Annotated in this window: 98 protein-coding genes, 1 tRNA gene and 4 pseudogenes (1 of these 103 only partly in view); 42 read left to right on the top strand and 61 right to left on the bottom strand. The window is 67.8% G+C overall.

Translation table 11 applies throughout. The features are described from left to right. Nucleotides 1-155, bottom strand: the start of a protein-coding gene (locus tag AC2YHJ_RS15760) for an Ldh family oxidoreductase (RefSeq protein ID WP_487397026.1). The gene continues 1,045 nt to the left of window position 1, outside the view; only the first 155 of its 1,200 coding nucleotides appear in the window; its start codon is at nt 153-155; its stop codon lies beyond the left edge, outside the window. An 88-nt stretch (nt 156-243) separates the two neighbouring features. Here AC2YHJ_RS15760 and AC2YHJ_RS15755 point away from each other — a divergent pair, with 88 nt between their 5' ends. From AC2YHJ_RS15755 to AC2YHJ_RS15725, 7 genes are read left to right on the top strand one after another with little or no spacing between them, the layout of a single operon-like run. Beyond that, nucleotides 244-1,119: a transporter substrate-binding domain-containing protein gene (locus AC2YHJ_RS15755; RefSeq protein ID WP_487397025.1), complete on the top strand. Its 876-nt coding sequence runs from the start codon at nt 244-246 to the stop codon at nt 1,117-1,119. 6 nt (nt 1,120-1,125) lie between these two features. Next, a complete protein-coding gene (locus AC2YHJ_RS15750) occupies nt 1,126-1,791 on the top strand; it encodes an amino acid ABC transporter permease (RefSeq protein WP_487397024.1) in 666 nt (221 codons plus the stop codon). Nucleotides 1,792-1,795: 4 nt separating this feature from the next. Continuing rightward, nucleotides 1,796-2,461 carry an amino acid ABC transporter permease gene (locus AC2YHJ_RS15745; RefSeq protein ID WP_487397023.1) on the top strand — a complete coding sequence of 222 codons (666 nt, stop codon included), beginning with the start codon at nt 1,796-1,798 and terminating at the stop codon, nt 2,459-2,461. Next, the gene (locus tag AC2YHJ_RS15740) at nt 2,454-3,254 is read left to right on the top strand and encodes an amino acid ABC transporter ATP-binding protein (protein ID WP_487397022.1); all 801 of its coding nucleotides are present in this window, start codon (nt 2,454-2,456) and stop codon (nt 3,252-3,254) included. The genes AC2YHJ_RS15745 and AC2YHJ_RS15740 overlap by 8 nt, the downstream gene beginning before the upstream one ends. A 15-nt stretch (nt 3,255-3,269) precedes the next feature. Next, the gene (locus AC2YHJ_RS15735; protein WP_487397021.1) at nt 3,270-4,433 is read left to right on the top strand and encodes an NAD(P)/FAD-dependent oxidoreductase; all 1,164 of its coding nucleotides are present in this window, start codon (nt 3,270-3,272) and stop codon (nt 4,431-4,433) included. Next, nucleotides 4,430-5,689, top strand: a complete 1,260-nt coding sequence (locus AC2YHJ_RS15730; protein ID WP_487397020.1) for an NAD(P)/FAD-dependent oxidoreductase — start codon at nt 4,430-4,432, stop codon at nt 5,687-5,689. Before AC2YHJ_RS15735 ends, AC2YHJ_RS15730 begins: the two co-directional genes overlap by 4 nt. Before the next feature lie 8 nt (nt 5,690-5,697). Next, complete coding sequence (locus tag AC2YHJ_RS15725) at nt 5,698-6,612, top strand: aminotransferase class IV (protein WP_487397019.1); 915 nt, start codon at nt 5,698-5,700, stop codon at nt 6,610-6,612. Between the two features lie 465 nt (nt 6,613-7,077). On the opposite strand, the pseudogene AC2YHJ_RS15720 reads toward AC2YHJ_RS15725, so the two are convergent. Next, nucleotides 7,078-7,326: pseudogene (locus tag AC2YHJ_RS15720) on the bottom strand (IS481 family transposase); the annotation flags it as partial. Between the two features lie 94 nt (nt 7,327-7,420). Further along, nucleotides 7,421-8,365, bottom strand: coding sequence for a LysR substrate-binding domain-containing protein (locus tag AC2YHJ_RS15715; protein ID WP_487397018.1), 945 nt, complete (start codon nt 8,363-8,365; stop codon nt 7,421-7,423). 80 nt (nt 8,366-8,445) lie between these two features. Between AC2YHJ_RS15715 and AC2YHJ_RS15710 the strand changes: the two genes are divergently transcribed. From AC2YHJ_RS15710 to AC2YHJ_RS15675, 8 genes are all read left to right on the top strand, one after another. After that, entirely contained in the window at nt 8,446-10,095 is a 1,650-nt protein-coding gene (locus AC2YHJ_RS15710) for a hydantoinase B/oxoprolinase family protein (RefSeq protein ID WP_487397017.1), read from the top strand. 1 nt (nt 10,096) lies between these two features. Beyond that, nucleotides 10,097-11,062 (top strand): Bug family tripartite tricarboxylate transporter substrate binding protein, encoded by a 966-nt coding sequence (locus tag AC2YHJ_RS15705; RefSeq protein WP_487397016.1) that lies wholly within the window; start codon nt 10,097-10,099, stop codon nt 11,060-11,062. Next, the gene (locus AC2YHJ_RS15700; protein ID WP_487397015.1) at nt 11,059-13,140 is read left to right on the top strand and encodes a hydantoinase/oxoprolinase family protein; all 2,082 of its coding nucleotides are present in this window, start codon (nt 11,059-11,061) and stop codon (nt 13,138-13,140) included. Before AC2YHJ_RS15705 ends, AC2YHJ_RS15700 begins: the two co-directional genes overlap by 4 nt. 11 nt (nt 13,141-13,151) lie before the next feature. Then, nucleotides 13,152-14,108, top strand: coding sequence for a branched-chain amino acid transaminase (locus tag AC2YHJ_RS15695; RefSeq protein WP_487397014.1), 957 nt, complete (start codon nt 13,152-13,154; stop codon nt 14,106-14,108). 35 nt (nt 14,109-14,143) lie between these two features. Next, nucleotides 14,144-15,118, top strand: coding sequence for a Bug family tripartite tricarboxylate transporter substrate binding protein (locus tag AC2YHJ_RS15690; RefSeq protein WP_487397013.1), 975 nt, complete (start codon nt 14,144-14,146; stop codon nt 15,116-15,118). Nucleotides 15,119-15,125: 7 nt separating this feature from the next. Continuing rightward, complete coding sequence (locus AC2YHJ_RS15685; protein WP_487397012.1) at nt 15,126-16,790, top strand: thiamine pyrophosphate-dependent enzyme; 1,665 nt, start codon at nt 15,126-15,128, stop codon at nt 16,788-16,790. A gap of 150 nt (nt 16,791-16,940) precedes the next feature. Beyond that, nucleotides 16,941-17,240, top strand: a complete 300-nt coding sequence (locus AC2YHJ_RS15680) for a hypothetical protein (RefSeq protein WP_487397011.1) — start codon at nt 16,941-16,943, stop codon at nt 17,238-17,240. Nucleotides 17,241-17,752: 512 nt separating this feature from the next. Then, complete coding sequence (locus AC2YHJ_RS15675) at nt 17,753-18,115, top strand: hypothetical protein (RefSeq protein WP_487397010.1); 363 nt, start codon at nt 17,753-17,755, stop codon at nt 18,113-18,115. 233 nt (nt 18,116-18,348) lie between these two features. On the opposite strand, the gene AC2YHJ_RS15670 is transcribed toward AC2YHJ_RS15675, so the two are convergent. The 12 genes from AC2YHJ_RS15670 to AC2YHJ_RS15615 form a co-directional block, all read right to left on the bottom strand. Further along, a complete protein-coding gene (locus AC2YHJ_RS15670) occupies nt 18,349-19,026 on the bottom strand; it encodes a hypothetical protein (RefSeq protein WP_487397009.1) in 678 nt (225 codons plus the stop codon). 4 nt (nt 19,027-19,030) lie between these two features. Further along, complete coding sequence (locus AC2YHJ_RS15665) at nt 19,031-20,002, bottom strand: Bug family tripartite tricarboxylate transporter substrate binding protein (RefSeq protein WP_487397008.1); 972 nt, start codon at nt 20,000-20,002, stop codon at nt 19,031-19,033. 26 nt (nt 20,003-20,028) lie between these two features. Then, nucleotides 20,029-21,603: an ABC transporter substrate-binding protein gene (locus AC2YHJ_RS15660; protein ID WP_487397007.1), complete on the bottom strand. Its 1,575-nt coding sequence runs from the start codon at nt 21,601-21,603 to the stop codon at nt 20,029-20,031. 22 nt (nt 21,604-21,625) lie between these two features. Continuing rightward, nucleotides 21,626-22,624 (bottom strand): succinylglutamate desuccinylase/aspartoacylase family protein, encoded by a 999-nt coding sequence (locus tag AC2YHJ_RS15655; RefSeq protein ID WP_487397006.1) that lies wholly within the window; start codon nt 22,622-22,624, stop codon nt 21,626-21,628. Beyond that, on the bottom strand, nt 22,614-23,711 hold the full coding sequence (locus AC2YHJ_RS15650; protein ID WP_487397005.1) for an NADH:flavin oxidoreductase/NADH oxidase: 1,098 nt from the start codon (nt 23,709-23,711) through the stop codon (nt 22,614-22,616). Before AC2YHJ_RS15650 ends, AC2YHJ_RS15655 begins: the two co-directional genes overlap by 11 nt. Continuing rightward, complete coding sequence (locus AC2YHJ_RS15645) at nt 23,708-24,406, bottom strand: hypothetical protein (RefSeq protein ID WP_487397004.1); 699 nt, start codon at nt 24,404-24,406, stop codon at nt 23,708-23,710. The genes AC2YHJ_RS15650 and AC2YHJ_RS15645 overlap by 4 nt, the downstream gene beginning before the upstream one ends. Nucleotides 24,407-24,481: 75 nt before the next feature. Continuing rightward, a complete protein-coding gene (locus tag AC2YHJ_RS15640; RefSeq protein WP_487397003.1) occupies nt 24,482-25,813 on the bottom strand; it encodes an NAD(P)/FAD-dependent oxidoreductase in 1,332 nt (443 codons plus the stop codon). A gap of 7 nt (nt 25,814-25,820) precedes the next feature. Then, the gene (locus tag AC2YHJ_RS15635; RefSeq protein WP_487397002.1) at nt 25,821-26,630 is read right to left on the bottom strand and encodes an ABC transporter permease; all 810 of its coding nucleotides are present in this window, start codon (nt 26,628-26,630) and stop codon (nt 25,821-25,823) included. Continuing rightward, nucleotides 26,617-27,474 (bottom strand): ABC transporter permease, encoded by an 858-nt coding sequence (locus tag AC2YHJ_RS15630; RefSeq protein WP_487397001.1) that lies wholly within the window; start codon nt 27,472-27,474, stop codon nt 26,617-26,619. Before AC2YHJ_RS15630 ends, AC2YHJ_RS15635 begins: the two co-directional genes overlap by 14 nt. Next, nucleotides 27,455-28,489, bottom strand: coding sequence for an ABC transporter ATP-binding protein (locus AC2YHJ_RS15625; RefSeq protein WP_487397000.1), 1,035 nt, complete (start codon nt 28,487-28,489; stop codon nt 27,455-27,457). The genes AC2YHJ_RS15630 and AC2YHJ_RS15625 overlap by 20 nt, the downstream gene beginning before the upstream one ends. Before the next feature lie 26 nt (nt 28,490-28,515). Next, entirely contained in the window at nt 28,516-29,586 is a 1,071-nt protein-coding gene (locus AC2YHJ_RS15620) for an ABC transporter substrate-binding protein (protein ID WP_487396999.1), read from the bottom strand. Nucleotides 29,587-29,612: 26 nt separating this feature from the next. Further along, nucleotides 29,613-30,944 carry an aspartate aminotransferase family protein gene (locus tag AC2YHJ_RS15615; protein ID WP_487396998.1) on the bottom strand — a complete coding sequence of 444 codons (1,332 nt, stop codon included), beginning with the start codon at nt 30,942-30,944 and terminating at the stop codon, nt 29,613-29,615. Nucleotides 30,945-31,067: 123 nt separating this feature from the next. Here AC2YHJ_RS15615 and AC2YHJ_RS15610 point away from each other — a divergent pair, with 123 nt between their 5' ends. Both AC2YHJ_RS15610 and terL read left to right on the top strand, forming a co-directional pair. Next, nucleotides 31,068-31,808 carry a GntR family transcriptional regulator gene (locus AC2YHJ_RS15610; protein ID WP_487396997.1) on the top strand — a complete coding sequence of 247 codons (741 nt, stop codon included), beginning with the start codon at nt 31,068-31,070 and terminating at the stop codon, nt 31,806-31,808. Nucleotides 31,809-31,984: 176 nt separating this feature from the next. Further along, entirely contained in the window at nt 31,985-32,524 is a 540-nt protein-coding gene (gene terL / locus AC2YHJ_RS15605; protein ID WP_487397065.1) for a phage terminase large subunit, read from the top strand. An 18-nt stretch (nt 32,525-32,542) separates the two neighbouring features. On the opposite strand, the pseudogene AC2YHJ_RS15600 reads toward terL, so the two are convergent. From AC2YHJ_RS15600 to AC2YHJ_RS15575, 6 genes and pseudogenes are all read right to left on the bottom strand, one after another. Continuing rightward, nucleotides 32,543-33,300 (bottom strand): annotated as a pseudogene (locus tag AC2YHJ_RS15600) (IS5 family transposase); the annotation flags it as partial. Nucleotides 33,301-33,386: 86 nt separating this feature from the next. Then, nucleotides 33,387-34,333, bottom strand: a protein-coding gene (locus AC2YHJ_RS15595; protein WP_487397064.1) for an IS630 family transposase whose coding sequence is annotated in 2 segments (ribosomal slippage) — nt 33,387-33,998 and nt 34,001-34,333 — 945 coding nt in all. Because the reading frame shifts where the segments join, the coding sequence is not laid out codon by codon here. 99 nt (nt 34,334-34,432) lie between these two features. Then, complete coding sequence (locus tag AC2YHJ_RS15590) at nt 34,433-34,651, bottom strand: hypothetical protein (protein WP_487396996.1); 219 nt, start codon at nt 34,649-34,651, stop codon at nt 34,433-34,435. Between the two features lie 2 nt (nt 34,652-34,653). Further along, nucleotides 34,654-34,803, bottom strand: coding sequence for a hypothetical protein (locus AC2YHJ_RS15585; RefSeq protein ID WP_487396995.1), 150 nt, complete (start codon nt 34,801-34,803; stop codon nt 34,654-34,656). A 399-nt stretch (nt 34,804-35,202) separates the two neighbouring features. Continuing rightward, nucleotides 35,203-36,177: a Bug family tripartite tricarboxylate transporter substrate binding protein gene (locus AC2YHJ_RS15580; RefSeq protein ID WP_487396994.1), complete on the bottom strand. Its 975-nt coding sequence runs from the start codon at nt 36,175-36,177 to the stop codon at nt 35,203-35,205. An 84-nt stretch (nt 36,178-36,261) separates the two neighbouring features. Beyond that, nucleotides 36,262-37,113 carry a sulfurtransferase gene (locus tag AC2YHJ_RS15575; RefSeq protein ID WP_487396993.1) on the bottom strand — a complete coding sequence of 284 codons (852 nt, stop codon included), beginning with the start codon at nt 37,111-37,113 and terminating at the stop codon, nt 36,262-36,264. Nucleotides 37,114-37,280: 167 nt separating this feature from the next. Between AC2YHJ_RS15575 and AC2YHJ_RS15570 the strand changes: the two genes are divergently transcribed. Continuing rightward, nucleotides 37,281-37,670 (top strand): VOC family protein, encoded by a 390-nt coding sequence (locus AC2YHJ_RS15570; protein ID WP_487396992.1) that lies wholly within the window; start codon nt 37,281-37,283, stop codon nt 37,668-37,670. A gap of 45 nt (nt 37,671-37,715) precedes the next feature. Here the strand turns inward: AC2YHJ_RS15570 and AC2YHJ_RS15565 are convergent. The 8 genes and pseudogenes from AC2YHJ_RS15565 to AC2YHJ_RS15530 form a co-directional block, all read right to left on the bottom strand. Next, a pseudogene (locus tag AC2YHJ_RS15565) lies at nt 37,716-38,200 on the bottom strand (transposase); the annotation flags it as partial. A gap of 265 nt (nt 38,201-38,465) precedes the next feature. Further along, nucleotides 38,466-39,341 (bottom strand): SMP-30/gluconolactonase/LRE family protein, encoded by an 876-nt coding sequence (locus AC2YHJ_RS15560; RefSeq protein ID WP_487396991.1) that lies wholly within the window; start codon nt 39,339-39,341, stop codon nt 38,466-38,468. Next, nucleotides 39,341-40,297, bottom strand: a complete 957-nt coding sequence (locus AC2YHJ_RS15555; RefSeq protein ID WP_487396990.1) for a Bug family tripartite tricarboxylate transporter substrate binding protein — start codon at nt 40,295-40,297, stop codon at nt 39,341-39,343. Before AC2YHJ_RS15555 ends, AC2YHJ_RS15560 begins: the two co-directional genes overlap by 1 nt. A 24-nt stretch (nt 40,298-40,321) precedes the next feature. Then, on the bottom strand, nt 40,322-42,388 hold the full coding sequence (locus tag AC2YHJ_RS15550; RefSeq protein ID WP_487396989.1) for an acetate--CoA ligase family protein: 2,067 nt from the start codon (nt 42,386-42,388) through the stop codon (nt 40,322-40,324). Between the two features lie 28 nt (nt 42,389-42,416). Next, nucleotides 42,417-43,478, bottom strand: a complete 1,062-nt coding sequence (locus tag AC2YHJ_RS15545; RefSeq protein ID WP_487396988.1) for an acyl-CoA dehydrogenase family protein — start codon at nt 43,476-43,478, stop codon at nt 42,417-42,419. A 4-nt stretch (nt 43,479-43,482) separates the two neighbouring features. Further along, a complete protein-coding gene (locus AC2YHJ_RS15540; RefSeq protein WP_487396987.1) occupies nt 43,483-44,655 on the bottom strand; it encodes an acyl-CoA dehydrogenase family protein in 1,173 nt (390 codons plus the stop codon). A gap of 4 nt (nt 44,656-44,659) precedes the next feature. Next, nucleotides 44,660-45,430, bottom strand: a complete 771-nt coding sequence (locus AC2YHJ_RS15535; protein ID WP_487396986.1) for an enoyl-CoA hydratase/isomerase family protein — start codon at nt 45,428-45,430, stop codon at nt 44,660-44,662. Nucleotides 45,431-45,457: 27 nt separating this feature from the next. Next, nucleotides 45,458-46,453: a Bug family tripartite tricarboxylate transporter substrate binding protein gene (locus tag AC2YHJ_RS15530; RefSeq protein ID WP_487396985.1), complete on the bottom strand. Its 996-nt coding sequence runs from the start codon at nt 46,451-46,453 to the stop codon at nt 45,458-45,460. Between the two features lie 224 nt (nt 46,454-46,677). On the opposite strand from AC2YHJ_RS15530, the gene AC2YHJ_RS15525 reads away from it, so the two are divergent. After that, a complete protein-coding gene (locus tag AC2YHJ_RS15525) occupies nt 46,678-48,243 on the top strand; it encodes an ABC transporter substrate-binding protein (protein ID WP_487396984.1) in 1,566 nt (521 codons plus the stop codon). An 82-nt stretch (nt 48,244-48,325) separates the two neighbouring features. On the opposite strand, the gene AC2YHJ_RS15520 is transcribed toward AC2YHJ_RS15525, so the two are convergent. The 6 genes from AC2YHJ_RS15520 to AC2YHJ_RS15495 all read right to left on the bottom strand — a co-directional run bounded on the left by AC2YHJ_RS15520 (nt 48,326) and on the right by AC2YHJ_RS15495 (nt 54,878). Then, nucleotides 48,326-49,093 (bottom strand): SDR family NAD(P)-dependent oxidoreductase, encoded by a 768-nt coding sequence (locus AC2YHJ_RS15520; RefSeq protein WP_487396983.1) that lies wholly within the window; start codon nt 49,091-49,093, stop codon nt 48,326-48,328. 11 nt (nt 49,094-49,104) lie between these two features. After that, a complete protein-coding gene (locus AC2YHJ_RS15515) occupies nt 49,105-51,213 on the bottom strand; it encodes an acetate--CoA ligase family protein (protein ID WP_487396982.1) in 2,109 nt (702 codons plus the stop codon). A gap of 3 nt (nt 51,214-51,216) precedes the next feature. After that, the gene (locus tag AC2YHJ_RS15510) at nt 51,217-51,987 is read right to left on the bottom strand and encodes an enoyl-CoA hydratase/isomerase family protein (RefSeq protein ID WP_487396981.1); all 771 of its coding nucleotides are present in this window, start codon (nt 51,985-51,987) and stop codon (nt 51,217-51,219) included. Nucleotides 51,988-52,225: 238 nt separating this feature from the next. Next, nucleotides 52,226-52,843 (bottom strand): TetR/AcrR family transcriptional regulator, encoded by a 618-nt coding sequence (locus tag AC2YHJ_RS15505; RefSeq protein ID WP_487396980.1) that lies wholly within the window; start codon nt 52,841-52,843, stop codon nt 52,226-52,228. 97 nt (nt 52,844-52,940) lie between these two features. Further along, a complete protein-coding gene (locus tag AC2YHJ_RS15500; RefSeq protein ID WP_487396979.1) occupies nt 52,941-53,906 on the bottom strand; it encodes a tripartite tricarboxylate transporter substrate binding protein in 966 nt (321 codons plus the stop codon). A gap of 57 nt (nt 53,907-53,963) precedes the next feature. After that, complete coding sequence (locus tag AC2YHJ_RS15495; protein ID WP_487396978.1) at nt 53,964-54,878, bottom strand: LysR family transcriptional regulator; 915 nt, start codon at nt 54,876-54,878, stop codon at nt 53,964-53,966. A 107-nt stretch (nt 54,879-54,985) separates the two neighbouring features. Here AC2YHJ_RS15495 and AC2YHJ_RS15490 point away from each other — a divergent pair, with 107 nt between their 5' ends. The 4 genes from AC2YHJ_RS15490 to AC2YHJ_RS15475 all read left to right on the top strand — a co-directional run bounded on the left by AC2YHJ_RS15490 (nt 54,986) and on the right by AC2YHJ_RS15475 (nt 58,863). Beyond that, the gene (locus AC2YHJ_RS15490; RefSeq protein WP_487396977.1) at nt 54,986-56,062 is read left to right on the top strand and encodes an LLM class flavin-dependent oxidoreductase; all 1,077 of its coding nucleotides are present in this window, start codon (nt 54,986-54,988) and stop codon (nt 56,060-56,062) included. 422 nt (nt 56,063-56,484) lie between these two features. After that, complete coding sequence (locus AC2YHJ_RS15485; RefSeq protein WP_487396976.1) at nt 56,485-57,087, top strand: ParB/Srx family N-terminal domain-containing protein; 603 nt, start codon at nt 56,485-56,487, stop codon at nt 57,085-57,087. 490 nt (nt 57,088-57,577) lie between these two features. Next, entirely contained in the window at nt 57,578-57,985 is a 408-nt protein-coding gene (locus AC2YHJ_RS15480) for a hypothetical protein (RefSeq protein WP_487396975.1), read from the top strand. Between the two features lie 128 nt (nt 57,986-58,113). Further along, a complete protein-coding gene (locus tag AC2YHJ_RS15475; RefSeq protein ID WP_487396974.1) occupies nt 58,114-58,863 on the top strand; it encodes an aspartate/glutamate racemase family protein in 750 nt (249 codons plus the stop codon). 190 nt (nt 58,864-59,053) lie between these two features. Here the strand turns inward: AC2YHJ_RS15475 and AC2YHJ_RS15470 are convergent, their stop codons facing one another. From AC2YHJ_RS15470 to AC2YHJ_RS15430, 9 genes are all read right to left on the bottom strand, one after another. Next, entirely contained in the window at nt 59,054-60,376 is a 1,323-nt protein-coding gene (locus AC2YHJ_RS15470) for an LLM class flavin-dependent oxidoreductase (protein WP_487397063.1), read from the bottom strand. Between the two features lie 32 nt (nt 60,377-60,408). Further along, nucleotides 60,409-62,310, bottom strand: a complete 1,902-nt coding sequence (locus AC2YHJ_RS15465; RefSeq protein ID WP_487396973.1) for a dipeptide ABC transporter ATP-binding protein — start codon at nt 62,308-62,310, stop codon at nt 60,409-60,411. After that, the gene (locus AC2YHJ_RS15460) at nt 62,307-63,158 is read right to left on the bottom strand and encodes an ABC transporter permease (RefSeq protein ID WP_487396972.1); all 852 of its coding nucleotides are present in this window, start codon (nt 63,156-63,158) and stop codon (nt 62,307-62,309) included. Before AC2YHJ_RS15460 ends, AC2YHJ_RS15465 begins: the two co-directional genes overlap by 4 nt. Before the next feature lie 6 nt (nt 63,159-63,164). Further along, nucleotides 63,165-64,112: an ABC transporter permease gene (locus AC2YHJ_RS15455; protein WP_487396971.1), complete on the bottom strand. Its 948-nt coding sequence runs from the start codon at nt 64,110-64,112 to the stop codon at nt 63,165-63,167. A 7-nt stretch (nt 64,113-64,119) separates the two neighbouring features. Next, on the bottom strand, nt 64,120-65,679 hold the full coding sequence (locus AC2YHJ_RS15450; protein WP_487396970.1) for an ABC transporter substrate-binding protein: 1,560 nt from the start codon (nt 65,677-65,679) through the stop codon (nt 64,120-64,122). Nucleotides 65,680-65,951: 272 nt separating this feature from the next. Then, nucleotides 65,952-66,941 carry an LLM class flavin-dependent oxidoreductase gene (locus AC2YHJ_RS15445; protein ID WP_487396969.1) on the bottom strand — a complete coding sequence of 330 codons (990 nt, stop codon included), beginning with the start codon at nt 66,939-66,941 and terminating at the stop codon, nt 65,952-65,954. Further along, nucleotides 66,941-68,131, bottom strand: coding sequence for an LLM class flavin-dependent oxidoreductase (locus AC2YHJ_RS15440; protein WP_487396968.1), 1,191 nt, complete (start codon nt 68,129-68,131; stop codon nt 66,941-66,943). Before AC2YHJ_RS15440 ends, AC2YHJ_RS15445 begins: the two co-directional genes overlap by 1 nt. An 80-nt stretch (nt 68,132-68,211) precedes the next feature. Next, on the bottom strand, nt 68,212-69,588 hold the full coding sequence (locus AC2YHJ_RS15435; RefSeq protein ID WP_487396967.1) for an LLM class flavin-dependent oxidoreductase: 1,377 nt from the start codon (nt 69,586-69,588) through the stop codon (nt 68,212-68,214). Beyond that, nucleotides 69,585-70,925 (bottom strand): LLM class flavin-dependent oxidoreductase, encoded by a 1,341-nt coding sequence (locus AC2YHJ_RS15430; protein ID WP_487396966.1) that lies wholly within the window; start codon nt 70,923-70,925, stop codon nt 69,585-69,587. Before AC2YHJ_RS15430 ends, AC2YHJ_RS15435 begins: the two co-directional genes overlap by 4 nt. 295 nt (nt 70,926-71,220) lie before the next feature. On the opposite strand from AC2YHJ_RS15430, the gene AC2YHJ_RS15425 reads away from it, so the two are divergent. Further along, nucleotides 71,221-71,952: an IclR family transcriptional regulator gene (locus AC2YHJ_RS15425; RefSeq protein ID WP_487396965.1), complete on the top strand. Its 732-nt coding sequence runs from the start codon at nt 71,221-71,223 to the stop codon at nt 71,950-71,952. 372 nt (nt 71,953-72,324) lie between these two features. Continuing rightward, complete coding sequence (locus AC2YHJ_RS15420) at nt 72,325-72,888, top strand: GntR family transcriptional regulator (RefSeq protein WP_487396964.1); 564 nt, start codon at nt 72,325-72,327, stop codon at nt 72,886-72,888. Nucleotides 72,889-72,964: 76 nt separating this feature from the next. Here the strand turns inward: AC2YHJ_RS15420 and AC2YHJ_RS15415 are convergent, their stop codons facing one another. Beyond that, entirely contained in the window at nt 72,965-73,423 is a 459-nt protein-coding gene (locus tag AC2YHJ_RS15415) for an ABC transporter permease (RefSeq protein ID WP_487397062.1), read from the bottom strand. A 177-nt stretch (nt 73,424-73,600) separates the two neighbouring features. Continuing rightward, a pseudogene (locus tag AC2YHJ_RS15410) lies at nt 73,601-73,865 on the bottom strand (Y-family DNA polymerase); the annotation flags it as partial. Nucleotides 73,866-74,067: 202 nt separating this feature from the next. Between AC2YHJ_RS15410 and AC2YHJ_RS15405 the strand changes: the two are divergent. After that, nucleotides 74,068-75,942: an alpha/beta hydrolase domain-containing protein gene (locus AC2YHJ_RS15405; RefSeq protein ID WP_487396963.1), complete on the top strand. Its 1,875-nt coding sequence runs from the start codon at nt 74,068-74,070 to the stop codon at nt 75,940-75,942. A 271-nt stretch (nt 75,943-76,213) separates the two neighbouring features. Next, a complete protein-coding gene (locus tag AC2YHJ_RS15400; RefSeq protein ID WP_487396962.1) occupies nt 76,214-77,023 on the top strand; it encodes a hypothetical protein in 810 nt (269 codons plus the stop codon). 285 nt (nt 77,024-77,308) lie between these two features. Here AC2YHJ_RS15400 and AC2YHJ_RS15395 read toward each other — a convergent pair. The 3 genes from AC2YHJ_RS15395 to AC2YHJ_RS15385 all read right to left on the bottom strand — a co-directional run bounded on the left by AC2YHJ_RS15395 (nt 77,309) and on the right by AC2YHJ_RS15385 (nt 80,043). Next, a tRNA-Gln gene (locus tag AC2YHJ_RS15395) sits at nt 77,309-77,383 on the bottom strand. A 108-nt stretch (nt 77,384-77,491) separates the two neighbouring features. Then, on the bottom strand, nt 77,492-78,346 hold the full coding sequence (locus AC2YHJ_RS15390) for a 4-(cytidine 5'-diphospho)-2-C-methyl-D-erythritol kinase (protein ID WP_487397061.1): 855 nt from the start codon (nt 78,344-78,346) through the stop codon (nt 77,492-77,494). Beyond that, on the bottom strand, nt 78,343-80,043 hold the full coding sequence (locus AC2YHJ_RS15385; RefSeq protein ID WP_487396961.1) for a tetratricopeptide repeat protein: 1,701 nt from the start codon (nt 80,041-80,043) through the stop codon (nt 78,343-78,345). The genes AC2YHJ_RS15390 and AC2YHJ_RS15385 overlap by 4 nt, the downstream gene beginning before the upstream one ends. Before the next feature lie 169 nt (nt 80,044-80,212). Between AC2YHJ_RS15385 and AC2YHJ_RS15380 the strand changes: the two genes are divergently transcribed. The 11 genes from AC2YHJ_RS15380 to AC2YHJ_RS15330 all read left to right on the top strand — a co-directional run bounded on the left by AC2YHJ_RS15380 (nt 80,213) and on the right by AC2YHJ_RS15330 (nt 92,746). Further along, the gene (locus tag AC2YHJ_RS15380; RefSeq protein WP_487396960.1) at nt 80,213-81,649 is read left to right on the top strand and encodes an NAD-dependent succinate-semialdehyde dehydrogenase; all 1,437 of its coding nucleotides are present in this window, start codon (nt 80,213-80,215) and stop codon (nt 81,647-81,649) included. Between the two features lie 220 nt (nt 81,650-81,869). Then, on the top strand, nt 81,870-83,069 hold the full coding sequence (locus AC2YHJ_RS15375) for an MFS transporter (protein ID WP_487396959.1): 1,200 nt from the start codon (nt 81,870-81,872) through the stop codon (nt 83,067-83,069). A 14-nt stretch (nt 83,070-83,083) separates the two neighbouring features. Further along, nucleotides 83,084-83,584: a CinA family protein gene (locus AC2YHJ_RS15370; RefSeq protein WP_487396958.1), complete on the top strand. Its 501-nt coding sequence runs from the start codon at nt 83,084-83,086 to the stop codon at nt 83,582-83,584. Between the two features lie 49 nt (nt 83,585-83,633). After that, nucleotides 83,634-84,482, top strand: coding sequence for an AAA family ATPase (locus AC2YHJ_RS15365; RefSeq protein ID WP_487396957.1), 849 nt, complete (start codon nt 83,634-83,636; stop codon nt 84,480-84,482). 4 nt (nt 84,483-84,486) lie between these two features. Then, entirely contained in the window at nt 84,487-85,665 is a 1,179-nt protein-coding gene (locus tag AC2YHJ_RS15360; RefSeq protein ID WP_487396956.1) for a vWA domain-containing protein, read from the top strand. Nucleotides 85,666-85,694: 29 nt separating this feature from the next. Continuing rightward, nucleotides 85,695-86,897, top strand: coding sequence for a pyridoxal-phosphate-dependent aminotransferase family protein (locus tag AC2YHJ_RS15355; RefSeq protein ID WP_487396955.1), 1,203 nt, complete (start codon nt 85,695-85,697; stop codon nt 86,895-86,897). Between the two features lie 28 nt (nt 86,898-86,925). Beyond that, complete coding sequence (locus AC2YHJ_RS15350; RefSeq protein WP_487396954.1) at nt 86,926-87,393, top strand: CYTH domain-containing protein; 468 nt, start codon at nt 86,926-86,928, stop codon at nt 87,391-87,393. Nucleotides 87,394-87,469: 76 nt separating this feature from the next. Beyond that, nucleotides 87,470-89,605 (top strand): acetate--CoA ligase family protein, encoded by a 2,136-nt coding sequence (locus AC2YHJ_RS15345; RefSeq protein WP_487396953.1) that lies wholly within the window; start codon nt 87,470-87,472, stop codon nt 89,603-89,605. Nucleotides 89,606-89,963: 358 nt separating this feature from the next. Beyond that, on the top strand, nt 89,964-90,680 hold the full coding sequence (locus AC2YHJ_RS15340) for a Crp/Fnr family transcriptional regulator (RefSeq protein WP_487396952.1): 717 nt from the start codon (nt 89,964-89,966) through the stop codon (nt 90,678-90,680). 59 nt (nt 90,681-90,739) lie between these two features. After that, nucleotides 90,740-91,696 carry a D-2-hydroxyacid dehydrogenase gene (locus AC2YHJ_RS15335; RefSeq protein ID WP_487396951.1) on the top strand — a complete coding sequence of 319 codons (957 nt, stop codon included), beginning with the start codon at nt 90,740-90,742 and terminating at the stop codon, nt 91,694-91,696. 279 nt (nt 91,697-91,975) lie between these two features. Next, entirely contained in the window at nt 91,976-92,746 is a 771-nt protein-coding gene (locus AC2YHJ_RS15330; RefSeq protein WP_487396950.1) for an SDR family NAD(P)-dependent oxidoreductase, read from the top strand. A gap of 228 nt (nt 92,747-92,974) precedes the next feature. Here the strand turns inward: AC2YHJ_RS15330 and aspT are convergent, their stop codons facing one another. From aspT to AC2YHJ_RS15315, 3 genes are read right to left on the bottom strand one after another with little or no spacing between them, the layout of a single operon-like run. Then, a complete protein-coding gene (gene aspT / locus AC2YHJ_RS15325) occupies nt 92,975-94,666 on the bottom strand; it encodes an aspartate-alanine antiporter (protein ID WP_487396949.1) in 1,692 nt (563 codons plus the stop codon). Between the two features lie 27 nt (nt 94,667-94,693). After that, the gene (locus AC2YHJ_RS15320) at nt 94,694-96,394 is read right to left on the bottom strand and encodes an aspartate:alanine exchanger family transporter (protein WP_487396948.1); all 1,701 of its coding nucleotides are present in this window, start codon (nt 96,392-96,394) and stop codon (nt 94,694-94,696) included. Nucleotides 96,395-96,410: 16 nt separating this feature from the next. Next, nucleotides 96,411-99,122 (bottom strand): Orn/Lys/Arg family decarboxylase, encoded by a 2,712-nt coding sequence (locus tag AC2YHJ_RS15315; RefSeq protein ID WP_487396947.1) that lies wholly within the window; start codon nt 99,120-99,122, stop codon nt 96,411-96,413. Between the two features lie 149 nt (nt 99,123-99,271). On the opposite strand from AC2YHJ_RS15315, the gene AC2YHJ_RS15310 reads away from it, so the two are divergent. After that, entirely contained in the window at nt 99,272-99,700 is a 429-nt protein-coding gene (locus tag AC2YHJ_RS15310) for a hypothetical protein (RefSeq protein WP_487396946.1), read from the top strand. Between the two features lie 530 nt (nt 99,701-100,230). Here the strand turns inward: AC2YHJ_RS15310 and AC2YHJ_RS15305 are convergent. The 8 genes from AC2YHJ_RS15305 to AC2YHJ_RS15270 form a co-directional block, all read right to left on the bottom strand. Further along, nucleotides 100,231-101,271 (bottom strand): amino acid ABC transporter substrate-binding protein, encoded by a 1,041-nt coding sequence (locus AC2YHJ_RS15305; protein WP_487396945.1) that lies wholly within the window; start codon nt 101,269-101,271, stop codon nt 100,231-100,233. Nucleotides 101,272-101,381: 110 nt separating this feature from the next. Further along, nucleotides 101,382-102,938 carry a coiled-coil domain-containing protein gene (locus AC2YHJ_RS15300; RefSeq protein ID WP_487396944.1) on the bottom strand — a complete coding sequence of 519 codons (1,557 nt, stop codon included), beginning with the start codon at nt 102,936-102,938 and terminating at the stop codon, nt 101,382-101,384. Continuing rightward, nucleotides 102,935-103,879, bottom strand: coding sequence for a DUF6384 family protein (locus tag AC2YHJ_RS15295; protein ID WP_487396943.1), 945 nt, complete (start codon nt 103,877-103,879; stop codon nt 102,935-102,937). Before AC2YHJ_RS15295 ends, AC2YHJ_RS15300 begins: the two co-directional genes overlap by 4 nt. Further along, nucleotides 103,872-105,062 (bottom strand): hypothetical protein, encoded by a 1,191-nt coding sequence (locus AC2YHJ_RS15290; RefSeq protein WP_487396942.1) that lies wholly within the window; start codon nt 105,060-105,062, stop codon nt 103,872-103,874. Before AC2YHJ_RS15290 ends, AC2YHJ_RS15295 begins: the two co-directional genes overlap by 8 nt. A 214-nt stretch (nt 105,063-105,276) precedes the next feature. After that, on the bottom strand, nt 105,277-106,848 hold the full coding sequence (locus AC2YHJ_RS15285) for an ABC transporter substrate-binding protein (RefSeq protein WP_487396941.1): 1,572 nt from the start codon (nt 106,846-106,848) through the stop codon (nt 105,277-105,279). 29 nt (nt 106,849-106,877) lie between these two features. Continuing rightward, nucleotides 106,878-107,960 (bottom strand): Ldh family oxidoreductase, encoded by a 1,083-nt coding sequence (locus AC2YHJ_RS15280; protein ID WP_487396940.1) that lies wholly within the window; start codon nt 107,958-107,960, stop codon nt 106,878-106,880. Nucleotides 107,961-107,964: 4 nt separating this feature from the next. Further along, on the bottom strand, nt 107,965-108,750 hold the full coding sequence (locus AC2YHJ_RS15275; protein WP_487396939.1) for a fumarylacetoacetate hydrolase family protein: 786 nt from the start codon (nt 108,748-108,750) through the stop codon (nt 107,965-107,967). Then, nucleotides 108,750-109,649: a TauD/TfdA dioxygenase family protein gene (locus AC2YHJ_RS15270; RefSeq protein WP_487396938.1), complete on the bottom strand. Its 900-nt coding sequence runs from the start codon at nt 109,647-109,649 to the stop codon at nt 108,750-108,752. Before AC2YHJ_RS15270 ends, AC2YHJ_RS15275 begins: the two co-directional genes overlap by 1 nt. A 225-nt stretch (nt 109,650-109,874) precedes the next feature. On the opposite strand from AC2YHJ_RS15270, the gene AC2YHJ_RS15265 reads away from it, so the two are divergent. Both AC2YHJ_RS15265 and AC2YHJ_RS15260 read left to right on the top strand, forming a co-directional pair. Beyond that, the gene (locus tag AC2YHJ_RS15265; protein ID WP_487396937.1) at nt 109,875-110,717 is read left to right on the top strand and encodes an NAD(P)-dependent oxidoreductase; all 843 of its coding nucleotides are present in this window, start codon (nt 109,875-109,877) and stop codon (nt 110,715-110,717) included. Beyond that, nucleotides 110,714-112,540 carry an ABC transporter ATP-binding protein/permease gene (locus AC2YHJ_RS15260; RefSeq protein ID WP_487396936.1) on the top strand — a complete coding sequence of 609 codons (1,827 nt, stop codon included), beginning with the start codon at nt 110,714-110,716 and terminating at the stop codon, nt 112,538-112,540. Before AC2YHJ_RS15265 ends, AC2YHJ_RS15260 begins: the two co-directional genes overlap by 4 nt. 1 nt (nt 112,541) lies before the next feature. Here AC2YHJ_RS15260 and AC2YHJ_RS15255 read toward each other — a convergent pair whose 3' ends face one another. After that, the gene (locus AC2YHJ_RS15255; RefSeq protein ID WP_487396935.1) at nt 112,542-113,621 is read right to left on the bottom strand and encodes a malate/lactate/ureidoglycolate dehydrogenase; all 1,080 of its coding nucleotides are present in this window, start codon (nt 113,619-113,621) and stop codon (nt 112,542-112,544) included. An 85-nt stretch (nt 113,622-113,706) separates the two neighbouring features. Here AC2YHJ_RS15255 and AC2YHJ_RS15250 point away from each other — a divergent pair, with 85 nt between their 5' ends. Continuing rightward, nucleotides 113,707-114,090, top strand: a complete 384-nt coding sequence (locus AC2YHJ_RS15250) for an SDR family oxidoreductase (protein WP_487397060.1) — start codon at nt 113,707-113,709, stop codon at nt 114,088-114,090. Nucleotides 114,091-114,411: the final 321 nt, after the last annotated feature.

Here is a 114,411-nt window from a genome sequence, read left to right as displayed (position 1 = left end):
GGGCATCGTCGCATGTGCAGCATGCCATGACGTCGCGTGGTTTCCAGCGCCACGATGATGATGCGGAAAAAAAGCGCCGGAGGGGATAGGCGACCCGCCCGCGATGCGCCTACCGTTGCCGTCGGGAGACGACGCGGCATCAGCGAGGCGGGCATTCGACGGCACGAGAAGGCCGTCCGAATCCCGCTCCATGACCGACGCAGCGGCTGGTGCCGCCGAGCGTAGTTCGAGGAGGCTTGAACCATGCAAACACCCTTCACCCGGCGTCTGTTGCCAGGGCTCACCGCGGTCGGCGGGCTGCTTGGCGCGCGGGCCGCACAGGCCCAGCCCGCGGCGACATCGACCTGGGACCAGATCACATCCACCAGGCGCCTGCGCGTCGGCGCGGCACTGACGGAACCCTGGTACTACAAGGACACGACGAACAATGCCGCGCCCGGCGGGGTGCGGATCGGCGACGTCACCTGGCGGGGCATCGGCCCCCGACTGGGGGATGCCATCGCCAAGGCGATGAACGTGCAGCTCGAGATGGTGGAGGTCACCTGGGGCACCGCGGTCGCCGCGCTCCAGGCCAATCAGATCGACACCATGTTCATCCTCGATCCAACGCCCGAACGTGCCCTGGCGATCGACTTCGTCTTCGCGCCGATCCTCTGGTACCCCGTCGCCGCCCTGGCGAAGAACAACTTCGCGCCGACCACCTGGGCGGAGATCAGCGATCCGGCCGTGAATTGCGGCGTGGTGCTCGGCAGCTCGACCGACCAGACGCTGACGCGGTTGTCGCCGCGCGCGAACATCCAGCGATACCAGCAGACCGGCGAGATGCTCGCCGCCTGGCAATCGAACCGTATCCAGGCGGCCTTCCTGACCGCGCCGGGATCGGATCTTGCCATCGCGCGGCTGCGCAGCGGCAAGACGCTGATCCCGCGCCCGGTGGTCGCGGTGCCGGCCGGCGCCGGCGTGCGCAAGGAAGCCGATAGTCGCTGGGCCAACTATCTCTCGACCGTTGTCGCCTACTACTACAATTCCGGCCTCACCCAGACCTTCTACGACGAGTTCATGACCTTCCGTGGCCTGGAGCCCGGCCGCGCCACCGCGATCCAGCGCGAGGCCTGGTAGGCCCGCATGGGCTATGAGTGGGATTTCGCGGCGGTCTTCCGCCACAGCGGTTTGCTGCTGGAAGGAGCCAAGGGTACCTTCCACCTTGCGGGAATGGCGATGCTGATCGCCATCCCTCTCGGCCTGGTGGTCGCGCTGCTGCGGCTGTCGCGGCTGCCAGTGATCTCCTGGCTTGCCGTGCTCTACACGGATGTGTTCCGCACCTCGCCATCGATCGTGCTGATCTACTGGTTCTTCTTTGCCTTCCCGCTGCTGGCTGGCGTCGATTTCGACACCTTCACCGCGGTATCGCTCACGCTTGGCCTGCAGACCGGGGCCTATATGGCCGAGGTGTTCCGCGGTGGCATCCAGTCGATCCGCCCAGGGCAATGGCAGGCGGCAAAGGCGCTGGGCATGGGGCCTGCGACGACGCTGCGCTACATCATCCTGCCGCAGGCGATCCGGCACATGATCCCAGTTTTCTTCACCCGCCTGACCGAGTTGTTCAAGGCGACGTCGCTCGCCGCCGTCGTCTCCTATGCCGAGGTGGTGCAGATGGCGTCGCGCGTCTCCTCGGAGACCTTCCGGCCGATCGAGACCTATACCGTCGTCGCGCTGTTCTTCTTCTCTGTCATCTTCGTGGTGAGTCGCCTCGTCCTGATGGCCGAACGCCGCTTCGTGGTGCCGGACTAGGCGGATGGACCACGAATGGGACTTCGCCTTCCTGTTGGAACAGCGCGACTTCATCCTGCGCGGGCTGATGGCGACGCTGCGGCTGGCGGCGACCTGCGTCGCGGCGGGTGTCGCGCTTGGGCTCGTCTTCGCCTCGGCGCGGTTGTCGCGCCTGGTGGTGCTGCGCATGATCGGCACCGCCTATGTCGAGTTCTTCCGCAATATCCCCGTCCTGGTGCAGATCTTCTGGTGCTACTTCACCCTGCCTATCCTGACCGGGATGCAGCCGAACGCCTTCACCGCCGCTTCGGTGGCGATCTCGCTCTATGCCGGAGCGTATCTGGCGGAGATCTTCCGCTCGGGCATCGCCTCGATCGAGCGCGGCCAGTGGGAGGCGGCGCGCGCCATCGGCTTCGGCCATGTCGCACTGATGCGCTGGGTCGTGCTGCCTCAGGCGGTGCGCAACGTCGTCCCGCCGCTCACCAACCAGGTGATGGAGATCGTCAAGACCACCACGGTCGCATCCACCATCGCCTATGGCGAGACCCTCTATTCCGCCAAGGTGCTGAGCGACCAGGAGTTCCGCCCCATCGAGAGCTACACCGCAGTCGGCGCCTTCTTCATCCTCCTGCTGACCCTGGTCAGCCTTTTGTCGTCGTATCTGGAGAGGAGGCTGCACCGCCATGGATGAGGTGCTGCGCGTCGAGAACCTGCACAAGCGCTTCGGCCCCCTGCATGTGCTGCGCGGCATCAACCTGTCGGTCCGCAAGGGGGAGACGGTGGTGATCCTCGGCGCCTCGGGGTCGGGCAAGAGCACGCTACTGCGCTGCCTCAACTTCCTCGAGATGCCGAATGAGGGTCGGATTACGGTCGAGGGCAAGCTGGTCGGGAAGGCTACGACCAAGCCGGGTGTCATGGCCTATTCCAACGCTGAGCTGAACGCACTGCGCGCGCGCATTGGCATGGTCTTCCAGCAGTTCAACCTGTTCCCGCACATGACGGCGGAGGGCAACATCATGATCGGGCCGATGAAGCGGCGCGGGATGTCCGAGGAGGCGGCACGCGCCTTGGCGCATGAGAACCTGCGCCGCGTCGGCATCCTGGAGAAGGCACGCGAGTATCCCGCGCGGCTGTCTGGCGGGCAGCAGCAGCGCGTGGCCATCGCCCGCGCGCTCGCGATGGAGCCTTCGATGATGCTGTTCGATGAGGCGACCTCAGCCCTCGACCCCGAACTGGTGGGCGAGGTGCTGCTGACCATGCGCCGCCTGTCCGAGGAGGGGATGACCATGCTGGTCGTCACCCATGAGCTGGGCTTCGCCTACAACGTCGCGCATCGCGTCATCTTCCTCGAAGGCGGAGAAGTGCATGAGCAGGGCACGCCGCAGGAAGTCCTGCTGAATCCGCAGCGTGAGCGCACGAAGGACTTCCTGCGCAGCCACACCTTGTTCCGGCTGCCCGAGGCGGGCGCCGCATCCCATTCCTGAAGGAGGGTGGCGTCCATGCGGCGCATCGTGATCATCGGCGGCGGCATCATGGGCTCCGCCATCGCCTATACCCTGGCCCGCACCGGCGTCATCGCCGATGTCACGGTGGTGGAGCCCGACCCGACCTATGAGTTCGCGGCCACGCCGCGCGCGGTGGGTGGGATCCGTCTGCAGCATGCGGTGCGCGAGAATGTCGAGATGTCGCTCTATGGCGACGCCGTCTATTCCGCGTTCGACCAGCATGTCACCGGCGGGAAGGTGAGTTTCGACCCGCAGTTCCACCGCATCGGCTACCTGTTCATGGTTGAGGGCGCGGAGGCGCGCGCCTCGCTCGAAGCCAATGTCCGCATGCAGCAGGGCCTCGGCGTCGAGATCGACATCCACGACGTTGCCGCGCTACGCCGCCGCTACCCCTCCTTCACCTTCAAGGGGGCGGAGGTCGGCGCGCTCTCCCCGGGCGACGGGCAGATCGATCCGAATGCCGCGCTGATGGGCTATCGCCGCGCGGCAGAGGGGCTCGGGATTACCTATCTCAAGGACCGGGTCGTCGGGCTGGAGATGGCGGGCAACAAGGTGGTGCTGGCACGACTCGAATCCGGCGCGAGCCTGCCGGTCGAGATCGTCATCAACACTGCCAATTGCTGGGCCGCGGATGTCTGCGCCATGGTCGGCGTGAAGGTCCCGATCGGGCCGATGCGGCGCCAGCAGTTCCACTTCCTCTCCCAGGATCCGGTCGAGGCCTTCCCAGCCGTGCGCCACCTCAACGGCTTCTCCTTCCGCCGGCATTCCGGCGTCTATCTTTGCGGGCACACCAATTTCGGCGAGCCCGAAGGCTTCAACTGGGAACTGCAGCACGACGTCTTCGAGGAACATCTCTGGCCGCAACTCGCCGAGCAATGCCCGGCCTTCGAAACCATCAAACCGCGCGGCGGCTGGGTGGGGCACTACGACATGAACTGGCTCGACGGGAATCCGGTGATCGACTGGATCGACAGCGTGCCGAACATGCTGCTCTGCGCGGGCTTCTCCGGCCACGGATTGCAGCACGCGCCGGCCGTGGGGCGTGCGGTGAAGGAGATGCTCCTCGATGGCGGCTTCCGTTCCATCGATCTCTCAAGGTTCTCCTGGCAGCGCATCCTGGACGGCACGCCCATCCCGGATGATGGACCGAAAGCATGAGTGCGCCCGTCGTCGTCATCGGCGGCGGCTTCATCGGCCTATGCTCTGCCCTTCAGATCCAACGGCGCGGGCTCGAGGTCACGCTGGTCGATCCGGGCGACCCGGAACGGGCGGCCTCCTTCGGCAATGCCGGGCAATTCGCGGTGGGGGAGGTGGTTCCGCTCTCCGGTCCCGACACGCCGGCCAAGGTGCCGCGCTGGCTGATGGATCCGCTCGGGCCGCTCGCCATCCGCTGGCGCTACCTGCCGCGACTCACCCCCTGGCTGGTGCGCCTGCTGCGCGCGGGGCGGATGGATCGGGTGGAGGGGATCTCCCGCGCCATGGTTGCGCTGAACGACCGCATCCACCTCGACTACCAGCCGCTGCTGGAGGCCGCAGGCGCGCAGGCGCTGGTGCAGCCGGGGCCGCACCTGCGGCTCTATCCTTCCCGCCGTGAGTTCGAGGCGGAGGGCTGGCGCTGGGAGATGCGCGCGAGGGCCGGGCTGAAGCACGAGCTGCTCGACAACGCGGCGCTGCATGCGCTGGAGCCGACGCTGTCGGATCATATCGGCTTCGCCGTCGCCTCGCCGGATCGGTCCTCGGTGATCGAACCCGGCGCGCTGATGCGCGCGCTCGGCGATTGTATCCGCGCCTCCGGTGGGACGTTCGTCACCGGCCAAGTCACCGCCTTCACGCGTGAGGGTAGTGACATAAGCGGCGTAGCGCTGGAGGATGGGCGCGTCATTTCCGCCAGCCACATCGTGCTGGCGGCCGGGGCCTGGTCGCATCGTTTGGCGAAGCTGCTGGGCGACAAGCTGCCGCTGGAAAGCGAGCGCGGCTATCACGCCGTCCTGCCCGATCCGCGCGTCATGCCGCGGCACGCCATGTCCCATGTGGCGCGCGGCTTCGCTGTGCTGCCGATGGGCGACCGGCTGCGACTGGCCGGCACGGTGGAGCTCGCGAGCGTCGACGCGCCACCCAATTGGGACCGCGCGCGCAAGCTGCTCGAAGGTGCGAAGGAGCTGTTCCCTGGCATCGGCACCGAGGGCGCGACGTTCTGGATGGGGCACCGGCCCGGCTTGCCGGATTCGCTGCCGGTGATCGACCGTGCAACACAGGCGCCCAACGTGATCTACGCCTTCGGGCATGGGCATCTCGGGCTGTCCTGGGCAGCGACGACAGGGCGCCTGGTGGCTGACCTCGCCACCGACACGCCGAGCAACCTCGACCTCACCCCCTATCGCGCCAACCGATTCCAAGGACCCGCCTGGGCATAGGAGCCGTCATGAAAGGCAGCCAGGACTTCGTCGCCGATCCGCGCAACGCGACGGTGAAGGTCTATCTCTCCGGCGCGCTGGTGCCGCGGGACGAGGCGCGGGTATCCATCTTCGATGCCGGCTTCGTGCTGGGCGACGGCGTGTGGGAAGGGCTGCGGCTGCACAAGGGTGCGCTGTGCTTCCTCGATCGGCACCTGGACCGGCTCTATGCCGGGGCAGCGGCGATCGAGCTCGATATCGGTTTGACGCGCACCGAGATGATCGAGGCATTGTGGAGGACTTTGCGCGTCAACGACATGGAGGACGGCGTCCATATCCGCCTGATGGTCACGCGCGGCCTGAAGAAGGCGCCGAACCAGGATCCGCGCCACACCATCGGGCCGGCGACGGTAGTGATCGCGGCCGAATGGAAGCAGCCGAGTCCCGCCATCGTAACTCAGGGATTGGTGCTCGCGACATCGTCGATCCGCTGCTCGCCGGCGGATATGTTCGATATGCGACTCAACTCCCACAGCCGGTTGAATCTGATCACGGCGCTGCTGCAGGCGATTCGTGTCGGCGCAGATGAAGCGCTGATGCTCGATCCGCATGGCTTCGTGTCATCGTGCAATGCGACGAACTTCTTCTTCGTGCGCGACGGGGAGGTCTGCACCTCGACCGGGGATTACTGCTTCAACGGAGTGACGCGCGGGAATGTCATTGCGCTGTGCGAGTGCAGCGGCATCCCGCTGCGCCAGGCGAATTTCTCGCTGATGGATGTCTATGCAGCGCAGGAAGCCTTCGTAACCGGGACCTTCGGCGGGCTGACGCCGGTGCGCTCCATCGACGGGTGGGCCCTGCCGCTTGCGCTACCTGGCCCGACCACGGCGAAGCTTCGTGAACTCTATGACGTATTGAAGGACGCTGAGCCGATGGCGAGGTGACGTACTGCGTAACCTTTGGGAAGCATGATGCCGGCTTGCCGAACTGCTGGATCATGGGGCTTGAGCCGACGCGGGTGAGCGTGATTCATCAGCGGGCGAAGGCGGAGCGTGATCCGCGTGTGGCGCGGCGCCTTCCCGCGATCGCGGCGGCACCGGCGACGCAACGCAGCGTTGTCTGTGCGCCCGCAGCATGACGTCTTGGCGGCCAATGCGCGGTTGGCACGCCGATCACGCTGGCGGCGATGCCGGAGGAATGCCAGCCCATCCCCATCACGCAGCCGAAGGACCGGAACCGAAAGGGGGTGCACAAGGCGCCGCAACCGCTCGTTGCGCCCGTATTCGAGAATGATGGTCGCGAAGATCACCGCGCCCAGGCGCGTCATGCGCTGGCCGAGTCTCGCAGACACGCGGTTGCCATGCAGCGGCAGGTCGGTGCTATGCCCGAGCGCGACAGCAACAGATGGATTAGATGTTTGGGCCCGGGGTTTGATGGTGCAGATCAGCGATAAAGCGTTGCGGCTCTGCGGCCCATGGTTTGCAGTGACCGCACAGGCGCTTGAGGCGACGGCCGCAGTTGTACGCGGCGACGACGTCGCTGAGCCGGAGCTGGTCGTGGCTCTCGTAGTGGAAGCGTTTGACGGTGGTGTCCTTGATGGTCCCGTTCATCCGCTCGACCAGGCCGTTATCCGGCATGGTGGCTTCGGTGTCCTGATGTCCCTGCTGACCGGGCTTTTGGTCAGACCTATGGTGAGACCATCCGGGACATGGGGGCGTCGGCCATATCGCCAGGGTTCTGAAATGGAGCTGGTTAAGCGCGATCCGCCTCGACAGAGCCGGGTGGGATCTCTGCTCGCGCCTCGGCCAAGCAGCCGCGCAGCCAGCCCGCGAAGGCCTGGACCGTTGAGCGACCGGCGGCGATCTCCGTCATGACCAGATGATAGCCCGTCCCGTCCTCCAGCACCGGGGCGAAGGGGCGCACCAGCTTGCCTTCCGCCAGGGCCTGCGTAACCAGCACGCCCCAGGTGATCGCGATGCCCTGACCGGCCTCCGCGGCCGCGAGCGCGAGCGCCGTCTCATCGAAGCGCGGGCCTGTCGTGGCGAGCGCCGGATCGAGCCCCGCCACCTTCAACCAGGCCACCCAATGCGGCCGCTCCGTGTAATGCAGCAGTGTGTGCCGCGAGAGGAAATCCAACGCAGGCAGGCGCCGCGCCTGCACTGTCCATAGCGCGGGGGCGCAGACGGGGAACATCACCTCCTGCGTCAGCGGCTGCACGACATGGCCGGGCCAGTTGCCGTCGCCGGTGCGGATGGCGACATCGACATCGGTGCCGTGCAGCTGCGCGAAGTAGCGATGACTTTCAAGGCGCAGGTCGATCCAGGGATGGCGCGCGACGAAATCCCCGATGCGCGGCGCAAGCACCCGCATCGCGAAAGTTCTCGGCGCATTGACCAGTAGCGTCGTGCGGCTCCGCGGCTGGCCGATCCGCAGCAGCCCGGTCTCCAGCTGGTCCAGGCCGCGTCGCACATAATCCGCGAGCAGGTCGCCGGCTTCCGTCAGGCGCAGTCCGCGCGGGCCGCGGCGGAACAGCGGTTCCTGCAACCGTTCCTCCAGCGCCTTGACCTGGCGGCTGATCGCCCCCTGCGTGATGCCAAGTTCCGCAGCCGCCCGGCCCATGTTCAGGTGCCGCGCCGCCGCGTCGAAGACCCGCAGGGAGGCCAGGGGCAGCCCGGCCACGCCATGACCTGTGCTCATGGCTCGGCACCCTACTGCGCCGCTGCACGGCGGGCCAGCCTTGCGCCCAAACTGGCGCCGTACCGCAGGACCAGGACCGAATGATCGACGCCGGCCGCTTCGACCCCGTCACCCTCCAGATCCTCTGGAGCCGGTTGATCTCGATTGCCGATGAGGCGGCCGCGGCACTGCACCGGACCTCCTTCTCAACCATCGTGCGGGAGTCGAACGATTTCGCCACCGTGCTGATGGATGAGAAGGGCGCGAGCCTGGCTGAGAACTCGATCGGCATCCCGAGTTTCGTTGGCCTGCTGCCGCGCACCCTCAAGCACATGCTGGCCGAGATCCCGCTGGACGATCTTCGCCCCGGTGACGTGCTGATCACCAATGACCCTTGGATGGCGACGGGGCATCTGCTGGACATCACCACGGTCTCGCCCGTGTTCCGCAAGGGCAAGCTGGTCGGCTTCGCGGGTGCTACGTCCCACATGCCGGATATCGGCGGCGTGCTGTGGTCGGCTGACTGCCAGGAGGTGCTAGAGGAAGGCATCCGCATCCTGCCGACCAAACTGTATGATGGCGGGCGCGAGAACCGCGAGTTGACGCGGATGATCCGCGCCAATGTCCGCGTCGCTGACCAGGTGATGGGCGACATTGCCGCGCAGGTCACCGCGCAGTCGGTCTGCGCGCGACGGCTGTTGGAATTCCTGGATGATACCGGCCTCGAAGACCTGACGGAATTGTCCGCCACCTTGCAGGCGCGCGCGGATGCGGCGATGCGCAAGGCGATCAGCGCGCTGCCCGACGGCACCTGGCATCATGTTATCCACGCTGATGGCTACGAGGACCTGGAGACGCGCATCGAATGCGCGGTCACTGTGAAGGGCGATACGCTGACGGTGGACTACGCCGGCACCTCGTTGCAGATCGCCCGCGGGCTGAACAGCGTGATGAACTACACCTACGCCTATTCGGTCTATCCGCTGAAATGCGCGCTCGACCCCGACACGCCGCGGAATGAAGGCAGCTACCGCGCGGTAACCGTCACCGCGCCGGAGGGTTCGATCCTCAACCCACGCTATCCGGCGGCGGTGAATGCGCGCCACCTGACCGGGCTGTTCCTGTCCGGTGCGATCTATGGCTGCCTGGCACAGGTGGTGCCGGAGAAGGTGATCGCCGACAGCGCCTCGCCCTCCCCTCGCCCGGTCACGACCGGGCGCGACCGGCGCGGGGAACGCTTCTCCCAGGTGCTGTTCGGCAGCGGTGGCATGGGGGCCGGCGCGGGGCGCGATGGGCTGAATGCCACGGCTTTCCCGACCAACTCCGGGTCGGGGTCGATCGAGGCCTTCGAATCCAGCACGCCGGTCATCGTCTGGCGCAAGGACCTGCTGGCCGATAGCGGCGGTGCCGGTGAATGGCGCGGCGGTCTCGGCCAGGAAGTTGAACTGGAAGTGATGAGCGACGATCCGGTGCGCCTGTCCCTCATCGCCGATCGCATGAAGCATCCGGCGGGCGGGCTCGGCGGCGGTGCATCGGGCGCGCCGGCGCTGGTCACGTTGCAGGATGGACGCCGGCCGCATCCCAAGGGCCGGTCCACGCTGATGCCCGGCGACCGGCTGACGATGCACTATGGCGGCGGCGGTGGCTATGGCGACCCGGCCAAGCGCGATCCGGCAGCAGTGCTGCGTGACCTCGAAGACGGATACGTGACGCCCGAAGGCGCTCGCCAGAACTACCGAGAGGAGGGATGAGATGCCAAGACTGTCGCGTCGTGCGCTCGTCGCAGCCACGCTTGCGGTCCCTGCCATGGCGCATGCGCAGCAACGACCCATCCGCCTGATCGTCCCTTTCGCGCCCGGCGGCGGTTCGGACACGCTGGCGCGACTTCTCGCGCCCGCTCTCGGCAGCGAGCTCAACGCATCGATCGTTGTCGAGAACCGTGCCGGCGCCGGCAGCCAGATCGGCGCCGAGGCGGTGATGCGCAGCGCTCCGGACGGCACCACGCTTCTGTTCGGTGATACGCCGCTCACCACCATCCCGGTGCTTCAGGTCGCCGCCGGCAATCCGGCGCCATTCGACGCCGCCAGGGATTTCATGCCGATCTCGGCCGTCGCCGCGGCGCCGGCGCTGCTGGTCGTGGGAGCGAACACGCCGTGGCAAAACACGCGTGACTTCCTCGCTGCCGCGCGCCAACGACCCGGCGCGCTGAACGTCGCCTCAGGCGGCGTCGCCACCAGCACGCATCTGATGATCGAACTGCTGCGCCTTCGCGCCGGTGTGCAACTCACCCACGTCCCCTACCGCGGCACGGGGGCTGCGATCCCGGACCTGCTCAGCGGCCAGGTACAGGCGATGATCCAGGCGCTCGCGACCAGCGGTCCGATGATCACCTCGGGTCAGATCCGCGCGATCGGCGTCGCAGCCGAACAGCGCATGGCCGCACTGCCGGACGTGCAGACTCTGCGCGAGCAAGGTGTGGATCTGGTCGCCTCCTTCTGGTGGGGGGTGCTCGGACCCGTCGGTGTTGCGCCCGAGATGGCCGAGCGGCTGCACGTCGCGTTGCAGGCGGCGATGGGCTCGGAAGCGGTGAGCGCGCAATTGCCCGCACTGGGTCTGGAGCGGCTGCGGCTTGGGCCGCAGGAATTTCGCGCGATGCTCATGAGCGAGACGTCGCGGTGGCGAGATGTGGTTCAGACGGCAGGCATAAGGCCCGAATGATGACTCGTTCCCTTCGTATCGGCGTCGATGTCGGCGGCACCTTCACCGATTTCGTCCTGGTGGATGAAGGCCAGGGCCGCGTGCTGACCGGCAAGCGCCTGACCACGCCGGACGATCCGGGCCGCGCCATCCTCGATGGCATCACGCGCCTGCTGGGCGAAGCCGGCAGCGAGATCGGCGACGTCCGCCAGGTGGTGCACGGCACGACGCTGGTGACGAACACGGTCATCGAGCGTAAGGGCGCACGCATCGGGTTGATCACCACGCGCGGCTTCCGGGACAGCCTCGAGATGGGTCGCGAGATGCGCTACGACCTGTACGATCTCGCACTTGAGAAGCCGCAGCCGCTGGTGTCGCGTCCGCGCCGGCACGTGGTGACCGAGCGGCTGAACGCGCAGGGCGAGATCTTGCGGCCATTGGATGACGCCGAGGTCCGCATCGCCGCCCAGGCGCTGAAGGCGCAGGGCGTGGAGGCGGTGGCTGTCTGCCTGCTGCATTCCTACCTCGACCCCACGCATGAACGCCGCATCGGCGCCATCCTGGCCGAGGAACTGCCGGGCATCCCGGTCACGCTGTCGAGCGACGTCGCCCCCGAGATCCGCGAATACGAACGCGCCAACACCGCCTGCGTGAATGCCTATGTCCTGCCGTTGATGGATCGCTATCTGGCGAAGCTGGAACAGGAACTGCACCGGCGCGGCCTGGCCGGGCCGCTGCATCTGATGCTCTCGGCCGGCGGGATTGCGACGGTGCGTCATGCCCGCGCCAACCCGGTGCAGCTGATCGAGAGCGGCCCGGCGGCCGGTGCGACGGCGGCGATGCATGTCGGCGCAGCCTGTGGCCTGTCGGAGATGATCTCCTTCGACATGGGCGGTACCACCGCCAAGATGTGCCTGATCGAGGGCGGTGTGGCCGAGCACTCCTCGACCTTCGAGGCGGCGCGGGTGAAGCGCTTCCGCAAGGGATCGGGCCTGCCACTGAAGGTGCCGGTGATCGACCTGATCGAGATCGGCGCCGGCGGCGGGTCCATCGCCGCGGTCAATGCCATGGGGCTGCTCACCGTGGGGCCCGAAAGCGCGGGATCGGTGCCCGGGCCGGTCTGCTACGGGCGCGGCGGGCGGCATCCGACGGTGACGGATGCGGATCTGCTGCTCGGGTACCTTTCGCCGGATTACTTCCTCGGCGGCGAGATGGGCCTCGACCGCGCGGCGGTGGAAGGCGCGGTGCAGGAGGAACTGGCCGCGCCGCTCGGGATGACCGTGGATGACGTCGCCGCCGGCATCCATGCCGTGGTGAACGAGAACATGGCATCCGCGACGCGCATGTACATCGCCGAGAAGGGACGCGATCCACGCCGCTATACGCTGCTCGCCTTCGGTGGCGCGGGACCGGTCCATGCCTATGGCTTGGCCAAGCTGCTGAAGCTGCGGCGTATCATCGTGCCGGCGGGCGCGGGTGTGGCCTCGGCACTCGGCTTCCTGGTGGCTGCACCGGCGATCGACCTGGTGCGCAGCGGCGTGCGGCGCCTGTCCGCCGTGGATTGGGCGGAGGTCGCCCGACACTACGCGGATATGGAGACCGAAGCCCGCGCGCTGCTGATCGAGACCGGCGCCGCGCCGGGCGATGTCACCCTGCGCCGTACCGCCGATGTGCGCTACGTCGGCCAGGGCTTCGATATCGCGGTGACGCTGCCGGAAACGCTGAACGCAGAGACTGTGGAAGCCGCCTTCCTCGATGCCTATCAGCGCCTGTTCGACCGACGCATCGAAGGGTTGCCGATCGAGATGCTGTCCTGGCGTCTGCACGCAAGCGCGAGCCGCCCGGCCGTGCCGGCCACACTTGGTGCGAGTATCGGCGGCGATGCGCGGAAGGGGCTGCGCGACGTCTGGTTCGCGCAGACCGGCCGCAGGCCCTGCTCCGTATACGACCGCTACCGCATGCAGCCAGGTGCCACGCTGCGCGGCCCTGCCGTGGTCGAGGAGCGTGAGTCCACAACCGTCATCGGCCCGGATGCGAGCTTCGGTCTCGACGCCCAGGGCAATCTCGTCATCGACATCGACGCGGCCGAAGCCGCCTGAGGGAAAGCACCATGGCCAAGAACGCACCCTACGCCTGGATGGATGGCAAGATTGTCCCGTGGGAGCAGGCGACGATGCACATCGCGACCGAATGCGTGCTGCGCGGCGAGAACGTCTTCGAAGGCGAGCGCGCCTATTGGTCCGAGGCCGAGCAGGAGTTGTTCCTGTTCCGTCACGCCGACCACGTCGCCCGTCTGCGCCAGGGTGCGCGCATCATGCGCATGGCCATCCCCTACAGCGATGACGAACTCGAAGCCGCTAGCATCGCGCTGATCAAGGCCTGCGGGTATCGTGGCCCGGTGCATTTCCGCCCCGTCGCTTATTTTGACCAAGGCGAGCTAACCGACTACCTGCCGAGCGAGATCCGCACCGGCATGTTTATCCTCGCCTTCAGCAAGCCTTCCACCAAATCGGTCGAGGCCGGCGTGACGTCCTGCGTGTCCACCTGGCGACGCAATTCGGATCTCGCGTCGCCGTCGCGCATCAAGTCGGGCGCGAACTACCACAATTCCCGCCTCGCCTACATCGACGCGCGGTTGAATGGCTTCCAGGTGCCGATCTTGTTGAACGCAGCGGGCAAGGTCGCCGAAGGGCCCGGCGCCTGCTTCATGATGATCCGAAAGGGCCGCGTTATCACCCCGCCGGTCACCGCCGACATCCTGGAAAGCATCACGCGCGAGACACTGATTGAGGCGGTCCAGGCCGAACTCGGCATCGAGGTAATCGAGCGCGAGGTCGACCGCACCGAACTCTATGTCTGCGACGAAGCCTTCTTCTGCGGCAGCGGGCATGAAGTCACACCGATCAATGCGGTGGACCACTACGATGTCGGAGCGGGCAAGCCCGGCGTGCTGACACGCCGCATCCAGAAGCTGTATTTCGACATCGTCTCGGGTGCCGTGCCGCGCTACCGGCACTGGCTCACCCCTGTCTATGGCAATGCCGCGCGCAAGACGGCCGCCGAGTGAGCACGCCAGCACCGCATCATCAACAGGAGGCGAGTATGACGATCACTCTCCGGCGGCGCACCCTGCTCGCCGCCATTCCGGCAGCCGTCGCTGTGCCTTCGGCGCTGCGCGCACAGCCGGTCGCGCGCGACGTGCGCTTCGTCGTCGGCTTCGCTGCCGGCGGCAGCGTGGACGCCATGGCACGCATCGTCGCGCAGGCCCTCGGACCCCAGCTCGGTCGCAACGTCGTGGTGGAAAACCGCACCGGCGCGGGCGGCTTCATCGGATTGCAGACGGTCGCGAATGCACCGCCGGACGGGCATGTCCTGGCCATCGCTTCCGGCTTCAACCTCTCCGTCTCCCCGGTGCTGCCGGGGATGACCATGCCTATCGACCCAGACGCCGAACTGACGCCGATCGGCGGCATGGGCCGCGGCGCGATGGTGCTGGCTGCGCGCCCCGATGCGCCGTTCCGCGACATGGCCGGCTTCGTCGCCTATGCGAAGGCGAACCGCACCACCTGTGGGCATGGCGGAGCCGGGTCGTCGCCGCATCTGATGGCCGCGCGCATGGCGCAACTGGCGCAGATCGATCTCGACTTCGTCGCTTATCGCGGCGGTGCCCCGGCGCTGCTGGACCTGATGGCTGGCCGCATCGACGTGTATTTCGCCCTGCTGCCAGAGGCCTTGCAGCACATCCGCAGCGGCGCGATGCGTGGGCTTGCCGTCGCCACCGCCCAGCCGCATCCGACGCTGCCCGATGTGCCGGTCATGCAGGCGACGCTGCCAGGTATGGTGGGCGGCAGTTGGTGGGGCCTGTCGGGGCCGAAGGGCCTGTCGCCCGCGTGGGTATCGTACTGGTCCGACCAGATCCGCATCGTGACCACGAAGCCCGAGGTGCGGCAGCGGCTAACCGAATCGCTGATCGACGAATCGGACACGTCCACCGCAGCGTTCCGGGCGGAGATCGCCAGCGAACGCCGTCTCTGGGCCGAGGTCATCCGCGCCGCCAACATCCGCGTCGAAGGCTGAACCATCCATGACCCGCAGCGTCGGCCGGCTGATTGCCGAAAGCCTCCTCGCCCACCAGGCGGACCTTCTGTACTGCGTCCCGGGTGAAAGCTTCCTCGGCCTGACCGACGCGATCACCGATCTACCGGCGCTGCGCCTCATCGTATGTCGGCATGAAGGCGGGGCGGCCTATATGGCCACGGCCGATGGCCGGATGCGTGGTGGTCGCGCCGGGCTTTGCCTGGTCTCGCGTGGGCCGGGTGTGGCGAATGCGATGATCGGCCTGCACACCGCCTTCCATGACGCGGTGCCGATGATCTTGCTGGTCGGCCAGATCGAACGCCGCGATCGCGGCCGCGGCGCCTTGCAGGAACAGAACTACGGTAAGCTACTGGGCGACACGACCAAGGCGGTGATCGAGGTCGATTTCGCCAGCCAGGCCTCGGAAGCGATCGCCCGCGCCTACCACCTCGCCGAGAGCGGCACGCCGGGCCCGGTCGCGGTGATCCTGCCAGAGGATTTGCTTGACGATCCGGCGGAGGATGTCCCGCTCGCGCGGCCGCGCAGCCTGGCTGTGCCGCGACCCGGCGAAGATCAACTCGCGGAACTCGCCGCGCGCCTGGCGGTGGCGGAACGTCCGCTGGTGCTGGTGGGCAGCGCGATGGACGGACCACCAGACAGGCTTGCCGCCTTGGCGCAGTTGGCCGAGCGTTGGATGCTGCCCATCGCGCCCACGCATCGCCGCCCGCATCTGTTCGACAGTCATCATCCCCACTACGCCGGCTATGTCGGCAACCGTGTGCAGCCAAAGCTGCTGGCGGCAATGAAAGACGCCGATCTGTTGGTCGCCCTCGGTGAGCGGCTGACGGATGTGGTCAGCCAGTCCTACAGCTTCCCCGCTGCACCCGACCCGCAGCTTCCCGTCATCCATGTCTGGCCCGATCCGTCTGAGCTCAACCGCGTGTTCCGGGTCGATGTGCCGATAGCCGCCGATCCGCACCACGTTGTCGCAGCGCTGTTGGCGCGCCAGGCGCCGGCGATGCCGCTGGGGCGCGCTGACTGGATCGCGCGGCTGCATGGCATCCACCGCGCGCTGACGGCACCGCGTCACGAACCCGCGCCAGACGGCGTGAATTTCGCCGCGGTCTGCATCGCGCTGGCCGAACGCATGGCGCCCGATGCGGTGCTGACGACGGATGCGGGCAACTTCACTTCCTTCGTGCACCGATACATTCCGTTTGGCCCCCGCAATATCTTCCTCGGTTCGGCCGTGGGTGGGATGGGGGCGGCCGTGCCGATGGCCGTGGCCGCCGCGCTGCGCCATCCCGGGCGGCAGTCCATCGCCGTGGTCGGCGATGGTGGCGCATTGATGACGGGGAATGAGATCGCCACAGCGATGCGCCACGGCGTCGCACCGGTGGTGTTCGTGGCCGACAACCGGACTTATGGTTCGATCGGGATGCACCATGCCAACCGCTATCCGGGCCGACCGGTGGCCGCCGCGGCGGACCTGACGAACCCTGACTTCGCTGTCTGGGCCACTGCCTTCGGCGCCGAGGGCTATACCATTCGCCAAGAGGCTGAGATCGCGCCGGCGCTCGCGGCCGCGCTCGCACCGCGGCGCGTGCCCGCTGTGGTGCATGTGCATGCCTCGGCGCAACAGATCACGGCGTGGCGACGGTCGAGCGGCTAAGCTTCCGAGCGGGTCACGAGCCGTCACCCGCGTAGCTTGTCGTGCCCGGGCACGCAATCGCTATGCGCGAGGCAGCTATCCGCGCGATGGGGCATCTCCGTGCAGCCACCAGCGCGCTAAGATAGCCCACCGATCGATCGAGGAGTCGCCATGCCACCGAAGCCCGCCATCGCCTGGTTCCCGAAGAAGGGCTTCGCCGTGCTGCGCGCCGCGCAGGCGGACGCCGGTCAGATACCGGCGCGCTGGGAAGATTGGCGCCAGAATCTCGAACATCAGTTGCAACAGCTCGGACGCGTCCTTGAAGACTGCACACGCGTGGACCTTGAACTCATCCCGCTGCGGCACTTCTGCGACGTGAAGGGTATCCCGATGGATTCGCGCGGGCGGAGCCTTTTCGCCGCGACCGTCGCCGCCGTGGTTGCGCAGCAAAGGCGATCATCCGAACACTGACGGCGGCAAGCACCAGACTGCGCGTCGGGCTCGCTCATCGACCCGATAGCCAGCGCCGACCGGCCACTGCTATTCCAGTTCCACGGCTGGGACATCCACACCCGATTCAGGTAAAGTGCGAACAGCCGCATTCGGATGCAGCGACACCACCACGCCGACCCGAAGCGCCGCAACCGCAAGCGCGATGATGTTCCAGCGGGGACGAGGCAACGACACGGCGATTCCAAAGATGCGTTGATCGACGCGGCCTACTCAGGCTGGCCCCTTCCATCACGTCGCAGGCTTCGGCGCCAGCCGGTCCATGCGGGCGTGGGGCATCTTGCCTGACCCTACCCGCCGCACCATTCAGTCTCCCGGTCGCTGGTCCTAGCCGTTCTCGGTATCCAAGATAGGCTCGCCCTGCATGATGTAGCTGAGGAATCGGGAGAGCCGCCCTGCGGCGTCACCCTCTGGCGTTGCTGAGGCCGCAACTCACCCGGCTGCGCTGTGACGACACGCGGACGCTGGCGCGCATGCCCACGGGGCGGCGTGTTCGCGTGCCGGGTCTGGTGCTGATGCGCCAGCAGCCGATGACAGCCAAGGACGTGATCTTCGTGACCATCGAGGATAAGCACGGGCATGCCAACGTGGTGGTCTATGCGCATGTCTCGGAGCGTGACCGCATCCCACTGCTGACCTCGCGCCTGCTGGTGGTGGATGGCCCGGTGGAGCGCGAGGACCAGCACTCGGAAGTGCCGATCATCCATCTCATCGCGTCGCGGCTGATCGACCGGTCGGATCTGCTGCGGTGTCTAATGAAGATGGGCGAGGACGCGACCGAAGGAGCGGAAGCAGTGTTGTATGTGCGGATGCCGGCGACGCGGGACTTCCGATGAAGTGCGGCCGTTAAAGCTTACTTGTCCAAATGGCCGCTTCGCGCCCGCTCCCGCCATCAAGCGACGTGATCACCTACGCCACAAGCCGACAAGCATGGCCTCCTTCCCTACCTTGCGAAGCCAATCCGCGAGGCCGCACCGGACCCGCAAGAAAAGTGATGGCGCCGGTACCGCTCGATGCGCTAATCGCGGCACATCTAAAACTTCGTGCCGCTCCTGCCTTAAAAGGGCATTCAATGCGTTTTTCCTTCGCGGCGGCGACGTAGCGCCACGTCATCCGGCCACGGGTAGAGGCGGTAGCCCGCGAAATGGTCATCCGGCCCCAGGGCGTCAGCAAGCGGCCGCGGCAGCGGCAACGTCCCGCAACCGGCGGCCGGCGGCTCGTGGGGCCATTCCGCGAGCAGGGCGCACCGCGCACGGCGGCTCTTCAGCGTCGGGTGGTCGCGACCGCGATGGAGTAAGCGAACGCTGCGGGCCCCAAAGGCCGCATAGGCAGTCTCCCCGGACTCGATCAGCCAAGCGGCCACCGCATCCTCGACCTCGGGCGTGGCGGCGAACCGGACCAGGGTGATCCAATCCGCATCCAGCAACGGATGGCGGTTCGCCGCGACGGCGGCGTTGTATTCGTAGATGGTGTGCGTCCAGTCCTTCCGCCCCGCGCAGGCGGGTGCGGCATAGGCGTCGCGCTCCTTCATGCGGCGATAGCCCTCGCTCGCGACGATGTCCCAGGCCGCCGCCTCATAGAGGTCGATGACATCCATCGCCCCCGACACGGCGCGATAGGAGGTGCAGGTGCGGAAGCCGAGCTGGTAGAGATCCGGCGCGTGTCGTCCCGCATACCAGTCGTAGAAGGCCGGCAGGTCGGTCGGCGCAATGTTCAGCTCTGCGACATAGACGATCTCGCCACTCATGGTGCTACTCGATCTTTCCCTTGATGGATTCGATGAGGTTGCGCCACCGCTCGGATTCCGCTGATACCATCTGCACGAACTGCGGCCGGTCGATCTCGCCCGGCTCCAGGCCGTCGGCGAGGAAGCGGGCGCGGATGGTGGGATCGGCCACCGCGCGCGCCACCGCCGCCTCCAGCCGCGCAATGACGGGTTCAGGGGTGCCGCTCGGCACGCTGACGCCGTACCAGCTATAGGCCGTGACGCCGGGCAGCCCGGCATCCGCCATGGTCGGCAGGTCTGGCGCGGCGGGCGAGCGCCGGTCGCTCATGATGGCGAGTGCGCGGAGCTGGCCGCTGCGTGCGGCCGCCAGCGCCGTTGGCGTGCCGTCGAACATGAGCTGCACGCGGTTCGCAATCATGTCCACCGTGGCCGGCGCATTGCCGGCGTAATGCACGGCGACGATGTCCACGCCCGCGGCGGCCCGCCACAACTCGCCCACCAGATGCGCCGACCCGCCGCGGCCATGGCTGGCGAAGTTCACCACGCCTGGCCGCGCCCGTGCATCGGCGATCACCGCCTGCATGGTGGCCGGCGGATAGAGGGGCGAGGACACCATGACGAAAGGCATCTTCACCACCAGCCCGACCTGAGTGAACTGATTGACCCGGTAGGGCAGGCTGGCCGGCAGATGTGGCGCAATGGCCAGCGTCGTCGAGGTCGCGAGCAGCAGCGTATGACCATCCGGCGCCGCGCGCGCTACGGCTTCCGCACCGATCGCGGTATTCGCACCGGGGCGATTGTCCACCACCACGGGCTGGCCGAGTGTCGCGCTCATCGAGGTGGCGAGCTGGCGGCCGATGATGTCGCTCGCACCGCCGGGCGGGAACGGCACGACGAGGCGCAACGGTCTGCCTGGGAAACCCTGCGCGCGCGGCAGGGACGGTGCTGCGATCGCGCCGATCGCGGCCGTGGCGAGGACGCGGCGTTTCAAGATCATGCGATGGCCTCCTCCGGGCTCGGCGTTCAGCGCTTCTCGATATTCCAGAAGACCAGCGGCGCCGTGCGGATCACGCCCGAGACCTCCCGCCTCCAGGCGAAGGGCGAGTAATAGGTGCCGGTCAGTACCACCGGCAGGAAGTCCCATAGGGCACGCGCCAGTTCCTCAAGGATCGCGGCGCGCCGCGCCTCGTCCGGTTCCGCCGCATAGGCCGTGCGCAGGCGTTCGATGTTCTCGTTGCACGGCCAGCCGAGGTAGTTCCGCTGCTCACAATTGGTATTGATCGTCACATTGAGCAGCGGCGTCCACATACCCGTGCCGGACAGCGCGGAGGGCGTCAGGTGCCAGCCGCCCGTCGCCGGATCGCCCTTGTTGAGGCGGCGCGCCTGCACCGCCGCGAAATCCATGAGCTGCAGGTCGACATTGGCACCGATCCGCCGCAGCGCATCGGCCGCCACCTCGGCAAGCGCCTGCTGCGCCGGCAGTTCGCGCGTGCCGATCAGAACGATGCGCTCGCCGTTGTAGCCTGACTCGCGCAGCAGCGCCCGCGCTTGCTCCATGTTCTGCTGGCGATAGGGTTCGGAGCCGACTTCCGTGCCGTTGGGCGTGTCGCAGCCGAAGAAGGAGAAGCAGGACGGCCGCCACCATTCCTGCGTGCCGTAGCCGGCCGCCATGAAATCCGCTTGGTTGACGGCCAGCGCCAGAGCCCGGCGCGCGCGCACGTCATTGAAGGGCGGGTGCAGGAAATTCGGCCGGAGATAGGAGACGGAGGCGAGCGGTGCGAGCCGCGTCACCACGACATTCCGGTCGCGCTGGAGCAGCGGGATCATGTCGGCCGGAAGCTGGTCGATCAGGTCGATCTCGCCGCGCCGCAGGGCGTTGCCGCGCGTCGCGGCGTCGGGGATGAAATGCATCTCCACGCGATCGACCAGGGCGCGCTTGCCGCCGGCCAGCCCGTTCGATGGTTCGTCACGCGGCACGTAATCCTGATTACGCTCCCATACCGCGCCGACGCCCAGCATGTAGCGGCTCGGCACGAAGCGGAACGGGCCGGAGCCGATGGCCGTCGTCACCGGGCGGAACGGGTCCTGTTGCGCATCCTGCCGCCGCATGATCAGCGGCTGCGCACCGGTGATGGAGCCCAGCGCGAGACGCAGGAACGGGAATGGCCGGTGCAGCTGGAAGACTACCGTATCGGCGCCGTCGGGCGACAGCGATTGCAGATTGGTCTTCAGCAACTGGCCGAGCGTGTCGCGCACCATCCAGCGGTTCAGCGAGGCGACGACATCGTCCGACGTCACCGGTTGACCGTCATGGAAGCGCAAACTAGGCCGCAGCGTCAGGCGGTAGGTTAGCCCGTCGGCCGAGATCTCCTCGCGCCCGACCATCTGCGGGCGCGGCTCGCGGTTCTCGTCCAGCGAATACAGCGTGTCATAGACCATGCTGCCGTGCTGGCCGACGGTCGTCGCTGTGGTGATCATTGCATCCAGTGTCGCGAGGTCGGAACTGGGCGCGTAGCGCAGCACGCTCTCCGCACCGGCGGGTGCGGCCAGGGCCAGCGCGAGCGCGGCGGCGGTGGCCAGGGATGTGTGACGGGCCATCTCGTTTCCTCCTCGCGCGCCTTCAGCGACGCGGCGTTGTGATCGTGTCGCCGACCCAGCCGGCCATGTAGGTGAGCGTCCCTGGCCGAACCATCGCCGGCACCGCCTGGCCCACCATCAGGATGGGTGGCGCCTTCGGCACGAAGGGTTTCATCACAGCCGGCCCCCAGCGGTCGAAGCCGGGGCCGGTGCCTGTCTCCCGCCCAATCGGGTCGATGACGAATTCCTCCAGTCGTTCGCCGGTGACGATGCTGGTGACCCAGCCGATCACGCCCGGGCCGACCGGCTTGCCGACCTGCTCAGCGCCGAAATCGCTGCACAGCGCGCCATCCTTCGAGGCGAAGAACAGCTTCACCTGATCGAGGATGTCCACGCGATCCGGCCCCGTCGGCGCATCATCGAGATGGCCGCGGTAGCGCAGCATGTTCAGGCAGCCTTCGACGGCCATGGTCATGTCGTTGCGATCAGCGCCACCGAATTCGATCAGCGTGGATTGCATGCCGGCGCGCTTCGCCTCGGTGCACAACTGCCCCGGCGTATGCCGCCCGACCATGACGGGGATGTAGCCGAAGGACGCCGTCAGTTCGAGATTGCCGTAGTCATAGGCGAATTCGGTGGCGCGGATCGGCGTGCCGGAATGCACGTCGATCACGCAGTCGGCGCGTTCCTTCAACGCGTGGAACAGCGCATGGGCCAGTTGGTCCGACACGGCCCCATGCGGCGCGCCGGGAAAGCGGCGGTTGAGTTCCACGAGATCCGGGTTGTGCCGCGTCGCCGCCTGGAAACCGAAGGGATTAATAACCGGCAAGATCAGCACCGTGCCCTTCACTGGGCGTTGCCGCAGCCGCCGCGCCAGTTCGTGCATCGCCAGCACGCCGAGCGGCTTGTCGCCGATCATGCCGGCGAGGATCGCCGTCGCGGGTCCGCCGCTGCCGAATTCCTGGACATGGATGCGCCAGGGGAATTCATCCACCCGCGTGCCGGGCAGGTCGATGTGCCAGCGCTTTGGTTCAGCGGGCATGGGCGTTACGCCCCGCGCGCGTCGCGGCGCGGATATAGGCGGGCGGAACCTCGATCTGCACGCCGAGTTCCTCTGCAGCGTGCCATGGCCAGCGGGGATTGTTCAGCATGCCGCGACCGATTGCGATCATGTCCGCCTCGCCGGATGCAATGATCGATTCTGCGTGCACCGGTTCGCGGATCAGCCCGACCGCCATGGTTGCCATATCCGCGCCCGCCTTCACCGCCGCGGCGAACGGCACCTGGTAGCCCGGGCCGTCGGGGATAGTCGCGAAGCCGTTGCCGCCGCTCGACATGTCCGCGTAGTCGCAGCCACGACGCGCGAGTTCGGTGCCAAAGGCGACGGCCTCCTGCGTGTCGATGCCGCCTTCGATCCAATCCGTGCCGTTGAAGCGGACGCCGAGGGGGCGATCTTCCGGCCAGGCGGCACGCACCGCCTCGAACACTTCCAGCGGGAAGCGCATACGGTTCTCGAGGCTGCCGCCATAGGCATCCTTGCGCTGATTGGCGATGGGCGAGAGGAAACTGCTGACGAGGTAGCCATGCGCGCCGTGGATCTCGAGCAGGTCGATGCCGAGCCGTGCGCAGCGCCGCGTCGCGTCGGCGAAGGCGGCGAGCACGTCTTCCATGTCCGTGCGGGTCATCTCGCGCGGCACGGGCCAGCCTTCGGCCCAGGGGATCGCGGAAGGCCCAATCGGCAACCAGCCGCCTTCCTCGATCGAGGCATGACCGTAACGCCGCCCCGCGGTTGGATTGACGACCGATGCCTTGCGCCCCGCATGACCAACTTGCAGACCGATCGGCATGCTGCTGTAGCGGCGCACGATGGACAGCACGCGCGCCAGCGCCTCCTCGTTCTCGTCACTGTAGAGGCCGAGGCATTCGCGGCTGATCCGCCCGCGGGGCTCGACGCCGGTGGCCTCGATGATCAGCAGCCCGGCGCCGGACAGCGCCAGATGGCCGAGATGGATGATGTGCCAATCCGTGGCATTGCCATCGACGGCGTGGAACTCGCACATCGGCGCGATGATGATGCGGTTCGGCAGCGTCAGGCCACGCAAGGTGATCGGGGAGAAGAGTTGGCTCATGGAGCGGTTCCATTGCGCTTGGGGGCGGTCGCAAGGCGCAGCGCGGGATCAAGCGCCCAGGGGTACAGGCGCCATCCGACGAAGCCCAAGGCCGGGTCGATGCGCGCGGACAGCCAGTCGGGCAGGGACGTCGTAACGTCCGAAGGCGGCTGCGTCGCCCATTCCGTGACGAGTGCAAGGTGTGGACGGATCGAAGGGCCAGTCGGCGCGTCGCGCCCGCGGTGCAGCAGACGCACCTGGCTGGCACCTCGACCGGCGAGCAGAGCGGCGCCGCCATCGCCGAGCCATGCGGCGATGCGCGCCTCGGACGCCGCGTCGCCGTCGAACCGCCAGATCATGATCCAGTCGGCATCGAGCGGTGCGGCCGCATCACGCGAAGGCAACGGCGTCGTCGCATGGTGCTGATACACCGTGCGGCTGTTGGGCAGGCCCTTGATGGCCGCCGGCCGCCACGGATCGGCGACCGCTACGGCGCGATACCGCTCGAAAGCGGGGCGAGTGAACATGTCCCAATCATCGGCCTGGTAGATGTCCACCACCGACATCGTACCGGCCGTTCCGATGTAGGAGGTGCAGTTGGTGAAGCCCGCATTGAACAGATGCGGCGCGTGAACCGATGCGTACCAGTCGGCGAAGGATGATAGCGCCTCGGCGGCCGGCTCGATCTCGACGACGTAGAAGACCGGCTCACCCATGCCATCCTCCCTCGTGGTTGGCGGCATCATGGCAGGCGCCCGGGACGACGACCATCCACCATCGCGCCCCCCGCACTACGCCACCCGCCGGTCCAGCCAGTCGCGGAAGCGATACCAATTGCCCACCATCGGCAGCATCCACGGCGTGCCCGTGTAGAAGGGGCGGGTCGGGAAATCCCGCCCGTCGAAGACCGGTAGCTGGTTGGTCTTGCCCAGCAGCTTCTTGCCGACCTCCGCGCCGAGATGGGAGAGCATCGCGACGCCGGCGCCGTTGCAGGCCATCGCGTAGTGCAGGCCCTTTTCCGTGCGCCCCATATGCGGCAGGTAGTCGAAGGCGAAGGCGACGTTGCCGGTCCACGCATGCGTCACGCGCGTGCCCTTCAGCTGCGGCCAGCGCTGCAACATCATCGAATGCAGGATCGGTGCGGACACTTCCGGCGAGACCTGCGTGAAGCGCGCGCGACCGCCGAAGATCACGCGCCGGTTGTCATGCGACAGCCGGTAGTAGCTGAGGATGCGGCGGCTGTCGGCGAGGGTGCGCTGGTTCGGGATCAGGCTGCGCGCCAGCTCCGGGTCCAGTTCCTCGGTCGCGATGATATGCGAGGCTACGGGGATCAGCCGGCGCTTCAGGTCCGGCGCCAGCGAGCCCGTATAGCCATTGGTGGCGATGACGACCTCGCGCGCAATGATGGGCCCGCGGGAGGTCTCGACGCGCCACCCGTCCGCGATGCGCGTGAGGGACCCGGCTCGCGTTCGGCCGAGCAGTACTGCGCCATGGCGCAGCGCCGCCTGCATCAGCCCACGATGGTACAGCCCTGGATGGATCTTGCCGGTGCGGTTCACCAGCATCCCGCCATAGTAGTAGTCGGAGGCGATCTCCTCGCGCTGGCGCTCGCGCGGCAGCATCGACGCGTCGGCCATGGCGAATTCGTTCAGCGTGTCGATCTTCGCCGCCATGCCGTCGTAGTGCTTCGGCGTCCAGGCGCCGACGAAGCGCCCGGTGCGTTCGTAGAAGCAGTCGATGCCTTCGCGCTGGATCAACGTCTCGATGAAGGTCAGGCCTTCCGAGGCATCGCCCATGATGGCGCGCAGCCAGTCGCGCATCTCCTCCGGGCTCTGGCGGCCCTTCGCACCGGACAGGCCCTTGCCGACATTGTTGCCACCCGACACGCCGCCGCCATTGCGCGTGGATGCGCCGAAGCCGAGCGGTTCCGCATCCAGCACCACCGGCTGCGCGCCGCCGCGACCGAGCTCGATCGCGCAGTTCAGCCCCGTCAGCCCACCGCCGACGATGACGACATCGGCCTTGGCTGGCAGGTCCGTCGGCGGGTCGTCCTCGCCCATGGCGATGGCTTCCCACCAGAAGGGGCGGGCCTTGAAGTCGGGATGGAAGACGTTGGTGTCCATCGTGTCCTCAGCGCGTGATTGTCGATGTGAGCGCGCCGCGCCCGAACAGGCTGGTCAGGCCGAGTGCCACGCCCACCAGCAGGATTTGCAGGACCGACACCGCGGCAATCGTCGGGTCGATCTCCATCATGATGTTGTCGAACATCTTCTTCGGCAGCGTCATCGACGCGCCGGACAGGAACATCGCCAGCACCAGCTCGTCGAAGGAGCTGATGAAAGACAGGAAGGCGGCGGAGACCAGGCTGGGGCGCAGCTGCGGCAGCGTCACGCGCCAGATCACGCGCGGCCACGGCGCGCCAAGGCCGGCGGCCGCCTGTTCCTGCGCCTCGTCGAAGTCACGCAGCCCGGCACCCACCAGGATGACGACGAAGGGCAGCGCCAACACGGTATGCGCCACTGCGACCCCGTACCACTCCCCGATCAGTTGCAGGCGAGAGAACACGCCATACAGGGAGATGGACAGGATGATGGTCGGCACGATGATCGGCGCCGCCGCCAGGCGATCGAGCACGCGCACGCCCGCCATGCGCGACCGCACCAGGAAGAAGGCCAGCGGTACGCCGAGCCCCATGGCGAGAACGGTGCAGAGGGCGGCCACCTTCACGCTGCGGATAGTCGCCTCGATCCAGCTCGGGTCATTGAGATAGCGCTCATACCACTGCCAGGAGAATCCCGGCGGCGGGAATTGCAGATACGCCGCCGAGGACAGCGAGATCGGGAACACCACCAGCAGCGGTAGCAGCAGGAAGGCGAAGATCAGCCCCGAGAAGGCGGCCAGGGCACACTTGCCGAGCGAAAGGCGTCTATGGCGTCGCAAGGCGCGCCCCCCGTGTCATGCGCCCGATCAGCGCATAGATGGCAAGCGTCGCCACCAGCAGTACGGTCGAAAGCGCGGCGGCGAAGGGCCAGTCCAGGAACTCCCGCACCTGCTGTTCAATCAGCATCGAAACCATGATCACGCGCCCGCCACCCAGCAGCGCCGGCGTGATGAAGAAGCCGAGCGACAACACGAAGACCAGCGCGCAGCCGGCTGAGACGCCCGTCAGCGACAGCGGCAGGGTGATGCGGAGGAAGGACCGCCAGGCCGGCGCGCCGAGGCCCTCCGCGGCGCGCGACAGATCAGGGTCGATCCGCAGCAACGACGCGTAGATCGGGAAGACCATGTAGGGCAGCAGCACATGCACCATGCCGATCAGCACGCCGCCAAGATTGTGCAGCAGCGGCAGCGGCGCGCTGATCACCCCCCAATCGAGCAGGGCGCGATTGACCACGCCGTTGCGGCCGAGCAGCACCAGCCATGCATAGGTACGGACGAGGACCGAGGTCCAGAACGGCAACAACAGCGCGAACATGGCGACCGCCACCCCGAGCCGGCCTGCGCGCGACATCCAGAATGCGACGGGATAGGCCAGTAGCAGGCAGATCACCATGACCAGGCCGGCGATCTTCACGCTCTCGAACAACACGGTGACGTAGAGCTCGTCGAGCGTCGCCTGCTCGAAATACTCCAGCGTCCCGCCCTCGACCGACATCGCAAGAAGCTGCAGCACTGGCCAGGCGAAGATGACACCGAGGAGGATCAACGCCGGCAGCGCCAGCATGAACAGGCCGGTCTCGCGCCGCCGCGCGATGATGCGGCGGCTATCCCCGTGGGACGACATGGACGTCCTCCGGCGCGAAGCCGACCGGGACCGTGTCGCCGTCCCGTGCCGGTGCGGGCGTGGACGGGCGGAGCGGCACGCGCGCCAGCACTTCGCCACCACCGTCCATGCGGACGCGCAACTTGGCGGACAGGCCGAGGAACACGGTGTCGATCACGGTGCCGCGGCCACGGCACGGCATGGCCTCCGCCTCGCTGCCCAGGCGCAGGGCCTCGGGTCGCAGCAGCAGCGTGACGGCGCCGGCCGCCGCCGTCACGGGCACCGTGCCGAAGCCGGGCACTGCCGCGCCCATGCCTTGAGCCGTTCCTTCCAGCAGGTTCGATTCACCCAGGAAGTCCGCGACGAAGCGCGTCGCCGGTCGGGCATAGAGATCGCCGGGCAGGCCGACCTGCTCCAGCCGCCCCTTTTCCATCACGGCGATGCGGTCCGACATGATCAGGGCTTCTTCCTGGTCATGCGTGATGAACAGCGTCGTCAGCCGCAGACGCCGCTGTAGGTTCCGCACTTCCAGCTGCAGCGATTCACGCAGCTTGCGATCCAGCGCGCCGAATGGTTCGTCGAGCAGCAACAGGCGAGGACCGAACACCACCGCGCGCGCTAGAGCGACGCGCTGCTGCTGCCCGCCCGAAAGCTGGCGCGGCAGCCGTTCGCCGAAGCCGTCCAATTCCACCAGGCGCAGTGCCTCCTGAACCCGCCGCGTGATTTCCTCACGCGGGCGACGGCGCATCTCCAGCGGAAAGGCGACGTTCTGCGACACCGTCATGTGCGGGAACAGCGCGTAGTTCTGGAACACCATGCCCACGTCGCGTCGCCGCGGCACGGTCAGGGTGATGTCCTGCCCACCGAGCAGCACCGCGCCTTCATCTGGAATCTCGAAGCCCGCGACGCACTTCAGCAGCGTCGTCTTGCCCGAACCCGATGGGCCGAGGATGGTCAGGAATTCGCCCTCGGCGACATCGAGGTCCACGCCGCCGAGTGCCGCGACGGCGCCGAAGCGCCGGACGAGGCCTTTCACTGAGAGATTCACGCGCTGGTCCTGTATCAGCTACGACGGAGCATCCAGCGGTTCCAGCGTTCCTGGGCGCGGGCGCCGTTCTCGGTCCACCAATCGAGGTCCGTCCAGAACTGCTTCGCCAGGTTCGCGGGTGCGACCGGCAGCATGGGGCGGATGTCCTCGGCCACGTAGTTGATCGTGTCGGGATGCAGTCCGGCATAGGACAATTCGGTCGCGTAGGCAGCCTGGAGTCGGGGATTGGTCAGCGTCTGGAAGAACTGCTGGCCCCAGTAAGCGTTGCGCGTGCCGCGCGGAATGCCCCAGGCGCTGGTCTTGAGCCCGCCGCCGGTGAAGTCCGTGGCGACAGGCGCGCCGCGCCGGGTCAGCTCGAAGAAGCGACCGTTCCAGCCGCTGGTGAGGACGACTTCGCGATCGATCAGCATCTGCGCCGGCTGCGCGCCAGTGCTCCACCACACCGCGATATGCGGGCGGATTTCATCGAGCTTGCGGAAGGCGCGATCCATGTCGAGCGGATAGAGTTTGTCCATCGCGACGCCATCGGCTTGCAGCGCGAATTCCAGATTGTCCACCGGATGGTTCCGGAGCGATCGTGCCCCGGGGAAGCGCCGCACATCCCAGAATTCCGCCCATCCCTTCGGCTGGCTGTCATTCGGGAAAACGTCGGTGCGATATCCCAGCGCGGTCGATGAGGTGGCGCCGACGAAGACATGCGACTGCCGCCCGATGGCAGGGTAACGCGACAGATCCACCACGGATGTGTCGATGGGCTCCAGCAGGTTGAGCTCCTTGGCGCGCGAGGCGTCCTGGCCGCCGATCTCGGTGACGGTCCATTCCGGATTGCCGCTGTTGACCATCGCGCGCAACTTCCCGAAATCGACTGGCGAGGTATCGACGATGCGGATGCCGTGCTCGCGTTCGAACTCCGAGAAATAGAAGCGCCGCAGGTTGTTCGACATGGCGCCGCCCGAGGCGTTGACGACGATGCGGTCGGGCTTCGGCGGCGTGGCGCCCTGGGCATAGGCGATGCGCGGCAGCCCGACGGCGGCGATGCCTCCGGCGGTGGTCAGGATGGCCCGACGGGTCGTTCGGATTGTCATGATTTCCTCCTTCGGTCGCTTTGCGTTCAGGCCAGAGCCGCTTGTCGCGGGCGCAACAGCGGCCGGCGGGTCGCGACGAATTCGGTGACGGCGTCGACATAGCGCAGCATCTCGGCATCGCCGACCGGCAGGCTGAGCGCGATCATGCCGCGGCGGGCGACGTAGATGCCGGCTTCCATCATGTCGAAGAAGAACAACTCGCGCAGATCATCCTCTGCCGCGCTCGGGACGGCGGGGCGATCGAGGCCGCGCGTGCGGAACTGGACGGTCATCAGTGAGCCGAGGCCGGTGAAGCACATCTCCACGCTCGCGGCGTCGCAGACGGCGTTGAGCCGCGCGCGAAGCCTCTCCCCGCGCGCGAACAGCGCATCGGCCGCCGCGGCGTCGAAGATCTCGCCCATGGCGACGACACCGCCCGCCATGGACAGGACATTGTTGTTGAAGGTGCCGGCATGGGAGAGGCTGCCGCCGAACTGGTCCATGATCTCCGCGCGGCCGCCGAAGGCGCCGAAGCTCATGCCGCCGGCGATATACTTGCCGAGCGTGGTCAGGTCCGGTGTCAGGCCCAGCCGCCGCTGCTGGCCGCCCGCTGACATGCGGGACGTCATCACCTCGTCGAAGATCAGCGGGATGCCGTAGCTTGCCGTCTCCTCGCGCAGGGCCGAGAGGAAGGGCCGCGTCGCCGGCAGACAGCCGCCGGAACCGAGCATGGGTTCGACGATCACGGCACCAAGCCGGTCCGCATGGTCGCGGATGGCGGATGCGGCACTGTCGATATCGTTGTAATCGGCGAGGACGGTCGGGATCGGCACGGCCGTCGCGCTCGTCGTCGTCAAGGGGAAGGTCAGGACGCTGCCATGATACCCGCCCCGGAAGGCCAAGATGGCCGGACGACCGGTGAAGGCGCGCGCGCCCATCACGGCTATCAGATTCGCTTCGGTACCGCTGTTGGTAAAGCGCACCCGATCCATCGACGGGAAGCGTTCGCACAGGATGGCCGCCAGCCGCTGTTCGGCCTGCCCGACGGCCGCGAGGTTCAACCCTTGTGCCAGCGCCTCACGCAACGCGGCGTGGATGCGTGGTTCGGTATGGCCGAACAACCCCGCGGTGTATTCGCCGCACAGGTCGAGATATTCGCGCCCATCGAGATCCCACAGGCGGCAGCCTTCGCCGCGCTTCATGGCGGTCGGGAAGGGCCCATAGGCCAGGACAGAGCGCGTGTTGCCACCAGGCAGGACCTGCGCCGCCAGCCGGCTTTGGGCGGCACTCGCCGGGCGCGCGGCGGCGTAGTGCGTGCGGGCTTCCGCCAGGGATGTCGGGAGGTCGCTGTTGCGCGCGGCAGCGAGGGCGACGCTCATCGGGTCGGGGCCGCCGCGGAATGGTCACGCTCATCCGCACGATCGAGAAATCTGCGATCCGTCACAGGATGTCCTTTTATGAAATCCCGAATTCAGTCATAGTGTGATCACAAAATTCCAGCCATGCAAGTCACCTCCGAGTCCACACCGATCTCTCTCGAGGAACAGGCCTTTCGCCGATTGCGACAGGCGTTGATGGAAGGCCTGTTCGCGCCCGGCCAGAAACTGTCCATCCGCCGGATCGCCGCGGCACTGGGCACCAGCCCGATGCCGGCGCGCACGGCCCTGCGGCGATTGGCCGCGGAACAGGCGGTGGACGTGCTGCCCAATGGCACGGCGATCGTGCCGCGAATGACGCGGGCGACGTTCCAGGAGCTTGGTGCTATCCGGGCGCAGCTCGAGCCTCTCGCCGTGCGGCTGGCTGCAGAGCGAATCGATGGCGATGGGCTGGAGGCACTGGCAGTCACGATCCGCAGCGGGGACGCGGCGCGCAGGGCGAACGATCCGGAAGGCGTGCTGCGTGCCGACCGCGACTTCCTTTTTACGCTCTACATGGCTGCTGCCACGCCGATGCTGCTCGGCATAATCGAGGCGTTGTGGTTGCGGCGGGGACCTCTATTCCGGGAGGCACGTTGGATGATCCTGGGCCGCGTGCCCACGGGGAACCATCACGGCGAGATACTCGATGCCCTGCGCGCCCGGGATGGCGCTGCCGCGGCAGTCGAGTTGAAAGCGGAAATAGAGGCTGCCACGGCCTATCTGCTTGACCGGATGGAGTTCGCAGATGATCCGGTCGCAGAGAACGGCATCGAAGGGTTGCGTCCCCTGAGCGACGCCAGTCCGAAGCGCCGCCGAAAGGCGTGAAGCATCGCCCACTCACAGTTGTTGGGTGTCCTGCGCCTTCGGTACAGAACAGAACTGGCTGCAGTCCTGTCCCAACTTCGGAGCTGAGTGTTCAAACAATGGCTGCTTCACAGTTCAGTGCGTCCGGAAGCCGACCTTGCGCTCTCGGCCAGATCCAGCCGGTCTTGTGACGGAAGCTGGGCGAGCAGCACCGCGCTGGGGTCGTCCTGATCGAGGACTCGTCGGCGGGAACGCAGCTGATCCAGGAGCTGAGCCGGGAGGGCTTCGCGCGGATCGAGGCGATCAAGGCCGACAAGGACAAGGTGATGCGGATGGCGGCGCAGACGCCGAGGATTGAGGCGGGGCGAGTCTATCTGCCGCGCGAGGCGCCATGGTTGCACGATTACCTGCACGAGATGGCGATGTTCCCCAAGGGCCGCCATGATGATCAAGTTGATGCGACCGCGCAGGCTTTAGCTCACATCGGCCAGCCGAACAGCGCGGACGCAACGATTGATTTCTTCCGCCTGATGTGGCTGAGGAACTTCGGCCTCACGCCGGAGGACCTGGAAATTGTTTTTGATCACACCAGCGATTCGGCCAAATTCACGGTGAGGAGCGGGCGCAAGATCTGGCGCGAACGTGACGGATTCTTTCACGCCACACAGGATGAGTGGAACGAACTCAAGCATCACGTCGGCATCACGCTGATCGAGGATCAACGCGAACAAAGCTAGGCTCAGGACGCACTGATTGAGCCAGAAGGTGACGGTGGCGGCGAGGGTGATGGCGGAGAAGAACGTGTGTGCGCAGCGATCGTAGCGCGGGGCCATGCGGCGCCAGTCTTTGAGCCTGCCGAACATGACCTCGATACGGTGGCGCGGGCGGTAGAGCAACGCGTCGTGGGGGATTGGCACCTTCCGGCTGCGCGTCGGTGGAATGCAGGGTGCGATGCCGCGGGTGATCAGTGCGTCGCGGAAGCGGGCGCTGTCGTAGCCACGATCGGCAATCAGTTCGCGTGCCCCGGCTGGGAACTGCGGCAGCATCAGAGCGGCACCGCGGTGATCACTGGCCTGGCCTTCGGTGAGGAGGAGCACGACGGGCCGGCCTTGCCCGTTGCAAGCGGCATGGAGTTCGGTGTTCAGGCCGCCCTTGGTGCAGCCGATACAACGGGGAAGAATCCTCTTTGGAGCAGGCTGGCGGCGGTGCGATGCGGCTTGAGGTGCGTGCTATTGATTATAAGTCGCGCGGGCGGACCGCCCTCGGCGGCAAGAGCGGCGAAGATCCGGTCGAAGACACCCATCCGGCTCCAGCGGACGAAGCGGTTGTAGAGGGTCTTGGGCGGACCGTAGGCGGTGGGAGCATCGCGCCACTGAAGGCCATGCCGGATGACGTAGATGATCCCACTGAGCACCCGCCGGTCATCCACCCGCGGCATGCCATGCGAGAGTGGGAAGTGCGGCGAAAGCCGTAGCATCTGGGCAGTGGAAAGCAGAAACGGCGGCGTGGGCATGGGGGGCACCTCCACCACACCCAGAATCACGCCCCGCCGCGTCGCTCCAGGCAATTAATGGGTCCTGAAGCTAGAGCGCTTTCTGTTTACTCGAACGCATATCCTGAGTTGGCGAGGTAGTTTCGGCACTCGGGTTCGGTGAAGGTGTTGAGCAGGCTGCCGATGGTGGACCAGAGCGCATCGCGTGTCCTGGCGCCGGCCCTTCGGAGCCCTGCCTTGAGCTTCGCGAAGGCCTGCTCGATCGGATTGAGGTCGGCCGAATAGGCAGGCAGGTGCATGAGGCTGGCCTTGGCAGCGCGGATCGCCTCTCGCACGCCGGCGACCTTGTGGGCGGCGAGATTGTCCATCACCACGACGTCGCCAGGTGCAAGGGTGGGAACGAGGAACTGCTCGACATAGGCCCGAAAAGCCTCGCCCGTCATGGGCCCGTCGAGCACGAGGGGAGCGACGAAGCCGGTGCTGCGCAGTCCGGCCACGAAGGTGGTGGTGCGCCAATGGCCATGCGGTGCTGCATCCACCAGGCGTTCGCCGCGCGGTCCCCAGCCGTAGCGACGCACCATGTTCGTGCTGGCGCCGGTCTCGTCGAGGAATACGAAGCGCTCGGGGTCCATGTAGCGCTGCCACACCCGCCACTGGCGACGGTCGGCGGCGACATCCGGCCGGTCCTGCTCGGTAGCCCTCAGCGACTTTTTTTGTGCCGCAGCCCCAGCCGGCGCAGCGTCGACCAGATCGTCGTCAACGAACCCGTCTCGATGCCACGCTTGGTCAGCTCCGCCTGGATCTCCGCCAGCGCAATGCCAGGCCGGGCTGTGGTCAGGTTGCGCAGCAGATCTCCGTGCTCCGCCAATAGCGGCTTGCGGTAGCCGCCGATCTTGGCGGGCGCAGCACTGCCGGTTTCGCGCACCCGCCGCACCAGCTTGATCGCCGCCGAGGCACTCACCTCGAACCGCCGTGCCGCCTCACGCGCCGAACTACCTGCATCCACCGCACGGATCAGCCGGCGACGCAGATCCCCCGACAACGGTGCCGTCATCATCACCTCGATGCTCCATCACCAGCGTCGAATCAGAACCCGCGAATCTGTGCAACCTCAAAATGCTCTAGCGCACGCGCGTGACGCCCGGTATGCCGTTCATCGCCGTCTCGATCGGGAAGGAGACGAGCAGTTCGACCTCCTCGGGCGCGAGGCCCTTCGCCTCGCCATCAGCGTGACAACCGGCTTGTTGAGGTCCGGGAAGACATCCGCCGGCAAGCGCGGCAGCGTGAGCGAGCCATAGATGACGACGATCGCGGCGGCTGCCAGAACGAGTAGCCGGTTGCGCAGGCTGGCGGAGACCAGCGCGCTGAACATGCTCAGCGCACCTGAGCGATCAGGATGGCGGCTTCGGTGACAACGCGCGCGCCGCGTTCCAGGCGGGCCGTCACCAGGACGTGGCGCCCATCGAGGGGCTGCACGCGCACCGGCCGCGAGACGAAATGCTCCGCGCCCGGCATCTCAAACACCACCTACGGTCCGTCGGCGCTGCGCACCACGGCTTCGGCCGGCAGCACGATGCCGCCGGCGCGGCGACGATGGGCATGATCATCACCGCCTGCGGGATCATTGTCGCCGGCAGCGAGAACAGCAGCCCCGATGGATCGAGTATGTCCGAGCGCGGCAGCAACAGATAGATTAGCGGCCCGCAGAGTACCGGCGGCAGGCCCATCAACGCGTTCAGTGCCACGATGACCGCGCCGAGCCCCGGGGAGCGCGCAACTTCCAGCAAGGCGCGGAGCGGAGGGCCGATCAACGCGGTGAGGCTGACCTGCAGCGGCAGCAGCACGATGCACGGTAGCGGCGGTGACCCCTGACAGCCGCCGATGGCAGCCGGGAGGGCGCTGCCGACGTCACCCATCACGGCGTCAGTCTACCCGCGCACCACTGACGCGGATGATCTCTGCGTAGCGTTCGCGCTCGCTCCGCAAGAAGGCGCCAAATTCCTGCGGCGTCATCGACAGCGGCTCCGCGCCCATCTGTTGGAACTGTGCGAGCACCGTCGGGTCCGCGACCATGGCGCGCATGATGGCGTTCAGCCGCGCGACGATGGGCTGCGACGTCCCGAGCGGCGCGGTAACGCCGAACCAGGAGGTGACGTCGTAGTCCGGCACCCCAGCCTCGATCATGCTGGGCAGTTCCGGGATGAAGCGGGACCGCTCGCGGCTGGTGACGGCGAGCGCGCGCACCGCCCCGCTGCGTACATGCGGCAGGATCTGCGGCAGGTTGTCGAAGGCGATCTGCACGCGCCCGCTGAGTAGGTCCGTCAGCATCGCCGCGCCGCCGCGATAGGGCACGTGCACGATGTCCACCCCGGCGCGCATCTTGAACAGCTCGCCCGCCAGATGGACCGACCCGCCGGCGCCCGCCGAGCCGAAATTCAACTGCCCTGGCTGGGCGCGGGCCAGGGCGACCAGCTCCGCGACGCTGGCCGCGGGCACGGAAGGATGCACGACCGCGATGCTGCCGATGGTGGCGAAGGCGCCGACCGGCGCGACATCACTGATGCCGTCATAGCCGGGGCTGGGGAATAGGATCGGGCCGGTCACGTGGGTGGAGGGCGCGGCGAAGGCCAGGGTATAGCCATCCGGCGCGGATCGCACCGCACCCTGGGTGCCGACCGTGCCGCCGGCGCCGCCGCGATTCTCCACCACCACGGGCTGGCCGAGTTCCGCCTGGAAGCGCTGCGCGACCAGGCGGCCATTCACGTCGGTCAGCCCACCCGGCGGGAAGGCGATCACCATGCGGATAGCGCGGCTCGGCCAGGGACCGTCCTGCGCCAGGGCGGGCGCGGCGACCAGCCCGGCCGGCAGCAGGGCAAGGCGGCGGCGATCGATGGTCATGGCGCGGCATTCCCGGACAGGTGTTGAAGCCATCGCATGTCGTCCGGTGCCATGAAAGCACAAGCCCGGCGCGGCGCGGGCGCGCTATCCGGGCTGGCCGCCGATCACCACCGGGCGCGCCGGATCCGCCGCCCAGGCCGACCAGGATCCGGGGAACATCGCCGCGCTGAGCCCGATGGAGGCCAGCGCCGCGACGCCATGCGCCGCCGAGATGCCAGCGCCGCAGGTCACGCCAAGCGGCCGCGTGCCATCCGCGCCAAGCGCGGCAAAAAGATGCCGCAGCGTCTCGGCATCGAGGAAGGTGCCGGTCTCGGTCAACGCATCCGCGGCCGGGGCGCTGACCGATCCGGGGATATGGCCGCGCCGCACTTGGCCCGCCGCGACAGCGCCGCCGATGTAGTTGCCGCGGATGCGCGTATCGAGCAGCACGCCGTCGCGCGCCATCGCCGCAGCGGCATCCGCATCCAGCACCGGCATATGGCCGGGCGAGAGCACCACACCGCCCGGCGCCGGCGTACCAGGCGCGGTGACGACCGGATGGCCCCCGCCTTGCCAGGCCGGAAAACCGCCATCGAGCATCAGGACATCCGTCAACCCCGCCCACCGCAGCACCCACCAGCCGCGCGCCGCGGTCAGGCAGCGGTCATGGTCGTAGAGCACCACCGTCCGGCCTTCCGTCAGCCCCCAGCGGCGTGCATCGCGCTGCAGGTCGGCGATGGCGGGCAGCGGGCGGCTGCCGCGCGCGCCGCCGCCGGGGGAGGCCAGCTCGCTTGGCAGGTCGATGTCCACGGCGCCGGGAATGCGCGGTGCCGCGGCGAATCCCCCCAGCGCCTCCGGCCCCTGGTTACGCACGGCGAGGATCGTGGGCGCCGCGGCCTCCGCCAGGCGGCGCGCCAGGGCGGCGGCGGTGATGAAGACCGTCTCGCGCAGAGCCATGGTTATGGAACCTCCTTAGCCCGCGAAAGACTACACGGCCCGTTGGTCGAGGGTGATAGACCGTGGCCGCGCGCAAGGCCACGGGCTATCCGCGCCGAGCGAGCCGCTGGCCCTCCGCACGGGCTCTTGCTTTGCTGCGGCCGATGCCGGCCAAAGGGGAGCCCGCCATGCCCGCCGCCTACGCCATCACCTTCTTCTATTACGATGACCTCGCTGCGGCGGCCTCCTTCTATGAGAAGGTGATGGGCTTCGAGTTGGTTCTCGACCAGACCATGGCGCGGATCTACCGCATCGTCGGCGGCAGCTATTTCGGCATCGTGGACGGTCATCGCGGCCATCTGCGCCACCAGCCCAGCAACGCCGTGCTGCTAACCATCGTCGACGAGGATGTCGCGGGCTGGCATGCGCGCATGCGTGCCGCCGCCGTCGCGAAGCTAACGGAGATCCAGCGTGGCACCTATTGCGAGCATTTCTTCTTCGAGGATCCGGCCGGCTATGCGATCGAGGTGCAGCGATTCCACAACCCCGATGTCGCGCGGCTGTTCGGCGCCTTGTAGCGGCCGCCGCGCCGTGGAAGGCATCAGCCGCGGTGCAGGCGGGCAGCCCTCCCTGCGCAGCAGCACATGCAGTCGCCGGTAGCCGCAGCCCACCCGGCTAGCCGCCAGGTCCCGCAGCCGGACGCGCAATTCGGTCTGCGCATCCCGCCGCGCGCGGTAGCGCTGTGACGACCAATGGAATCCCGTGGCATGGCTGGCCCACCGCTCGCCGACCGCGTAGGCGCCCTGCAGGTGGCGTACCACGTCGCGGCACCCGGCCGGCCTCACCACTTTCGCCGCAGCACGTCCGGCAACATCATCTTGTCGAGCGTCAGATCCGCCGCCAGCCGCTTGAGCCTGGCATTCTCCTCCTCGAGCTGCTTCAGCCGCCGGATCCCCGCCACGTCCATCCCGGCGAACTGCTTCTTCCAGCTGTAGAAGGTCGGCTCGGACACCCCGAACTTGCGGCAGATCTCCTCCACCGCCGTGCCGCTCTCCGCCTGCCGCAGCGCGAAGGCGATCTGCTCCTCCGTGTACCGCTGCCGCTTCATGGCACCCTCCCTCCTCGGTCAGAGCACCCGAAAAAGTTGCTCTCCAGGTGGGCCAGTTTTCGGAGTCAGGAGCAAGCCAGCCCTCGAGCAGGGCTGAGGGTGACTGGCATCGCTTGGCCGCGCGCAACTCCCTCGGGATCAGACGCTCGCGCTGTGCTGGTCGCGACGCTTGGCGTAGAATGGATCGGGTCGCAACGCGGCCGACCGCGAACACATCGGCCGGCGATAGACTCTCGTGGTGGGTGGTCTAGGAGGCTGTCTCGCCTCACAATCCGCATCGCGGCTCCGCTAGACCGCGAACCCCGAGGCCCTCGATCGCGAAGAGCCCGCCTGCATTTTCCGCCGGATCCTCGAAGCGCACGCTCCGGGAGATGGAGGTCACGTAGAGCACGTCCATATCTGGTCCGCCGAAAGAGACGCTCGTCGGATAGCGTACGGGGAAGTCGATCCGCGTGACGATACGGCCCGCCGAGTCGAAGCGCACTATGGTGCTCGTGCGGATCAGGCAGGACCAGACATGCCCTTCGGCATCCACCGTCGCTCCGTCCGGCGCGGTGCCCAGATCACGCAGATCGGCGAAGATGCGCCGGTTGGTCGGCGTGCCCGTGACGGTGTCGTAGTCGAAGGCCCAGATCGTCTGCCGCGTGCTGTCGGCGAAATAGAGCGTGCGTCCATCTGGGCTGAAACAGGGACCGTTGGAGGTGGCGATGTCCTCCACGAGCTGCGTCGCCGTACCATCCGGGTTCAGCCGGAACAGCCCGCCGATCACGGGCTCGTCCTCCGCGCGATGCAGATGCATCGTGCCGGCCAGGAAGCGCCCTTGCCGGTCCGTCTTGCCGTCGTTCAGCCGGACATTGGGGTTGTCGAGGCCGAGCGGCGCGAAGGGCGTCGTCGCGCCGGTCGCGAAGTCATGGCGGTGGAAGCCGTCCTGCAGCGACAGGATCGCACCGCCGCTGCGGCACAGCGACATCGACCCGATCGGCGCGGGGACGGCATAGTCCTGCCGCTCGCCGCTGACTGGATCCAGCCGACGGACTATGCCACCGAGTGAATCGATCCAGAACAGGCGGCGCGTCTCGGCATCCCAGAGCGGGCCTTCGCCGAGGCGATCTTTCGTCGTGCCGATGCGGGTGATGCGCATCAGTCGAGCCGCAGGCTGATCGAGCGGATCAGCGTGCCCCAGCTCTCGCGTTCGCTGTCGATCATGCTGCGGAACTCGTCGGGATTGTTGCCGACCAGGTCGGCACCCTGCGCGGCAAACTGGTTGACCAGCGCCTCGGCCTTCTGCGCGCGGTGGATGGCGTCGATTTGCCGCGTGAGGACTGCCTGCGGCGTGCCCTTCGGCGCGAAGACGCCATACCAGTAGGAGATGGCGATACTGCCATAGCCCAGCTCGGAGAGCGGCCGCACGCCCGGCAGCATCGGCACCTCATGATCCGCCGTGATGCCGAGCGCCTTGATCCGCCCCGCGGCGACCATCTCCGCATGCGCCGGCACGCCGTCGAAGGCGAGCTTGATGTCACCGGCCATCAGCAGCTGCTGCATGCCGAGCGAGCCGCGATAGGACACGTCCGACATGCGGATGCCGGTGACCTGCTTCATCCGCTCACCGCAAAGATGGCCGATCGCGCCGGCATTCGCACCGTAGAGGATCGGCTGCGGCTGTGCATTCGCCCAAGCGATCAGCTCGGGGATGTTGTCCGGCGCGTCCTTACTGGCGTAGAGCACCATATGCGCCCGCATCGCCATGGTCATCGGCTCGAACTGATCGAGCCGCACCGGCGGCGTCGCGTAGAGATTCGGCAGCGTGGCGAAGGTGGAGGAGGAGGTGAGCAGCAGCGTCTCCCCATCCGGCCGCTGCTGCGCGACATGCAGCGCGGCAATGACGGTGTTGCCGCCGCTGCGATTATCCACCACCACCGGGACGTCCAGGATCGGCTGCATGGCCGCGGCCAGGCGGCGGGCGAGGATGTCTGGCTCGCTGCCGCCATTGAACGGCACGACGATGCGGAGAGGCCGGCCCTGCGCATGGGCGCGGCTGGCAAGTCCTAGCACGAAGGGCGCGGCCAGCAGGCTGCGACGGGTGGCGTGGCTCATCGTCTTCGTTTCCTCTGTCGTCGTTCAGTGCGATGCGCGGAAGGCGACTAGCGCATCCAGCGCGCAGGCACCCGTCTCCCGCACCAGGAAGGGATTGACCTCGACGCTGTCGATCTCGTCGCGATGCGCGGCGGCGAAGCGCGACAGAGCACAGAGCGCCTCGACCAGTGCGGCGCGGTCGAGCGCCGGGCCACCGCGCCAGCCCTTGAGCAGCGCCGCGCCGCGCGAGGTGTCGACCAGCGCCTCGGCGCGCTGCGGCGTTAGCGGCGCGGAGGCGAAGGCGACGTCGCGGAACAGCTCCACCGCGACGCCACCGAGCCCGAACATGACCATCGGCCCGAAGATCGGATCGGTGAGCGTGCCGATGATGGTCTCGACGCCGCCGCGCATCATCGGCGCGACCAGCACGCCGTCGAGCCGCGCATCCGGGCGCGCCGCCTTCGCGCGTTGCATCAGTGTGGCGAAGCCCGTCGTCACCGACCCGGCATCTGCGAGGTTCAGCAGCACGCCGCCGACCTCCGTCTTGTGGTGGATGCTGTCCGAGAGGATCTTCATCACGACCGGATAGCCGAGCCGGTCCGCCGCCGCCGCGGCGTCCTTGGCGGTGCTGCAGGCCTGTTCGGGCAGCACCGGAACGCCGGCGGCCGCGATCAGCGCCTTGGCCTGCGCCTCATTCGCGATAGCCATGCCGAGCGGCGCAGCCGGCGCGATGGCCGGCACTGGCTGCGCTCCCGCCTGAAGCCGCCGCAGCCGCGCAGCCCCCGCGACCGCGCGCACCGCGCGGGTGGGGTCCTCGAAGACCGGCACACCTTCGGCTTCGAGGCGCAGCCGCACCTCGTCGATATGCGTCATGACCGCGACCACGGTGCGGTCGGGCTGGTTGCGGCGCAGGGCGAGGAAGGCGCCCTCGATCTTCGGGAAGCGCCGCAAGTCCCGCCCGAGATGCGCGAGGTAGAAGAACATCGCGCCGAGATCGGCCCCGCCCATCATGGATTGGCTGATCGTCTCGACCACATGCAGCCGGCCGGCGAGCTGCGCCGTGGTGTCGATCGGGTTTCGCCCGCCCGCCATGGGCTGCGCGGCGCGGATCGTGGCGAGCGCATCCGCTGAGAGCGGCGGCACGGCAAGCCCGGCCTCGATGCAGGCATCAGCCATCAGCACGCCGATCCCGCCCGAGACGCTAACGATCCCGGCGCTCGCGACCGGCGGCAGCGGCGCGATGGAGCAGACATAGGCGGCGTCGAGCATCTCCTCGATGGAGTAGACGCGCAGCGCGCCGCATTCGCGGAACACCGTGTCGATGACGCGGTCCTCGCCGGCGAGGGAGCCGGTATGCGTCGCGGCGGCGGCCGCGCCGACCTCGGTGCTGCCGACCTTCATGATGATGACCGGCTTGCGCGCGGCGGCGGCCTTCAGCAGCGCGCGGCGCAGCCCTTCGCCATTGCTGCAGCCTTCCAGCGAGGCGCAGATGACGCGCGTGCCGGGATCTTCCACCAGGTAGTCGATCGCCTCCGCGACATCGATGTCCACCTCATTGCCGGTGGCGATGGCGCGGCTGATGCCGATGCCGCGGAAGCCCGCGACGGCGTAGATGTGGGAGCCATAGGCGCCGGACTGAGTCGCCACGCCGACGCTGCCAGGCGGGGGCTTGGCCGTCGCGAGCAGGCTCGAGAAGGTACCGAAGAAGCCGTCCGGCGGGGAAATGCTGCCGAGGCAGTTCGGCCCCGTCAGCCGGATGCCGAGCGCGCGCGCCTGCTCGGCAAGCCGGGCCTGCATCGCGACGCCCTCGCCACCTTCCTCCGCGAAGCCGGAGGAGAGCACCTGCACATGCTTCACACCCTTGGCCGCGCAATCGTCGATCGCCTTGCCCACCAGCGGTGCGGGCAGCAGGATCAGCGCGCTGTCGGGCGTCTCCGGCAGGTCGGCGACGCTGCGCCAGGCCGGCAGACCCTGCACCTCGGTCGCGCTGACATTGATCGGGTAGATGCGCCCCTGATAGCCGAGCTCCTTCAGATGCAGCAGCGTGCGACCGCCGAGCTTCTCCGGGTCGCCCGAAGCGCCGACCACGGCGACGGAACGCGGCCTGAACATCTTCTCCAGAGGATGCATCGGGATGCCCTCACGCCGCGGCGGCGAGCAGGCGCTGCGCCTGCACGCTGCGGTCGCCATACTCGAACTCTGCCATCATGATCCGCCGTGCGAGGCGGATCGCCTGCAGCCCCTCGGTCATGCCCATGCCGCCATGGCACTGGATGGTGGATTGCGCGATGAAGCGGCCGGCCTCGCCCAGGCGCAGCTTGGCGAAGGCGATGTCGCGCCAGGCCTCGGGCGAACCCGCCGCCGCGCTGCGTAGCGCATGGGTGACGATGCCGCGCAGGTTCTCGTATTCGACATACATCTCCGCGACGCGGTGGCGCAGCGCCTGGTGCGTCGCGAGCGGTACGCCAAACTGCACGCGGTTCAGCAGGTAGTCGATGGTCTGCTCCAGCAGCGCGCCGGCGGCGGAGACGGATTCTACACAGGTCAGCAGCGCGCCGATGTCGCGCGCCTCGGCCGCGCGGCGCGCGACGGCATCGCCGCGTGCGACGAGCTCTACGGCGACGCTGGTGAAGCGCCAATCGGCCGAAGGCCGGCCATCGATGCGCTGATAGCGCGCGACGGCGACGCCAGCGGCATCGGCACGGACCAGCAGCAGCGCGTCATCGACGACGACCAGCGCATGTGTCGGATCGGGCGGCGTCTCGATGCCGACCGCAGCACCGGTCAGCCGGCCATCGGCGAAGCGTAGCGCCTCGGCTTCGTCGTCACGCGCCGCTTCGGCCGAGATCAGCGCGATGCGGAAGCGGCCTTCCGCCAGGGCGGACAGTAGTTCGGGATGCTCGGCCAGCAGATGCGGCAGTACGCCGCAGGATGTCGCGACCGGCAGGGCAAGCCCGCCGCGCCCGGCACCACCGACCAGCGCGGCGAGGTCAGAGAGATCCCCACCCGCGCCGCCGGCTTCGTCGGGAATCGCCGTGGTGATCCAGCCGAGCTCGGCAATGGCATCCCAATGCCGCCGCAGGCAGGCCGCCTGATCCGCGGCATCGGCGAGCTGCGCGAGCTCGCCATCGGCTTCGAGGCCGATCTTGCAGGCCTGGTCGAAGGCGTCGCCGCCGATGATGGGTTTCGCTGTGAAGGGCATGGCGTCAGACCCCGAAAAGCTGCTTGGCGATGACGTTCTTCTGCACTTCGCTGCTGCCGCCGTAGATCGTGCGGACGCGGCCGTACATGTAGTTCTGCACCCATTCGATGCCGGAGGCCTCGACATTCGCGCCGGCGGCATCGGTCGGGCGGAAGCGCGGCGCGAGGCGTTCGCCCACCGCGTCCAGCGCGATCTCGCCCACATGCTGAGAGGTCACGCTGGTCGACAGCTTCAGCACCGAGGGCAGCAGGCCGAGCGAGCGGCCTTCCATGGTCGCCGCGACCGCTTCCTGGCCGAGCGCCTGGGCGCCACGCAACTCGGCCTCGGCCAGCAGCAGGCGTTCCTCGAGCAGGCTGCGCTTCATCGCATGGCGCGGCGCGGCGAGTTCCTGCGCCAGCAGCGTGCGGGTGCGTCCGAGGTGCTTCATCGCGGGCGCGACATTGGCGCCGCCGAGGCGCTCGCGTTCGAGCAGGAACTTGCCGTAGGTCCAGCCCTGGCCTTCCTCGCCCACGCGGTTCGCCACCGGCACGCGCACATTGTCGAGGAAGACCTCGTTCACGTGGTGCCAGCCATCGATCGTACGGATCGGACGGATGGAGATACCCGCCGAATCCAGCGGGATCAGCAGCAGGCTGATGCCCTGCTGCTTCTTCGCCTCCTTCGAGGTGCGCACCAGCGTGTACATCCAGTCCGCTTCTTGCGCGTGGGAGGTCCAGGTCTTCTGGCCTTCCACGATGTAGTCGTCGCCCTCACGCCGCGCCGCGGTGCGCAGCGAGGCGAGATCCGATCCCGCATTGGGTTCGGAATAGCCCTGGCACCACCAGTCCTCGCCGCTCAGCATGCCGGGCAGGAAGCGCTTCCTTTGCTCCTCCGACCCGTATTCGATGATGACGGGACCAAGGTGCCGCAGCCCGTGATGGTATTGCGGCGGGCAATCGCATTCGGCCATCACCTCGTCGAAGATGTGGCGCTGCTTGAGGTCCCAGCCCGTGCCCCCATAGGCCTTCGGCCAGCCCGGCGCGCCCCAGCCATGGTCGAAGAGGATCTTCTGCCAGGGATACCAGACCTGGCGCGACAGCTTGCGATAGGTCGCGACCACCGCGCGGATCTCCGGCGGGCAGTGCGTCATCGCGAATTTGCGGACTTCCTCGCGGAAGGCATCGTAATCGACGGTCATCGGATCAGCGCCCCTTGAAGACCGGCTTGCGCTTTTCGAGCTGCGCGGTGCGGGCTTCTTTCGCGTCCTCGGTCTTGGACAGCTCGTAGGTGAAGTTCTGCTCGAAGCGATAGGCGTCCTTGGGCGGCATCAGCTCGACCATGTTGCAGCTCGTCTTCGCGTATTTGATGCCGAGCGGGCTCTTCCCCGCGATGCGCGCGGCCATCACCATCGCTGCCGGTAGCAATTCCTCGGGCTTCCAGACGGAATCGAGGACGCCGAGGCGATAGAGCTCGGAGGCGGCGAGCTTGTCGCCGGTGAACATCAGCCGCCGCGCGAAGGAGCGGGTGAAGAACTCATTCGCCATGGCCGCACCGCCGGCGAGGCCGACATCGATTTCCGGCATCGAGAAATAGGCGGTGTCGGAGGCCATCATGATGTCGCAGGCCGTCATCAGCCCGAAGCCCGCGCCGAGCGCCGCGCCGTTCACCGCCGCGATCACGGGTCTCGCGCATTCGCGGATCGCGTTGTTGGTCTCGCGCGTGATGCGGTTGTGATGCCAATAGGCGCCGGGGATGGTCGGATCGGGCCGCTGCTTCAGGTCGGCGCCGGCCGAGAAGATCTTCCCTTGCCCGGTCAGTACCAGCACGCGGATGTCGTCGCGGTCATTGGCCAGGTCGAAGATCTGGATGATGCGGTCGCGCACCTCGGTATTCACCGCATTCACCGGCGGGCGGTTCAGCGTGACGAGGCCGATATGGTCGGAGACGTCCAGCGTCACGACATCGGATGACATGGCGGTGCTATTTCCCTGTTTGCCGATTCATTCGGCGCGGATGCCGGCGCGGCGGATGACCCCGCCCCATTTGGCGGACTCGCTGCGCAGCATGGCACCGAGTTCCTCGGGCGTGCTGGAGACGGGCGGGCTCGATCCTGCGGTCTGCATGCGCGCCTTCAGCGCGCGATCGGCGAGCACCTGGACCAACGCCTGGTTCAGCCGGCGGATGATCGGCTCCGGCGTGCCGGAACGGACGCAGATGTAGTTGATGACACCGACCTCGAAGCCCGGGATGGTCTCGGCGATGGTGGGGACATCCGGCAGTTCCGCCATGCGCTGGGCGCTGGTGACCGCGATGGCGCGCAGATGGCCGGACTGTAGAAGCGGGACCATCGGCCCGTAGGAATCGATCGACATGGTGACGCGGCCCGCCGCGACATCCTGCAGCGCGGGACCGGTGCCGCGATAGGGCACATGCGCCATGCGGATGCCGGCTTCCATGCACAGAAGCTCGCCGGCGAGATGGCTACCGGCACCGATGCCGGAACTTGCGAAGCTCAGCGTGCTCGGCTGCGCCTTGGCGAGGGCGATGACCTCCGCGACGCGGCGCGCCGGCACGTCGCGATGCACCGCCATGACATAGGCGCCGCGCGTCAGCAGGCTGACCGGCGCGAAGTCGCGTTCCGAATCATAGGGCAGGGACGCCATCAGGTGCCGGTTGGTGATCAGCGGTCCGGGCGTGCCGTAGAGCAGCGTGTAACCATCCGCGGGCGCCTGCGCGACCGCCGCCGTGCCGATTGTCCCGCCGGCACCGCCGCGATTTTCGACCACCACGGCCTGGCCCAGTGCGGTGCCGAGCGGTTCCGCGACCAGGCGTGCCGAAAGATCGGCACCGCCACCCGGCACGAAGGGCACGATCATGCGCACGGGTCGCGTCGGATAGGCATGCGCTTGCGCCACTGGCATGGCGGCGACGCCGAGGCCGCCGCCCAGCAGCGCCCGTCGCCTCACCCCGCTCGATCTTGTGCGAATGCTCGCCATGGCCTCGTTCCTTCCCGCGCCGACCGGTTCGCCGGTGCTCAGCGCCTGATCGACCGGTCAGTCATGAGGGCAATTTGGCGCAGCCCGCACGAACAGGCAAGCGGAATGCACGCAATGGCACATGACCTCGACGATCTTGCCGTCCGAGCTCCCTGGCGTTAGCTTGTCGGAAATTGACCGAACGGTCAGGCGCAGGCGCTGCGTCCCGAGGAGAGGAGATGCCCATGTTCCGCACCACCCGCCGATTGCTGCTCGGCCTCGTCGCGCTGCCCTGGGCGGCGGCCGTGGCGAACGGGCAGGGCCTCACCATGGGTGTCGGCTCGCCGGTCTCCTCGCTTGATCCGCACTACCACCTGCTGCGGTCGAACAACGAGGTGGGGCAGATGCTCTTCGACGGACTGCTGGCCACCGATGCGCGCGCGGAGCTTCGCCCCGCCCTCGCCGAAAGCTGGCGCGCAGTGGGCGAGAATGTCTGGGAATTCACCCTGCGCGAGGGCGTGCGCTTTCACAACGGCACGCCGCTCACGACCGATGACATCGCCTATACTTTCGAGCGCATTCCCCAGATGCGCGGGCCCGGCGCGTCCTTCTCCGCCATGGTGCGGCCGGTGCAGCGGCTCGAGATCGTCGATGCCCGCACCATCCGCATGCATACCAACGGGCCCGCGCCGCTGCTGCAGACCTACCTGTCCCAGGTGATGATCCTCAGCCGCCGTGTGCATGCCGAGGCAACGACCAGCGACTTCAACAGCGGCAAGTCGGCGATCGGCACGGGGCCATATCGCCTCGTCTCGCATGCGACGGGCGACCGCATCGTACTGGAACGCAACGACCAGTATTGGGGCCCGAAGTCGCACTGGGCCAATGTCACTTACCGCATGATCACGAATGACGCGGCACGCACTGCGGCGCTGCTGTCAGGCGATGTGGACATCATCGACCAGATCTCGACTAGCGACCTCGAGCGTCTGCGGCGCGACACGCGCTTCCGCATAGCGGAGACGGCCAGCCTGCGCGTCATGTACATCACGCTCGACGGCACGCGTGAGCCGCCGGTGCCGCTGCTGACGGCGCCGGGGGATCGCAATCCGCTCGCCGATCCGCGCGTGCGGCGGGCGCTAGCCATGGCGATCGACCGGCAGCAGCTCGTCGAGCGCGTGATGGAAGGGGCGGCTCTCGCCACCACGCAGTTCATGCCGCCCGGCAGCTACAGCGCCATTCCGGACCGGCCGGTGCCCGCTGCCGATGCCGCCGGTGCACGGCGACTACTGGCGGAAGCCGGCTACCCGCAGGGCTTCCAGCTCACCCTGATGGGGTCGAACGACCGCTACATGAACGATGCGCGCGTTGTGCAGGCGATCGGGCAGATGTGGACGCGGATCGGCGTGCGCACCACGGTCGAGGCCCAGCCCTATGCCACCTTCATCGGCCGCGCGACGCGGCGCGAGGCACCCGCGGCCCTGCTCACCTGGGGCAATTCGACGGGCGAGGTCTCGGTGCTGCTGAACTCCGTCCTGCGTACGCCGAACCGCGACCGCGGCCATGGCGCGGCGAACCGCCTGCTCTATTCCAACCCGGCGATGGATGCGCTCGTCGCGGCGGCGGAGGTCGAGATGGACGATGCGAAGCGCGAGGAGCTTCTGCGCCGCGCCAGCGCCGTCGCACTGGATGACGGCATGCTGGTGCCGCTCTACCTGCAGAACGCGCTCTGGGCGATGCGCTCCGGCATCACCTATGAGGCGCGGATGGATGAGCGCAACGATCCGACGACAGTGACGCCCACCCGTTGACGGGCATTATGCCAGCGGACCGGTCAGATGACCGGTCCGTGGCCCTGAATGCCGCCCGCCGGTAGCCCGGCGCGCGAGGGCATCAGATGTTCGTCGTGGTGATACCGCCATCCACCGCCAGCACCTGGCCGGTGACGAAGCTCGCCTGATCGGTGGCGAGGAAGCAGATCGCCTTGGCGATGTCCTCCACCGTGCCGAGCCGCCCGAGCGGCGTGCGCGCGATGCGCCTCTGGTCCTTCTCGACCGTGCGGTGCTTCTGCGTGCCCTCGGTCGGCACCGCGGACGGCGCGATGGCATTCACGCGGATGCCGCGCGACCCGAGATCCGCCGCTGCCGCACGGGTGATGCCCATCACCCCGGCCTTGATGCCGCTGTAGACGATCGAGGAAGGCGTGGAGCGCAGCCCGGCCGTCGAGGCGACATTGACGATGGCGCCGCCGCGCTCCGGATCCATCGCCTCGGCGGCGGCCTGGATGCCCCAGATCACCGACTTGAAGCCGACCTCTACCATGCGGTCCACTATTTCCGGCGCGATGTCCGGCACCGCCTGGTAGCGCACCCAGGCCGCGTTGTTCACCAGGATGTCGAGGCGTCCAGCGCGTTCGGCGAGGCCCAGCACGGCTGCGCGAATGCCGTCACGCGTCCCGACATTCTGCGCGATGCCGATCGCATTGCCGCCCGCCGCCTCGATCGCAGCGACGGTCGCGTCGACGAATTCCTGCTTGAGGTCGTTCACTCCGACCACCGCACCCATCGCTGCCATACGCAGCGCCGTCGCGCGGCCGATCCCGTTGCCCGCGCCGGTGATGAGCGCGACGCGCCCGGCCAGCGTCATGTCCTGCAGTTCCATCGTTTCTCCCTTCACCGTGCCGTCGGCACGATCAGCGCATCCAGCGCCACCGCGCCTTCGCCCGCTGGGCGCACCAGCAGCGGGTTGATGTCGATCTCGGCAATGTCGTCCGCATGCTGCGCGGCGAAGCGCGACAGCGCGGCGAGGGCCGATGCCGTCGCGGCAAGATCGGCCTTCGGTCGGCCCCGCGCACCATCCAGCACGGCGAAGGCCTTCAGGCTGCGCAGCATTGCCATCGCCTCGGCCTCATCCACCGGGGCGGGGCGCACGGCGACGTCCTGCAGCACCTCGGCGAAGATGCCGCCGAGCCCGACCAGCACGACAGGCCCGAAGACCGGGTCGCGCTTGGCGCCGAGGATCATCTCCGTCCCCCCACGCACCATGGGGGAGACGAGCACGCCCTCGATGCGCGCGGATGGCGCCGCGTCCCGCACGCGCGCCAGCATCACGTCATGCGCCGCGGCGACGGCCTCGGCGCCGTCCAGGCCGAGCACCACGCCGCCCACCTCCGTCTTGTGCGGCAGGTCGGGCGAGACGATTTTCAGCACCACCGGGAAGCCCATGGCGGTCGCGGCGGCAGCGGCCTCGGCCGCGTTGGCGACGATGCATTCGGGCAGCACCGGCACGCCCGCCGCGGCCAGCGCCTGCTTCGCGCCGGCCTCGGTGCGCAGCGCCGCGGCATCGACCGGCGGGGCCGGAGGCAGCGGCGCGGACAGCGGCGGCAGGGATCGAGCGGCGGCCAGGTCGCACAGTCCCGCCAGCGTCTGCGTCGACGGCCCCACGCCATCCACCACCGGGAAGCCCATGCCGGTCAGTTCCGCCACCGCATCCGCCGGGCCGTGCACGGCGAGCATCACCACCTTGCCGGGATGCTTCTCCCGCACCGCGCGCAGCGTCGGCATGTAGACGCTGCGCAGCCGCGGCAGGTAAAGCGAGGCAGACATCAGCACCAGCAGCGCGTCGCAGGCATCGTCTTCCAGCAGCGCCGCGAGGATCGTCTCCAGGATCTCGGGACGGCTCGACATCTGCGCCGTCGCATCGACCGGATTGCGGGGCGAAGCATAGGGCACGACGTCGAGGATGCGCCGCTGCGTCTCCGCGGACGGGGAGGGCAGGGACAGCCCGGCCGCCGAGGCGGCGTCCGCCAGCAGCACGCCGAAGCCGCCCGAGGCGGTCAGCAGCATGGTGCGGCGCCCCTTGGGCAGTCGGTCGCCCAGCACGGCGGCGGCATGGCCGAGGTCGAGCAACTGCTCGACGCTGTGCACGCGCACCGCACCGGCACGGCGGAACACCGCATCGAACACCGCATCCGATCCGGCCAGCGCGCCGGTGTGGGAGGTCGCGGCCGCCTGGCCGGCTTCCGATGCGCCGATCTTCAGCACGATCACCGGCTTGCCGGCCTCGCGCGCCATCTCCAGCGCGCCGGTCAGCCGCGCGGCATCGCGGCAGGTCTCAAGCACGCAGAGGATGACCTTCGTCGCATCATCCTGCGCGAGGAACGCGATGCAGTCCGCGATGTCGACGTCGCATTCGTTGCCGGTGGTGATGAAGCGGCTGGCGCCGATGCCGCGCTCACGCGCCAGCAGCGCGGTGTAGCTGCCGAGATTGCCGCTCTGGGACGCGATGCCGAGCGGGCCGACCGGCGGCAGCCCGTTCTCCAGCACCACCGAGAAGGTCGCGATGCTGCGTTCCGCGACGGACGCCGCGCCGAGGCAGTTCGGCCCGAGCACACGCATGCCGCTGCGCAGCGCCGTGGCGCGCAGCCGGTCCTGCATGGCGAGCCCGGCCTCGCCGAGTTCGGCGAAGCCGGAGGAGAAGATCACTGCCGCCTTCACGCCCCTCGCCGCGCAGGCGTCGAGCGCATCGGGCGCGACCTCTGCAGCGACGGAGATGATGGCGAGGTCCGGTGCTTGAGGCAGCGCGTCGACGGAAGGGAAGGCCGGCAGGCCCTGGACCTCCTTCGCGCGCGGATTGACCGGGTAGATCGCGCCGGGAAAGCCGAAGCGACGCAGCAGTTCCACCGGCCGGCCACCGATCTTCGTCGCATCCTGCGACGCGCCGATGATGGCGATCGACCGCGGGGCCAGGATGGCCTCGAGGCCGGCACCGAGCGCCGCCATGGCTCAGCGCCCCTTGAAGTTGGGCTTGCGCTTCTCGATTACGGCGGTGCGGGCTTCCTTCGCATCCTCGGTCTTGGACAAGGCAAACGTGAAGTTCTGCTCGAAGCGATAGGCGTCGCGCTGCGGCATCAGGTCCACCATGTTGGCGGAGGTCTTGGCGTAGTTGATGGCGAGCGGGCTCTTGTTCGCGATGCATTCGGCGTAGCGCATCGCTTCCGCCAGCAGCTCCTCGCGCGGCAGCGCCTTCTCGATGATGCCGCGGCGATACAGCTCCGCGCCGGTCAGGCGCCAGCCCGTGTACATCATGGTGCGCATGGCGGAACGGCCGAAGATGGTGCGCAGCATGGCGCCGCCGCCGGCCAGGCCGACATCGATCTCGGGCATGCCGAAGGCGGCGTCCTCCGCGGCGAGGTAGATGTCGCAGGCGGCCATCAGGCCCATGCCGGCGCCGAGGGCCGCACCATTCACCGCCGCGATCACCGGCTTCGCGCATTCGCGGATGGCGTTGCCGGTTTCGCGCGTGACGCGGTTGTGGTCGAGGAAGGCACCGGTCTTGGTCGGGTCCGGCCGGTCCTTGAGATCGGCGCCCGCGCAGAACGCCTTGCCCGCGCCGGTCAGCACCGCGACGCGGATGTCGTCGCGTTCGGAGACGGCGTCGAAGGCCGCGATGATCGCATCGCGCATCGCCCGGTTCAGCGCATTCACCGGCGGCCGGTTCAGCGTGACGAGGGCGATGTAGTCGGAGACTTCGAGCCTGACGATGTCCTCGGCCATGACGGTTCCTTCCCCTTACTGTCGCCGGCTGGCCTCGCTGCCTGACCGGTCGGTCAGTTTCTTCCTACCGCGCCCGCTGCCACTGCGCAATATGCCATGCTGATTGACCGTCCGGTCAGTTACGCAAGGCGCGGCGCTGTCCGAGACGCAAGGAGCAGTAGGAATGGTTCGCGAGCCGGGAGCCGCTTCCGATCGGCCACCGGCGTCCTTTCGATGGTGGCATGATCGGAAGGAGGCGCTATTCCGCCCTCAGTCCTTTGAAAATCAGGTCGAAATAGGATTCGGCGATCTGCGCCGGCGTCATGCTCTTGTCCGGCCTGTACCAGCGGTGCATCCAGTTCAGCGCGGACAGCACCAGCCGCCCGGTCAGTGGTACATCCACCGGTCGAAATTCGCCCGCATCGATCGCATCCTGGATGAGCTGGCGGATCAGCCCCTCATAGCGGTCGCGCCACATCATGCGTTCGCGATGGCGACGCAGTTCGGGGTCGCTCCAGAAGGCGGCGGTGGACGCGATCCAGTTCGACCTATGGCGCTGGAAATAATCGCCCGTTGCGATCATGAAGGCGCGCACGCGCTCCAACGGCGTGCCCTTCTCCGGCAGCCGGTCGAGCACGAATTCATAGAGCCGCTGCGTCGAGCCCAGCGCGATGCGGGCGTAGATCTCGTCCTTGTCGGTGAAGTGATGATAGAGCAGCGACTTCGAGATGCCGCAGGCCTCGGCGATGTCGCGCATCGAGGTCCCGTCATATCCGCTGGACGCGAAGAGGCGCGCCGATTCCGACAGGATCTGCATCATGCGGTCGCTGCCGTCGTTCACCTCGCCCGCCACGGCCTTCACTGCGGCACGCGCCATCCAATCCCTCCTCCTGCGCCGGACCGTCCCGGCTCCGACCAACCGGTCAGCCCCGCCATTTTCGCACAAGCGAAATCGCCGCGCCAACAGGATCACGTCATTCCAGCGTGACGCCGACCCGGCGGATGATGGTGCCCCAGATCTCCTTCTCCTCGGCCAGCATGGCGGCGAAGCCCGCGGGGCTGTTGGTCTCGATGATCCCGCCCTCATGCACCAGGGCCTGCCAAAGGGCGATGTCCTGCATCACGGCGATCGTCGCGGCATGGATGCGCGCGAGCACCGGCGCCGGGATCCCGGCCGGCGCGAAGAGCCCATACCAGTGCTGGCGGCCGAGATCGGTCAGCCCTGACTCGGCGAAGGTCGGGGTCTGCGGCAGGGCGCCGACGCGCGTGTCGCCGGTCACCGCGATCACCTTCACGCGCCGCTCGGCGGCGAGGCCGAGCCAAGCGGGGATGCCGTCGATCGCGAGCGGGATGTCGTTGCGCACCACGCCCTGCTGCATCGGTCCCGTGCCGCGATAGGGCACGTCCATCAGGCTGATCCCGGCGGCGACCTGCAGCGCCTCCCCGGTCAGGTGGGTGGAGTTGCCGCGCCCGGTGATGCCGTATTGCAACGGCTCGCGCGCCGCCTTGGCGAGGGCGACGACGCCCGCCATGTCGTTCGCCGGCAGCCCGGTATTGGCATAGAGCGCGAGCCGCGTGCGGATCAGCAGCGAGATCGGCTGGAACTGCGCCGCAGTATAGGGCAGGCGGCGGAACAGGAAGGGGTTGGTGAGGAAGGTGGTCGAGGTCCCCATGAACAGGGTGGCCCCGTCCGCCGGTGCCGATGCGACGTATTCCGCGCCGATGATCGTCGTCGCCCCACCGCGGTTGTCCACCACCACCGGCGCTTCGAGCCGCGCCGCCAGGGCCTGCGCGAATTGCCGCGCGAAGAGGTCCGGCCCGCTGCCGGCGCCATAGGGTACCACGAACCGGATCGGCCGGGCCTGCGCCGAAGCGGGCCGTCCGGCCGCGAGGGCGACCGCGGCGCCGAGCGCGGCGCGGCGAGGCATGCGGAATGCCATGACGGGATCCTCCATCTTGCTTGCGGGGGCAGGTCTAGACCCTGACTGACCGTCCGGTCAATGCGAGGATGGCCTGTCCTGCTGCACCGCCTCGGCCAGGAAGTCGAGGAAGACGCGCGTCTTCGCCGGCATCAGCCCGGATTGGCGGAACACCGCATAGATGCCGAGGTCGAAGCCGGTATTCGTCGCCAGAAGGCGCGGCAGCAGCCGCCGCAACCGTCCCGCGGAGAGGTCCTCCCGCACCGTGTAGTCGTCGAGCAGGGCGATGCCGTGGCCGGCCAGCGCCATCTCGCGCAGCACCTCGCCATTGTTGGTGGTGAAGCGGGCGGGGATGGTCAGCTCCTCCGGCACGCCCTTGTCGAGGAAACGCCAGACCACGTCTTCCGGCCCCTGCCAGTAGGTCAGGCAGTGCTGGGCGAGGAGGTCGCGCGGCACAGTCACCTTCGGCATGCGGGCGAGGTAGGCCGGGCTTGCCACCAGCACGCGCTCGCAGCGCAGCAGCCGCCGTTGCATCAACGCGGCATCGGCCGAGGGGCTGAGACGGAGGTCGATATCCACCTCGTCCTCAGCCATGCGCGCGGGGTGCTCGGTCAGGCGCAGCTCGACCCGCAACTCCGGATAGCGTGCCTGGAAGGCGGGGATCAGTGGCGCGACCACGCGCATGCCGAACATCAGGCGCGAATGGATCCGCAGCGTGCCGCGCGGCGTGGCTTGCAGCGCGGTGGCGGCGGCCTCGGCATCGGCGATATCCTGCAGGATCGGCTCCAGCCGGGCGAGGTATTCGCGCCCCGCCTCGGTCAGGGTGAGGGTACGGCTCGTTCGGTTCAGGAGCTGGACGCCGAGGCCGGCCTCCAGCGCCGCCACTTGGCGCGAGACCGACGCCGGCGACAGCCCGGCATGGCGCCCGGCCGCGGAGAAGCTGCCTTCCCGCACCGCACGCGCGAAAAGCTCCATCGATTGCAGCCGTCGCATGTTCCACCTTTACGGAAAGCGCAAAGATACTGTGCTGACTTACCGTATTGTTGCGATAGGTGGCGATCCCCTAATCTCGGGCCATCGGTAAGCGGGGAACGAACTCCATGGAATTCGGCATCTTCATGCTGATGCAGCAGCGTGGCTATCACCAGACCTCGGACCAGGTGCTGCGCGCCGCGGTGGAGCAGACCATCGCCGCCGACCAGGCCGGCTTCGACGCCGCCTGGTATGCCGAGCACCACTTCTCCAATTACGGTCTCTGCCCCTCACCGCTGATGATGGTCGCGCATGTGGCGGGGCTGACGAAGCGCATCCGCCTCGGCAGCGCGGTCTGCGTGCTGCCGATGTACAATCCGGCGCGGTTACTCGCCGAGGCGGGCTTCGCAGATGCCATCTCCAATGGCCGGCTCGAGCTCGGCATCGGCTCCGGCTACCAGAACTACGAGTTCGAGCGCTTCGGCGTGAAGATCGAGGAGGCGCTGCCGATCTTCCACGAGTTCCTCGACGTGCTGAAGGCCGGCATGACGCAGAAGGGCTTCATCTACGAAGGCAAGCATCTGCGTTTCCCGAAAACCGCGATCAGCATCCGTTCCGTGCAGAAGCCGATGCCACCCATCTGGATGGCCACCGGCAATCCCGAGACCATGGGCCTTGCGATCCGCGGGGGCCATTCGCTCTTCGTGACCGCGCTGCTGCAGGGCACCGAGAAGCTGCAGCAGATGCGCGCGACGCTGTCCGGCATCGCCGCGAAGGAGGGGCGCGACATCGATGATACGCGCGTCGGCCTGCTGCGCTGCGCCTTCGCCAGCGACAGCGAGGCCGAGATCACCAGCTACCTCGAGAATGCGCGCTACCAGCGCCGTATCTCGGAGGCACTGAAATTCCGCCGCGCCCATTCCGATGATGGCTTCCTGGTGCACGAGGAGGAGAGCCCGAACGACATCCCGTTGGAGCAGATGCGCGCCAACCTGCCGGTCGGCAGCGTGGATCGCGTGATCGAGCGGATGGTCGAGGAGATCCGCATCCTCAAGCCGAAGCACCTCGCGATCCAGATCCAGCCCGGCGACTTCGACACGCGCAGCACGCTGAAGCAGATCGCACTGTGGGGCGAGCGGATCATTCCCGCGATCCGCAAGGAGCTCGGCAGCGGGGTGCCGTCGGCTTCGATGGCCGCTGAATGATGCGCAGTCACGACGCCTATGGCCCAACTCTTGGCGAGGCGATGCGGTTCTCGCCCGCTGAAACGGAAATTGGTCCGATAGCGGCGGATGCCTAAGCGATCCCTTGATTTCATTATTGGTTCGTCTATCTGCGTGTCACGCACCGGTTCGTGTCTCACGGCCGCGGCTAGTAGGTCCAGAAGCAGCACCCCCTCGGAGCGGCATCAGTCCTACCGAGTGGGTTTCGCAAGCAGCGCTTGCGGACCACGGTAGTGCTTGTGCTGCGTTCGCGTGTGGCCGGTTGGCACTCAGTCGCCCTCTTCAATCTGCGGTCCGGCGCGATGCGTCGGACTGCTTTGTTAAGGGCTGGACCCATGACTGCTTCCGTTCGAGCTCGCCGGCGCCCTGCCGGCCCGTCTGATCCCACTCCCGACCTCCAGTGGATGAAGCGCCTCGCGCTGTCGGTGACCAACCGACCGCCGGCTGCGCTCCAGCCCGCCGCCCGCAATGCCCGCACCCACTCGCGCAAGCAGGTGCAGCAGATTGCGGCGAGCATCCGTGAGTTCGGCTTCGTCAACCCGATCCTCGTCGATGCCGAGGATCGGGTCATCGCCGGCCACGGCCGGGTCGAAGCCGCCAAGCTGCTCGGCCTCCCCGAGGTGCCGGCGGCCCGCCTGGATCACCTTACCCCTGCGGAGAAGCGCGCCTACATCATCGCCGACAACGGCCTGGCCGAGCTGACCGGGTGGGACGATGCCACCCTCACGGCCGAGCTGCGGGAGCTTTCGGCCCTCGATCTCTCCTTCGATCTGGAGATCACCAGTTTCGACACCGGCGACATCGAGCGCCTCATCTCCGCGGTCGACGCAGCCGATGCTGATCCGGCCGACGAGCTCCCGGAGCCGGCGGCCACCGCGGTCGCGCAGCCCGGCGCCCTCTGGCCTTTCGGCCAGCACCGCCTAATGTGTGGCACTGCTGCCGCGCGATGCGCCGTGGCTCGCCGCGTAGATCAGCGAGCTGCTAGCCTTCCCGAACGGGGCGCATGACGACCAGGTCGACAGCACCTCGCAGGCCCTGGGGTGGCTGTCGCGGAGGATCGCCGCGAGCATCCCACCGATGAGGCCAAACCCGACACGGCCTGCAGGCGCTGCGCGACGGCGCCATGAGGGCGAGGCGCCGCGGCGGTTGGGGGGGGTTTACAGGCCAGGGCCTCGACGGCCCTGGCGCCTGTCGGGACGCCCCTGCGGGCGCCGGCATGGGCGCCTAGCCGATGGGGTGCAGTACGACGCCGCAGTCGGATGATGTGGCGTCGGCCGTGACCAGTCAACATCGCTTCCGTGTGGCGACCCATCCACCACTATCGGAGTGCTCTGCTGCCCTCCGGCAGGGCAACTTGGCCAAGTCGGCGAAGGACACGCGCGACCACCGTCTGGGCTGCTGCTGACCACCCACTCGGCCGGCGCCTTCGCAGCGGCAGTCTCTCGCGCTGCCGGGGCGGAGGATTTCTGGCTCATCTTCACTCCATCGATGGTTACGATGAGCCAGAAATCCTCCACTCCTCAACATCCCCGATCTGTCTCATTGGCGCCGACGCCGGACAAGGGGCTGGAGGAGCCGGCCCAGGACTCCTTTCACGGCCGCGTGGCTATGGCATCGGCCGTCGCCGCGCTGGCCATCGCCACCTCCTGGACGGCGACGACGTGGTCGCGTTGTGGCGGGCATGGTGAGGATCGCGGCCCCGGCCTGCCGCCGCGCCATGTCGACGATGTGGTCATGATGCGTGAAAAGGACGACCTGCGCGGTACGGCCCAACCGACTCAACAAGGCCAGGGTCGCGTCGGCGCGACGATCGTCGAAATGCACCAGGAGGTCGTCGGCGATGAACGGCAGCGGCTCGGCCTGCGCGGCATGCGCCTCAAGGCCGCGACGCGTAGCGCCAGGTAAGCTGATCGCCCGTCCCCTCGCTCAGCCCCTCAATCGGGCACTCGATCCCATGCTCCATGCGCGGACCGGCGATTGCCGGGCCAGGATTGCGCTGTGCTAGGCTGAGCAGCAGGCATAGGATTGCATCGATGGCGACACGTGCAACAGTCGATTTCAGCATCTCCCCGATCGCTCCGAGACGACGCGCGATCCATGGCGTCACCATCGGGATCATGGTGCTGGACACGCAGTTCCAGCGCCTTCGGGGCGATATCGGACATGGCACTACGTGGCGATTTCCCGTGCAGTACGCCGTCGTCCGCGGTGCGACGCCCGACCGGATCGTGCGGCCGACGATCGACGATGGTGTGCTCGACCTGTTCGTGCGTGCGGCGGAGGAGCTTGTTGCATTCGGCGTCGACGGCATCACGACAAGCTGCGGTTTCCTCGCGCTGCTGCACCCGGAACTTGTCGCCAGGTGCCCTGTTCCCGTCGCCACCTCGGCCCTGCTACAGATCCCGCTCGTGCAAAGCATGCTGCCGGCCGGCAAGCGGGTCGGTGTGTTGACGATGGACAAGGCGTCGCTGACGCCGGCGCATTTTCGCGCCGTCGGAGCGCCCACGGACCTGCCGATCGGCGGCATTCGGCAGGACAGCATTTTTCGCCTCAACCACAAGACTTCCGCCGCCGTGGTGCGCCACGCCGATCACGAGGCCGCCGTGCTGGAGGCAGCAAACGAACTTCTACGTCAGCATCCGGATGTCGGTGCCCTTGTGCTCGAATGCACCAACCTCCCGCCCTACTCCGCGTCGCTGGAGGCAGCGTTTGGCTTGCCCGTTTACGACATCGTAACGCTGGTCGAGTGGTTTCACGCCGGATTGCGGCCGCGCCGGTTCTGACCCTTCTGGCGAGAGCCGCTGCTGGCTGGCCGACCTTTTCCAGGAACGGCCAGATGCTCTTTGCAGCCAAACCAAAGGGCATGCTGAAGGGCCGAAAGGTGATGCTCACGCGACCGGCGCCAGTCGCCGCGAGTTCCGACGTTTTCTCCGCCACGGTCGCGACCGAGCCGCAAAGAACACAAGCAAATGCCTACTCAGCAGCGGTAGCGCGGCCACGGCGCGTGGCATACCGATTAACGTGCGGCCTCAGACCGAGATTCTCCCGCAGCGTCGCGCCTTCATAGGCCGTGCGGAAGCGGTCGCGTCGCTGGAGTTCGGGCGTCACAAACTCCACGAAATCGTCGCAGCCCGCCGGGAGATGCGTTGGCGTGATGTTGAAGCCGTCCGCCGCACCTGTGTCGATCCACTCCTCCATCACATCCGCAATGTCGGCCGCTGTGCCGATCAGGCAGAATCCGCCGGCACCGACCAAGGACAGACACAGGTCGCGGATGGTCCAGTTGCTCGCGCGCACGCGCGCCATGATGCGTGCGACGCCGCTCCGCACCTGAGCCTCCCCCTTCGGCTCTGGCACCGGGCCATCGATCGGGTAGCCGCTGAGGTCCCCGAACTCGTTATAGACGCGCGCCAGACCCACCAGCGGATCAACCAGCGCCTGTAGTTCGTCGAACTTCGCTTGCGCCTCGGCCCGCGTGCGCCCGACGATAGGGCGCAGCGCCGGCATGATCTTCAGGTCGTCCGCGTCGCGTCCATGGCACGCGAGACGTCCCTTGACATCGGCATAGTACTCGCGCGCCGCAACGATGTTGTCCTGCGCCGCATAGATCACGTCGGCATGCTGCGCGGCGATGTCGCGCCCCTGACCCGCTGCGCCCGCCTGCACCAGGATCGGGCGCCCCTGCGGCATGCTCGCGACGTTGAGTGGCCCGCGCACCTGGAAATGCTTTCCTCGATGGTTGAGCAAATGCATCTTCGCTTCGTCGTAGAACAGGCTGTTGGCGCGGTCATAGACCAGCGCATCCGGCTCCCACGAATCCCATAGTCCCGTCACAACCTCGACAAACTCGGCGGCGCGCTCATAGCGCGTGTCGTAATCCAGATGCTTCGCGCGGTTGAAGTTGCGTGCCTCCGCATCCGACCAGGAAGTGACGACATTCCACCCCGCACGGCCGCCGCTGATCAGGTCCAGCGTCGCGAATTTCCGGGCGATGTGATACGGCTCATTGTAGGTGGTCGAGGCGGTGGTGACCAATCCGATATGCTTCGTCACTGCGGCAAGCGCGGGCAGCAGTGTCATCGGCTCCATCTCGACGAGTTCATAGCCAGAGCGGGCCAACGACCCGGCGGGCTCGTCCTTCTCGCGGATGCCGATGCCGTCGGCGAAGAAAATCATGTCGAACAGGCCGCGCTCGGCAGTCTGCGCGTTGCGGACATAGTGGTCGAAGCGCAGCGTGCCGTCGGCCGGCACATCCGGATGCCGCCAGGCGGCGACATGGTAGCCTAACCCGCGCATCGACATGCCGAGCTTGATGTGACGCTTCGCGGTCATGCAGTCGTCCTTATGGCCTCGCGGCGCGGCTTGTGTTCGAGGGTGGGGATCGCCGCAATCAAAGCCTGGGTGTAGGGGTGCTGCGGCGCGCCAAATACCTCCTCCGGCGTGCCCGCTTCGACAATGCGACCATGGCGCATAATGGCGACGCGATGCGCGATGTGCCGCACTACGCCCAGGTCGTGGGAGATGAACAAGTAGGAGGTACCGAGGCGTTCCTGCAGATCTCGCAGCTGGTTCAGGATCGCCGCCTGGACGGAGATGTCGAGTGCGGAGGTTGGCTCATCGCAGATGACGAGCCGTGGTTCAGCGGCGAAGGCACGCGCAATAGAGACGCGCTGCTTCTCGCCCCCCGACAATTGGTGTGGATAGCGGTCGAGATAGCGTTCCCCGAGCTTCACCGCATCCAGCAGTTCCAGCACGCGTGCACGCAGATCGGCCGACCAATGCGCGATGCGATGCAGCTTCAGCGGCCGCGCGACGATGTCCTCCACCGTCCAGTGCGGGTTCAGCGCGGCTTCGGGGTTCTGGAAGATGAACTGGATGGCACGTTGTTCGGCCCGCACGCGGTCCTGCACCATGGGTCGGATGACTGAGTTTTCGAGTAGGATGTCCCCGGCATTGGGACGCAGGAGGCCGGCGACGCAGCGCGCGAGTGTCGTTTTGCCGGACCCGCTCTCCCCCACGACAGCCAGGGTGCGCCCCTGCGGAATATCGAGTGATACGTCATCGACCGCGCGCACTAGTCGTTGTTGCCGCAGGAAGGGTAGCTTCAGGCGGGACGTGCGGCCGAAGCTGCGCTCGACGCCGATGATCTGCAACAGCGGACGGTCGGTCGATGCCGCAGGAACCGCGATGGCATCGGGCATCGGCGTAGCGCCGCGCGCGATGCGGTCGCGTTCGAAGCAGCGCGCACGATGGCCGGGGCCGACCGTCTCCAGCGTCGGGATGCCGCGACGGCATTCTTCCTGCGCCGAGGCACAGCGCGGCTCGAAGATGCAGGCTACAGGCACGGCGCGCAGATCCGGCAGGCGGCCGGGAATGTCGGTGAGGCGTGCCTGCGTGTGGTCGATCGTCGGCAGTGCGTTCATCAGCCCGATCGTGTAGGGGTGGCGCGGTGCGCGCAGCACCTGCGCCGTGCTGCCTTCCTCGACGAGTTGCCCGGCGTAGAGCACGCCGACGCGATCGCAGACCTGCGCGACCACGCCCATATTGTGACTGATGAACAACACCGCGATGCCGAGCGCGCGCCGCAGATCGTTTACCAGGTCGAGGATCACCGCCTCGGTTGTCACGTCGAGCCCGGTGGTGGGCTCGTCCATCACCAACAGGTCGGGATCGCAAGCTAGGCCCATGGCGATGACGACGCGCTGCTGTTGCCCGCCCGAGAGTTGATGCGGGTAGCGATGCGCGATCTCATCCGGATAGGGCAACTGTACCTGGCCGAGCAGGGTGACCACGCGCGCCCAAGCAGTGCGGCGATCGGTCTTGCGATGGCGGCGGATGGTTTCCGCGATCTGCTCGCCCACCTTGATGGCCGGATTCAGCGCGCTCATCGGGTCCTGATAGACCATGGAGACGACGCGCCCGCGCGTGGCGGCGAGCGCCTGGGGGGTCATTTCCATCACGTCCTGGCCGCGCAGCATGATGCGGCCCATCACGCGTCCTGCCGGCACATGGCGCAGCACGGCGTAGGCAAGGCTGCTCTTGCCCGATCCGGATTCACCGATGAGGCCGTAGGCCTCCCCCGGCGCGATGCGAAAGGAGACGTCGCGCACCGCCTTCAAGCCGCCCGCTTCGCTGCCATAAGTGATGGAAGCGCCGATCACTTCGAGCGTCGGTGCGCTGGAATAGGCCGGGGGCGCATCCGCGTCGAGAGCCTGCGGTTCAACGTTCATCGGGCGCGGTCGCCTCCTGGCATAGCGATACTTCGCCTCAGGCGCTCGCCCACCAGCACCGTGCCGACCGAAACGATGGCGATGGCGAGCGAGGGGAAGACCGGCAGCCACCAGGCGAGTTCAATGAACTGCTGCCCATCCCGCACCATCAGCCCCCAGGCCGGCGTCGGCGGCGTCACGCCGATGCCGAGATACGCGAGTGAGGCGGAGAGCAGGATCGCCGAGGTCACGCGCAGCGAGAAATCCACCACGATGATCATCAGAACATTGGGCAGCAATTCGCGCGCCAGGATGAACAGCCGCGATTCGCCACGGGAGCGCGCGGAATCAATGAACTCCCGTGTCGCGAGGTCCAGCACCACGGACCGCACCAACCGCGCCGATCGCGGCCAGAACACCAATCCGATCGCCGCGACGACGTTGACCGGGGCCGGCCCCAGCATGACCACGATGAGCATGGCGAGGATCAGCCCCGGGAAGGACATCAGCGTGTCCATGACGCGCATGATGCTCTCATCGACCACGCCGCCGAGATAGCCGGCGACGAGGCCCGTCGTCGTGCCGAGGAAGACGCCAACCGCGGCTGCCGCGAGCGCGACCAGCAGCGTCGGCTGCGTGCCCGCGATGATTCGGCTGAACAGGTCGCGGCCGAACTCATCCGTGCCAAATGGGAAGGCGGCGCTCGGGGCCTCCAGCGAATGCAAGGGATCGAAGGCCAGCGGATCGCGTGGCGCGATCTGCGCTCCGAAAGCAATGAGCGCGACCATTACAAGCAGGAAGCCGATACAGGCGATGTCGCCGACTCCGAGGCGGCGATACAAGGCCGGCAGGGGGAGTGCGATGGCCATGCTTCATCAGCCCCTCAGCCGTGGGTTCAGCAACAGCGCCGCGACGTCGGCGCAGAGATTGCCGATGCCATAGGCCGCGGCGACCACCAGCACGCCCGCCTGGATCGTGGGGATGTCGCGGTAGCTGACCGCATTGGTCATCATCTGACCGATGCCGGCGTAGGAGAACAGCGTCTCAACCACGACCAGCCCGCCGATCACATAGCCGAAATACATGCCAATCTCGGTGACGGTGGGCGGCAACACGTTGGGCAGCGCGTGCTTCATCACCACCTTCCACCGCGGCAACCCCTTCAGCGTCGCGGTGCGGACATAGGGACTGGCGAGCGCCTGTATCATCCCCGCTCGCGTCACCTGGCTGATGATGGCCAGCATGCCGATCACTAGCACGCCAATCGGCAGGACCAGGGCCGAGGGCCGCGAGAGTGGATTCTCATTCGGATCCATCAGGGAGGAGCCGGGCAGCAGCGGCAACCAGATGGAGAAGACAAGGATTGCCAGGAGCCCAATGACATACTCCGGGAGCGCATGCGTCCCGACGGCGAAGCCGCTGATGACGCGATCCATCACACCGCCCGGCTTTAGTGCGGCGAGTACGCCGAGCAGGATCGACAGCGGCGCCGCAATCGCGAGCGTGATACCGCCCAGGATCGCGGAGTTTCCGAGCCGTCCCAACAGCATCGGCGCGATCGCCTGGCCGTGCTGGAGGGACCGACCGAAATCGCCGTGCAGCAAGCCGATGATCCAGGCGATGTATCGGTCGCCGAGCGGCTGGCCAAGGCCCATCCGCTCGCGCACCGCCTCGACCATCTGCGGCGTCGCCATGTCGCCGAGCACGGCAGTCGCCACATCCCCGGGCAGGACGTTCACGATGCCGAAGGTCAGCAGCGACACCGCGAACAGCACCAACACCAGCAGCATGCAGCGCCGCAAGATGAAGGCGATGATCGTCATCGCCGGATCACGCGGCCAACCACATCCCGCGCATCTCGACTGTGCCGAAGCGCGGCGGCACGAAGCCCTGCACCTTGTCGGTCGAGATGCCGAGATAATTCCGGAAGTACGGGATCAGGCGATCGGAGCTCGCGCTGATCATGCGCAGCACGTCGCCGGTGACGGCCTTGCGTCGCTCGAGATCAATCTCCGCGATCATCGTGTCGAGCTTGTCGTCAAGGCCCGGCACCGACTCGATTTGCGCGTAGTTATAGAGTGATCTGCTATGATAAATGCGGTGCAGTGCATCGAACAGCGTCGCCGACCCCGACCAGTAGGAGGTATAGAGCGGCATCTTGCGCGAGACATTCGCGGCGTATTCAGTATAGGGCACGTCGCGCACGCGCAGCGTCACCCCGATCTGCGCTGCCGCCTGAGAGAAGGCGAGCACCATCTTCGGTGCCGGCTGGCGGTCGGAGCTGGTGAAGAAGTCCAGGCTGATTGGCGGTACACCCGATTCCTGGATGAGCTGCCTGGCCTTCGCGAGATCCTGCGAATTCTGCGGCATCGGTGGGATGTAGATGTTGCCTGGCGGCAGCGGCTGGTCGTTGCCCTGCACGCCCTGGCCGAACAGCACTGAGGTGACCGTCGCCGGGCGATCGAGAATATGGCGGAAAGCCTGGCGCACCTTCACATTGTCGAAGGGCGCCATGTTCCCCATGATGTTGATCGCGTGGTAGTCGCCTGTGACTTCCGAGTATGCCTTGAAGCCACGGGCACTGCGCATGGCGAGGAACATCTCGACCGGGATCTGTGTCAGCAGATCGACCTGGCCGCCGCGCAGCGCGGCCTGCATCGCCACCGCCTCCCGGATGAAGACCATGCGCACGCCATCGAGGTGCAGCACATCCGGGTTCCAGTAGTTCGGATTGCGCTCAACCGTCAGACTGCTGCCCGGCTGAAAATCCTTGAAGATGAAGGGCCCGGTGCCGTTCGGCGTGTTGCGCAGGTCGTCGATACCCTGCGCCGGGAGGATGCGCGCCTGGCGAAAGGCGAGTTGCACTGGGAATTCGCCAAATGGCACCCGCAACTTGAAGCGCACCTTGTGCGGACCTTCGGCCGTAATGGCCGTCACCGGACCGAAGGCGCCGGAGCCGACGCCGGATCGCGCCGGATCCATCGAGCGTTCTACCGTCGCGACGACATCGGCCGAGGTGAAGTCGCGACCGCTGTGGAACCTCACGCCCTCACGCAGCGTGAGCACCCATTCCGCGCCGCCAGTCTCCGGCACCCAGGTCAGTGCCAGCATAGGCACCGGCTGCGTATCCGCATCGAGCGAGACCAGATTGTCATAGACCATCTGGCTGTATTCCATGCCCGAGAAGGAGTTCGTCATCTGCGGGTCGAGCGTGTCGGGCGGGTCAGGGCGGCAGAAGCGCAGCGTGCCACCCTTGCGCGGCGTGCCTTGCGCGCGGGCCGGCCGCGCGATTGCCGCGCCGCCGGCCATCCCGAAGGCCGCGGCCGAGCCGAGCAGCGTTCTCCGCGTCATGCCCGGGATGATCAGGGTGTCGGTCTCGGTACGGTGCATCGCGGCATCTCCCAGGCTGAACGACAGTGGTAGCGTTCAGGCCGATCGTCACGGTGGCGACAGATCGCCTGACCTTCGTGACGGACGCTCTCTCCCGTATCGCGCCCGCAGCTTGGCGCGCATCGGGATACTAGATCCGGCAGGTGGCGCGGGCGCGAGTCGGAATCGCGTGCCGCGGCGTGAAAAAAGGGCGAGCCATCGGAAACTTGCCCAGGATCAAGGACGAAGTGGCCCCGTCGCGCATCAGCATGCCTCATTCGCGGGCGTGCACATCAAGCGGCATATCGGCTCGGCGCCGCGGCGAGGCCCAGCCTGCTGCGCAACGTGCCCTGAGCGGGCACCGCATCGCGTAGCCCCTGCCGGGACAGCGCGGACATCAACCCCACAGCGAGATTCGTGATCATGTCGGGTAAATCCGGCAGATGGACGACGAACCCATCGACCGCCCGTGCACTACGCCATTCCCCCATCAGCGCCGCCAGCATCGCGGGCGTCTCCGAAAGCCGCAGCGGACCCGGCTGAACTGTCGCACCCTCTGGCGCGATGCTGGCCAGGATACAGACCGCATCCGGCGTACGGCTGTGCGCGGCGAGCCCCCGCAGCAGCGCCGCGCAGGCCGCTCGCGCATCCGCTAGATGCCGTGGCATGATCTGCACGAGCTCCGCTGTCGTCGCAGCCAACTCGTCGCCGATTGCCGTGCCGGCCAGCACCATCATCGGCGGGCGCCCCTGCGGCGGACGTGCGGTATCGAGCGGGCCGCGCACGCGATAATGCGGCCCGTGGTGATTGAGCCAGTGGAACTTTGCGCGGTCGAAGTACATGCCGCTCGCCTTGTCGCGCATGAAGGCGTCGTCGTCCCAGGAATCCCACAACCCGGCGATCACCGTGGCGAGTTCCGCCGCGCGGGGTGCTGCGGCATGACTTTCCGGCAAAGCCAAATGTCCGAAACGTTCTGCTTCCGACGGAGGCGGCGCCGGCTGCAGCGACCAGCCGAAGCGCCCGCGGCTGATGTGGTCGATCGACCCCATCCGGCGCGCGAGGTTGTACGGATTGTGGAAGGGCGCGGAGCAGGACGGGATCAGGCCGATCCTCTCTGTGACCGCGGACAGCGCGGCCGCGATCGCGATCGGATCAAGGCCTGGGCGTTCCGGTAGGCAGAGGAAGTCGAAGCCCGCTGCTTCCGCCGCCTGTGCCGCTGCCAGCACCTGGTCGAGATCGGCGACCGCCCCCGAGGCGCTCAGCGCGACGCCAAGCGGCATCATCACGCCACCTCCGCCATTGGCACGCCCTGTCGCAGGCCCAGATGGTCGCTCAGCGTCGTGCCCTCATACTCCGTGCGGAACAGGCCGCGGCGCTGCAGTTCGGGGACTACGAGCTCGATGAAGTCCACGGCATCGACCGGTATGCAAGGCGGCTGGATGTTGAAGCCATCCGCGGCGCCAGTGGTGAACCATTCCTCCATAAGGTCGGCAACCATCGTCGGCGTGCCGACCATGCCGAGATGCCAGAAGCCGCCGGAGACCAGTTCGTAGAGTTGGCGGAGCGTCAGGCCATCGCGCCTTGCCTTGGCCAGTGCGCCGACTACGAAGTCGCTTTTGCGCCCTCCGGGCATCGGCAGGTCCGGTACCGGCCCGTCCAGGTCATAGCCCGTGTAATTCGGGAAGCTGTTAACGGCGAGCAGTCCCAGGCCGAGCCGCGGCTCGATCAGTGCCTGCATGCGGTCGAACTTGTCGCGCGCCTCCTGCACCGTGCGGCCGACGAAGGCCATGATCCCTGGCATCATCTTCAACTCGTCCGGGTCGCGCCCGTACTTCGCCAGTCGCCCCTTTACCGAGGCGTAGTACGCGCGCGCCTCCTCGATGTTGGGCTGGCCGCCATAGACGACATCGGCGCAGCGCGCTGCAAGTTCCTGTGCATTGTCAGATTCGCCTGCGGTGAAGAGCGGGATACGATGCGCACCGGGTGGCAAGTCGAACGAGCCGCGGACACGGAAATGCTTACCCTGATGATCGATGGGGCCGGACTCGAGCCCGCGCATCACCGCGACAAATTCGGCTGCGCGTTCGTGCCGTTCGTCGGACGGCGCGACCTTGTCGAGGCCGAAGTTCCGCGCCTCGTCGATGCTGAAGCCGGTGACCATGTTCCAGCCGGCGCGGCCATGGCTGATACGGTCCAGCGTTACCAACTGCCGCACCAAATTGAAGGGTTCATTGTAAGTCGCGGAGGCGGTGGGCACGAGGCCGATATGCTTCGTCACCATCGCGAGCGCGGTCAGCAGAGCGGTGGGTTCGTGCTTGACGAGCTGATGCTCCATCTCTCGCGCGATCTCTGGGCGGTCGAGGTCGCGCACCGCCGATGAATCCGCCAGGAAGATGCCGTCCAGCTTCGCGGCCTCGGCCAATCTCACGCAGTGGACGAAGTGTCGAAAGTCCACATTGCCGTCGGCCGGCACGTCGGGATGCCGCCAGGCGGCGTAGTGGTAGCCGAGATTTGCGATCGAGAGCCCGAGGCTCATCATGCGCTTGCGGGGCTTCATTCCGCGGCCTCCGCGACCGGGGTGGCATGGATGCTGGGCGGCCGCGGCAGGCCGAGATTCTCGCGCAGCGTGCGGCCTTCATACGCCGTGCGGAACAGGCCACGGCGCTGCAGCTCCGGGACAACGAGATCGACGAAGTCCTCGCCGCCGCCGGGCAGGTAGGGCGGCTGCACGTTGAAGCCATCCGCCGCGCCGGTGGTGAACCACTCCTCCATCATGTCCGCGATCGTCTTCGGCGTACCGATGATGCCGAGCGACCAGAAGCCGCACAGCGCGACATCGAACAACTGCCGCAGCGTCAGTTTCTCATCCCGTGCGCGGCGCATCAGGGCGAGGGTCAGTTCGGGCTCGCGCCCGCCGAGCTTCTCGGACCCCATGAACTCGCTGCGCATCGTCATATCGGGCAGCGGATCGTCCAGGCCATAGGCGCTGAGGTCGGGGAAGTGATTCACGATGAGCTGCCCGATGCCGACTTCCTTCGGCATCACGCTCTGCATCAGCGCGAACTTGTCCTCGGCTTCGGATTGCGTGCGCCCGACATAGCATTGGATGCCGGGCATCATCAGCAGGTCCTCGGGCTTGCGCCTGTACTTTGGCAACCGCCCCTTCACCGAGGTGTAGTAGGCGCGCGCGGCCTCGATGTTCGGCTGGCCGCCGTAGCACATGTCGGCCAGTTCGGCCGCAAGGTCCTGCGAATTGTCGGATGTGCCCGCGGTGATGATCGGCAGGAAGCCCTGCGGCGGGCGCGACATGTCGAGTGGCCCGCGCACCTTGAAGTGCCTGCCGTTATGATTCAGCAGATGCACCGAGCCCGGCCGGAAGAACTGCCCCGATTCCTTGTCGCGGACAAAGGCGTCGTCATCCCAGGAATCCCAAAGCCCGCGCATGACATGCAGGAATTCCCGCGCGCGGTCGTGCCGCGTGTCGGAATCGATCGGCTTGTCGAGCCCGAAATTGCGCGCCTCGTCCAGCCCGTGGCTGGTCACCATGTTCCAGCCGACGCGACCGCCCGACAGGTGGTCGATCGCCGCCATGCGCCGGGCGAAGTTGAAGGGATGCCAGTAGGTGGTGCTGGCGGTCGGCATCAGGCCGACATGCTTCGTCACGACGGCGACCGCTGCCATGGCGAGCGTCGGGTCGACCTTCACCTGCGCCTGTTCCCGGTCCCGCGCGATGCGCGTGTCGTCGACGCTGAGGATGGAGGACCAGTCGGCGAGAAAGACGAAGTCCATCTTCCCGCGCTCCGCGAGCTGCGCGGCCTTCACATGGTGCTGGATCGAGGTGGCGCTCAGCACATCCACATCCGGGTGGCACCAGGCGGAATAGTGGTAGCCTGCCGAGGCGATCGACAGGCCAAGCTTCATCTGCCTCATGCCTGAATCTCCTCCCGGTGCGCCGCGTAGCGGCTGACGGCGGGTGTCATGCCGAGCCGCTCACGCAGCGTCGTCTCCTCGTACTCCTTGCGGACCAATCCGCGCCGTTGGAGTTCAGGGACTACCAGATCGACAAATTCCGCGGCGCCGCCGGGCAGGTAGGGGCACTGGATGTTGAAGCCGTCCGCTGCGCCGGTGGTAAACCATTCCTCCATCGCGTCGGCGATGTCAGCGCCCGTGCCAACCTTGCCGTACTGCCAGAATCCTTCTGCGATCATCTCGTAGGTTTGGCGAATGGTGAGGTTCTCTTGCCGCACACGCTCCAGCAGCGCGTCGGAGAACATGTCGTAGCGCCCGCGCGACAGCTCGATCTCCGGCATCGGCCCGTCGAGATCGTGCCCACGCAGGTCGGGGAAGTTGTGCAGGCGGAGCATGCCCAGCCCGACCTCCGGCTGGATCAGCGATTGCAACCGGTCGAGCCTATCCCGCGCCTCCTGCCGCGTCCGGCCAAGGAAGGGCATGATGCCGGCGAGCACCTTTACCGCTTCGGGCGGACGGCTGTACTTCGACATCCGCCCCTTGATGTCGGCGTAGTAGGTGCGACCGACCTCGATCGTCGGCGCCGCGGAATACACGGCATCCGCATGCTCCGCGGTGAATTCGTTTGCCTGGTCGGAGTAGCCTGCAGTGATGATCGGCAGATGCCGCTGCGGCGGCGTCTGCACGTCGAGCGGCCCGCGCACCTTGAAATGCGCTCCCCGATGATTGAGGAAATGCATCTTCGCGCGGTCGAAATAGATGCCGGTGGTGCGGTCGCGCGGAAAGGCACCGTCATCCCAGCTATCGTAGAGTCCGTTGACAACATCGACAAACTCGCGCGCGCGCGCATGACGGATGTCGGAATCGATGACGGCATCATGGCCGTAGTTGCGAGCCTCATCCCGGCTGAAGCCGGTCACCAGGTTCCAGCCGATCCGCCCCCTCGCGATGTGGTCCAGCGAGGCGAAGCCGCGCGCCAGCATGAAGGGGTCATTGTAGGTTGTGGACGCCGTGGCAACGAGGCCGATCCGTTCCGTCACCATAGCCAGCGCCGCGAGCAGCGCCATGGGTTCCACGCGCAGGTGCTCATGCTCACGGTCGCGCGGGATGGAGGGGTCGTCGAGGTTACGGACGGCCGCTGAATCCGCCAGAAAGACGAAGTCCAGTTTCCCGCGTTCGGCGATGCGGGCGCATTCGGCGAAATGCTCGAAGTGCAGCATCCCGTCGGCCGGCACCTCCGGCAAACGCCAACAACCCTGGTGGTAGCCCAGGAAATGAATTGGGAGGCCCAGGATCATCCGACGTTGCATCGTGTGCTCCGCATCAGCCGGCCATGTTGCAGGGATGTTGCGATGCAGCGTCTTCCGGTTCAACCGGAAAATGTCGTATGCCGGGAAAAATTATCGAAAGGCGATATGTTTAGGCAAGTCGCGCAGCCCACGCGCCTTGTCTGCCGCTTGCACAGGCGCCGCAAAGGCTGCGATCACTACAGCGTCACTCACACATCCATCATCGGTGCCGATGCCAGCAAGCAAAGCCGTCCAGCAGCTCCGGGAGCGCCCCGCAAGTCACGACCCGATGCGGGTCCAGTCAGTGGACAAGGCCTTCCGCGTCCTGCGCGCCTTTGACGAGGCGCGGCCGTCGCTGAGCCTGACCCAGATCGCCGCCGCTGCAGAACTCGACATGAGCGCCGCCCAGCGCTTCACCCACACGCTGGTGACGCTCGGTTACCTACGCAAGGACCAGGTGACGAAGCGCTTCGAACTCACGGTGCGCACGCTCGATCTCGGCTTCCGCTACATCCGCACCAACACGCTGATCGCGCGCGCCCGGCCGTACCTGCTGCATATCAGCAATACGACGGAAGAGACGGTGAACCTGACCGTCCCCGACGATACTGAGGTTGTCTTCGTCTCTCGTATCGCTGCACGGCATGTGATCAATGCCGACATTGTCATCGGCGCGCGAACCCCGGCGTATTGTAGCGCGCCAGGTATTGCGATGCTGGCGCGGTTGCCGATCGACGATGCCATGGCCATCCTGCGTAGCTGCGATCGCCGACCAATTACGCCAAGCACGGTCTGGCGCCTGGAGGATCTGCGGGAAAAACTGCTGCTCACTGCTTCACGCGGCTACGCGACCGCCTTCGAAGAGTTGCACCACGGCGACCTTTCGGTTGCGGCCGCGATCGTGAATGCAGCGGGGTTGCCCATTGGCGCGATCAATGTCGCGACGTTGCGGTCACGTATGACGCCGAAGGCAGCCGAAGATACGTATATGTCGGTGGTCGTTGACGCAGCCCGGGCGCTTTCTCAGAGCGGATAGAGAAAGTGTGTCGTGGCCTTTGGGTAGTTCGCGAGGGCAGCAGGATGGCGTGGATGCTGGGCGCATCAATCATGCGCTGTGCGTCGCAGTACGCGAGCACACCGGCTACGCCGTGCCTGCACCTTCGCCTATCCCTCCGACCCCGAGCTATCGGTCGCCATCGCCGAGCACCGCCCGGTCGCCCCACGGCGTCTTACCTGCGCCGTCGGCGGACGCATGCGTCTAGAACGTATTTCGACCTGCCTGAATCTTTGGTCTTCCGCGACGCGGGAGGGGATCTGATTCAAGCTGACTGTCGGAGTGGAGGCCGACAGTCATGGCGAAGGCGCTGTCGGAGGGCGCCGCATCGCACAGGCGCTCGGCACCAGCCCGATGCCCGCCCGGACCGCGCTACGCCGGCTCGCTACCGAACAGGCCGGGGATGCCCTGCCATCGGGCACCGTCCTGGTCCCGCGCCTGACCCGCGCCGCCTTCCAGGAGTTGAGCGCCATCCGTGCCGAGCTCGAGCCGCTCGCGGTCCGCCTGGCCGCGACGCGGGTGGATGGGCGCACTCTCGATGGGCTGTCGGAGGTCGTGGCCGAACACGATGCCGCGCGCGCTGCCGGCTGGCCCGAGGCCTTCCTGCAGAAGGACCGCGAGTTCCTGTTCGGGCTTTATCGCAGGGCGGGCGCGCCGATGCTGCTCAGCATGATCGAGGCACTATGGCTTCGTCGTGGACCGCTGTTCTGGGATGCGCGCTGGATCCTGATGGGTCGACCGCCGGAGGCGGGTCACCGGCATGACCTGATGCTCGCCGCTTTGCGCCGGGGAGCGGGCGAGGATGCTGCGCTGAAACTGAAGACAGAGATCGAGCGGATGACAACCTTCCTACTCGAAGCCTTGCGGTTCGAGGGTGACGCGCCCACCGTGCCGCAGCCGATCCGAGCGAGACGCTGATCGGCGCGCTGGCACCCCTCCCGCAAGCTGCGTCAGGGCCGGGCGCCGCACCTTTGTATGACCGGGAAGCGCCTCCTCAGACGGTAACCTCCTGGGCAGTTTCGGAGGCCTTCCAAGGCATGAGCTTCTGTTCTGCCAGCTTCACCAAGCCATTCAGCGTGAAGGCGAGCAGCATGATGGCGATCAGCGCTGCGAAAACCCCGGCGGTGTCGAATTGTCCGGAGGCACTCGCCAGCACGAAGCCGAGCCCGCGATTGGCGGCGATCAACTCGTCCACGATCGCGCCGATCAGCGCGTAGGGTACCGAGATGCGCAGTCCGGCAAAGACCCAGGTGATCGCCGAGGGCAGCACGATCTTGCCCAGCACATGGCGCTCGTTCGTCCCCATCAGCCGCACGATGGTCACGAACTCCCGGCTGACGCTCCGAACGCCCGTGAAGGTGTTCAGGAAGACGAGGAAGAAGACGACAGTCGAGGTCAGCACAATCTTCATCCACATGCCGATGCCGATCCACAGGACGAAGAGCGGTGCCAGCGTGACCTGCCCCTGCTTGGGGATCCACGGGCTATGAGAGACTTGGCCCGTGTGGTCCTGACCCCAACTCTGGTCCGGAGCCTAGGCAACTTCTCGGGCGTGTTGAGCCTGCTCGGCGAATGCCCGCGGGGTCAAGTTTCGCAGTGACCCGTGCGGCCGTTCCTCGTTGTAGTCGCGTCTGCCGGGACACGGCCCGGTAGACCTCGAAGCGCGGTGGGACGAAGACGAGTTCGGCGCATTTGCGCAAGGCTGTGACGGACGGCATCGCCGAGCGGACACCGAAGGCCCGCGCCTCATAGCTCGCGGCGGCCACCACGCCACGTGCGGCGCCATGGCCGACCGCCACCGGCCGGCCGCGTAGGGACGGATCGTCGCGCTGTTCCACCGACGCGTAGAAGGCGTCCATGTCGATGTGGATGATCTTGCGAGCCGGGCGCTCCATCCATGGCAGGCTAGCCCATCAAGAACGTATAGTGAACAACTCAGAGGCAATGAACCTCCTTTGTCCCTTCCGTTGTTGGCACTTGCGGCCTAGCTTCGTCCGACGGAGGAACGATCCCATGCACATCCGAACAGCCGCGCTGGCCGTGGCCGGCCTTTGCATGCTGTAGGCGCCATCGCGCGCTGAGGTCACGCGCTTCGAGGTGATCGGCGCGCCGGAGATCGTCTTCGACGGCCGAACTTTCGGGGAGGTCGGGCGCTACGAGCGTATCGCGGCACGCGCCACGATCGCTTTGGATCCAGCCGATCCACGCAACGCGCTGATTGCCGACATCGCTCTTGCGCCGCGCAATGCGCAGGGCCGCGTGGAGGCCGTCACCGAGGTCGTCGTACTGCGCCCCGCCCAGGCCTTCCGCGGCAACGGCACCTTGATGGTCGAGGCGCCGAACCGAGGCCGGGAGCTCGCAGGCCAGCTTTACAATGACGGCACCGCCAACGGGCTGATGAGCGGGCGCGATGCCGGCAACGGCTTCCTGCTCCGCCAGGGCCTGACCCTGGTCTGGGTCGGCTGGCAGGCTGACATCCCGCCGGGCGAAGGACGTGGCGCGGGGCTGCGGCTGGAGGCACCGGTGGTGCCGAATGTCACCGGCGTCTCGCGCGAGGAGTTCCTCTTCGACAACACCACCACCCCGGCCATCGTGCCGCTCACCTATCCCGCGGCGAGCGAGCAGGGCGCGACGCTTACCGTGCGCGGGCGCTTCGAGGATGCGCGGCAGACGCCGCCCGGACTGTCCTTCCGCTTTGTCGATCCGAAGCAGATTGAGATTTCGCGGCCGACCGGCTTCGATGCCGGTGCGCTGTACGAGTTCACCTACACGGCGCGCGACCCAACGGTGCAGGGCATGGCCTTCGCCGCCATGCGGGACGTCGGCGCCTTCCTGATGCGGGAGCGCGGCGCCGGCAACCCGCTGGCAGCGGATGGTCGGGTCGCGGTGGATCGTGCCACCCTGCATGGCGTTTCGCAGTCGAGCCGCTTCGTGCGCGACTACCTCTATTTCGGCTTCAATGAGGATGAGCGCGGCCGGCGTGTCTATGACGCGATGCTGCCGCACATCCCGGGCACGCGACGCACCTTCACCAATGCCCGGTTCGCGCAGCCGGGGCGCAACCCGACGCCGCATGGCGACAGGCTCTATCCGGCGGACCAGTTCCCCTTCACCTACGCTGTCACGGAAGATCACCTGACCGGACGGCGCGACGGGCTGCTGCTGCGCTGCCGCCTGTCCAACACCTGCCCGTTGGTGATGCAGACGGACAGCGAATACGAGTTCTGGGGCGCGCGCGCCTCGCTGCTCGTGACCGATACGCGCGGCAATCATATCGATCTGCCGCCTGAAGTGCGCGCCTATGCCATGACCGGGCATCCGCATTTCGCCCTGGCGACGGCGACGGCCTCGCGCATCGACCGCTGCGCGTTGCCGGTGAATCCGCTGCACGCGGGGGCGCCTGCGCGGGCATTGCTGGTCGCCATGGAAGCCTGGATGCGCGAGGGCGTCGAACCGCCAGCCACCCGTTACCCCATGCGCAGCCAGGGGACGCTGGTGCCGGCGGACGGTCTCTACGCTGGGATCGCGGCGCTCGGCTATCGGGGGGCGTATGGACCGGCGCAGCTTGTGGACAACAGCGTCATGCCGCCAGCAGTGCGCGGCGAGTACGCCGTACTACTTCCGCGCGTGGATGCGGATGGCAACGCGATTGGCGGTGTCCGCAGCGTGGCGGTCGAGGTGCCGCGAGCGACCTACACGGGTTGGAATCCGCGCAGCGAAGGCCTCGCGCCAGGGGCGCTGTGCTACAATACCGGCGCCGTAGTGCCATTTGCCGCCACGCGTATCGAACGTGATGCGGCACGCGACCCGCGGCCTTCCATCGAGGAGCGCTATGCAGCGCAGGACGGCTACGTTGCCGCCGTACGCTTGGCCGCGGAGCGCCTGGTCGCCGAACGGCTGATGCTGGCGGAAGACGTTGATGCGGTTGTTGCATCCGCGAGAGCCGATACGCTGGCGAGGCTGCGTCGGTAGGATTTGTACACGGCCGTGACGCGACGGTCGGCGTGCGCCTCGATGTTCAGGCAGTTCGCCGGTCATCGGAGCGCACGGCTTCTTCAAGATTCATGACTGCTCCGCGCCCGATGCGGCCTTTCAGATTATTCACATTGCAATTCGCAAGCGGCCGTTGATTCGCGAACCCAGATGGTTCCGGTCGATTGACGTTGTTGGCGGCTTCACGCTCCAATGCCGCTCACTGCCGTAACCCGATGTCTTTTCGCGGATAGCGCTGGAATGTGGCGTTGTGCCGCGCCACGCGCTGGAACACCTGGGGGATAGGCGGTATCGCTACTATGTTTCGCAAACGTTGATCGCCTCACCGCGGTCCTCGTCGTCGACGGGCCGCCGCGTTCCTGCGAGCGATCTCGAGCAATTGGTGATCGGCCGCATCCGACGGCTCCTTGCCGATGAGGTGGCCCTGTATGCAGTGCTGCAGTCCACCGTGCCGGACGCCGCGGGGCGCCGCCGGCTGTTGGATCGGGCATCCGACCTTGATCGGAACTGGGCCAAGCTGAGCATGACCGAGGTCCGGCAGATGCTGCTCGCAATGCTATCGCGCGTTAGCCTGCATGCCGATCGGATCGACCCGCATGTGCGGCCTAGCCGCCTACTCGATCTGTTGACGGCGAGATCCGACGCACAACCTCTCGAGAGCAGCCTGCGTAAGGCGGATGCATCGGAGTTGGTCCTCTCCGTGCAGGCATCGCTGCGGCGTGCCGGGAAGGGGATCGCGATGGTGATCGGCGCGGATCCGGCAGCGGCGCCCGTTGCCGATCCAGCGATGATGCGATTAATCCGGCGCGCCCGCTCGATGTGGGACAAAGTACAGCGTCGCGAGGTGGTAGGCCTCGGGGAACTTTCAGCGCTGGAGGGTGTCAGCGGCTCCTATGCTTCGCGCCTCATCAGGCTGGCGTTCCTCGCACCGGACATCCTGACTGCAATCATGAACGGTCGGCATCCGGCAGGACTCTCAGCGGCCAGCTTGCTGCACGAGTGCCGGCGCGGCCTGCCGCTCGACTGGCAGCACCAGCGCGATGCGCTCGGGTTCCGCTGATCCCGACGAACGCCCCAACGATACCAGGGATGCAGAGGCACGCGTCGGCGTCGATCCGACGCGGTCTCGCTTTCCCGTCCGGTGCCGCATCGAGAGCCCCCGGCAAAACTCGTACTGCCGAAAGGGGCAGGAGAGACACGGGCCGGCATGGCACGCCGAATCTGGGACCACATGCTTCTCTCGGGCAGGCTGCGAGAACGACATCGGCGCACAGCCGCGGTATTCTGGGCCTTACTGCGAGGGCCCATCCCGAAGGTAAAATCCTTCAATATCAACTACTTAGCGTGGTTGGGGCGCCAGGATTCGAACCTGGGAATGGCGGTACCAAAAACCGCTGCCTTACCGCTTGGCTACGCCCCACCAGGGCCTGGCATGGGATGCCGCCGGCAATGCCGGCCGGTCGATCGCCTTATGGTGGACCGGCGCGCACGGCGCAAGCGACGCCCCGGCCGGACTGCTCCACGATCCTCATGCCTTGGCCGCCCGATGGAGCCCTCCGCCCCATCGCCACCATCTGCCAGGCAGCGCGGCCGCCGCGCCGGCCGCCTCGGCCGGATTGGCGAACAGTCCGAAGCAGGTCGCACCCGAACCGCTCATGCGGGCCAGCAGGCAGCCGGGCGACGCACGCAGCGCCGCCAGCACCTCGGCAACCGCCGGGCACAGCGCGATCGCCGGCACTTCCAGGTCATTGCCCAGGCCGCCCAGGTCCCGCGCCATGGCAACCGCATCCACCCAGCCCTCGGGCAAGGCCGCGGCCGCGGAAAACCCGCCCCGCCGCGCCGCGAAGACCGCCGGCGTCGCCAACCCGACCCGTGGATTCGCCAGCACCAGCCCGCACTCCGGGATGCGTGGCGCCGGTGCCAGCACCTCGCCGATCCCCCCCATGCGGCAGGGCCGCGATGCCACGCAAGCCGGGACATCCGCCCCAAGGCCCAAGGCCAGGGCGGCCATCCGTGCCTCCCCCCAGCCCAGCCCCCACAGCGCGTTCAACGCGCGCAGCGCGGCGGCGGCATCCGCGCTGCCGCCCCCGATGCCCGACGCTACCGGCAGCCGCTTCGTCAGCGTCAGCGCCGCCCGCGCCGGCACGCCGGCCGCCTCGGCCAGCGCACGGGCCGCCCGCAACACCAGGTTGTCGGGCTCGGCCCGCAGCGCGGCGGCCTCCGGCCCGTCCAGCGCCAGCGTCAGGCCATCGGCGGCTGCGGCATGCACGGCATCCGCCGCGCCGGCGAAGACGACCAGGCTGTCCAGCAGGTGGTACCCGTCGGCGCGCCGGCCGGTGACGTGAAGGTGGAGGTTGACCTTCGCCGGGGCGGCCTCGTTCAGCGGCGGTTCTCCGCGACCGGGTTCGAGGGCAGGCCGCTGCTGATCTTGGCCTCGATCCTCGCGCCCTCGTCGCCTTCGGGGCCGAGTGCCAGCGCGCGGCGCCACTGGAACTGCGCCTCCCGCTGCCGCCCCGCCGACCAATAGGCATCGCCGAGATGGTCATTCACCACGCTGTTGCGCGGTTCCAACTCCACCGCGCGTTCCAGCCAGCGGATCGCGCCCTGCATGTCGCCCAGCTTGTACAGCGCCCAGCCCAGGCTGTCGGCGATGTTGCCATCCTGCGGGCGCAGCGCCACCGCGCGTTCCAGCATCCGCCGCGCCTCGCCCAGATGCTCGCCCCGTTCGACCCAAGTGTAGCCGAGGTAGTTCAGCACATAGGGCTGCTCGGGGCTGAGCTCGAGCGCGCGGCGCAGATCGGCCTCGGCCCCGGGCCAGTCGCCGGCACGCTCCAGCGCCACACCACGGCTGTAGAACAGCGGCCAATGCACCGCGGCCGGCGCCGGCACGCGGCGGATCGCCTCGGAATAGGCCGCAGCCGCCTCCGCCCAGCGCTGCCGGCCGCGCATCATGTCGCCGAGCCGGGCATGGGGCTGCGACGCGGCCGGGAAGGTGGAGGCGATGGCGCGCAGTTGCGCCGCCGCATCCTCCGTGCGGTCCATGCGATCCAGCACCGCTGCCCGCCGCAGCCCCACCAGCCCGCTCAGCAGGTCGTCGGATGGCACCTGGTCCAGCATGGCGAGTGCCGCGGCATATTGCTGCTCATCGACCAGCGCGTCGGACCCCATCAGCAGCGCCGGCGCGAAGCCCGGCCGCAACCGCAGCGCCAGGCGCGTCAGCGCCAGCGAGAACTCCGCCGCCCCCTGTCCGCGCAACGATCCGGCCAGGGCGAGATAGGCCTCCGCGAAGCCTTCCACCGGGGAAGCGACGGCGCGGTTCGCGAACAGGTCTCGCTGCGCCGTGGGCGAGGAGGACAGCACGAGGTCCTCCTGGTTGCGCGCATAGGCCTCGAGCAGCCGCTCGGCATCCGCTTCCTTGCCGCCGCGGGCGAGGATGCCGCCGGCGATCTGCACCAGTCGCAGCGTCATCGGCTGCGGGTCGCCAATGGCGATGCGCACGAACCGCTCAGCCTCGCGCGGGCGATTGGCCAGGTCGCAGATCAGTGCGGCATGCATCGCATACAGCGTCCGCAGCCGCCCGGATTCCGCCAGCGGCCGCAGCAGCGCGAGCGCCGCGTCGGTCTGCCCCTTCCCCTGCAGCGACCAGGCCAGGAGCATCGGCTGCAGCAACTGCGCCGCCCCCTGGCGGGGCAGGGCGCGAATGCGCTGCTCCGTCCGGTCCCAGCGGCCCGCCTGGGCGTCGGTGCCGGCGATCAGCAGGGCGGCCAGCGAATTCTCGGGCAGCCGCCGCGCCAGGCGCACCGCCTCGGGCCGGCCGTCCAGCAGCGTCGCGATGAAGGCGCGCTCGATCACTTCGGGCTGGTCGGGATCGGCGCGCAGGGCGGCGAGCAGGCTGTCCGCCGCGACCCGCGTGTCGGATTCGGATGTCGCGAACCGTCCGGCCAGATAGGCGCCGAAGGCATTGCTCGGGGACGGGACGTATCCTGTCGGTCCGGCCGCGCCGCCTTCCCCGGCTGCACAGGCGGACAGCAGCGCCGCCGCGAGGAAGAGTGGGCGGGACGAACGGACGGAAAACTTCATCGGGTCATCCTAGCGGCCCGCGTTGCGGCGCACCACGACGGATCGCGGGCCTGGCGGGGCATGACCCTACCACCCGCCTGCCCCGCGGCAAGGCAGGGCGGGGTGGTCTGGCCCCGGCGCGCCGCCCCGCGTAGTCTCCGGCCCCCAATCCCCCGGAGGAAAGATCGCCATGTCCTATCCGAACGTCCTTCTGCACGTGAACGGGGAGTGGCGTCCGGCGCGCTCCGGCAAGACGCTCAACGTCGTGAACCCCGCCACCGAGGAAGTGATCGGCACCGTCGCCCATGCCGAGAAGGCCGACCTCGATGAGGCGCTGGCCGCTGCCGACAAGGGTTTCGCGGTGTGGAAGAAGGTCTCGGCCTTCGATCGCTACAAGGTGATGCGCAAGGCCGCCGACCTGTTCCGTGCCCGTGCCGATGAGACGGCGCGGCTGCTGACCCTCGAACAGGGCAAGCCGCTGCCGGAAGCGAAGATGGAGGTGCTCGCCGCCGCCGACATCATTGACTGGTTCGCCGAGGAAGGCCGCCGCGCCTATGGCCGCGTCATCCCCGCCCGCGCCGAAGGCGTGTACCAGCTTGTGGTGAAGGAGCCGGTCGGCCCCGTCGCCGCCTTCACGCCGTGGAACTTCCCGATCAACCAGGTGGTCCGCAAGGTCTGCGGCGCGGTCGCCACCGGCTGCTCCATCATCGTCAAGGCGCCGGAGGAAACCCCGGCTTCCCCGGCCGAACTCATCCGCGCCTTCGTCGATGCCGGCCTGCCGCCGGGCGTCGCCAACCTCGTCTATGGCGTGCCGGCCGAGATCTCCGAATACCTCATCGCGCATCCGGTGATCCGCAAGGTGACGTTCACGGGATCGACGCCGGTGGGCAAGCTGCTGGCGGGCCTCGCCGGCCAGCACATGAAGCGCGTGACCATGGAACTCGGTGGCCATGCGCCGGCGATCGTGTTCGACGACGCGGATCTCGACCTCGCGGCCAAGACGCTGGCGGGTGCGAAGTTCCGCAATGCCGGCCAGGTCTGCGTGTCGCCGACGCGCTTCCTGGTGCAGGAGAAGCTGTATGACGGCTTCGTCGAGAAGTTCGTCGCCCACACCAAGACGCTGAAGGTCGGCGACGGCATGGCCGAGGGCACCACCATGGGCCCGCTCGCCCATGACCGCCGCGTGCCCTGGGTCGAGATGCTGGTGCAGGACGCGCAGTCCAAGGGTGCGAAGGTCCACACCGGTGGGTCGCGCATCGGCAACAAGGGCTATTTCTACGAGCCGACGGTGCTGACCGACGTGCCGCAGGACGCCCGCGCGATGAACGAGGAGCCCTTCGGCCCGATGGCCATGATCTCCCGCTTCAAGGACCTCGACGAGGTGGTGACGGAGGCGAACCGGCTGCCCTACGGCCTCGCTGCCTATGCCTTCACCAAGTCGGCCAAGACCGCGAACGCCGTCGCGGCGCGGGTCGAGAGCGGCATGATGACGATCAACCATCTCGGCCTCGCCCTGCCGGAAGTGCCCTTCGGCGGCACGAAGGACAGCGGCTATGGCTCCGAGGGCGGGTCGGAGGCGATCGAGGCCTACCTCAACACGAAGTTCGTGTCGCAGGCCGGGATCTGAAGGCGGCCTCGGAGGGGGCGTCGCCCCCTCCGAACCACCCCCACCAAATGCCAGTGGCATTTGGAATGCCGGCACCTGGTGCCGGGCACGACTGACGGCGCATGCCTGGGCCACGGCGCCCGGCGCCAGGTGACGGTTTCCAAAGGCCTTTCGGCCTTTGGTGGGGTGAGGTTCGGAGAGGGGCAAAGGCCCTCTCCGATGGGAGGAACCGCGGCGGCCCATGCCGGAACCCGCCTGGCGCAGTCTTTTCCGCGACCGCGATTTCATGCGCCTCTGGCTCGCCGGTGTCGCCGTCTTCGTCGTGCGCTGGCTGGAGATGCTGGCGATCGGCGTCTTCGCCTACAACGCCACCCACTCCGCCTTCGTCGTTGCCATGCTGACGATGCTGCGCCTGTTGCCCATGGGGCTGTTCGGCGCCTTCCTGGGCGCGGTGGCCGACCGGATGGACCGCAGGCTGGCGCTGCTGCTGACGCTGCTGTCGCAACTCGCCACCTCGGCCGTGGTCGCGGCACTCGCCATCGCCGATGCCGTCGCGGTGTGGCACCTCGCCGCGGCATCCTTCATGAACGGCATCGCCTGGGCGGCGGACAATCCGGTGCGGCGGGCGATGATCGGCCAGGTGGCCGGGCCAGCGCGCATGAGCACGGCGATGTCGATCGACGTCGCCACCAGCAATGGCAGCCGCGTGCTCGGCCCGACCCTGGGCGGGGCACTGCTCGCCGCCTTCGGGCTGGACGGCGCCTTCTTGCTGAGCGTGGTGATCTACCTGCCGGCAGTGGTCGCCGTGCTGCGCCTGCCGCACAGTCCGCCCGCGCCGGGTGCCGCGCGCCCGCCGGTGCTCGCCTCCATCGCCGAGGGCCTCGCCCTGGTCCGCCGGGAACCGCGGCTGAGCGGCGTGCTGTTCGTGACGCTGATCTACAACCTGTTCGGCTGGCCCTGCACCTCCATGATCCCGGTGATCGGGCAGGACCGGCTTGCCCTCGGCCCGGGCGGCATCGGCGTGCTGGCGGGCATGGACGGGGTCGGCGCCTTCCTTGGTGCCATCGCCGTCGCGCTGCTGGCGAAGCCGCATCACTACCGGGCGATCTACCTTGGCGGCACGGCGCTGTTCTTCGCCATGCTGCCAGCCTTCGCCCTGGCGGCGACGGTGCTGCCATCGGGTGCGGCGCTGCTGCTGACCGGGGTGGGCGGGGCGGGCTTCGCCATCATGCAGCCGACGCTCATCTTCCTCGCGACGCCGGATGCGCTGCGCAGCCGCGTTCTCGGCCTGCTGTCGGTCTGCATCGGGCTGGGGCCGGTCGGCTTCCTGATGCTCGGCGGGCTGGCGGAAGCGGTCGGCGCGCCGGCGGCGGTATCCATCATGGGCGTCACGGGGCTGGCGGTGCTGGCCCTGACGCGGCGATGGTGGCGGCACATCTGACGGAGGGACGATCGATGGACACACTCCTGCCCGCGGCGCGCGAAGTCGGCGCAAGGCTCAAGGCGCGCGGCGAGACGGTGGCGGTGGCGGAGAGCTCGGCGGCCGGGCTGATCTCGGCCGCGCTGCTCGCCGTGCCGGGGGCCTCGGCCTATTTCCTCGGCGGGGCGGTGACCTACACCAAGGCGGCGCGGAGCGGGCTCCTCGGCATCACGGATGCCGACATGGAAGGGATGCGGTCCTCCTCCGAACCCTATGCGCTGCTGCTGGCGCGTACGGTCCGCGCGCGGCTCGGTGCCGATTGGGGTTTCGCCGAGACCGGCGCGGCTGGGCCCACCGGTAACCGCTATGGCGATGCGGCGGGGCATTCGTGCCTGGCCATTTCCGGCCCCGGCCTCGAACGCGTCATCACGCTGGAAACCGGGGCCTCGGACCGGGAGGCGAATATGCGCGCCTTCGCCGCCGCCCTGTTCCGCCTGGCGGGCGAGGCCCTTGCTGACGGGCAAGGCCTTGCATGATCCGCACTTCCGCCCGACCCTGACGGGCGAACCAGGCAGGGGATGAACCGTGGCGCAGTTCAAGGGCACGGAAAACTACGTTGCGTCGCGTGAGCTGGAAGTGGCGGTCAATGCCTCGGTCGCGTTGCAGCGTCCGCTGCTGGTGAAGGGCGAACCCGGCACCGGCAAGACCGTACTGGCGCATGAGATCGCCAAGGCGCTCGGCTATCCGCTGATCGAATGGCACATCAAGTCCACGACGAAGGCGCAGCAGGGCCTCTACGAATACGACGCCGTGTCGCGCCTACGCGACGGGCAGCTCGGCGATCCGCGCGTGCACGACATTGCCAACTACATCGTACGCGGCAAGCTGTGGGACGCCTTCGAGGCCGAGGCCCCCGTCGTGCTGCTGATCGACGAGATCGACAAGGCCGACATCGAATTCCCCAACGACCTGCTGCTCGAACTCGATCGCATGCAGTTCTTCGTGTACGAGACGCGCAAGACCGTCGCGGCGAAGCATCGCCCCGTCGTCATCATCACCTCGAACAACGAGAAGGAGCTGCCGGACGCCTTCCTGCGCCGCTGCTTCTTCCACTACATCCGTTTCCCCGACCGCGAGACGATGGAAATGATCGTCCGCGCCCACTATCCCAACATCCGCCAGGACCTGTTGCGGGAGGCACTGAACGTCTTCTTCGACATCCGCCAGGTGAACGAGTTGAAGAAGAAGCCGGCGACGTCGGAGCTGCTCGACTGGCTGAAGCTGCTGACCATCGAGGACATGCCGGCCGAGGCGCTGCGGTCGTCGGATGCCAAGACCGCCATCCCGCCGCTGTATGGCGCGCTGCTGAAGAACGAGCAGGACGTGCATCTGTTCGAGCGCCTGGCCTTCCTGGCGCGGCGCCGCGGCGGGTAGAGCGATGTTCGCGCCCTTCATCCTCGCGCTGCGCGCCGCGGGCGTCCCGGCCTCCATCACGGAGTACCTGGCGCTGCTGCGCGCGATGAAGGAAGGCGTGGCCGGCTTCAACGTGGATGATTTCTACCATCTGAGCCGTGCGGCGCTTGTGAAGGACGAACGCCACCTCGACCGCTTCGACCGTGTCTTCGGTGAGATCTTCAGGGGGCTGGAAGCACCGCAGGGCGAGACGCCGCGCGAACTCCCCACCGAATGGCTGCGCAAGATCGCCGAGAAGACGCTGACGGCCGAGGAGATGGCGCAGATCGAAGCACTCGGCGGCTTCGACGCGCTGATGGAGGCGCTGAAGAAGCGGCTGGAGGAACAGAAGGGCCGCCACCAGGGTGGGTCGAAATGGATCGGCACGGCTGGGACCTCCCCCTTCGGTGCCTATGGCTTTAACCCCGAAGGCGTGCGCATCGGGCAGGAGGAGTCCCGCCACCGCCGTGCGGTGAAGGTGTGGGACCAGCGGACCTTCAAGGACCTCGATGAGGATGAGGCGCTGTCCTCGCGCAACATGAAGGTCGCGCTGCGTCGGCTGCGGCGCTTCGCGCGCACGGGTGCGGCGACGGAACTCGACATACCCGGGACCATCGGCGCGACCGCGAAGAATGGCGGATCGCTCGACCTGCATATGGTGCCGGAGCGGCACAATGCGGTGAAGGTGCTGCTGCTGATGGATATCGGCGGGTCGATGGACGACCACATCCGCATCTGCCAGGAGCTGTTCACCGCCGCGCGGTCGGAATTCAAGCACCTGGAATTCTGGTACTTCCACAACTGCCCCTATGAGCGCGTCTGGCGCACCAACCGTCGCCGCAAGGAAACGGAGCGGCCGATGATGGAAGTGCTGCGCACCTATGGCCCCGACTGGCGCCTGGTCTTCGTCGGCGACGCCACGATGGGTCCCTACGAGATCATCCAGCCCGGCGGGTCCGTCGAACACTGGAACGAGGAATCCGGCGAGGTCTGGATGAACCGCCTGACGCGGCATTTCCGCAAGGCGGCCTGGCTGAACCCGATCGACCAGTCGCATTGGCGCTACACGCAATCCATCGGGGTCATGCAGCGCCTGATGGAGAACCGCATGCACCCGCTGACGCTGGCGGGGTTGGAATCAATGGCGCGCGAACTTGCGCGTTGAAGCGCGCCACACGGAGGAAACGACCAACGATGTCCACCACCACCGCCCGCATCCCGCGCGGCCGCCAGTTCTTTGCCAATCCGGGTCCGACCAACATCCCGGACTCGATCCTGAAGGCCGTCGCGCATGTCAGCATCGACTTCAACGACCCGGCCTTCCTCACCGTCTATGACGGCTGCGTCGCCGGGCTGAAGCGCATCCTCAAGACGCAGCACGAGATCTTCCTCTACACCGGGTCAGGCCATGCGGCCTGGGAAGCGGCGCTGGTCAACCTGTTCTCGCCCGGCGACGCGCTGCTGGTGATCGAGACCGGCCACTTCTCGGAATCCTGGGGCAAGATGGCGCAGGATTTCGGGCTCGAGATCCGCACGCTGGCCGCCGATTGGCGCCGTGGTGCCGACTTCGCCGCCCTGCGCGCGATGCTCGCCGCCGACACCGCCCACGCCATCAAGGCGATCTGCGCCGTGCAGAACGAGACGGCGACCGGCATGGAGCTGTCCATCGCCGAGACGCGCGCCGCACTCGACGCCACAGGCCATCCGGCGCTGCTGCTGGTGGACACCATCTCGTCGCTCGGCTCGGTCGACTTCCGCATGGATGAATGGGGCGTGGATGTCGCGGTCGGCGGCAGCCAGAAGGGGCTGATGCTGCCTACCGGCATGTCCTTCACCGGCGTCTCGCCCAAGGGCATGGCGGCGCACAAGGCGTCGCGGCTGCCGAAATCCTACCTCAACTGGACCAACATGCTGACGCGGCGGCACAAGTCGTTCATCGGGACGGTGCCGACCTCGCTGTTCTACGGGTTGCAGGAATCGATCCGCCTGCTGGAGGAAGAAGGCCTCGACGCCGTCTTCGCCCGCCATGCGCGCCTCGCCGAAGCCGTGCGCCGCTGCGTCCGCCACTGGTCCGGCAACAACGGCCCGTCGCTGTTCTGCGAAAGCCCGGACCGCTTCTCCAACTCCGTCACCGCCGTGCTGATGCCCGAAGGCCATGACGCGGAAGCGGTGCGCAAGATCGCGCTCAACACCTTCAACGTCTCGCTCGGCGGCGGGCTGTCGCGCCTCGGAGGCAAGGTGTTCCGCATCGGGCATCTCGGGGATTTGAACGAGCCAATGATCCTCGGCACGCTCGCCACGGTGGAGACATCGCTGCGCGTCGCCGGCGTGCCCCACACGCCGGGCGGGGTGAACGCCGCCATCGAGTATCTGGCCGAAGCCGCCCGGGCCGGGTAGCACCGCCCCGCAACAGCGCGGGGCCGGCATGGGACTCGAGATCGAACGCCGCTTCCTGGTGGAAGGGGGTGCTTGGCGCGCCGCGGTGACGCGGTCGCGCCACCTGCTGCAGGGCTACCTGGCGCGGGAGGATGGCGTGGCTGTCCGCCTGCGGCTGTCCGATGAGCGCGCGCGCCTCACCATCAAGGGGCCGGGCGGCCTGGTGCGCCCCGAATTCGAATACGACGTCCCGCGGGCGGACGCGGCGGCGATGCTCGATGCGCTCTGCGCCGGCCGGCGCATCGCCAAGACGCGCCATGACGTGCCGCATGCCGGCCTGGTCTGGGAGGTCGATGTCTTCGAAGGCCCGCTCGCCGGCCTGGTCATCGCCGAGGTCGAATTGCCCACCGCCGACCACTCCCTGCCACTGCCGCCCTGGGCCGGGCGGGAGATCACCGGCGACGACCGCTATGCCAACGCCGTGCTCGCCTCCGCCGATGCGCCGCCACGGGGGTGACGGGTCGCGCATCGCCCCTTAGGCTTCGCCCGCCGGCCCAGACATGCCGGAAGCAAGAGCCAGGGGAAGCGACCGCATGAGTTCCACGACCCGCGCCGTCTATCGCCACGGTGATATGGGCCGCCTGTTCGATCCAGCCTCGATCGCCGTGATCGGCGCCAGCCCCCGGGCCGGTTCCTTCGCCGACCGCACCGTGCAGGCGCTGAAGAACTATACCGGCCGGCTCTACCTGGTGAACTCCCGCTACGAGACGATCGGCGACCAGCGCTGCTACCCCTCCGTCGGCGCGCTGCCGGAGGTGCCGGATTGCTGCATCCTCGTCGTCGCCAAGGATGCGGTGGAGGAGATCGCGACCGAATGCGCCAAGGCCGGCGTCGGCGGCATTATGATCTACGCCTCGGGCTATTCCGAGACCGGGCGGGACGCCGACATCGCCGCGCAGCAGCGCCTCGCGCAGATCGGGCGCGATGCGGGCATGCGCATCGTCGGGCCGAACTGCATCGGCATGCTGAATTTCGGCTCCAAGGCCGGCGTCACCTTCATGATCCCCCCGCCGATGGAACAGCCGCTGCCGCATGCGGTGGGCCTGGTCAGCCAGTCCGGCGCGCTCGGCTTCTCACTGGCGCAATCGGTGATGCGCGGCGTCTCGGTCAGCCACCTGCTGACCACCGGCAATTCGTCGGACGTCGATGTGGCGGATTGCGTCTCCTTCCTCGCGGATGACCCGAGTTGCAGCGCCATCGCCTGCGTCTTCGAGGGCATGCCCGACCCGATGCGCTTCATCCAGGCGGCCGAGATCGCCGATGCCGCCAACAAGCCGCTGGTCGTCTTCAAGCTCGGCACGGGTGAGGCGGGTGCCGCCGCCGCGATGTCCCACACCGGCTCGCTGGCCGGCGAGCAGGCGGCCTATCTCGCCGCCTTCGAACGCGCCGGCGCGGTGGTGGTGAAGGATTTCGAGGCACTGGTGGAAACCGCCGCCTTCCTCGCCAAGGCTCCGGCACCGCGCGCCCGCGGCGTCGCCGTCGTCGCCGTGTCCGGCGGTGCGGCGATCATGTCGGCCGACAAGGCGGAAGCGCACCACGTCCCGCTGCCGCAGCCGACGCCGCCGGTGCAGGCCATCCTGGAATCGCGCATCCCGGATTTCGGTTCCGCCCGGAACCCCTGCGACGTCACCGCCCAGGTCGCCAACGACCCGGAAAGCCTGACCGCCTGCGCCTCCGCCATGCTGGGGGAGGACCACTACGGCGCGCTGATCTACGCGCAGATCTACTCGACGGAACTTTCCGCCAAGCGCCCCGGCGAACTCGCCGCCATCGCCGCGCAGCACGACAAGCCGATCTGCGTCGTCTGGACCACCGAATGGCTGGAAGGCTTCGGGTCCAAGGAAGCCGAGCAGAACCCGTGCATCGGCCTGTTCCGGTCGATGGACCGCTGCTTCGCGGCCCTGTCGCACTGGCATGACCGCGAAGCCCGCCGCGCGCTTGGCCCGCGTCGGCTGACCCGCCTGTCGCGCCCGGAAGCCGCCGCCGAGGCGGCCGCGCTGATCGCCGCGTCCCAGGACCGCACGCTGACCGAACGCGAGGCCAAGGCCGTGCTCGCCGCCTATGGCGTGCCGGTGGTGCCGGAGAAGCTGACCCAGACCGAGGAGGAAGCCGTCGCCGCCGCGCAATCCCTCGGCTTCCCGGTGGCGATGAAGGTCGAAAGCCCCGACCTGCCGCACAAGACCGAGGCGGGCGTGATCCGCCTGAAGCTGAAGGACGCCGCCGAGGTCCGCGACGCCTATCGCGCCGTCATGGCCAATGCCCGCCACCACGCGCCGAACGCCCGCATCAACGGCGTGCTGGTGCAGCCCATGGCCAAGCCGGGGGTCGAGGTGATGGTCGGCGGCCGCGTCGATCCGCTGATGGGCCCGCTGATCGTCGCCGGCCTGGGCGGCGTGCTGGTCGAGCTGATGCGCGATTCCTCCCTGGCCCTGGCCCCGGTGTCCCACAGCGAGGCCCGCACCATGTTCGAACGCCTGCGTGGCCGGGCGGCGCTGGAAGGCTTCCGTGGCGCGCCGGCGGCCGATCTCGACCGGCTGGCGGACATCGTCACCCGCCTGTCGGAGTTCATCGCCGACCAGCGCGACCGGGTCGCGGAACTGGACGTGAACCCGATCATCGTCGCCGGATCCGACGCCGTGGCGGTGGATGCGCTGATCGTGAAGGCCTGAACGGCCGGGGGGAGGGGCCTTGCGCCTCCTCCCCCCAATCTGGCGCAGGGTTTGCTATAATCTGCGTGAAGGCGAATTCACGAAGCGCCGCCGAGGTGGCACAATGGGCCGCCTGGACAACCGAAAAGGGGCACGCTGATGGCCGAGGACACCGCGACGCCGCGCCAGACCCCCCGGGGTCCCGGGCCGCGTTCACGCCTCGGCGATGATCCGCGCGGCGTGATCCGTATCACTCCCGCCCGCGGCGCGAACGCCGCAGTCTCCCACCGTCGGCGCCACGGCGGTGCCAGGGCGGAGGTTGACCATGGGCGCATTCCGGGACCCTGTCCTACCGCATCTCGTGTGGTTGCATCCCGCCGTGACTGAACCGCCCCGCGCCGCCGCCCCCAGCCTGACCGACCTGCCCTTCTTCCGCGGCGCCGACGCGGCCAGCCTCGCCAAGGTTGCCGCCAACGCGCGCTGGCGCACGGTCGAACCCGGCCAGGTCGTGGTCGATGACGATGAACCGTCCACCGACATCTTCTTCGTCGCCGCCGGCGCGGTGCGCGTGCAGCTGCGCGCAGCGTCCGGCCGCGAGGTGCTGCTGAACGAATTCGGCGCCGGTGAGTTCTTCGGCGAGCTGTCGGCGATCGACGGCGCGCCGCGCGCGGCCAATGTCACGGCGGTGTCGCGGTCCCGCCTGTGCATCATCCCGGCCAAGACCTTCCTCGACTTCATCTTCGCCAATCCGGTCGCCTGCCACGGCCTGCTGAAGACGCTGACCGCCAAGCTGCGGCTGCAGACCGAACGCACGCTGGAACGCGAAGCCCTGCCGGTGCGGCTGCGCCTGTTCTCCGAATTGCTGCGCCTGTCCCGCCCGCGCACTGGCGCGCCGACGGAACGCGTCGTCTCCCCGCCACCGCCGCATCACGAACTCGCGGCTCGCATCGGCGCACGGCGTGAGGTCGTTTCGCGCGAATTGTCGGACATGACGCGGGAAGGCTGGCTGGCGCGGGATCGCCGCGCCATCCGCATCCTGCGCGTGGCGGAGATGCAGGAAGCCGTCGCCGCGGAGCTGCGCGCCCCCGCCGCCTGATCTGGACGCGCCGCCGCCACTGCCGCAGGCTCGCGGCAGAACCCGGAGAGACGCGCCAGATGACCAAGCCCTTGCTGCTGCTGTGGACCGACGGCGCCGGCCCCTATGAGGCCGCGGTCGCCGCCGCCGGCTTGTCCGGCCAGCTTCGTGTCGAGACACTGCCCCGCGCCGCCACCCCCACCGACGCGCAGCTTGCCGAAGCCGAGGCGTTGCTGTCCTGGGGGCCGCCGCCCGGCATGCTGACCCGCATGCCGAAGCTGCGCTTCGTGCAGGCGCTGACCGCCGGCGTCGAGCACTGGCTGTCCCGCCCGGACCTCAAGCCCGACCTCGCCTTGTCCTGCGCGCGCGGCACGCACCGGGTGCAGATGCCCGAGAACATCCTCGGCGCGCTGTTCCACATCACCAAGCCCTACGCCGCCATCACCGGCGACAATGAAGCGAAGCGCTGGACGCGGCGCGTCTCCTCGACGCTGGCCGGCAAGACGCTCGGCATCCTCGGTCTCGGCGCGATCGGCGGGGAGCTCGCCCGCAAGGCCGCGGCGCTGGAAATGCGCGTCATCGGTACCCGCCGCGGCACCACCGACGTGCCGCATGTCGATCGCGTCTATCGCCCTGAGGCGACGGATGACGTGCTGGCTGCAAGCGACTTCGTCGTGCTGCTGCTGCCCGCCACTCCCGCGACCGAGAACTTCATCGACGCGGCGCGGCTCGCGAAGATGAAGAAGACCGCCTGGCTGCTGAACTTCGGCCGCGGCGCGTTGATCAAGGATGACGACCTGGTCGCCGCGGTGCAGGCGGGGACCATCGCCGGTGCCGTGCTGGACGTGTTCCGCACCGAACCCCTGCCGGCCGAGCACCCCTTCTGGGGCGAGGAGAAGATCATGGTGCTGCCGCATATCGGCGGGCTGCACCCGGAACGCGATTCCATGGTGGCGGCGCTGCTGGTGGAGAACCTGCACCGCTTCGTCGAAGGCGCGCCGCTGACGCAGTTGGTGGACCGGGAAGCGGGGTACTGACCGGTTTCGCTGGACGCGGCGGCATGGGCAGGATATAGGAAAATTATCAATATGCTGCATTGCGCCCAGTTGGAGGGGCTTTGCCCCTCCAAGCCACCCCACCAAAGGCCAGCGGGCCTTTGGAATGCGGGGAATTGGCGCTAGGCGCGACAGTCGGGGCGGTATGGGAAGCCGTCGTGGCGATCTGGGAATTTGTCCAAAACCGACATGTTGATGCGGAATAAAGTGCTAAAATCTTAAAGTGCTAAAAGTGCCTTTAAGCCTCACCAAGGATCCACCATGCCCTACAAGCCCTTCGATCTGACCGGAAAGGTCGCCCTCGTTACCGGGGGCAATTCAGGCATTGGGCTGGGCATGGCCCGCGCCCTCGCGGAAGCCGGCGCGGATGTCGCGATCTGGGGCACCAACGCAGCGAAGAATGCCGAGGCCAAGACGGCGCTTTCGGCGACCGGCGTCCGCGTCCATGCCGAGACCTGCGATGTCGGCGACGAGGCTGCGGTGGATGCGGCCTTCGCCGGCACGCTCGCCGCGCTCGGCCGTGTCGATGCCTGCTTCGCCAATGCTGGCACCTATGGCCGCAAGATGAAGTTCACCGACCTCGACAGCGAGGAATGGCATCGCGTGACGCGGGTGAACCTCGATGGCGCCTTCTACACGCTGCGCACAGCGGCGCGGCACATGGTCGAACGCGGCGGCGGCGGGTCGCTGGTGGGCACGGCCTCGCTGGCGGCGATCGAAGGTGCCGCGCGCAACGCGCAATATGCCGCGACCAAGGGCGCGATGGTGGCGGTGATCCGCGCTCTGGCGGTGGAACTGGCGCGGCATGGCATCCGCGCCAATGCGGTGCTGCCCGGCTGGATCGAGACCGCGATGACCGCGCGCAGCGTGGGCGACGAGAAATTCGCCGCCGCCGTGCTGCCCCGCATTCCCGCGCGACGCTGGGGCACCGGCGCGGATTTCGGCGGCATCGCCGTCTATCTGGCCAGCGACGCCGCCGCCTACCACAGCGGCGACTGCCTCGTCCTGGACGGTGGCTACTCGCTGTTCTGAAACCGCCCGCCGCGCCCAACACAGGTACCGGCATTCCGAAGGCCTCCTGGCCTTTGGTGGGGAGGTCCGGCGGGCCGGTGCACCTCTATACTGAAATCTCCCATCGAGGTTCCTGGTCGCGGCCTTGAGCGCGCAGCCTCCTACCGGGAGGGGGGTGTGCGCCACGGGGTCACGCGCTTCACGGCTGCGGCCCGCACGCTTCGCGCACTCGGCACCATGCCGCTCCCTTCATGACGCGATTACCCCGACAATGATGGTCCCCCAGGTCGTGAGCAGGATGTGCCCGATCGGCACCGCTGGGGTGTAGCCCAGCACGGCGACGGGACTGCCCGAACGCTCCTGCACCGCCGCCATCGCCGCCGTCATGGTCTGCGCGCCGGCGAGCCCGCCAAGCAGCAGGATGGGGTTCATCTTCAGCACGTAGCGCCCAAAGTAGAGTCCTACGATCATCGGCATCAGGGTCACCACCACGCCGCCGAAGAACAACCCGATGCCCGCCTCGGCGAGCGCTGAAAGGAAGATCGGCCCGGCGTGCAACCCCGTCATCGCCACGAAGGCGGCGAGCCCCAGTGCCGTCATCAGGGAAATCGCGCCATCTGGAATGCGGCCGAACAGCGGATACCGCGTGCGCAGGTGTCCGACCAGCAACCCCGCCAGCAGCGTGCCGACACTGGTGCTGAGCGAGATCCTGATCCCACCGATCGGCACCGCGATCAGCACCCCGGCCAAGCCACCAAGGAAGATCGCGAGGCCGAGGGTCACGAAATCCGTCTCAGCAACAGGCCGCACGACTGGGCCGATGCGCTCAACCGCCCGCGCTACCGCCGGTTCCGGACCGACAACGCTGAGCACGTCGCCGCGTTCGAGAATCAGCTCCGGCGACAGCGGCAGTTCCTGATCGCCACGCCGGACGCCTCGGAGATAGACGCTGCGTGCGCCCTCGCTGCCGGCGGTGTCCGCGATCGCCATGCCGACCAGCTCCCGGCTGGTCAGCAGCACGTCGAGGGCAGCGACCGGGATATCGAGGAGCTCGCGGTCCTCCACCTCCTCGGCATGCTGGCCGACAAGGTTGACCAGCAATTCGCGCCGGCCGGAGATGGCAAGCAGGTCCCCGGCGGCCAGCACGAGGTCTGGACGCGGCTCCAACAGTTCCCCGTCGCGACGGACGCGCTGGACGAAAAGGCGATGCTGCGCAAGCCGCGCCTCCGCGTCAGCGATGGTCAGGCCCGCCGAAGGAGCGCCGGCGGCCAGGCGATAGGCGCGCAACTCAAAGCGGCGATAGCCGGAAAAGACACCCGGCGGCGTGCGCGTAATGCCGAGCTGCTGCTCAAGCTTCAGCGCCTCCGCCTTCAGATCGACGCCCAGCAGCTTCGGCGCGACGACACTGAGGAAGATGATCAGCCCGGCGGCGCCGAAGATGTAGCAGACGGCGTCTGCCACCGCGATGTGGGCGACGAAGCGGGCCCGATCCTCGATCGGTATGGGCAGGGCGTTGATCGCTTCCGTCGCCGTGCCCATGGCCGGGCTCTCGGTCAGCGCGCCGGAGACGAGGCCCGCCGCGAAGCCGGGGTCGAGGCCGAGGAACTTCGCCACCGCGATCGCCGTCAGCAGCCCCGTGATGGAGCAGACGATGGCGAGCAGCACCGGCTTCAGCCCGTCCCGCTTGAGCGCCTGCATGAACTGCGGCCCGACCGAATAGCCGATGCCGAACAGGAACAGCAGGAAGAGAAAGGACTTCGCCATTCCCGAGACCGGCACATGGGCGAACTGCCCGATCAGGATGCCGGCGAAAAGCGATCCGGTTACCGGCCCGAGGCTGAAGCCGCCGAACTTCAGCCGGCCGATCAAGTAGCCGATAGCGATGGACAGGAACAGCGCGAGCTCCGGATACTTAACAAGGAACTCCTCGAACCAAACCATCCCTGTCCCCCTTCTGGTTCTTGTGTGCTACTGGGCGAGAACCATCGCGAAGTAACCGAAGACCGTCAGCAACACCCCGGAGACGGCGTAAGCCACCGGGAAGCCGATCCACGGCACGTTGGACTGGATCTCGACGGCCGCCTCGCGGCAGGGGCCCGAGTGGCTCCGCGCCCCCGCGACGCCACCCATGAGGATCGCCGGATTGAACTTGAACACATAGAGCCCGATCATCCAGACGATGACCGGCGGGATGCTGCACGCCACGAAGCCGATCACGAAGATCTTGAGCGCCAAGACGCCCGTGAGCTGTGCGAGCAACGAGTTTCCGGCGTTGATGCCGACGATGGCGACGAAGACCACGAGGCCGAGATCCTCCAGCACGTTGCGTGCGGCTGCCGGCGTATTGCCGAAGAAGCGGAGCCGCGAAGCGACGGAGGAGACGATCACGCCGGAGACCAGCAGCCCACCCGCATTGCCGAGCCCGACCTTGGCGCCGAAGGCGGGGAACTCGATCTGCCCGATCAGGAAGCCGAGGATCATGCCGAGTGACAGCGTCAGCAGGTCCGTCGCAGTCGAAGGGCGAACGACCCGGCCGAAGGCCTCGCCCACCTTGCTCACGGCGGATTTCAGCCCCACCACCGTCACGATGTCCATGCGCTGGAGCTTCGTGTCCTTGCCGATCGGGATCGGTGCGCCACTGCGCTCCAGCCCAACCACCTGGATTTGGTCCACGCCCGGCAGGGCGCGCCATTCCTCGCGCGTCTGCTTGAGAATGGCGCCATTGGTGACGAGGATCTCGGCACGGTCGAGCGGCAGGTCGAGCGCGACGCGATCGGAGACTTCCGGGCCAATCAGGCCCATCTTCTCCGTCATGGCCTCCCGCCGCCCGCCGAGCGCGATCACGTCGCCGAGGCGCAGCGGTTCGTCCTCGTTCGCGCCCAGCGCCGCGCCGTCGCGCACCAGGTTCACGACGCGATACTCGGGGTGCTCCCGCAGTATGTCGCGCATGGTGCGACCGACCCAGGCATCGTTCTCAAGTCGGTAGGCGCGCAGCCCGCCCGTCGTCCAGCCCGACATCGCCGGCGCATCGCCGGAGGCGACGCCGTGCTCCTTCTCGTAGGCCTGCGCGGCGGCGCGCGCATCGATACCCCACCAAGTCGGCAGGTACTTGGTGATCAGGATGATGCCGACCGTGCCCCAGATGTAGGTGATGCCGTAGGACAGCGCGATCATGGCGCTGACCTGTTCCGGCGAGGTTCCGGGCGGCAGCGTGACGGCGCCGGCCAGCACAGCCTGTTCGGCCGAGCCAATCGCCGCCGACATGGTTTGCGACCCCGCGAGCATGCCGCCCGCCGCACCCGGCGGCAGGTCGAACATCTTCGCGCCCAACACCACAAGTGCCAAGCCGAGCAAGCAGGAAACGAAGGCGAGGAAGGTAAACTTGATGCCGTCCCCGCCCAGGCTGTTGACGAAGGACGGGCCGACCCGCAGCCCAACCCCGTACATGAACAGGTAGTAGAACAGCAGCCGGGTGAAATTGTTGAGCTCGAGCTTCTCGCCATAGGCTGAGGCCCAGACGGACAGGCCGCAGCCAATGATGATGGCCGAAGCCACCATGCCGAGGCCGTAGCCGGCGATGGTCTGCCGGCCCAACCAGACCGCGAGCCCGACCGTGAAGAAAAGGAGGATGTAGGGATTGGCGGCAAGCCAGTGGAAGAAGGCGGCCATGTCGATCCCCTCCGTCTCAGCGCTTGCCGCGTGCGGCTATGGCGTCTGGCTTCAGCAGCTTGAGGCCCTTGTCCTTCTCGTAGCCGTGGATCTCCTTCACATCGAGCTTGCGCATGAAGTCGATCGTCTCCTGCGTGATCACCTGGCCGGGCACCATGATCGGGAAGCCCGGCGGGTACGGGATGACGAAGTTGGCGGAGACCATCTCCGGCCCCTCCTTCAGCCGCCGATCGCATTCGGCGCCAAAAAGCGGGACGTATTCGCAAAGCTCGGGGTGATAGGCGGCAAAGAAGCCGGTCCGCATGTCGCCTTCCGGGGTGGTGCGTCCAGCGTCCCCGCGGAAGGCATCGTGGAAATGGCTGAAGTTCGGCAGATCGGGAACATCCGTCATCAGCGACTTCACGCGGGCGGCAAAGGCGCTGCGCGCATCGACGCCGCCATCCGAAAGCCGCTTCTCGATCCCGTGGCAGATCTCGACCAGCACGCGGATCAGATGCGCAACGTCGCTACGCGTGTTGTTGATGTTGGATTGCAGCAGTACCGAATTGCGTGAGGTCTTGTTGAGTTGGATACTGTATTTGCTTGCCAGCAAGCCCTTGAACTGCGTGCCGTCGAAGCCGGCGGTGCCGCAGACCAGGGTCATGCGCGTGGGGTCGAGGTAGAACTCATCCTCCCGCATCGCCCTGACCGCATCGGCCCAGTTGTTGCCGGGCCGCGTGTAGTCCTCGAAGCCGGACTGCCGGTAGACCGCGGGGATCATCTCGTCGGCACCGAGGACGCGGAAGTATTTCGAGATCAGCGGATGCGAGTTGACCGCGACGCGGATCTTCAGCGCGATCTCGATGGCATTCATCACCAGGCCGTAGCCTTCAAGCTCCATCTGCCGCCGCGCCACGTCCAGCGAGGCGATGAGTTGCTGGTTCGGACTGGTCGAGGCATGGGTGAAAACCGCCTCGTGGAACTGCGCTTCGACGGTGTGGAAATCCACATCCTTCACCAGCAGCATCGAGCCTTGGCGGATCGCCGACATCGACTTGTGCGTCGAATTGGTCTGGTAGACGCGCAAGCGCACCTTCCTTGGATCGGGGATCAGCCGCGTGGCAAGCAGCGTCTCGTCGGACGCATCGTCGCCAAGCTCCGCGGCCTGCTTCTCGTAAGCGGCGACCGAAGCCGGGTCGCGCAACCAGGTCTCGAGGTCGCCGGCCGCACCCATCGCGGTGCGCGGCCGCAGGAAGGGGGAAAAGCGCGCGAAGCCGGACCAGGCCTCGTCCCACAGGAAGACCAGGTCCGGCTTGATGGCGAGGCATTCCTCCATCACCCGGCGCGTGTTGTACATGTGGCCGTCGAAGGTGCAGTTGGTCAGGTCCAGCATCTTCAGCCGATCGAGCCGGCCTTCCGCCCGCAGCGCCAGCATGGCCTTCTTGATCGTGGCGAGCGGCACCGCGCCGTACATCGAATATTCCGTCATCGGGAAGGCTTCGACATAGAGTGGCTGCGCGCCGGTCAGCACCATGCCGTAGTGGTGCGACTTGTGGCAGTTGCGGTCGACGATAACGACGTCGCCGGGCGCGGTCAGTGCCTGGACTGCCATCTTGTTCGACGTGCTGGTGCCGTTGGTGACGAAGAAGACGTGGTCGGCACCGAAGGCGCGCGCAGCCATCTCCTGCGCCTTCTTGATGTTGCCCGTGGGCTCCAGCAGGCTGTCGAGCCCGCCTGTTGTCGCGCTGCTCTCCGCAAGGAACAGGTTGATGCCATAGAACTCGCCCATGTCGCGGATCCAGTCGGATTTGAACACCGACTTGCCGCGCGCGATCGGCAGCGCATGGAAGGTCCCGATCGGCCGCGTCGCGTATTTCTTGAGGTTGTCGAAAAAGGGCGTCTCGTAGCGCGCCTGGACACCCTCCAGCACGGCGAGGTGCTGCTCGAGCGGTTCCTCGACCGAATAGAAGATGCGCCGGATGCAGTCTGCTGCCGGGTCGCCGGCGAGTGCTTCCACATCGCGGTCCGAGAGCAGATAGACGTCGAGCTCCGGCCGGATGCGCTTCAATGCGGCGGCCAGCATCAGCGCGGTGTCCTCGGGCCGCTCGGGCTCACCCAGCGGCTCCAGCACTTCGCGCAACGCAGGCGCATCGTGCCGCGAGCGGAAGGGGAAACCTTCGGCCATTACCACCGCGGCGATGGAGGTGTTCATCGCCGCAGCGCAGAAGGCGTCCTCGAAGGAGCCGACGAGGACCGCTTCGTAGACGAAGGCGTCCTCGGCCCGTCGCAGGCGGCGGATCTCGGCAGCCATGGCAGGCCAGCGCGAGGCGGGCTGGGAGGTGACGTAGAGAACCTCGAAATACGGCCGACGCGCGTCCCGCTCGCCCAGGGCGGGCGGCATGATATCGGCGACCTCGCCCGCGGGCATCTCGTCATGCACGTCCCATTCGCCGGGCCGTTCGCGGTAGGCGCGCGTCAGCAGTGCATTGGACACGCGTCGCGTCAGGGCCACGGTGCCAGCGCCGTCATCGCCCGAGATACGTTCGCGCAGCGCGCCGATCAGCTTGGCACCGGGATAGGCGTGGAACTCCTCGAGCGGCGCCATGGCGGTGAGGGCCGCCTCGACGTCCGACCGGTCGGCCTTGCCGCGGGCCCAATCCGCGGCACGGGTCGTCAGGTCGCGCCACCTGTCGGCGCGCGCCGAGTGCAGGAGCAGGAACTGGTCAATGCGGCCGTGTGCATCGGTCATAGCGTCGCTCCCAATCCTCTTGTGGAGATATATTGCAAAGAACTAATGGAAATTGTAATAAATAGAACAAGATTCTTGATATTTAGCAAGATAATCATCTAATGTAGGTCGCAATCAAGAAGGCCGGGACCTTGAGGAGGAACGTGAGCATGAAAAGCATCCTGGCCCGAGGTGCCGTCACACTGATCGCCGGCGCGATCGTCGGCTGCGCTGCGCCGATGGAAGCGCCACCGCCTCCGGCGCCCCTCGCGCCGACCGCACCCGCTGTGGGTTCGCTCGCGAGTTTGGCGGGCCGCTGGGTGAACCCCGACCAAAGGCAAGACACCCTTGTGCTGGCCATGACCATAGCGCCGGATGGCCGCGTGGATGTTGATCGGCCGCATGATCCACGCCGCGCCATCGCGTTCGAGGCGTTTCGCGACGGTGCGATCGTCCTGCGCGCCCGGTACTTCTCGCGCAGCGACGTGTGCGTTCCGGCCGGCGAGGTTCCCGTGCAGAGACTGAACTGCACCTTCTCCGCCACGACGGCCCGGCCGCGTGAAGGGTCCTATGTGCTGACCCGCGCACCCGCCCGTTAGCGCCGCAGCGGGATCGGCCGAGGGGCCGCGCGCGCAGCGCGGCGGCGTCGCCGGGCGATGGGTGCCGGTGCCGAAGGGCGCCCTGCTACGCACTGCCGTCCCTCCCGACGCCCCTTGCACATTCGAAGGGCTGTGATCGGTGTGATCTGCAATAGAAGAGGATTGAGTGAGAATTTGATATCGAATTTCACCCTCCGCTGGGGTCGGGTGTCTGGTTCGACGTGGTGACCGCTGCCTCCAGCGAGGCGCCGGCGTCCCTTTGCCAGGGCTTCCGACGGGCTTTCGTGGGATGGTGCCTGAGGGGTGGCCGTCAGTTGGTCGAGGTGCCAGACGCCGTGCCGGGGCCATCATCGGCCCCGGTCAGGGGCCGGACGCCCCCCCGAGATCCAACTCGTCGGGCACCTGACGGAAATGCTCCGGGTCGGCGGCGCAGACTTGCGTCAGGACGCCGCCGCCGGCGCCCTCAAAGCTATGGCTTCAAGTTCGGTAAAGGGGGACACAGGGGCCAAGGCCCCTCCAGGGCGTATCGATCAACGCATGGGCGGCGCGTACATCAGCCCGCCCTGGTTCCACAGCCGGTTCAGCCCGCGATCGAGCCCGATCGGCGTCTCCGGCCCCAGGTGCCTGTCGAAGATCTCGCCGTAGTTCCCGACGGCCTTGATGGCGTTGTAGGCCCAGCGGCGGTCGAGCCCCATGGCCGGCCCGGTGTCCCCGGCCTCGCCGAGCAGGCGGCGGATCTCTGGATTCGGGCTGGTGAGCATCTGATCCACATTGGCCTGGGTGATGCCGAGTTCTTCCGCGAGGATCAGCGCGTAGATGGTCCAGCGCATGATGTCGTACCATTGCGGGTCGCCCTTGCGAACGGCCGGCGTCAGCGGTTCCTTGCTGATGATGTCAGGCAGGATGATGTGCTCGCCGGCGGGCAGGCTGGTGCGGAACGCCGCGAGCTGGCTGGCGTCAAGCGTGTAGGCGTCGCAGCGCCCGGCGGTATAGGCCTTGCGGGTATCCTCGTTGCTCTCGAAGACCAGCGGCTGGACGCGGATGTTGTTGGTGCGCGCCCAGTCGGCGAGATTGAGCTCATTCGTCGAGCCCGCCGTGGCGCAGACCGTGGCACCGTCCAGCTGCGCGGCGCGCGTCACGCCGGTGACGCGGCGCACGATGAAGCCCTGCCCGTCGTAGAAGACGGTCGGGCCGAATTGCAGCCCGGCATTCACCTCCCGCGAATGGGTCCAGGTGAAGGTGCGCGCGACGATGTCGACCTGGCCGGATTGCAGTGCGGGGATGCGCGCCTGGCTGGTCAGCACGTGCCAGCGCACGCGGGACGCATCGCCCAGCACGGCGGCGGCGATGGCGCGGCAGATATCGGGGTCGAGGCCACGCTGCTCACCACGGCTGTCCGGCACGCCGAAGCCTGGCGAGCCCTGGTTCGCGCTGCAATCGAGCATGCCCTTGGCGCGCACCGCGGCGAGGGTCGGGCCGGGCTGCGCGCCCTGGGCGAAGGCTGCCTCCGGCGCGAGGGCGCCGAACAGAGCGATTGTGGCCGCGAAACCGGCCTTCCGGAGGATTGTCATGGTGTCTCGTCATCCCGTCAGTCGAAGCGCGGAGGCGTTCTTCGCGCCTCCTCGCCGGCATGGTCGCCCGACGACCGTGGGAGGACAAGGCGTCGTGAGGTCCGTCCCCGTCAGACGGATCCGCCGGTGCGGAACCCGCCGCCCGAATCGCTGCTGCCGCCGGTGGTGAAGCCGCCGTCGGCGGAACCGCCGCCCCGGCCCCAGCCGCCACCGGGGCCGGCGCCCCAGCCACCGTCGCGCTGCGACTTGCCCTTGCCCTTCCCCCAATAGGGTGAAGCGTCGTCATCCCACCAGCCACCGGACGGTGGCGCATCCTTGGTTGACCACGGCCCCGGCGCCGGCCGGCCCCAGGGCCCCGGCAGCGGCTTGCCCCAGGGGCCGGGCTGGCTCGTGCCGGGCATCTGGTCGGGCATGCGCTGGCGTTCCATGCGATCCCAGAAGCCGTCGCGGGACAGCGCGCCGCGCAGCAGCTCGGTGACGAGCGCGCCCACCAGCGCGCCGGAGGCGAAGCCCCAGTCGCTGCGATCCACGCCGCGGCTGCGCATATCCTGGCGCACGGTTTGGAGTTCCGTCAGGCGTCGCCGCGCGCCCTCTGCCTGCGCCTGGGCATCGGCCAGCGCGCTTTCCAGCCGGCCGCGTTCGGCCGCAGTGATCTCGAGCCGCGCGACGATGGCATCGTCGTCACGCGTCGGCGTGCGGGCGGCTTCCTCGCGCAGGGTGCGCAGGGACCGCGCACCGATCGCCGCCTCCAGCGCGCGGATCGCCTGCTGGGAGGCGCCGTCCTCGCCGGCGGCGAGGGCGCTGCGCCGGCCTTCGGCTTCGGTCAGCGCGGTGCGTGCGGCTTCGACCGCGTCCTCGACGCCATCGAGCGCGGCGGTGTCGGGGCGAGCCTCGCCCTCGGGCAGCCCGGCCAGGGCGCGGCGGCGGTCCACCAAGGCGCGCACCGCGGCATCGGCATCCGCCCGCATGCGTGCGGCATGCGCCGTCATGCTGCCCGGCAGTTCGGACAGCAGCGCATAGGATCGGCGTGCCGGCTCGAACTCGATGAGCCGCGCGACCCAGCCATCGATGATGCGGACCAGCGGGAAGGCACGGTATCGCCCGGTGCCCCAGCCGCGGTCCCACAGGTAGGTGAACAACGGATCGGCGCGATACGGCTTGCCCTTGTCCTCGAAATCGCGGGCGGCGAAACCGGATTTCTGCTCGGCATGCTGGGCGACGCGCTCGGCGTCCTCGGCCGCCTTGGACAGGCGCTGGAAGTCCGGGTCCTGCGCCGCCTTCGCATCGGCGGCCTTCAGCGCCGCGGCCTCGGCGTCCTGCGCGGCGCGCTGGCGCGCAGCCTCGGCGTCGCGTTTCGCCTCCGCGGCCATCAGCGCGTCGCGTGCATCGAGCACGCCACGCTGCACGGCGTCGAGTTCGCTCGCGCGGCGGGCCAGGCTCTCGCGCACCTGCGCACCGGCGGCGTCGAGCGCCTCGACAGCTGCGCGGCCGTCGGCGAGTTCCAACAGGCGCAGCCGCGCGAGCTCGCGCAGCGCCTCCGCTTCCTCGGTTCGCAGGCCTTCGCGTTGGGCGGCGAGGCGGTCCGCCTCGGTCTGCGCGGCGGAGGCCACGCGCTGGGCCTCCGCCAGGTGCTGGTCCATCTCCTGAAGGACGGCGGTGCCGTTCATTGCCACGACAGGATGGCCCCCCCGTTGGTCTCGACTGTCCATTGCGTGGCGAGGCTGCCCGCCACCTTCTGGCCGATCACCGGCTGGTCGATGATGCCGTCGGCGAGCTTGTCGCGGCGGACACGCTCGAACTCGGCCTCGGGCACGCGCAGCCCCCAGCGGGAGACGCGGGCGGTGCGGCCGTCCTCCTCGCTGGTGATCGGCACTTCGACGGGACGACCGTCGCGGTCCAGCGCCTCGACGATCAGGTAGTAGTTGCGCGCGCGCGGGTTGGCGGCCGGCACGCGCCAGACGGCGGAAGGCTCGCCGGGCCGGTTGACGATGCGCACGCTGTAGGCGGCGGCGAGCCTTGCCGCGAGGTTGTTCAGCGCGACGCGGCGCGCACGCGCTTCGGTCAGGTTCCCGGCGCGGGCCGCGGCCTCGCCTTCCGCCAGCAGCCGCGCGGCATCGGCCCGCGCCGCTGGGTCCTGCGTGCCGGCCAGGACACGGTCGTGCTCGGCGCGCAGCGCGCGCGGGAGGCCGGTTTCGAGTTCCTGCGTGACGGCCGCCGCTTCCCGCGCACGCGGCACGGCGACGGTGAAGTAGTATGCGCCCCAGCCGACCACCAGCACGCCGAGACCCGCGAGGGCGAAGCGGCCCCAGCGGCTGCGCGTCGCCCAGGCGGTCGCGAGGCTGCGCTTCCACCCTTCGCCCTTCGGATCATAGGCGAAGCGCCTTTCCTCCAGCGCGGCGATGCCCTGGTCGAGGACGTGGTCGGCGACCTCGATGCCCTGGGACTTGTAGATCTCGCGCAGGCGTTCGCGCAGGCGCTGCTGGCGGTCCTCGCCGCTCAACTCGCGCTCGACCAGGCGATCGGCGTGGCGGATCGTGTCCACCACGTCCATCGCGAGCATCGTCTCGTCGAGCGCGGGCGCGGCTGAAGCCGCGGCGGGCTCAGGCATTCGCGGCTACGACCGAGGAGGCGCGCTGCGTCAGCTTCGCCATCCGCTGCTTCGCGTCCTCGACCGAACGCCGGATCTCCTCGCTGTTCTGCGTCGCCGAGGTCCGCATCTCGTCGATGATCTCGAGCGAGCGTTCCTGGTAGTTCACCACGGATTCGACCAGCTTCTTCACAGCATCCGCCTGGATGGTCGGGCCGTAGCCGGCCTTCAACGCGGCTTCCTGCACCTTGCCGCCGATCTCGGCGAGCACTTCGAGCGACTGGTTCACGCCGGACTTCATGCTCTCCAGAGCGCGGGTGCTCTCATGCAGCCCGTGCATGCCGGTGAAGGAGGCCGTCAGCGCGGTCAGCACCGCTTCGTTGGTCGAGAAGAAGGAGACCGATTGCTGGTACACGCGTTCCTTCGCCGTCGTGGTCTGCACCAGCCGGGCCATGATGACCTCGGAGGTGTTGTAGGAGACGGTCAGGTTGTCGGCGAGGTCCTTGGCGATCTGGTACTTGCCGTCTTCGGCCTGCAGCACGCGCAGCGCCTCGTCACGGGCGAGTTCCAGCTTCGCGCGTTCGGCCGGTTCCATGGTGGCCGCCGCCTCGGCCGCCTTCACCGCCGCATCGGTCGCGGCCTTGGCGACGTTGAGCCGGCCCTCGCCGGTCTTGAGCACTTCGAGCGCCAGCACCTCGGCCTGCTTCAGCGCACCACGGAAGTCGCGATAGGCTTCCAGGATCGCATGCTCGCGGTCGATGTTCTCCTTGGTGTCCTTCGACACCTGGAGATAGGTGTCCCGGATCGTGTCGAAGCGGGAGGCGATGTCGCCGCGCGTCGCCTTCTGCCAGATGTTGGACAGCCGCTCCATGGTGGAGATCTTGCCGTCCTCCATCTGCGCGACCATGCCTTTCGCATCGTCGCGGATCGAGTTGAAGGCGTTGGTGATGGTCTGGTAGCGCTCTCCGACCTCCATCGCCTTGATCTGTTCGCGAACCACCTCGTTGAAGGTCGTGGCCTGGTTCAGCACGCGGGCGATCAGCGTTACCCGGTCCTGGTCCACCTCCATGATCTTGGACAGCAGTCCGGTGATCGGGCTTTCCTCGGCCGCGGCGGTCGGCAGCGGCAGGCCCAGGTCGCGCAGCGCGCCCATCGCCTTGTCGAGGTAGCGCATGGGCTGCACGGTGACGGCGGTCTCGCTCATCCTGTCCGGTCTCCTGACGTTGGAGCAGATCCCGCCTGGATGGGCGGGAATGCTCGCTCAAACAAGGGTCCCGGAGCGGTTCGCGCGCTTCCGCACGCCAGCCACACCGGGTCGCGGCGCAGTCATAGCGCGGCCGGGTGCCGGGAGTCAGCCGGTCATATCGCCTGCGGGGCGACCCCGCCGGATGGCGTTTCCGTGACGGCGCGGCACCCGGTCAGCGGGAAGCGGGCCGGACATCCTGCGCACGGGTGCGTTCATCGACGCGAGGGGTATGCTCGACGCCCTGGCGCATCGCCCAGATATTCTTCTGCAGATGCGTCGAGATGATGCCGTAGTCATTGATCAGGATGCGCGTCGCGTCCTGCAGCAGCGCCTCCCGCCGCGGATCGTCGAGCTCGCGGCTCGCCGCGTCCAGCGCGGCATCGAAGGCCGGGTTCGAATAGCGGCCGCGATTGACCGCGCCGGTTCCGCGTTCGCGGCTGTAGGTAGCGGCGACGGAGCGCAGCCCCGCCAGCGGTTCACCGGTCGAGGTGCCCCAGGAGACGAGGAAGGCCGAGAATTCCTGGCGCGAGGCGCGGGCGATGAAGGTCGCGAAGGGTGCGACCTCCACCTGCGTGCGCACGCCGATGCGCGTCCACATCTGCCCGACCGCCTGAACGATGCGGGCGTCGTTCGGATAGCGGTCGTTCGGGCCATGCAGCGTCAGGCGGAAGCCGTTGGGGTAGCCAGCCTCGGCCAGCAGGCGGCGCGCCGCCTCGGGGTCCGCGCGCGGGACCTCGAGATCCGGGGCGAAGCCGAAGGAACCGGGCGGCATGACCTGCACCGAGGCCGTCGCCGCCCCTTCCATCACGCGCGAGACGATCGCCGCGCGGTCGATGGCGAGCGAGAGCGCGCGGCGCACGCGGATGTCCTTCATCGGGTTGCGGTCGAGTGGGCGGCCGTCATTATCCGACACGAAAGGCGTCGGCCCGGTGCGCATGTGGTCCATCGCGACGTAGATGAAGCGCATGCTGTCGATTTCGCTGAGGCCGATGCGCGGCGTGCGCCGCAGACGTTCGGTGTCGGTGGTCGGCACCTGATCGATGAAGTCCACATCGCCCGCGAGCAGTGCGGCGGTGCGTGCGGCATCATTGGTGATCATGCGGTAGTCGATGGCCTGCCAGGTCGGCCGCCCGCCCCAATAGGCGTCGTTGCGCTGCAACTCGATGCGGTCGCCGGGGCGGTGCATGGTCATACGATAGGGGCCGGTGCCGATGGTAACGCGGCCGGTGTTGAAATCTTCGGTCGTCGCACCCTGATGCGTCTCGCGATCGAGCATCGGGACCATGGCGATGTCGTTCGGCAGCACCGGCGCGGGGCCGTTGGTGCGGAAGCGCAGGGTGTGGGAGTCGACGATTTCCACGCCGCGGATCGCCTGGGTGTAAGTGCGGAAGGATCCCGGGCTGTTCACCACCTGCGGGATGCGTTCCAGGGTGAAGGCGACATCCTCGGCGGTGAACTCCGACCCGTTGTGGAAGCGCACGCCGCGGCGCAGGCGGAATTCCCAGACATCCTCGCCGACCGGGCGCCAGGATTCCGCAAGGCCTGGCACCGGCCGCGCGCGATCGTCGGTCTCGATCAGGTTGTCGAAGACCATGGAGGCGAAGGCGTTGTTGGGGGAGATGTTGTGGAAATGCGGATCGGTCGAGGTGATCTGCGCGCCCACACCCATGCGCAGCGTCTGCGCTTGCGCCACACCGGCCGCGAGGGCGATGCCGGCGGTGGCGGCCATCAGGGCCTTGTTCATGGTCGCGCTCCTCCCTGTTGTAGTTCGCCTCAGGTCAGCAGATAGGCGGCGCCCGACCTTTCGCAGATGCCGCGGATCAGCGCGTCGAGGCTGGCCGGAATGGGGATGCCGTCGCGCAGGCGGCGCTGGCGCTCGGCTTCCTCGGGGTCGCCGGCGACCAGCACGGGCTTGGACGGGTCGGCGGCGGGCGTCGCGTGCATCACGTCGATGACGCTGTCGAGGTCGTTCTCGAAATCGCCCGGCGCGCGGAAGGCGGCGGGGTCGATCGCCATGAAGAAGTGGCCGATATCGTCCGGGTCGCCCGGCTTCTGCGTGCGGTTGCGGATCGGCGAGAAGGACGAGCCGACCAGCGTGCCGCCGAGGATGTGCACCATCATCGCGAGGCCGTAGCCCTTGGCACTCGCCATCTCCGGCGAGCCGCCCAGCGGCGAGAGTCCGCCTTGCGGTTGGTTGAACACGATGTCGAAACCCTGCTTCGGATCGGTGACCGGCTGCCCCTTGGCGTCCAGCACCCAGCCCGAGGGAAGTTGCCGGTCGTTCAGGTCATAGACCTTCACCTTGCCCGCCGCCGTCGTCGTCGTCGCCATGTCCAGCACGAAGGGCGGGTGCCGCTTGGCGGGTGCGGCGAAGGCGAGCGGGTTGGTGCCGAGCACGGGTGCGGCGCCGCGCGTCGGCACCATGGTCACGCCGCGGGTCGCCGAGGTGACCATGCCGATCGCGCCCCGCCGCGCCGCGATGCGCGCATACACACCCGCCGCGCCGAAATGATGCGAGTTGCGCACGCCGACGATGCCGACGCCCGCTTCCTTCGCCTTGTCCACCGCGAGGTTCATGCCGAAGGCCGAGACCGGATGGCCGAGCCCGGCCCCACCATCGACCAGCGCGGTGCAGGCCGTCTGCTTCTCGATCCTCGGCTTCGCCTGCAGTTTCAGCGAGCCATCCTTCACACGCTTCTCATAGGTCATCAGCATCGAAATGCCGTGACTGTCCACGCCGAGCAGGTCGGTCTCGATCATCGCCTCGACGGTGGTGGCGAGCAGGTCGGGGGCCATGCCCCAGGATTGCAGGATGGCCTCGATCTGCGCGCGGACGCGCTCATGCGGAACATTCACGGGGTCAGGCGCCTTCGCGGATGAAAGGGTTGGTCAGATGGCCGATGCCGGTGATCTCGATATCCACCACATCGCCGTGCTTGAGGTCGGGCGAGACGCCATCCGTGCCCATCCAGATCACGTCGCCGGGATGCAGCGTGATGTTGCGCGTCATGGTGGCGATGAACGTCGCGACGCCGAACAGCATGTGGTTGGTGGCGAAGCGCGTGGTGATCTCGCCGTTCCGTCGCACGATGGTCTCCGCGGCGTCGAGGTCGAGATCGGTCTCGATCCAGGGGCCCATCGGCTTGAAGGTGTCGGTGTTCTTGGATCGCCAGAAGGTGCGGTCGGCCTTCTGCCAGGTGCGTTCGCTGACATCGTTGCCGATGGTCCAGCCGAGCAGGCAGGACAGCGCGTTCTCCTCGGTGAGGTTCTTCGCCTTCTTGCCTACCACGGCAACGATCTCGCCTTCATAGTGGACCTTCTCGGTCGCATCGGCGGGGATGACGACGGTCTCGCCATGGGCGATCAGCGCATTGGCGGCGCGATATCCCATGTCGGGCTTGGCGGGGATGTTGGGCGTCTCGCCACGCCGTGCCGCACCTTCCTTGACGTGCTCGACGTAGTTCAACCCCGCCGCATAGAAAGTCGGCGGGATGACGGGTACCTCGATCTTCACGGCGGCGAGGTCGTGGCGGCGCGGCGTGGATTCGTAGCCACGGAAGGGGTCGCCCGCGACTTCGGCGATGCGGTCCCCTTCCAGGATGCCATAGGCGGTGCGGCCTTCGGCCGTGAAGCGGATCCAGCGCATCAGGCGGCCAGCGCCCCGGCGATGAAGTCCGTCTGGAACACCTTGTCGGCCATCACCTGGCAGCGCTTCATCAGGCGATGCTCATTGGGCCCGTAGTCTGGAATGGCGTTGTGCAGCGTTCCGATATTGTCCCAGATCAGCAGGTCGCGTTCCGTCCATGTATGGGTATGCAGGAAGCGGGGCTGGAGCTGATGCTCGAACAGCGCCTCCAGTACGCGGTCGCTCTCGGCCTCATCCAACTCGTTGATGCGGATGGCGTAGCCGGGATTGCAGTAGAGCACCTTCTTCCCGGTGATCGGATGCGTGAGGAACACCGGATGCACGGAGGGCGGCCGCTTGGCGCGCTCCTCGGGCGTGAGCGGCTTGCGGCCGGCCGTGCCGCGCTTGACCATCATGTCCCAGAACTTGTTGAAGTCATGCGTCGCGGTGGCGTTCTCCAACCGCTCCTTCAGCGCAGGATCGAGTGCGTCATAGGCTGCGTGCATGTTGGCGAAGACGGTCGATCCCAGCACGCGGCCATCGCGCCGCGGCACCTTGTGTGCGTTCAGCACGTTCACGAACCCCATCGTGTCGCGATAGGACATGTCGGTGTGCCAGTCCTGCCCCGCATCGCCCAGGCCGATCGGCTTACCGTCCTCGACGATGTTCGACAGGATGCCGACCTCCGGGATCTCCGGATCCTGGAACTTGCCGGACAGCGAGGTCTGGATGGATCCGAAGCGCAGCGAGAAATCACGCAGCGCCGCCGGCTCCAGCAACTGGTCCGGAAAGCACAGCACGCCATGCTCGCCCAGCGCGCGCATGATCGTCGCGAAATCCGCCGCGCTCATTGGGCGCGAGAGGTCGATGCCGGTGACACTGGCGCCAAGCGCGCCGCCGCTGGGTCGGATGGTGGGCATGCCGGTCTTCCTTTCCTGCCGCAGCGGGAAGGCGGATGCAGCCTGCCGCGTGCCGCCGCGTCGCGGGGCATGCAAAGCCAGCGGACATGTCCTTCCCTCCGGAGCGTCCCGGCCCCGGTGAGATGAGGCTAGTCCCGCATCCATGCCGCGGCAAATCCACGCGGGATTGGCAGGGTCACGCGACAAGTCCACGCTGCGCCACCGATCGGGCCGCAGGAGAGAGCGATGGGCAAGCCAGTGATTGCGATCGTCGCGCAAGGAGCCATGGGGGCCGGCGTCGCGGCACGGTTGTCGGCGCATGGCGTGCGGGTGCTGACCTGTGTGGACGGCCGCAGCGCCGCCAGCGCCGCCCGCGCTGCCCAGGCGGGCATGGAGGCGGTGCCGGAAGCTGCGCTGGCGGAAGCCGACGCCTTCCTGTCCATCCTGCCGCCGTCCCAGGCGCTCGCGACGGCGGAACGCCTCGCGCCGATCTTCGCGGCGGCGCCGAGGCCCCCGCTCTATGTGGACTGCAACGCGGTCAGTCCCGAGACCATGCGGCGCATCGCGTCGCTGCTTGGCACCTACGGCCTGCGCGTCGCCGATGCGGGGATCATCGGCGGCCCACCGCGGGAGGGCTATGCCGGCCCGGTGATCTACGCCTCCGGCCCCGAGGCGGTGGGCCTTGCCGTGTTGCTCGCCGGCTGCGGCATCGACCTGCGTGTCGTCGAGGGGCCGATCGGTGCGGCCTCCGCGCTCAAGATGTCCTATGCCGGGATCACCAAGGGGCTGGTGGCGATCGGTTCGGCGATGATGCTGGCGGCGACGCGCGCTGGCGCGGCCGATGCGTTGCGCGCCGAACTCGCGGCGAGCCAGCCCGCGTTGGCCGCATGGTTCGCCCGCATGGTGCCTGGCATGTACGGCAAGGCGTATCGCTGGGCCGGTGAGATGGAGGAGATCTCGGATTTCACCCAGGACGACGCCGCGGCCGCCGCCATCTATCAGGGCGCCGCGGGGTTCTATGAACGCCTGGCTGACCCGGGCAGCGAGGAGGAGGTCGCGGCCCTCCGCGCCTTCCTGAGCGGGTCGTGACCGAGGCAGCGAATACGCGCTCCTTCTTCCGTGACTTCCTGCGCCTCGCGGGGCCGTTCTGGCTCGATGGCGCGCAGCGCTGGCAGGCACGGCTTTGGACGGCGGCGATCGTGCTGCTGTGCGCCGCGCAGGTGGCGCTGGCGATCCGGCTGAACCTGTGGAGCGCGGACCTGTTCGATGCGCTGGAACGGCGCTCGATGGACCGCTTCCTGGTGCAGATCGGCATCTTCGCGCTGATCGTCGCCGGCGCCGTGCTTGCCAACGCCTTCCACATGGTGGCGCGGCGGCGCGTCAACCTCGCCTGGCGCGCCTGGCTGACGCGCCGCGTCGTTGGCGACTGGATGGTGGACGCACGCCAGTACCAGGTCGCACAGATCCCGGGGGATCATGACAACCCCGATGGCCGCATCGCGGAGGACATCCGCATCGCCACCGAATATGCCGTCGATCTCGCTCATACGCTGCTCTATGCGACGCTGCTGCTCATTTCCTTCATCGGCGTGCTGTGGAGCCTGTCCGGCTGGGTCACGGTGCTGGGCGTGTCGATCCCGGGACATCTCGTGGCGCTGTCGATCGCCTACGCCGCGATGGGTTCGACCCTCGCCTTCATGCTGGGCCGCCCGCTGGTCGTCGCGACGGATCTGCGCCAGACCCGGGAAGCCGATTTCCGCTTCGGTCTGGTGCGCGCCCGTGAATCCGCCGAACCGATCGCCCTGGCCCGAGGCGAAGGGCATGAACGCGCACGCCTCTCCGCGCTGTTCGACACGATCGCACCGGCCTGGGCGGCGCAGACCCAGGGGCTTTCGCGGCTGACGGGCTTCTCCGCGGGTTACCTGACCCTCGCTCCGGTCTTTCCCATCCTGGTCGCCACGCCGCGTTTCATCGCCGGCAGCATCACGCTCGGCGCGTTGATGCAGACGGCGCAGGCCTTCCAGCAGGTGACCGCGGCGCTGTCCTGGCCGGTCGACAACCTCGCGCGCATCGCCGAATGGCGTGCTTCGGTGGAGCGTGTCCTCTCCCTCGAGGAAGGTGTGCGCATCGTCGCGGCGGAAGCCGCGCGGCAGGGGGCGGATGCGATCGCGCTCGACCGCGCGCCGGGTCGGGGCCTCGGCGCACGCGGTCTGTGCGTCGCGCTGCCCGATGGCACGGCGTTACTCAGCGACATGTCGCTGCATGTCGCAGCGGGCGAGCGCGTACTGGTCGATGGCGACACTGAGGCCGCTCAGGCGCTGTTCCGGGTGCTCGCCGGCATCTGGCCCTGGGGCCAGGGCGTGGTGGAACTGCCGCCCGAGGAAGCAATCGCAACGGTGGGCGAACGCCCACACCTGCCGCCTGGCCGGCTGCACGATGCGCTGACCTTCCCGGAGGATCCCGCCATCTATCCAGCCGAGGCCATTGAGCGAGCGTTGATCGCTGCCGGCCTCAACGGCCTGTCGCGGCGGCTCGACGAAATGTCGGACTGGGCGGGCAACTTCGGCGGCACGGACCTGCAGCGCGTGGCCGTCGCGAGACTGCTGCTGCACCGGCCGCGCTGGATACTGCTGGGCGAGACCACATCCTCCTTCGAAGCGGCTGAGGCTGATGCGATGATCCGGTTGCTCAGCCGCGAACTGCCGCAGGCCGGGCTGCTCGTGATCGGGCGCCATCCCGGGCCTGCGGAAGCCTTCACGCGGCGACTCACGCTGCGCCGCCTGCCGGACGGCGAGGTGCTGCTGCGCGAGATCCATGCCCGTCGCAAGGCGGCGGCGCAGCGCCCCAGGCGCCGGCCGCTGCCGGTGGTGGATTGGCTGAGCCGCGGCTACGAGCAGCGGCAGACCTGGTAGGTCAGAGCGGGCTCTTCACCCCGAGCCGCGTCGCGGTGGCCAGGATGTTGGACCAGGTCTCGGCCGGCAGCGGCACGCCATGTGCCGTGCGGTCGGCGCGGCGCTGCGCTTCGGGCTCGCCGGGCAGCAGCACGGGCTCGGCCGGGTTGGCCGGGCGGGTCGCGCTGATCCAGTCGGCATAGACGAGACCCATGCGCTCGAATTCCGCCTGCGTGCCGAAATGCTTCGGCGAGAGGAAGATCGACAACATGCCGTTGGCGATGCGCCCGCGTTCGTTGACCGGCCCCGATGTGCCGCCAGCCGTCAGGCAGCCCGCCAGCATCTCGCACATGAAGGCGAGGCCCGAGCCCTTGTGCTCACCGAAGGCGCGGATCGCGCCCTGGCCGTTCGATGGGTTACGCGGCCCGACCGCGTCATAGGGTCCGTACAGCGTGTGCGGGTCAGTGGACAGCCTGCCATCGGGTTCGATCAGTGCGCCCTCGGGCAGCTTCTTGCCGCCGGAGGAGGCGACCAGCACCTTGCCCTCGGCGACCAGCGAGGTCGCGAAGTCGAGCACCAGCGGCCGGCCCGGCAGCGGCACGCCGATCGCGACCGGGTTGGTCGAGAAGCGCCGCTCCACCCCTCCGAAGGGTGCCACCAGCACGCTGCCCGCTACGTTGACGAAGTGGATGGAGATCAGCCCGGCGGCGATTGCCTGCTCGGCATAGTCGCCGACGCGGCCGATATGCCCGGCATTGCGCAGCGCGGTGATGCAGACGCCGTTCTGCCGTGCGCGCTCGATGCCGAGCGCCACCGCCTGCGGTGCGACCGTCTGGCCGAAGCCCCATTTGCCGTCGAGCACCGCGAAGGAACCGCCATCGGTGACGACCTCCGCATCCTGGCCCTTCACGATGAAGCCGGCTTCGAGCCACTCGACATAGCGCGGCACGCGCACCACGCCATGGCTGTCATGGCCGGCCAGGTTGGCGCCGACGAGATGCGTCGCGATGCGGCCGGACTCGGCCGTGTCGCAGCCGGCGGCGATGAAGACGTCGCGGACCAGGGATGTCAGCGCGTCGACGGGGATGTGGTGCATGTCCATGGGGCGTGTTCCGGAGAAGGCGCGGGGAGTGAACTTCCCCTATATCCTCTTTTGCCGAGGCGGAAGACTCCGCTTCGGCGTGGCGATGGTGCAGCCCGGGCGTGGGGCGATCGAGAGTGTGACCTCCACTGCGGCCGAGGTCATCCGGGGCAATGGCGCGCCCGGATGCGCATTTGAGTATCTGACGCGCGGCGGCGCCTCGGAACTCGGATCGAGTGGCGTCCGCGTGAACAGCGTTCGGCTGGGGTTCGCGGAGGGCAGCGCAGCGGTCGTGATGCCGCCCGGCTATGCCGATGCGATCCGCCCGCGTTCACTGCTGGGCAGCATGGGGACGCCGGCGGACTTCGCCGCAGGGGTGATGTGGCTATGTTCAGCCGAGGCGGTGCATATCACCGGGACCGTTCTCGATGCCGATGGTGGGGGGCACATCAACCGGCGTGACGGAGCGTCGACGCGCGCGCGGAGGTGATCGGGAAGTCCCCTTTGCGCGTCCATTCTCCGGGGAGTTTGGTTCGGCCCATGGACGCACGGCGGATTCGGTGTGGCTGTTTCAAGATGGTGCGCATCTTTGCGTCCGCCGAAGACGTGATCGTCCAAGACCGGGGTCAGCGAGGTGCCCGGGCTGCGCATTGCGTGGTCACCGTCGCAGGCCCCATTGCATTGGTGCGGAGGGCGGCCGTGTTGTCCCCGGTAGCATCGATCGTGTCGCGGGCTGCCCGACACGGATGGCTTCAAGCCCAGCCCCGGTAGCGCGGCTTCGAGGCCCGAAGCAAGCTAACCGCCGTCTCCC

The organism is Roseomonas sp. SRI_022 (assembly GCF_057586215.1).
Note: the sequence above shows the minus strand (reverse complement) of the source record. Positions and strands in the feature narration are given on the sequence as shown.

Coding starts and splice junctions, on each gene's coding strand:
- AC2YHJ_RS15545 (WP_487396988.1), bottom strand. CDS start 43,478: ATGCCCTTCACAGCGAAACCCATCATCGGCGGCGACGCCTTCGACCAG.
- AC2YHJ_RS15350 (WP_487396954.1), top strand. CDS start 86,926: ATGGGACTCGAGATCGAACGCCGCTTCCTGGTGGAAGGGGGTGCTTGG.
- AC2YHJ_RS15480 (WP_487396975.1), top strand. CDS start 57,578: ATGAGCCAGAAATCCTCCACTCCTCAACATCCCCGATCTGTCTCATTG.
- AC2YHJ_RS15550 (WP_487396989.1), bottom strand. CDS start 42,388: ATGTTCAGGCCGCGTTCCGTCGCCGTGGTCGGCGCTTCGGGCGACCCG.
- AC2YHJ_RS15735 (WP_487397021.1), top strand. CDS start 3,270: ATGCGGCGCATCGTGATCATCGGCGGCGGCATCATGGGCTCCGCCATC.
- AC2YHJ_RS15645 (WP_487397004.1), bottom strand. CDS start 24,406: ATGGGTGAGCCGGTCTTCTACGTCGTCGAGATCGAGCCGGCCGCCGAG.
- AC2YHJ_RS15310 (WP_487396946.1), top strand. CDS start 99,272: ATGAAAAGCATCCTGGCCCGAGGTGCCGTCACACTGATCGCCGGCGCG.
- AC2YHJ_RS15730 (WP_487397020.1), top strand. CDS start 4,430: ATGAGTGCGCCCGTCGTCGTCATCGGCGGCGGCTTCATCGGCCTATGC.
- AC2YHJ_RS15670 (WP_487397009.1), bottom strand. CDS start 19,026: ATGAGTGGCGAGATCGTCTATGTCGCAGAGCTGAACATTGCGCCGACC.
- AC2YHJ_RS15710 (WP_487397017.1), top strand. CDS start 8,446: ATGATCGACGCCGGCCGCTTCGACCCCGTCACCCTCCAGATCCTCTGG.
- AC2YHJ_RS15315 (WP_487396947.1), bottom strand. CDS start 99,122: ATGACCGATGCACACGGCCGCATTGACCAGTTCCTGCTCCTGCACTCG.
- AC2YHJ_RS15275 (WP_487396939.1), bottom strand. CDS start 108,750: ATGCGCTGGATCCGCTTCACGGCCGAAGGCCGCACCGCCTATGGCATC.
- AC2YHJ_RS15725 (WP_487397019.1), top strand. CDS start 5,698: ATGAAAGGCAGCCAGGACTTCGTCGCCGATCCGCGCAACGCGACGGTG.
- AC2YHJ_RS15575 (WP_487396993.1), bottom strand. CDS start 37,113: ATGGCTCTGCGCGAGACGGTCTTCATCACCGCCGCCGCCCTGGCGCGC.
- AC2YHJ_RS15420 (WP_487396964.1), top strand. CDS start 72,325: ATGCCCGCCCGGACCGCGCTACGCCGGCTCGCTACCGAACAGGCCGGG.
- AC2YHJ_RS15285 (WP_487396941.1), bottom strand. CDS start 106,848: ATGAACAAGGCCCTGATGGCCGCCACCGCCGGCATCGCCCTCGCGGCC.
- AC2YHJ_RS15675 (WP_487397010.1), top strand. CDS start 17,753: ATGCCCACGGGGCGGCGTGTTCGCGTGCCGGGTCTGGTGCTGATGCGC.
- AC2YHJ_RS15615 (WP_487396998.1), bottom strand. CDS start 30,944: ATGAGCGTCGCCCTCGCTGCCGCGCGCAACAGCGACCTCCCGACATCC.
- AC2YHJ_RS15690 (WP_487397013.1), top strand. CDS start 14,144: ATGACGATCACTCTCCGGCGGCGCACCCTGCTCGCCGCCATTCCGGCA.
- AC2YHJ_RS15580 (WP_487396994.1), bottom strand. CDS start 36,177: ATGACCATCGATCGCCGCCGCCTTGCCCTGCTGCCGGCCGGGCTGGTC.
- AC2YHJ_RS15430 (WP_487396966.1), bottom strand. CDS start 70,925: ATGATCCTGGGCCTCCCAATTCATTTCCTGGGCTACCACCAGGGTTGT.
- AC2YHJ_RS15665 (WP_487397008.1), bottom strand. CDS start 20,002: ATGATCTTGAAACGCCGCGTCCTCGCCACGGCCGCGATCGGCGCGATC.
- AC2YHJ_RS15620 (WP_487396999.1), bottom strand. CDS start 29,586: ATGACAATCCGAACGACCCGTCGGGCCATCCTGACCACCGCCGGAGGC.
- AC2YHJ_RS15450 (WP_487396970.1), bottom strand. CDS start 65,679: ATGCACCGTACCGAGACCGACACCCTGATCATCCCGGGCATGACGCGG.
- AC2YHJ_RS15305 (WP_487396945.1), bottom strand. CDS start 101,271: ATGACAATCCTCCGGAAGGCCGGTTTCGCGGCCACAATCGCTCTGTTC.
- AC2YHJ_RS15740 (WP_487397022.1), top strand. CDS start 2,454: ATGGATGAGGTGCTGCGCGTCGAGAACCTGCACAAGCGCTTCGGCCCC.
- AC2YHJ_RS15705 (WP_487397016.1), top strand. CDS start 10,097: ATGCCAAGACTGTCGCGTCGTGCGCTCGTCGCAGCCACGCTTGCGGTC.
- AC2YHJ_RS15510 (WP_487396981.1), bottom strand. CDS start 51,987: ATGGCCGAGGACATCGTCAGGCTCGAAGTCTCCGACTACATCGCCCTC.
- AC2YHJ_RS15515 (WP_487396982.1), bottom strand. CDS start 51,213: ATGGCGGCGCTCGGTGCCGGCCTCGAGGCCATCCTGGCCCCGCGGTCG.
- AC2YHJ_RS15500 (WP_487396979.1), bottom strand. CDS start 53,906: ATGGCATTCCGCATGCCTCGCCGCGCCGCGCTCGGCGCCGCGGTCGCC.
- AC2YHJ_RS15300 (WP_487396944.1), bottom strand. CDS start 102,938: ATGAACGGCACCGCCGTCCTTCAGGAGATGGACCAGCACCTGGCGGAG.
- AC2YHJ_RS15520 (WP_487396983.1), bottom strand. CDS start 49,093: ATGGAACTGCAGGACATGACGCTGGCCGGGCGCGTCGCGCTCATCACC.
- AC2YHJ_RS15640 (WP_487397003.1), bottom strand. CDS start 25,813: ATGGACACCAACGTCTTCCATCCCGACTTCAAGGCCCGCCCCTTCTGG.
- AC2YHJ_RS15610 (WP_487396997.1), top strand. CDS start 31,068: ATGCAAGTCACCTCCGAGTCCACACCGATCTCTCTCGAGGAACAGGCC.
- AC2YHJ_RS15345 (WP_487396953.1), top strand. CDS start 87,470: ATGAGTTCCACGACCCGCGCCGTCTATCGCCACGGTGATATGGGCCGC.
- AC2YHJ_RS15495 (WP_487396978.1), bottom strand. CDS start 54,878: ATGCGACGGCTGCAATCGATGGAGCTTTTCGCGCGTGCGGTGCGGGAA.
- AC2YHJ_RS15695 (WP_487397014.1), top strand. CDS start 13,152: ATGGCCAAGAACGCACCCTACGCCTGGATGGATGGCAAGATTGTCCCG.
- AC2YHJ_RS15560 (WP_487396991.1), bottom strand. CDS start 39,341: ATGCGCATCACCCGCATCGGCACGACGAAAGATCGCCTCGGCGAAGGC.
- AC2YHJ_RS15335 (WP_487396951.1), top strand. CDS start 90,740: ATGACCAAGCCCTTGCTGCTGCTGTGGACCGACGGCGCCGGCCCCTAT.
- AC2YHJ_RS15265 (WP_487396937.1), top strand. CDS start 109,875: ATGGGCAAGCCAGTGATTGCGATCGTCGCGCAAGGAGCCATGGGGGCC.
- AC2YHJ_RS15750 (WP_487397024.1), top strand. CDS start 1,126: ATGGGCTATGAGTGGGATTTCGCGGCGGTCTTCCGCCACAGCGGTTTG.
- AC2YHJ_RS15660 (WP_487397007.1), bottom strand. CDS start 21,603: ATGGCCCGTCACACATCCCTGGCCACCGCCGCCGCGCTCGCGCTGGCC.
- AC2YHJ_RS15525 (WP_487396984.1), top strand. CDS start 46,678: ATGTTCCGCACCACCCGCCGATTGCTGCTCGGCCTCGTCGCGCTGCCC.
- AC2YHJ_RS15685 (WP_487397012.1), top strand. CDS start 15,126: ATGACCCGCAGCGTCGGCCGGCTGATTGCCGAAAGCCTCCTCGCCCAC.
- AC2YHJ_RS15320 (WP_487396948.1), bottom strand. CDS start 96,394: ATGGCCGCCTTCTTCCACTGGCTTGCCGCCAATCCCTACATCCTCCTT.
- AC2YHJ_RS15465 (WP_487396973.1), bottom strand. CDS start 62,310: ATGAACGTTGAACCGCAGGCTCTCGACGCGGATGCGCCCCCGGCCTAT.
- AC2YHJ_RS15445 (WP_487396969.1), bottom strand. CDS start 66,941: ATGATGCCGCTTGGCGTCGCGCTGAGCGCCTCGGGGGCGGTCGCCGAT.
- AC2YHJ_RS15270 (WP_487396938.1), bottom strand. CDS start 109,649: ATGCCCACCATCCGACCCAGCGGCGGCGCGCTTGGCGCCAGTGTCACC.
- AC2YHJ_RS15455 (WP_487396971.1), bottom strand. CDS start 64,112: ATGACGATCATCGCCTTCATCTTGCGGCGCTGCATGCTGCTGGTGTTG.
- AC2YHJ_RS15490 (WP_487396977.1), top strand. CDS start 54,986: ATGGAATTCGGCATCTTCATGCTGATGCAGCAGCGTGGCTATCACCAG.
- AC2YHJ_RS15680 (WP_487397011.1), top strand. CDS start 16,941: ATGCCACCGAAGCCCGCCATCGCCTGGTTCCCGAAGAAGGGCTTCGCC.
- AC2YHJ_RS15290 (WP_487396942.1), bottom strand. CDS start 105,062: ATGAGCGAGACCGCCGTCACCGTGCAGCCCATGCGCTACCTCGACAAG.
- AC2YHJ_RS15360 (WP_487396956.1), top strand. CDS start 84,487: ATGTTCGCGCCCTTCATCCTCGCGCTGCGCGCCGCGGGCGTCCCGGCC.
- AC2YHJ_RS15255 (WP_487396935.1), bottom strand. CDS start 113,621: ATGGACATGCACCACATCCCCGTCGACGCGCTGACATCCCTGGTCCGC.
- AC2YHJ_RS15470 (WP_487397063.1), bottom strand. CDS start 60,376: ATGCGCGGGTTAGGCTACCATGTCGCCGCCTGGCGGCATCCGGATGTG.
- AC2YHJ_RS15570 (WP_487396992.1), top strand. CDS start 37,281: ATGCCCGCCGCCTACGCCATCACCTTCTTCTATTACGATGACCTCGCT.
- AC2YHJ_RS15355 (WP_487396955.1), top strand. CDS start 85,695: ATGTCCACCACCACCGCCCGCATCCCGCGCGGCCGCCAGTTCTTTGCC.
- AC2YHJ_RS15475 (WP_487396974.1), top strand. CDS start 58,114: ATGGCGACACGTGCAACAGTCGATTTCAGCATCTCCCCGATCGCTCCG.
- AC2YHJ_RS15745 (WP_487397023.1), top strand. CDS start 1,796: ATGGACCACGAATGGGACTTCGCCTTCCTGTTGGAACAGCGCGACTTC.
- AC2YHJ_RS15505 (WP_487396980.1), bottom strand. CDS start 52,843: ATGGCGCGTGCCGCAGTGAAGGCCGTGGCGGGCGAGGTGAACGACGGC.
- AC2YHJ_RS15250 (WP_487397060.1), top strand. CDS start 113,707: ATGGTGCAGCCCGGGCGTGGGGCGATCGAGAGTGTGACCTCCACTGCG.
- AC2YHJ_RS15380 (WP_487396960.1), top strand. CDS start 80,213: ATGTCCTATCCGAACGTCCTTCTGCACGTGAACGGGGAGTGGCGTCCG.
- AC2YHJ_RS15700 (WP_487397015.1), top strand. CDS start 11,059: ATGATGACTCGTTCCCTTCGTATCGGCGTCGATGTCGGCGGCACCTTC.
- AC2YHJ_RS15295 (WP_487396943.1), bottom strand. CDS start 103,879: ATGCCTGAGCCCGCCGCGGCTTCAGCCGCGCCCGCGCTCGACGAGACG.
- AC2YHJ_RS15540 (WP_487396987.1), bottom strand. CDS start 44,655: ATGACCGTCGATTACGATGCCTTCCGCGAGGAAGTCCGCAAATTCGCG.
- AC2YHJ_RS15715 (WP_487397018.1), bottom strand. CDS start 8,365: ATGAGCACAGGTCATGGCGTGGCCGGGCTGCCCCTGGCCTCCCTGCGG.
- AC2YHJ_RS15650 (WP_487397005.1), bottom strand. CDS start 23,711: ATGAGCCAACTCTTCTCCCCGATCACCTTGCGTGGCCTGACGCTGCCG.
- AC2YHJ_RS15555 (WP_487396990.1), bottom strand. CDS start 40,297: ATGAGCCACGCCACCCGTCGCAGCCTGCTGGCCGCGCCCTTCGTGCTA.
- AC2YHJ_RS15630 (WP_487397001.1), bottom strand. CDS start 27,474: ATGTCGTCCCACGGGGATAGCCGCCGCATCATCGCGCGGCGGCGCGAG.
- AC2YHJ_RS15530 (WP_487396985.1), bottom strand. CDS start 46,453: ATGGCGAGCATTCGCACAAGATCGAGCGGGGTGAGGCGACGGGCGCTG.
- AC2YHJ_RS15590 (WP_487396996.1), bottom strand. CDS start 34,651: ATGTTCAGCGCGCTGGTCTCCGCCAGCCTGCGCAACCGGCTACTCGTT.
- AC2YHJ_RS15370 (WP_487396958.1), top strand. CDS start 83,084: ATGGACACACTCCTGCCCGCGGCGCGCGAAGTCGGCGCAAGGCTCAAG.
- AC2YHJ_RS15330 (WP_487396950.1), top strand. CDS start 91,976: ATGCCCTACAAGCCCTTCGATCTGACCGGAAAGGTCGCCCTCGTTACC.
- AC2YHJ_RS15385 (WP_487396961.1), bottom strand. CDS start 80,043: ATGAAGTTTTCCGTCCGTTCGTCCCGCCCACTCTTCCTCGCGGCGGCG.
- AC2YHJ_RS15755 (WP_487397025.1), top strand. CDS start 244: ATGCAAACACCCTTCACCCGGCGTCTGTTGCCAGGGCTCACCGCGGTC.
- aspT (WP_487396949.1), bottom strand. CDS start 94,666: ATGGTTTGGTTCGAGGAGTTCCTTGTTAAGTATCCGGAGCTCGCGCTG.
- AC2YHJ_RS15485 (WP_487396976.1), top strand. CDS start 56,485: ATGAAGCGCCTCGCGCTGTCGGTGACCAACCGACCGCCGGCTGCGCTC.
- AC2YHJ_RS15535 (WP_487396986.1), bottom strand. CDS start 45,430: ATGTCATCCGATGTCGTGACGCTGGACGTCTCCGACCATATCGGCCTC.
- AC2YHJ_RS15375 (WP_487396959.1), top strand. CDS start 81,870: ATGCCGGAACCCGCCTGGCGCAGTCTTTTCCGCGACCGCGATTTCATG.
- AC2YHJ_RS15655 (WP_487397006.1), bottom strand. CDS start 22,624: ATGCCCGCTGAACCAAAGCGCTGGCACATCGACCTGCCCGGCACGCGG.
- AC2YHJ_RS15460 (WP_487396972.1), bottom strand. CDS start 63,158: ATGGCCATCGCACTCCCCCTGCCGGCCTTGTATCGCCGCCTCGGAGTC.
- AC2YHJ_RS15435 (WP_487396967.1), bottom strand. CDS start 69,588: ATGAGGCAGATGAAGCTTGGCCTGTCGATCGCCTCGGCAGGCTACCAC.